The organism is Phyllobacterium phragmitis, assembly GCF_002980495.1.
Lineage (GTDB): Bacteria > Pseudomonadota > Alphaproteobacteria > Rhizobiales > Rhizobiaceae > Paramesorhizobium > Paramesorhizobium phragmitis.
Genome location: NZ_PVBR01000004.1, coordinates 285,185 through 384,731, shown reverse-complemented (window position 1 = coordinate 384,731; position 99,547 = coordinate 285,185). Strand labels below are relative to the sequence as shown.

100 protein-coding genes, 1 tRNA gene and 2 pseudogenes are annotated in these 99,547 nt (G+C 61.6%); 47 read left to right on the top strand and 56 right to left on the bottom strand.

Annotated features, from left to right (window positions below; genetic code table 11):
* Nucleotides 1-237, bottom strand: a 237-nt coding sequence (locus C5748_RS07855) for a hypothetical protein (protein ID WP_146119491.1), incomplete at its 3' end; no start/stop codon positions are given.
* Between the two features lie 244 nt (nucleotides 238-481).
* Between C5748_RS07855 and ftsE the strand changes: the two genes are divergently transcribed.
* The 4 genes from ftsE (at nucleotide 482) to C5748_RS07835 (ending at nucleotide 3,952) form a co-directional block, all read left to right on the top strand.
* Complete coding sequence (gene ftsE, locus C5748_RS07850) at nucleotides 482-1,141, top strand: cell division ATP-binding protein FtsE (RefSeq protein ID WP_105741407.1); 660 nt, start codon at nucleotides 482-484, stop codon at nucleotides 1,139-1,141.
* A complete protein-coding gene (locus C5748_RS07845) occupies nucleotides 1,134-2,126 on the top strand; it encodes a cell division protein FtsX (RefSeq protein WP_199194732.1) in 993 nt (330 codons plus the stop codon). The genes ftsE and C5748_RS07845 overlap by 8 nt, the downstream gene beginning before the upstream one ends.
* A gap of 116 nt (nucleotides 2,127-2,242) precedes the next feature.
* Nucleotides 2,243-3,013 carry a YdcF family protein gene (locus tag C5748_RS07840; RefSeq protein WP_245428858.1) on the top strand — a complete coding sequence of 257 codons (771 nt, stop codon included), beginning with the start codon at nucleotides 2,243-2,245 and terminating at the stop codon, nucleotides 3,011-3,013.
* Between the two features lie 138 nt (nucleotides 3,014-3,151).
* Complete coding sequence (locus C5748_RS07835) at nucleotides 3,152-3,952, top strand: lysophospholipid acyltransferase family protein (protein ID WP_425350223.1); 801 nt, start codon at nucleotides 3,152-3,154, stop codon at nucleotides 3,950-3,952.
* 137 nt (nucleotides 3,953-4,089) lie between these two features.
* Here the strand turns inward: C5748_RS07835 and C5748_RS07830 are convergent, their stop codons facing one another.
* Nucleotides 4,090-4,626 (bottom strand): gamma-glutamylcyclotransferase, encoded by a 537-nt coding sequence (locus C5748_RS07830; RefSeq protein WP_105741358.1) that lies wholly within the window; start codon nucleotides 4,624-4,626, stop codon nucleotides 4,090-4,092.
* 212 nt (nucleotides 4,627-4,838) lie between these two features.
* On the opposite strand from C5748_RS07830, the gene C5748_RS07825 reads away from it, so the two are divergent.
* On the top strand, nucleotides 4,839-5,855 hold the full coding sequence (locus C5748_RS07825; RefSeq protein ID WP_105741357.1) for a DUF2125 domain-containing protein: 1,017 nt from the start codon (nucleotides 4,839-4,841) through the stop codon (nucleotides 5,853-5,855).
* Here the strand turns inward: C5748_RS07825 and C5748_RS07820 are convergent.
* Together C5748_RS07820 and hisC are read right to left on the bottom strand one after the other, a co-directional pair.
* Nucleotides 5,832-6,818: a prephenate/arogenate dehydrogenase family protein gene (locus C5748_RS07820; protein ID WP_105741356.1), complete on the bottom strand. Its 987-nt coding sequence runs from the start codon at nucleotides 6,816-6,818 to the stop codon at nucleotides 5,832-5,834. The genes C5748_RS07825 and C5748_RS07820 overlap by 24 nt on opposite strands.
* A gap of 6 nt (nucleotides 6,819-6,824) precedes the next feature.
* Nucleotides 6,825-7,931 (bottom strand): histidinol-phosphate transaminase, encoded by a 1,107-nt coding sequence (hisC, locus tag C5748_RS07815; protein ID WP_105741355.1) that lies wholly within the window; start codon nucleotides 7,929-7,931, stop codon nucleotides 6,825-6,827.
* Nucleotides 7,932-8,172: 241 nt separating this feature from the next.
* Here hisC and metX point away from each other — a divergent pair, with 241 nt between their 5' ends.
* Nucleotides 8,173-9,360, top strand: coding sequence for a homoserine O-acetyltransferase MetX (gene metX / locus C5748_RS07810; RefSeq protein WP_105741354.1), 1,188 nt, complete (start codon nucleotides 8,173-8,175; stop codon nucleotides 9,358-9,360).
* Complete coding sequence (gene metW / locus C5748_RS07805) at nucleotides 9,357-10,001, top strand: methionine biosynthesis protein MetW (RefSeq protein ID WP_105741353.1); 645 nt, start codon at nucleotides 9,357-9,359, stop codon at nucleotides 9,999-10,001. Before metX ends, metW begins: the two co-directional genes overlap by 4 nt.
* A gap of 14 nt (nucleotides 10,002-10,015) precedes the next feature.
* On the opposite strand, the gene C5748_RS07800 is transcribed toward metW, so the two are convergent.
* Both C5748_RS07800 and C5748_RS07795 read right to left on the bottom strand, forming a co-directional pair.
* Entirely contained in the window at nucleotides 10,016-10,777 is a 762-nt protein-coding gene (locus tag C5748_RS07800) for a class I SAM-dependent methyltransferase (protein ID WP_105741352.1), read from the bottom strand.
* A gap of 19 nt (nucleotides 10,778-10,796) precedes the next feature.
* On the bottom strand, nucleotides 10,797-11,039 hold the full coding sequence (locus tag C5748_RS07795) for a hypothetical protein (protein ID WP_342588347.1): 243 nt from the start codon (nucleotides 11,037-11,039) through the stop codon (nucleotides 10,797-10,799).
* A gap of 473 nt (nucleotides 11,040-11,512) precedes the next feature.
* Here C5748_RS07795 and aqpZ point away from each other — a divergent pair, with 473 nt between their 5' ends.
* Complete coding sequence (gene aqpZ / locus C5748_RS07790; protein WP_105741404.1) at nucleotides 11,513-12,199, top strand: aquaporin Z; 687 nt, start codon at nucleotides 11,513-11,515, stop codon at nucleotides 12,197-12,199.
* Nucleotides 12,200-12,256: 57 nt separating this feature from the next.
* On the opposite strand, the gene C5748_RS07785 is transcribed toward aqpZ, so the two are convergent.
* From C5748_RS07785 to hemC, 6 genes are all read right to left on the bottom strand, one after another.
* Nucleotides 12,257-13,036: a glutamine amidotransferase gene (locus C5748_RS07785; RefSeq protein ID WP_105741350.1), complete on the bottom strand. Its 780-nt coding sequence runs from the start codon at nucleotides 13,034-13,036 to the stop codon at nucleotides 12,257-12,259.
* Between the two features lie 16 nt (nucleotides 13,037-13,052).
* The gene (locus C5748_RS07780) at nucleotides 13,053-13,535 is read right to left on the bottom strand and encodes a tellurite resistance TerB family protein (protein ID WP_105741349.1); all 483 of its coding nucleotides are present in this window, start codon (nucleotides 13,533-13,535) and stop codon (nucleotides 13,053-13,055) included.
* Between the two features lie 297 nt (nucleotides 13,536-13,832).
* Nucleotides 13,833-15,437: a heme biosynthesis protein HemY gene (locus tag C5748_RS07775; protein WP_105741348.1), complete on the bottom strand. Its 1,605-nt coding sequence runs from the start codon at nucleotides 15,435-15,437 to the stop codon at nucleotides 13,833-13,835.
* 12 nt (nucleotides 15,438-15,449) lie between these two features.
* A complete protein-coding gene (locus C5748_RS07770) occupies nucleotides 15,450-16,841 on the bottom strand; it encodes a COG4223 family protein (protein ID WP_105741347.1) in 1,392 nt (463 codons plus the stop codon).
* Nucleotides 16,842-16,928: 87 nt separating this feature from the next.
* A complete protein-coding gene (locus C5748_RS07765) occupies nucleotides 16,929-17,642 on the bottom strand; it encodes a uroporphyrinogen-III synthase (RefSeq protein ID WP_105741346.1) in 714 nt (237 codons plus the stop codon).
* Between the two features lie 3 nt (nucleotides 17,643-17,645).
* The gene (gene hemC, locus C5748_RS07760) at nucleotides 17,646-18,575 is read right to left on the bottom strand and encodes a hydroxymethylbilane synthase (protein WP_105741345.1); all 930 of its coding nucleotides are present in this window, start codon (nucleotides 18,573-18,575) and stop codon (nucleotides 17,646-17,648) included.
* 84 nt (nucleotides 18,576-18,659) lie between these two features.
* Here hemC and tsaD point away from each other — a divergent pair, with 84 nt between their 5' ends.
* The 5 genes from tsaD (at nucleotide 18,660) to C5748_RS07735 (ending at nucleotide 22,269) form a co-directional block, all read left to right on the top strand.
* On the top strand, nucleotides 18,660-19,739 hold the full coding sequence (gene tsaD, locus C5748_RS07755) for a tRNA (adenosine(37)-N6)-threonylcarbamoyltransferase complex transferase subunit TsaD (RefSeq protein ID WP_105741344.1): 1,080 nt from the start codon (nucleotides 18,660-18,662) through the stop codon (nucleotides 19,737-19,739).
* A complete protein-coding gene (locus C5748_RS07750) occupies nucleotides 19,736-20,725 on the top strand; it encodes an NAD(P)H-dependent glycerol-3-phosphate dehydrogenase (protein WP_105741343.1) in 990 nt (329 codons plus the stop codon). Before tsaD ends, C5748_RS07750 begins: the two co-directional genes overlap by 4 nt.
* 17 nt (nucleotides 20,726-20,742) lie before the next feature.
* Nucleotides 20,743-21,033, top strand: coding sequence for a YciI-like protein (locus C5748_RS07745; protein ID WP_105741342.1), 291 nt, complete (start codon nucleotides 20,743-20,745; stop codon nucleotides 21,031-21,033).
* Nucleotides 21,034-21,152: 119 nt separating this feature from the next.
* Nucleotides 21,153-21,581 (top strand): EVE domain-containing protein, encoded by a 429-nt coding sequence (locus C5748_RS07740; protein ID WP_105741403.1) that lies wholly within the window; start codon nucleotides 21,153-21,155, stop codon nucleotides 21,579-21,581.
* A 16-nt stretch (nucleotides 21,582-21,597) separates the two neighbouring features.
* The gene (locus tag C5748_RS07735; RefSeq protein WP_105741341.1) at nucleotides 21,598-22,269 is read left to right on the top strand and encodes a class I SAM-dependent methyltransferase; all 672 of its coding nucleotides are present in this window, start codon (nucleotides 21,598-21,600) and stop codon (nucleotides 22,267-22,269) included.
* A gap of 100 nt (nucleotides 22,270-22,369) precedes the next feature.
* Here the strand turns inward: C5748_RS07735 and C5748_RS07730 are convergent.
* Nucleotides 22,370-23,209 (bottom strand): annotated as a pseudogene (locus tag C5748_RS07730) (DMT family transporter); the annotation flags it as partial.
* Between the two features lie 222 nt (nucleotides 23,210-23,431).
* Between C5748_RS07730 and C5748_RS07725 the strand changes: the two are divergent.
* Nucleotides 23,432-24,787 carry an aminotransferase-like domain-containing protein gene (locus tag C5748_RS07725; protein WP_342588349.1) on the top strand — a complete coding sequence of 452 codons (1,356 nt, stop codon included), beginning with the start codon at nucleotides 23,432-23,434 and terminating at the stop codon, nucleotides 24,785-24,787.
* A 4-nt stretch (nucleotides 24,788-24,791) separates the two neighbouring features.
* On the opposite strand, the gene C5748_RS07720 is transcribed toward C5748_RS07725, so the two are convergent.
* Entirely contained in the window at nucleotides 24,792-25,337 is a 546-nt protein-coding gene (locus C5748_RS07720; RefSeq protein ID WP_105741338.1) for a L,D-transpeptidase family protein, read from the bottom strand.
* Between the two features lie 136 nt (nucleotides 25,338-25,473).
* Between C5748_RS07720 and optR the strand changes: the two genes are divergently transcribed.
* Nucleotides 25,474-26,157, top strand: a complete 684-nt coding sequence (optR, locus tag C5748_RS07715) for a response regulator OptR (protein ID WP_105741337.1) — start codon at nucleotides 25,474-25,476, stop codon at nucleotides 26,155-26,157.
* A gap of 36 nt (nucleotides 26,158-26,193) precedes the next feature.
* Nucleotides 26,194-26,649, top strand: a complete 456-nt coding sequence (locus C5748_RS07710; RefSeq protein WP_105741336.1) for a cyclic nucleotide-binding domain-containing protein — start codon at nucleotides 26,194-26,196, stop codon at nucleotides 26,647-26,649.
* Nucleotides 26,650-27,133: 484 nt separating this feature from the next.
* Here the strand turns inward: C5748_RS07710 and C5748_RS07705 are convergent, their stop codons facing one another.
* From C5748_RS07705 to tesB, 6 genes are all read right to left on the bottom strand, one after another.
* Nucleotides 27,134-27,940, bottom strand: a complete 807-nt coding sequence (locus tag C5748_RS07705; protein ID WP_105741335.1) for an exodeoxyribonuclease III — start codon at nucleotides 27,938-27,940, stop codon at nucleotides 27,134-27,136.
* 206 nt (nucleotides 27,941-28,146) lie between these two features.
* Nucleotides 28,147-28,812, bottom strand: a complete 666-nt coding sequence (locus tag C5748_RS07700) for an outer membrane lipoprotein carrier protein LolA (protein WP_105741402.1) — start codon at nucleotides 28,810-28,812, stop codon at nucleotides 28,147-28,149.
* 249 nt (nucleotides 28,813-29,061) lie between these two features.
* Complete coding sequence (locus C5748_RS07695; RefSeq protein WP_425350222.1) at nucleotides 29,062-31,578, bottom strand: FtsK/SpoIIIE family DNA translocase; 2,517 nt, start codon at nucleotides 31,576-31,578, stop codon at nucleotides 29,062-29,064.
* A 342-nt stretch (nucleotides 31,579-31,920) separates the two neighbouring features.
* Nucleotides 31,921-33,219, bottom strand: coding sequence for an ammonium transporter (locus C5748_RS07690; protein WP_105741333.1), 1,299 nt, complete (start codon nucleotides 33,217-33,219; stop codon nucleotides 31,921-31,923).
* 306 nt (nucleotides 33,220-33,525) lie between these two features.
* Nucleotides 33,526-33,864 carry a P-II family nitrogen regulator gene (locus C5748_RS07685; protein WP_105741332.1) on the bottom strand — a complete coding sequence of 113 codons (339 nt, stop codon included), beginning with the start codon at nucleotides 33,862-33,864 and terminating at the stop codon, nucleotides 33,526-33,528.
* 226 nt (nucleotides 33,865-34,090) lie between these two features.
* Nucleotides 34,091-34,960 (bottom strand): acyl-CoA thioesterase II, encoded by an 870-nt coding sequence (gene tesB, locus C5748_RS07680; protein WP_105741331.1) that lies wholly within the window; start codon nucleotides 34,958-34,960, stop codon nucleotides 34,091-34,093.
* A gap of 244 nt (nucleotides 34,961-35,204) precedes the next feature.
* On the opposite strand from tesB, the gene C5748_RS07675 reads away from it, so the two are divergent.
* Together C5748_RS07675 and C5748_RS07670 are read left to right on the top strand one after the other, a co-directional pair.
* Complete coding sequence (locus C5748_RS07675; protein ID WP_105741330.1) at nucleotides 35,205-36,470, top strand: ubiquinone biosynthesis hydroxylase; 1,266 nt, start codon at nucleotides 35,205-35,207, stop codon at nucleotides 36,468-36,470.
* A gap of 91 nt (nucleotides 36,471-36,561) precedes the next feature.
* The gene (locus C5748_RS07670) at nucleotides 36,562-36,999 is read left to right on the top strand and encodes an OsmC family protein (protein WP_105741329.1); all 438 of its coding nucleotides are present in this window, start codon (nucleotides 36,562-36,564) and stop codon (nucleotides 36,997-36,999) included.
* 35 nt (nucleotides 37,000-37,034) lie between these two features.
* Here C5748_RS07670 and C5748_RS07665 read toward each other — a convergent pair whose 3' ends face one another.
* The 6 genes from C5748_RS07665 to C5748_RS07640 form a co-directional block, all read right to left on the bottom strand.
* Nucleotides 37,035-37,406: a VOC family protein gene (locus tag C5748_RS07665; RefSeq protein WP_105741328.1), complete on the bottom strand. Its 372-nt coding sequence runs from the start codon at nucleotides 37,404-37,406 to the stop codon at nucleotides 37,035-37,037.
* 88 nt (nucleotides 37,407-37,494) lie between these two features.
* Nucleotides 37,495-38,274: a succinate dehydrogenase iron-sulfur subunit gene (locus tag C5748_RS07660; protein WP_105741327.1), complete on the bottom strand. Its 780-nt coding sequence runs from the start codon at nucleotides 38,272-38,274 to the stop codon at nucleotides 37,495-37,497.
* 15 nt (nucleotides 38,275-38,289) lie between these two features.
* A complete protein-coding gene (gene sdhA / locus C5748_RS07655; RefSeq protein ID WP_105741326.1) occupies nucleotides 38,290-40,149 on the bottom strand; it encodes a succinate dehydrogenase flavoprotein subunit in 1,860 nt (619 codons plus the stop codon).
* A gap of 8 nt (nucleotides 40,150-40,157) precedes the next feature.
* On the bottom strand, nucleotides 40,158-40,541 hold the full coding sequence (gene sdhD, locus C5748_RS07650) for a succinate dehydrogenase, hydrophobic membrane anchor protein (protein WP_105741325.1): 384 nt from the start codon (nucleotides 40,539-40,541) through the stop codon (nucleotides 40,158-40,160).
* A 14-nt stretch (nucleotides 40,542-40,555) separates the two neighbouring features.
* Nucleotides 40,556-40,954, bottom strand: coding sequence for a succinate dehydrogenase, cytochrome b556 subunit (sdhC, locus tag C5748_RS07645; protein WP_105741324.1), 399 nt, complete (start codon nucleotides 40,952-40,954; stop codon nucleotides 40,556-40,558).
* 395 nt (nucleotides 40,955-41,349) lie between these two features.
* Nucleotides 41,350-41,829, bottom strand: a complete 480-nt coding sequence (locus tag C5748_RS07640) for a GNAT family N-acetyltransferase (RefSeq protein ID WP_105741323.1) — start codon at nucleotides 41,827-41,829, stop codon at nucleotides 41,350-41,352.
* Between the two features lie 148 nt (nucleotides 41,830-41,977).
* Here C5748_RS07640 and C5748_RS07635 point away from each other — a divergent pair, with 148 nt between their 5' ends.
* Nucleotides 41,978-42,340, top strand: coding sequence for a hypothetical protein (locus C5748_RS07635; protein ID WP_146119490.1), 363 nt, complete (start codon nucleotides 41,978-41,980; stop codon nucleotides 42,338-42,340).
* A 19-nt stretch (nucleotides 42,341-42,359) separates the two neighbouring features.
* Here the strand turns inward: C5748_RS07635 and C5748_RS07630 are convergent, their stop codons facing one another.
* From C5748_RS07630 to rimM, 8 genes and pseudogenes are all read right to left on the bottom strand, one after another.
* The gene (locus tag C5748_RS07630) at nucleotides 42,360-43,574 is read right to left on the bottom strand and encodes a GGDEF domain-containing protein (protein ID WP_105741321.1); all 1,215 of its coding nucleotides are present in this window, start codon (nucleotides 43,572-43,574) and stop codon (nucleotides 42,360-42,362) included.
* 213 nt (nucleotides 43,575-43,787) lie between these two features.
* Nucleotides 43,788-45,197 carry a 3-isopropylmalate dehydratase large subunit gene (gene leuC, locus C5748_RS07625; RefSeq protein WP_105741320.1) on the bottom strand — a complete coding sequence of 470 codons (1,410 nt, stop codon included), beginning with the start codon at nucleotides 45,195-45,197 and terminating at the stop codon, nucleotides 43,788-43,790.
* A gap of 74 nt (nucleotides 45,198-45,271) precedes the next feature.
* Nucleotides 45,272-45,463: a hypothetical protein gene (locus C5748_RS27795; RefSeq protein ID WP_146119489.1), complete on the bottom strand. Its 192-nt coding sequence runs from the start codon at nucleotides 45,461-45,463 to the stop codon at nucleotides 45,272-45,274.
* Nucleotides 45,450-45,551, bottom strand: a pseudogene (locus C5748_RS28810) (amino acid ABC transporter permease); the annotation flags it as partial. The gene C5748_RS27795 and the pseudogene C5748_RS28810, both read right to left, overlap by 14 nt.
* Nucleotides 45,552-45,558: 7 nt before the next feature.
* Nucleotides 45,559-46,353 carry a transporter substrate-binding domain-containing protein gene (locus C5748_RS07615; protein ID WP_105741319.1) on the bottom strand — a complete coding sequence of 265 codons (795 nt, stop codon included), beginning with the start codon at nucleotides 46,351-46,353 and terminating at the stop codon, nucleotides 45,559-45,561.
* A 192-nt stretch (nucleotides 46,354-46,545) separates the two neighbouring features.
* Nucleotides 46,546-46,971, bottom strand: a complete 426-nt coding sequence (rplS, locus tag C5748_RS07610) for a 50S ribosomal protein L19 (RefSeq protein WP_105741318.1) — start codon at nucleotides 46,969-46,971, stop codon at nucleotides 46,546-46,548.
* 264 nt (nucleotides 46,972-47,235) lie between these two features.
* Nucleotides 47,236-47,934 (bottom strand): tRNA (guanosine(37)-N1)-methyltransferase TrmD, encoded by a 699-nt coding sequence (trmD, locus tag C5748_RS07605; RefSeq protein ID WP_105741317.1) that lies wholly within the window; start codon nucleotides 47,932-47,934, stop codon nucleotides 47,236-47,238.
* The gene (gene rimM, locus C5748_RS07600) at nucleotides 47,931-48,524 is read right to left on the bottom strand and encodes a ribosome maturation factor RimM (protein ID WP_105741316.1); all 594 of its coding nucleotides are present in this window, start codon (nucleotides 48,522-48,524) and stop codon (nucleotides 47,931-47,933) included. The genes trmD and rimM overlap by 4 nt, the downstream gene beginning before the upstream one ends.
* A 126-nt stretch (nucleotides 48,525-48,650) precedes the next feature.
* Here rimM and C5748_RS07595 point away from each other — a divergent pair, with 126 nt between their 5' ends.
* The 3 genes from C5748_RS07595 to C5748_RS07585 all read left to right on the top strand — a co-directional run bounded on the left by C5748_RS07595 (nucleotide 48,651) and on the right by C5748_RS07585 (nucleotide 51,121).
* Nucleotides 48,651-49,607, top strand: coding sequence for a tyrosine recombinase XerC (locus tag C5748_RS07595; protein WP_105741315.1), 957 nt, complete (start codon nucleotides 48,651-48,653; stop codon nucleotides 49,605-49,607).
* 86 nt (nucleotides 49,608-49,693) lie between these two features.
* A complete protein-coding gene (locus C5748_RS07590) occupies nucleotides 49,694-50,767 on the top strand; it encodes a TraB/GumN family protein (RefSeq protein ID WP_105741314.1) in 1,074 nt (357 codons plus the stop codon).
* A 120-nt stretch (nucleotides 50,768-50,887) separates the two neighbouring features.
* Nucleotides 50,888-51,121 carry a hypothetical protein gene (locus C5748_RS07585; protein ID WP_105741313.1) on the top strand — a complete coding sequence of 78 codons (234 nt, stop codon included), beginning with the start codon at nucleotides 50,888-50,890 and terminating at the stop codon, nucleotides 51,119-51,121.
* Nucleotides 51,122-51,185: 64 nt separating this feature from the next.
* Here the strand turns inward: C5748_RS07585 and lpdA are convergent, their stop codons facing one another.
* The 9 genes from lpdA to C5748_RS07535 all read right to left on the bottom strand — a co-directional run bounded on the left by lpdA (nucleotide 51,186) and on the right by C5748_RS07535 (nucleotide 63,346).
* Nucleotides 51,186-52,592, bottom strand: a complete 1,407-nt coding sequence (lpdA, locus tag C5748_RS07580; RefSeq protein ID WP_105741312.1) for a dihydrolipoyl dehydrogenase — start codon at nucleotides 52,590-52,592, stop codon at nucleotides 51,186-51,188.
* A gap of 169 nt (nucleotides 52,593-52,761) precedes the next feature.
* Entirely contained in the window at nucleotides 52,762-53,409 is a 648-nt protein-coding gene (locus C5748_RS07575) for a LysE family translocator (protein WP_105741401.1), read from the bottom strand.
* Between the two features lie 232 nt (nucleotides 53,410-53,641).
* Complete coding sequence (odhB, locus tag C5748_RS07565) at nucleotides 53,642-54,895, bottom strand: 2-oxoglutarate dehydrogenase complex dihydrolipoyllysine-residue succinyltransferase (protein WP_105741311.1); 1,254 nt, start codon at nucleotides 54,893-54,895, stop codon at nucleotides 53,642-53,644.
* A 46-nt stretch (nucleotides 54,896-54,941) separates the two neighbouring features.
* Entirely contained in the window at nucleotides 54,942-57,968 is a 3,027-nt protein-coding gene (locus C5748_RS07560) for a 2-oxoglutarate dehydrogenase E1 component (RefSeq protein WP_105741310.1), read from the bottom strand.
* A gap of 174 nt (nucleotides 57,969-58,142) precedes the next feature.
* Nucleotides 58,143-59,045 (bottom strand): succinate--CoA ligase subunit alpha, encoded by a 903-nt coding sequence (sucD, locus tag C5748_RS07555; RefSeq protein WP_105741309.1) that lies wholly within the window; start codon nucleotides 59,043-59,045, stop codon nucleotides 58,143-58,145.
* 3 nt (nucleotides 59,046-59,048) lie between these two features.
* The gene (gene sucC, locus C5748_RS07550; RefSeq protein WP_105741308.1) at nucleotides 59,049-60,245 is read right to left on the bottom strand and encodes an ADP-forming succinate--CoA ligase subunit beta; all 1,197 of its coding nucleotides are present in this window, start codon (nucleotides 60,243-60,245) and stop codon (nucleotides 59,049-59,051) included.
* 107 nt (nucleotides 60,246-60,352) lie between these two features.
* On the bottom strand, nucleotides 60,353-61,315 hold the full coding sequence (mdh, locus tag C5748_RS07545; protein WP_105741307.1) for a malate dehydrogenase: 963 nt from the start codon (nucleotides 61,313-61,315) through the stop codon (nucleotides 60,353-60,355).
* A 219-nt stretch (nucleotides 61,316-61,534) separates the two neighbouring features.
* A complete protein-coding gene (gene zapE, locus C5748_RS07540) occupies nucleotides 61,535-62,731 on the bottom strand; it encodes a cell division protein ZapE (protein WP_105741306.1) in 1,197 nt (398 codons plus the stop codon).
* 51 nt (nucleotides 62,732-62,782) lie between these two features.
* Nucleotides 62,783-63,346, bottom strand: coding sequence for a protease inhibitor Inh/omp19 family protein (locus tag C5748_RS07535; protein WP_105741399.1), 564 nt, complete (start codon nucleotides 63,344-63,346; stop codon nucleotides 62,783-62,785).
* A 295-nt stretch (nucleotides 63,347-63,641) separates the two neighbouring features.
* On the opposite strand from C5748_RS07535, the gene C5748_RS07530 reads away from it, so the two are divergent.
* The 7 genes from C5748_RS07530 to gloB all read left to right on the top strand — a co-directional run bounded on the left by C5748_RS07530 (nucleotide 63,642) and on the right by gloB (nucleotide 69,928).
* Nucleotides 63,642-63,806 carry a DUF1328 family protein gene (locus C5748_RS07530; protein WP_105741305.1) on the top strand — a complete coding sequence of 55 codons (165 nt, stop codon included), beginning with the start codon at nucleotides 63,642-63,644 and terminating at the stop codon, nucleotides 63,804-63,806.
* Between the two features lie 182 nt (nucleotides 63,807-63,988).
* Nucleotides 63,989-64,855: a diaminopimelate epimerase gene (gene dapF / locus C5748_RS07525; RefSeq protein ID WP_425350221.1), complete on the top strand. Its 867-nt coding sequence runs from the start codon at nucleotides 63,989-63,991 to the stop codon at nucleotides 64,853-64,855.
* The gene (gene mtaB, locus C5748_RS07520) at nucleotides 64,855-66,138 is read left to right on the top strand and encodes a tRNA (N(6)-L-threonylcarbamoyladenosine(37)-C(2))-methylthiotransferase MtaB (protein ID WP_105741303.1); all 1,284 of its coding nucleotides are present in this window, start codon (nucleotides 64,855-64,857) and stop codon (nucleotides 66,136-66,138) included. Before dapF ends, mtaB begins: the two co-directional genes overlap by 1 nt.
* Before the next feature lie 19 nt (nucleotides 66,139-66,157).
* Nucleotides 66,158-67,657, top strand: coding sequence for a signal recognition particle-docking protein FtsY (gene ftsY, locus C5748_RS07515; RefSeq protein WP_105741302.1), 1,500 nt, complete (start codon nucleotides 66,158-66,160; stop codon nucleotides 67,655-67,657).
* A complete protein-coding gene (locus C5748_RS07510; protein ID WP_105741301.1) occupies nucleotides 67,658-68,326 on the top strand; it encodes a septation protein A in 669 nt (222 codons plus the stop codon). It abuts the gene before it with no gap.
* Between the two features lie 149 nt (nucleotides 68,327-68,475).
* Nucleotides 68,476-68,910: a hypothetical protein gene (locus C5748_RS07505; protein WP_105741300.1), complete on the top strand. Its 435-nt coding sequence runs from the start codon at nucleotides 68,476-68,478 to the stop codon at nucleotides 68,908-68,910.
* Between the two features lie 247 nt (nucleotides 68,911-69,157).
* Entirely contained in the window at nucleotides 69,158-69,928 is a 771-nt protein-coding gene (gene gloB / locus C5748_RS07500) for a hydroxyacylglutathione hydrolase (RefSeq protein WP_105741299.1), read from the top strand.
* Between the two features lie 72 nt (nucleotides 69,929-70,000).
* On the opposite strand, the gene yddG is transcribed toward gloB, so the two are convergent.
* Both yddG and C5748_RS07490 read right to left on the bottom strand, forming a co-directional pair.
* Nucleotides 70,001-70,891, bottom strand: a complete 891-nt coding sequence (gene yddG / locus C5748_RS07495; RefSeq protein ID WP_425350220.1) for an aromatic amino acid exporter YddG — start codon at nucleotides 70,889-70,891, stop codon at nucleotides 70,001-70,003.
* 33 nt (nucleotides 70,892-70,924) lie between these two features.
* Nucleotides 70,925-71,716 (bottom strand): DUF3108 domain-containing protein, encoded by a 792-nt coding sequence (locus C5748_RS07490; protein ID WP_245428856.1) that lies wholly within the window; start codon nucleotides 71,714-71,716, stop codon nucleotides 70,925-70,927.
* Between the two features lie 367 nt (nucleotides 71,717-72,083).
* Between C5748_RS07490 and rpmB the strand changes: the two genes are divergently transcribed.
* The gene (gene rpmB, locus C5748_RS07485; RefSeq protein ID WP_105741296.1) at nucleotides 72,084-72,380 is read left to right on the top strand and encodes a 50S ribosomal protein L28; all 297 of its coding nucleotides are present in this window, start codon (nucleotides 72,084-72,086) and stop codon (nucleotides 72,378-72,380) included.
* A gap of 79 nt (nucleotides 72,381-72,459) precedes the next feature.
* On the top strand, nucleotides 72,460-73,095 hold the full coding sequence (locus C5748_RS07480) for a queuosine precursor transporter (protein WP_245428854.1): 636 nt from the start codon (nucleotides 72,460-72,462) through the stop codon (nucleotides 73,093-73,095).
* Here the strand turns inward: C5748_RS07480 and C5748_RS07475 are convergent.
* The 4 genes from C5748_RS07475 to C5748_RS07460 all read right to left on the bottom strand — a co-directional run bounded on the left by C5748_RS07475 (nucleotide 73,032) and on the right by C5748_RS07460 (nucleotide 77,741).
* Nucleotides 73,032-74,093 (bottom strand): esterase-like activity of phytase family protein, encoded by a 1,062-nt coding sequence (locus C5748_RS07475; RefSeq protein ID WP_105741295.1) that lies wholly within the window; start codon nucleotides 74,091-74,093, stop codon nucleotides 73,032-73,034. The two genes, C5748_RS07480 and C5748_RS07475, sit on opposite strands and share 64 nt — an antisense overlap.
* Nucleotides 74,090-76,015 carry a cobaltochelatase subunit CobT gene (gene cobT, locus C5748_RS07470; protein WP_105741294.1) on the bottom strand — a complete coding sequence of 642 codons (1,926 nt, stop codon included), beginning with the start codon at nucleotides 76,013-76,015 and terminating at the stop codon, nucleotides 74,090-74,092. The genes C5748_RS07475 and cobT overlap by 4 nt, the downstream gene beginning before the upstream one ends.
* A gap of 10 nt (nucleotides 76,016-76,025) precedes the next feature.
* A complete protein-coding gene (cobS, locus tag C5748_RS07465) occupies nucleotides 76,026-77,012 on the bottom strand; it encodes a cobaltochelatase subunit CobS (protein WP_105741293.1) in 987 nt (328 codons plus the stop codon).
* A 105-nt stretch (nucleotides 77,013-77,117) separates the two neighbouring features.
* Complete coding sequence (locus tag C5748_RS07460; protein WP_105741292.1) at nucleotides 77,118-77,741, bottom strand: J domain-containing protein; 624 nt, start codon at nucleotides 77,739-77,741, stop codon at nucleotides 77,118-77,120.
* A 167-nt stretch (nucleotides 77,742-77,908) separates the two neighbouring features.
* Between C5748_RS07460 and C5748_RS07455 the strand changes: the two genes are divergently transcribed.
* The gene (locus C5748_RS07455) at nucleotides 77,909-78,223 is read left to right on the top strand and encodes a BolA family protein (protein ID WP_105741291.1); all 315 of its coding nucleotides are present in this window, start codon (nucleotides 77,909-77,911) and stop codon (nucleotides 78,221-78,223) included.
* Between the two features lie 39 nt (nucleotides 78,224-78,262).
* Here the strand turns inward: C5748_RS07455 and C5748_RS07450 are convergent, their stop codons facing one another.
* Genes C5748_RS07450 through C5748_RS07440 form a run of 3 tightly spaced genes read right to left on the bottom strand, consistent with a single transcriptional unit; the run spans nucleotide 78,263 to nucleotide 81,314 of the window.
* Entirely contained in the window at nucleotides 78,263-79,561 is a 1,299-nt protein-coding gene (locus C5748_RS07450; RefSeq protein ID WP_105741290.1) for an HlyC/CorC family transporter, read from the bottom strand.
* Nucleotides 79,558-80,691, bottom strand: coding sequence for a 3-dehydroquinate synthase (gene aroB / locus C5748_RS07445; protein ID WP_105741289.1), 1,134 nt, complete (start codon nucleotides 80,689-80,691; stop codon nucleotides 79,558-79,560). Before aroB ends, C5748_RS07450 begins: the two co-directional genes overlap by 4 nt.
* Entirely contained in the window at nucleotides 80,688-81,314 is a 627-nt protein-coding gene (locus C5748_RS07440; protein WP_425350215.1) for a shikimate kinase, read from the bottom strand. The genes aroB and C5748_RS07440 overlap by 4 nt, the downstream gene beginning before the upstream one ends.
* Nucleotides 81,315-81,454: 140 nt before the next feature.
* On the opposite strand from C5748_RS07440, the gene C5748_RS07435 reads away from it, so the two are divergent.
* The 5 genes from C5748_RS07435 (at nucleotide 81,455) to C5748_RS07415 (ending at nucleotide 85,557) form a co-directional block, all read left to right on the top strand.
* Entirely contained in the window at nucleotides 81,455-81,667 is a 213-nt protein-coding gene (locus C5748_RS07435; RefSeq protein ID WP_105741396.1) for a histidine kinase, read from the top strand.
* Nucleotides 81,668-81,670: 3 nt separating this feature from the next.
* Entirely contained in the window at nucleotides 81,671-82,591 is a 921-nt protein-coding gene (gene xerD / locus C5748_RS07430; protein WP_105741288.1) for a site-specific tyrosine recombinase XerD, read from the top strand.
* Nucleotides 82,592-82,748: 157 nt separating this feature from the next.
* Entirely contained in the window at nucleotides 82,749-83,702 is a 954-nt protein-coding gene (locus tag C5748_RS07425; protein ID WP_105741287.1) for an acetyl-CoA carboxylase carboxyltransferase subunit alpha, read from the top strand.
* A gap of 339 nt (nucleotides 83,703-84,041) precedes the next feature.
* Nucleotides 84,042-85,292 carry a L,D-transpeptidase family protein gene (locus tag C5748_RS07420; protein WP_105741286.1) on the top strand — a complete coding sequence of 417 codons (1,251 nt, stop codon included), beginning with the start codon at nucleotides 84,042-84,044 and terminating at the stop codon, nucleotides 85,290-85,292.
* A gap of 25 nt (nucleotides 85,293-85,317) precedes the next feature.
* Nucleotides 85,318-85,557 (top strand): sulfurtransferase TusA family protein, encoded by a 240-nt coding sequence (locus C5748_RS07415; protein ID WP_105741285.1) that lies wholly within the window; start codon nucleotides 85,318-85,320, stop codon nucleotides 85,555-85,557.
* A gap of 354 nt (nucleotides 85,558-85,911) precedes the next feature.
* Here C5748_RS07415 and C5748_RS07410 read toward each other — a convergent pair whose 3' ends face one another.
* Both C5748_RS07410 and C5748_RS07405 read right to left on the bottom strand, forming a co-directional pair.
* The gene (locus C5748_RS07410) at nucleotides 85,912-87,081 is read right to left on the bottom strand and encodes a CobW family GTP-binding protein (protein WP_105741284.1); all 1,170 of its coding nucleotides are present in this window, start codon (nucleotides 87,079-87,081) and stop codon (nucleotides 85,912-85,914) included.
* Nucleotides 87,081-88,187 (bottom strand): D-alanyl-D-alanine carboxypeptidase family protein, encoded by a 1,107-nt coding sequence (locus C5748_RS07405; protein WP_105741283.1) that lies wholly within the window; start codon nucleotides 88,185-88,187, stop codon nucleotides 87,081-87,083. Before C5748_RS07405 ends, C5748_RS07410 begins: the two co-directional genes overlap by 1 nt.
* 282 nt (nucleotides 88,188-88,469) lie before the next feature.
* Here C5748_RS07405 and C5748_RS07400 point away from each other — a divergent pair, with 282 nt between their 5' ends.
* The 6 genes from C5748_RS07400 (at nucleotide 88,470) to C5748_RS07375 (ending at nucleotide 92,958) form a co-directional block, all read left to right on the top strand.
* Nucleotides 88,470-89,633, top strand: a complete 1,164-nt coding sequence (locus C5748_RS07400) for a M20 aminoacylase family protein (protein WP_105741282.1) — start codon at nucleotides 88,470-88,472, stop codon at nucleotides 89,631-89,633.
* A 75-nt stretch (nucleotides 89,634-89,708) separates the two neighbouring features.
* Nucleotides 89,709-89,785, top strand: a tRNA-Arg gene (locus C5748_RS07395).
* A 338-nt stretch (nucleotides 89,786-90,123) separates the two neighbouring features.
* Nucleotides 90,124-90,327 (top strand): hypothetical protein, encoded by a 204-nt coding sequence (locus C5748_RS07390; protein WP_105741281.1) that lies wholly within the window; start codon nucleotides 90,124-90,126, stop codon nucleotides 90,325-90,327.
* The gene (locus tag C5748_RS07385) at nucleotides 90,327-90,662 is read left to right on the top strand and encodes a DUF2958 domain-containing protein (RefSeq protein WP_105741280.1); all 336 of its coding nucleotides are present in this window, start codon (nucleotides 90,327-90,329) and stop codon (nucleotides 90,660-90,662) included. The genes C5748_RS07390 and C5748_RS07385 overlap by 1 nt, the downstream gene beginning before the upstream one ends.
* 76 nt (nucleotides 90,663-90,738) lie before the next feature.
* Nucleotides 90,739-91,896, top strand: coding sequence for a hypothetical protein (locus tag C5748_RS07380; RefSeq protein WP_105741279.1), 1,158 nt, complete (start codon nucleotides 90,739-90,741; stop codon nucleotides 91,894-91,896).
* A 444-nt stretch (nucleotides 91,897-92,340) separates the two neighbouring features.
* Entirely contained in the window at nucleotides 92,341-92,958 is a 618-nt protein-coding gene (locus C5748_RS07375; RefSeq protein WP_105741278.1) for a hypothetical protein, read from the top strand.
* 358 nt (nucleotides 92,959-93,316) lie between these two features.
* Here the strand turns inward: C5748_RS07375 and C5748_RS07370 are convergent, their stop codons facing one another.
* Together C5748_RS07370 and C5748_RS07365 are read right to left on the bottom strand one after the other, a co-directional pair.
* Nucleotides 93,317-94,090, bottom strand: coding sequence for a hypothetical protein (locus tag C5748_RS07370; protein ID WP_105741277.1), 774 nt, complete (start codon nucleotides 94,088-94,090; stop codon nucleotides 93,317-93,319).
* 158 nt (nucleotides 94,091-94,248) lie between these two features.
* Nucleotides 94,249-96,816 carry a replication endonuclease gene (locus C5748_RS07365; protein WP_105741276.1) on the bottom strand — a complete coding sequence of 856 codons (2,568 nt, stop codon included), beginning with the start codon at nucleotides 96,814-96,816 and terminating at the stop codon, nucleotides 94,249-94,251.
* Nucleotides 96,817-97,714: 898 nt separating this feature from the next.
* On the opposite strand from C5748_RS07365, the gene C5748_RS07360 reads away from it, so the two are divergent.
* The 4 genes from C5748_RS07360 (at nucleotide 97,715) to C5748_RS07340 (ending at nucleotide 99,482) form a co-directional block, all read left to right on the top strand.
* Nucleotides 97,715-98,119: a hypothetical protein gene (locus tag C5748_RS07360; RefSeq protein WP_105741275.1), complete on the top strand. Its 405-nt coding sequence runs from the start codon at nucleotides 97,715-97,717 to the stop codon at nucleotides 98,117-98,119.
* A gap of 96 nt (nucleotides 98,120-98,215) precedes the next feature.
* Nucleotides 98,216-98,551, top strand: coding sequence for a hypothetical protein (locus C5748_RS07355; RefSeq protein WP_105741274.1), 336 nt, complete (start codon nucleotides 98,216-98,218; stop codon nucleotides 98,549-98,551).
* 125 nt (nucleotides 98,552-98,676) lie between these two features.
* The gene (locus tag C5748_RS07350) at nucleotides 98,677-98,943 is read left to right on the top strand and encodes a hypothetical protein (protein ID WP_105741273.1); all 267 of its coding nucleotides are present in this window, start codon (nucleotides 98,677-98,679) and stop codon (nucleotides 98,941-98,943) included.
* 329 nt (nucleotides 98,944-99,272) lie between these two features.
* Nucleotides 99,273-99,482 (top strand): hypothetical protein, encoded by a 210-nt coding sequence (locus tag C5748_RS07340; RefSeq protein WP_105741271.1) that lies wholly within the window; start codon nucleotides 99,273-99,275, stop codon nucleotides 99,480-99,482.
* The last annotated feature ends 65 nt before the right edge of the window (nucleotides 99,483-99,547 follow it).

Genomic DNA, 99,547 nt, shown 5'->3' with positions numbered 1-99,547 from the left:
GGCGAGCAGCACCAGAACCCAATAGGATGCGCCCGGCAGCCCGGCTGCAGCCGGCGCGAAGCCGTTCCGGGTTCCCGTTTTGAGGATCGAAAGGTGATCGGGTTCGAGCAGCACCGGAAGCGGCGGCGCCCGAATGTCGCTACCTCCCGGCGCGATGCTCTCGAATTCCGCGTCCTCCACCGCATCATCGGCCCATGGAGGCGATTTCCTGAAATCGGACGCTCTTGGAACGGACACGAATCCTTTTCGATCGATCTGTGCCATCGTGCAGTCACGTTCCTCTGCGCAATTCCAAAAACCGGCTCGGTTTTTCGGCGTCATGCCCTAGGCAGCCGCAGAAATCTGAACGAGAATGGTTAAAGCTTCCCTCCCCCAGGACTTTTCGACGACGGAACAACGGATTTTAACGCGTGGTTAACCATAGCATTCAATGGTCATTCCGGCTTATGAACCATCCCATGAAGTCCGGGACAATTGCATCGTGATTCGCTTCGAGAATGTCGGACTGCGCTATGGTATGGGTCCTGAGGTCCTGCGCGACGTCAGCTTTCATATCCCCGCGCGTTCCTTCCAGTTTCTCACCGGCCCATCCGGCGCCGGCAAGACATCGCTGCTGCGCCTCCTGTTCATGGCGCTGAAGCCGACGCGCGGCCTGATCAATGTCTTCGACAAGGATATCGCCACGCTGGACCGCAGCGAACTGCCGCTCCTGCGCCGCCGCATCGGCGTGGTGTTCCAGGATTTCCGCCTCCTCGATCACATGACCACCTATGAGAATGTGGCGCTGCCGCTGCGCGTGCGCGGCAAGGAGGAGGCGACCTACCGCCATGAGGTCGAGGAACTCCTGCAGTGGGTGGGCCTCGGTGAGCGCATGCGCGTGCTGCCGCCGGTGCTCTCGGGCGGCGAGAAGCAGCGTGCCGCGATCGCCCGCGCCCTGATCGATCAGCCCGAAATCCTGCTCGCCGACGAACCCACCGGCAATGTCGATCCGCCGCTCGCCCGTCGCCTCCTGCGCCTTTTCGCCGAGTTGAACCATTCGGGAACCGCCGTCATCATCGCCACCCACGATCTGACGCTGATGGACCAGGTCAATGCCCGCCGCATGATCCTCGATCATGGGAGGCTCAACATCTATGAATGAGGTCCTGCAACGCTTCGATACCGTCCGCAACGCCGTTTTCAGGCTGGTCGATCAATGGCGCAATCGTCCGAGCCAGACGCCGATCGTGCCGCAGGGCAATGTCGCCGGCACCGCGCTCATCATCGTCATCGCCATCATGACCTTCCTTGCCTGCCTGACGCTTGGCGGGGTCAGCCTCGTGCGCGATTCGGCGGCGACATGGCAGAGCCAGATCTCCAAGGAGGCGACGATCCAGATAAGGCCCATCGACGGCGAGGATATGGAGGCGCTTCTGGCGCAGGCGCGCAAGATCGCCCAGGGCTTCGCCGGTGTGACCTCGGCCCGCATCGTCGACAAGGCCGCCACCGCCCGGCTGCTCGAACCATGGCTCGGCAGCGGGCTCGACATCGATGAACTGCCCGTGCCGCGCCTGGTGGTCGTCTCGATCGACGAGGATCAGCCGCCCGATTTCGCCACCTTGCGCGCCGAACTCGTCCGCAGCGTGCCGGGCGCGAGCTTCGACGATCACCGCACATGGGTCGACCGCCTCGTCTCCATGGCGCGCACGACGGTGCTGATCGGCATGAGCGTGCTTGTCCTGGTCATCGCCGCGACGGTGCTGACCGTCATCTTCGCCACCCGCGGCGCGATGGCCGGCAACGATCACATCATCGAGGTTCTGCATTTCATCGGCGCCGAAGCGGGATTTGTCGCGCGTGAATTCGAGCGCCACTTCTTCCGCACCGCGCTCAAGGGTGCGCTGTGCGGCGGCGGGACCGCGATCCTGGTGTTCCTGATGATTTCGTGGTGGTCGTCCCGCAATCTCGCCACGCCGGAGGCCGACCAGGCCGCCGCACTCTTCGGCAATTTCGCCATCGGCAGGGACGGCTATGCGGGCGTGGCGGTCATCATCCTGCTCGTCAGCCTGCTGACCATGATAACGACGCGCCTGACCGTCATCACGCAATTGAGGGAGATGGACAACCGTGGATCGGAAGCCATCTGAGGCGATGACTTTTAATTGTGGAAATCCCTTCACTTCGAGCGGTGAGAAGGCGAAATCTTGTCTTCCTGCCGCAATCATGGCTATCCTATGCCGCATTTGCTGAGTACGGTTTTGCGATGGAAACGCATTTCGCCACGGTCGCCACGGTGGAGGAAAGCCATCAGGAGCACTATGCCGAAGACCGCGCCATTGCTTCGCGGCCGACCGTTTCCCGGCGCCGCCGCCTGCTACCCAACATCATGACTCGCATATTCGCCCGCCTGCGCAAGTTTTTCCAACCGGTCACCCTGCTATTGCTCGTCCTCGTCCTGGCTTTTGCGGTGGGGTTCCTGGCTTTCAGCGAACATGTGACCAATATGCGTGAGCCGGCAACCGTGCCGGCCGCCGACGGCATCATCGTCCTGACCGGCGGGCAGGCGCGCATCGAAACGGCCATCGGCCTCCTTCAGCACCAGAATGGCATGCGACTTCTCATCAGCGGCGTGCATCCCTCGACGAAGCGCCAGGCGCTGCAGCGCATCACCCATGCCGACGCCGCCCTGTTCACATGCTGCATCGATATCGACCGTTCGGCGCAGGATACCGTGGGCAATGCCAGGGAAAGCGCCAAATGGATCAAGGCGCATGATTATCGCCGCGTCATCGTCGTCACCAACAATTACCATATGCCGCGCAGCATGGCCGAACTGTCCCGCGCCATGCCGGATGTCGCGTTCATCCCCTATCCCGTGGTCAAGACCGATCTGAGCCAGGAAAACTGGATCAAGCAAGGCGACACGTTGCGCGTGCTGCTGACCGAATATGTCAAATATCTGCGATCGATGGCCCGCTTGGTCATCTCCCCGCCGGCACCGGATACCGCCGCGAACGCATCCTCCGAAAAATAATCCTGCTCTCTGGAAGCCGGAAATTTCGAAAAAACCGTTCGCTGCGCTTTCTCGTCTGGAAACGCGCCGCGTCCTGCTATATCGGTGACGCCATTCAGCTATTGCATGATCCCCAAACCGAAATCGGTGGTTCGCTTGATGATCGTCGTCCGTTCATTGCTGTTCAACGCGGCATTCTATGTCAGCATCATCATCCAGATGATCGTGTTCACGCCCATCTATTTTCTCATGCCGCGCAAGAAGGCGTGGATGGTGCCGAAGAACTGGGCCTTGTCCAATCTCTGGCTGCAGAAGCTGATCGTCGGCACGGATTACTCCATCGAGGGATTGGAGAACATCCCCGAAGGCGCCTATATCTGCGCGCCGAAGCATCAGTCCTTCTGGGACGTGTTCGCCTTCCTGCCTCGGCTCGACGATCCCGTGATGATCCTCAAGAGGGAATTGATGTGGATCCCCCTGTTCGGCTGGTATGTCGCCAAGATGCGCATGATCCCGGTCGATCGCGGCACCCGCACCAAGGCGCTGCGCTCCATCACCCAGGGCGCCAAGGAAGCCATCGCCCAGGGCCGTCAGATCCTGATCTATCCCGAGGGCACGCGCCGTCCGCCCGGCGCACCGCCCCAGTATAAATACGGCATCGCCCATATCTATGCCGAGCTCGGCCTCCCGGTGGTTCCCATCGCCCATAATGCCGGACTCTATTGGCCACGCCGCAAGTTCCGCCGCTATCCCGGCACGATACGCTGCCGTGTCCTGCCGCCCATCGAGGCCGGCCTGGACAAGGAGACTTTCTTCAAGCGCCTGATCGAGGTGACGGAAGCCGCCTGCGACGAATTGCTGCTCGAAGCGGCCAGGGACGAAAATCCGCCCCCCATGCCGCCCACGGCGATCCAGAGGCTGAAGGAACTGGGTTTCGAGCCGCCGCGCCCTTCGAAATAGCGCTGTTGCACACGGGTGGAAGCAACGACGCATCCATATTCCAACCGTAGTAGCGGCGGCATTGTCGAGGCATCTCCACAGTTCCGGCGGTGCAGAATGGCGTAAGGCCAGGCGATTCCATCAAAACAGGAACTGATCTAGGCGCAGGTCTCATCGCTGCCACCAATCATCGCCGCCACACTTTCCAGCCAATGATCGCGAATGCCCATCTTGCGCAGATGATCGACCGTGCTGGTGACGTAATCGACATTGGGCCCGGACTGGCCCGAGGCCTGCGCAACGATTTCCGCCGCCCTTTCCGCCGGCAGGGCGCCGGCATATTGCCCATGAAGGCGGTCGGCGACATAGACCACCGCCTCGACCGAGCGTCCGTCCCCGAGACGCAGCGGCAGCCGCCTTTCCAGATAAACATGGGTGACGAGTTCCCGGGCGCGCAGATAGGCAAGCGCCTCGTCGGCAAGGTCGCCCGGTACGCGGAAAGCGAGGCCGAGGCATGAACCGCCGCGATCGAGCCCGAGCACGAGCCCCGGATGCTGCGGCGTGCCGCGATGGATATGGGAACGGATGCAAAGCGCCCTTCGATACCCGTAAAGCCGGGCGCGCGCCGTTTCCACATGGGCAAAACCTGGCTTCCACATCAGGGAACCATAGCCAAACACCCAAAAATCGCCCATATCCATTCCAGTAGTTGGCCATTACAGCGCCACACGTCATATACATGACGCGTAAAGGACGCTGTAACAGTTTAAATCTGCTGCATAATTCCTTAAATCGGTTCCGGTTTAAGAAATGATGCGGTCACTGGCGTCCGGTGTGAAAAACCGTGGCGCCGGGAAGCAAAGACCACGACGTAAATTGCACATAGATCGATAACGGGGCTCCCTCCATGCCGTCAAGCGTCTCATCCAGAAGGAACAAAAAGGGCTTCCTGTTTTTGGCGGCCGGCGTTCTCATCGCCGTCGGGGCATATACGGCGGGCTGGTACTATCTGGCGGAAAAGATCGAGGCCCGCGCCAAAAGCGATCTGGCGGCGCTCGACGCCAAAGGCATTTCGGCGAATTGCGAAAATCTCCATACGGCAGGCTATCCCCTGCGTATCGATCTCGTCTGCGACAGCATTTCATGGCGGCGTCCGAATGTCGGCATTTCATTTCTCGCCGGCCGCATCACCTCCGGCTCGCCCATCTACGCGCCGCGCAGCCTGACCAACGAAATCGTCGGACCGGCCTTCGTCGGCATTCCCGGCCTGGTGCCGCTTGAGCTGCGCTGGGATCGACTGACGTCGAGCACGGAACTCATCCGCCCGACGCCATCCCGCATCTCCACCGAGGCGAAGGGGCTGCGCATCGGCGTGCGCACCCAGACGACCAGCGCGACGCCGCTCGCCGAAATCGCCGACCTGCGGTTCGAGGCAAACGGCTTCAGCGGCCCCCTGCAAACGACGCTCAAGTTCGACGGGCTGACGCTTTCCCAAGCCGCAACCGGCAACACGCCGATTCCCGTGCTGTCCGGATCGGCTGATATCACGTTTTCAGACGCCGCCGCCCTGTTTCAGCCAAGGCCGGGTTCGATCGAGGAGCGCTTGCGTGGACAGTCGGGCGAAATCAGCAATGCGACGCTTTCCCTGCCGTCGGGCGGCTCACTGACGATTTCCGGTCCGTTCTCCGTTGACGAGCAAGGCGTGATCGACGGCACGTTCCGCCTCAGCCTCACCAACCCGCCGGCACTTGCCGAAATGGCGCGCACGGCCTTTCCCGATCAGGACCGCAACATCTCCACCGTGCTTTTCGCCCTCTCGGCCATGCCGAAGGACGAGACCGGCGCGCCGACCATCACCGTCAATGTCAAGCGCGGCAAGGCGACGGCGGGTTTCATCCCGCTAGGTAATCTGCCCACGCTTTGAAAGCGCTGCCTGGGAGAGCGTGGCCCCGGTGGGCGTGGCCCCGGTGAGCGTGGATTGACGGCCGAAATCGGGCGCGTCCACTTCCTGCCCCGCCTCGATAATGCCGCGGCGCACCGCGCGCGTGCGTGTGAACAGATCGAACAGCGCGTCGCCGTCACCCCAGCGGATGGAGCGCTGCAACGAGGCGAGATCCTCGGAGAAGCGGCCCAGCATCTCCAGGATCGCATCCCTGTTGTTCAGGCAGACATCGCGCCACATCGTCGGGTCGGACGAGGCGAGCCGGGTGAAATCGCGAAAGCCGGAGGCGGAATATTTGATCACTTCCGACTTCGTCACCTGCTCCAGGTCGTTCGCCGTGCCGACGATGTTGTAGGCGATGATGTGCGGCAGGTGCGAAACGATGGCGAGCACCAGATCGTGATGCTGCGGATCCATCTGGTCGAGCCATGAGCCGCAGGCTTCCCAGAACGCCTTCAGCCTGGCCAGAGCCATCGGATCGGTGTCCGGCAGCGGCGTCAGGATGCACCAGCGGTTGGTGAAGAGTTCCGCGAAGCCGGCATCCGGGCCGGAATATTCGGTGCCCGCCAGCGGATGGCCGGGGATGAAGTGCACGCTTTCCGGCAGTTCCGGCTGCATCTGCGCGATGACGGAGGCCTTGGTGGACCCGACATCGGTGACGATCGCGCCGCTCTTCAAGACGCCGGCGATCTGCTGCGCCACCAGGCCGGAAGACCCGACCGGCACCGAGACGATGACCAGATCCGCGTCCCGGACGGCTTGCGCATTGTCGGTCGTATAGCTGTCGCCCAGCCCCAGCTCTTCAGCCCGCTTCAGCGTCTCCGCGCTTCGCGTCGCGATGGCGATGCTGTCCGCCAGCCCTTCACGCTTGATCACCCGCGCCAGCGACGAACCGATGAGACCGATCCCGATCAGCGCTATTTTGTCGAAATGGATTTTGGACATTCTCTTTTACTTCAAAAAATCGGACAGGACGGCAATGACGCCGCGATTTGCTTCCTCCGGGCCGACGGTCAGGCGCAGCGCATTGGGGAACCCGTAAGCCCCGATGCGGCGCAGGATATAACCTTTCGAGGTCAGATAGGCATCCGCCTTTTCAGCCGATTTTTCGGGATCGTCGGGAAAATGCACCAACAGGAAATTGCCGACCGAAGGCGTGACCCGCAGGCCGAGCGCCGTCAGTTCCGCATCGAGCCACCGCAGCCATTTGTCGTTGAAGGCGACCGACATCTCGACATGCGCCCGGTCGCGGATCGCGGCCGCTCCCGCGGCGATCGCAGCCCCGTTGAGATTGAACGGGCCGCGTACCCGATCGACGGCATCGATCACATGGGCCGGTGCGTACATCCAGCCGATGCGCAAACCGGGAAGCCCGTGGATCTTCGAGAAAGTGCGCGTCATCACCACGTTTTCGCTTGAAGACACCAGTTCCACGCCGGCTTCATAATCGTTGCGTCGGACATATTCCGCATAGGCCGCATCGAGTATCAGCAGCACGGTCCTCGGCAGGCCGGCATGCAGCCGCCGCACCTCTTCGAACGGCAGATAGGTGCCGGTCGGATTGTTCGGATTGGCGATGAAGACGATCCTGGTGCGCGGCGTCACCGCTTCGAGAACGGCATCGACGTCGACGCGCTCGTCCTTCTCCTTGACGGTCACCGGCGTCGCGCCCGCGGCAATCGTCTGGATCTTGTAGAGGAGAAAGCCGTGTTCGGTGACAACAGCCTCGTCGCCGGGCGCTAGATAGGTCTGCGCCAGAAGGCTCAGGAGTTCGTCCGATCCGTTGCCGCACATGATGTTGGCCGGGTTCAACCCTTGCGTTTCGGCAATCGCCTCCTTCAGCGCCTTCGCCTGCCCGTCGGGGTAGATGCCCAGCCGATGCGCCGCCGCCTGATATGCCTCGATCGCATGCGGGCTCGGCCCGAGCGGCGTCTCGTTGGCGGAGAGCTTGTAGACCTTGGCCACTCCCGGCACGGATTCCTTGCCGGGGATATAGGCGGCGATATCGAGAACACCGCGTTTCGGGCTGGGGCGGTTTGCATTCGGCATGATGGTCATGATGTGATCCGATAGGGCAGAAATAGGGTGTATTGAGATTCAGGTCAGGGTGAGGCGAAAATGGCGTTTTCGAGAACCGGAGCGCAGAAAAGCGTCATTTGCAGCCCGCCATCACCTGAATATCAACATATCCTGGACTGATGCGGCATAAACTGCCTCAGCACATGTGTCGAGAGAAACCTTGACTTTGATGGCGCACCGACTCTAGCTACCGCAAGATTTCTGGAAGAAAATTCGCGAAATGACCAAGGCCGAGGTAAAAGCCCTGAAAGGCGATCAGCGCACGCAGGAAGCGATCCATCCGCACAGTCCGGTGGTGGCTTTCGGCGCGGACAAGCCCCTGCGCCTCGACAGCGGCACCTCGCTTTCCCCGTTCCAGATCGCCTATCAGTCCTATGGCGAACTCAATGCGGAGAAATCCAACGCGATCCTCATCTGCCATGCGCTGACCGGCGACCAGCACGTCGCCAACACCCACCCGATCACCGGCAAGCCCGGCTGGTGGTCCAATCTTGTCGGCCCCGGCAGGCCGATCGATACCGACCGGTTTTTCGTGCTCTGCGCCAATGTCATAGGCGGCTGCATGGGCTCCACCGGTCCCGCATCGATCAATCCGGAGACGGGCAAGCCCTATGCGCTCGATCTGCCGGTCATCACGATCGCCGATATGGTGCGCGCCCAGGCGATGCTCGTCGATCATTTCGGCATCGACCAGCTTTTCGCCGTGGTCGGCGGATCGATGGGCGGAATGCAGGTGCTGCAATGGGCCTCGAGCTATCCCGACCGGGTGTTCACTGCCGTGGCGCTCGCCACCGGCGCCCGCCATTCCTCGCAGAATATCGCCTTCCACGAGGTCGGGCGGCAGGCCGTCATGGCCGACCCCGACTGGCAGCACGGCCGCTATATCGAGGCGGGGACCATGCCGCGCAAGGGCCTTTCGGTCGCGCGCATGGCCGCCCATGTCACCTATCTCTCGCAAGCCGCCCTGCACCGCAAGTTCGGGCGCAATCTCCAGGATCGCCAGAACGTCACCTTCGGCTTCGACGCGGACTTCCAGATCGAGAGCTATCTGCGCCATCAGGGGATAACGTTCGTCGACCGCTTCGACGCGAATTCCTACCTCTATATGACCCGCGCGATGGATTATTTCGATCTTGCCTTCGACCATAATGAGCGGCTGGCCGATGCTTTCGCCGGCACCAAGACCCGCTTCTGCATCGCCTCCTTCTCCAGCGACTGGCTGTTCCCGACAGCGGAAAACCGGGCGGTCGTGCATGCGCTGAACGCGGCTGGAGCCTCCGTATCGTTCGTCGAGGTCCAGACGGACCGCGGGCACGATGCATTCCTGCTCGACGAGCCCGTCATGTTTTCCGCCATCGAGGGCTTCATCCATTCGGCGGCGCGGGCAAGAGGCATCGCCCTGCCATGAACGCGCTCACCACAACCGCCGGCGCCACGGCGAGCCACGTCGCCAATCGCGTCGATTTCGAGATCATCGCGTCTCTGGTGAAACCAGGCGCGCGCGTGCTCGATGTCGGCTGCGGCGACGGCGAATTGCTCGAACTGTTGCAGACGCAGAAGAATGTCGACGGACGCGGCGTGGAACTGTCGCAGGCCGGCGTCAACCAATGCCTGGCGCGCGGCCTTTCCGTCATCCAGGGCGATGCCGACAGCGATCTCGTCTATTATCCCGATTCCGGTTTCGACTATGTCATCCTGTCGCAGACGCTGCAGGCCACCCGCAATCCCAAGCAGGTGCTGAGCGAACTTCTGCGCATCGGCGAGCGGGCCATCGTCTCATTCCCCAATTTCGGTCATTGGCGGATGCGCCTGTCGCTGCTGTTCCGCGGACGCATGCCGGTGACCAAGGACCTGCCCTATAGCTGGTATGACACGCCGAACATCCACTTCTGCACGATCCACGATTTCGTCGAGATGACGGAGGAGATCGGCGCGAAGCTGGAAAATGCGGTTGCCGTCAATCGGCTCGGCGAACGCATGACCTTCAATATGCCCTGGGGTTTCTGGAACCTGTTCGGCCAGCAGGCGGTATTCGTGCTCAAGCGCTGATTTAGGCGCTGGCTTTATCGCCGGATTTTTTTGTTCGGCCTGTCACGATGCATCGCCGTTCCCTGTGGCGCCAGCACGGGAACGAAGACACGGCGCGACGAGCGCTGCGCCACCGGCAGCCCCTGATACAGCCGCTTTTGGGCCTCGACGACCAGCACGCCGCCGAAGATCGGCCATAGCCGCCGCCCGATCTTTTCCACCAGAGCCGACGGACGCAGCAGCCAACGATGCGTGGCGGGCGGAAAATGCAGTGCCTCCATCACCGTCCCGGCGGTGAAATTAGCCTCGCGCAACACCCGGATGATCTGGCCGCGGCTATAGGGCCGTCCGCTTCCGAAAGGCGTGTGCTCGAAGCGCGCCCAGACGCCGCGCCGGTTGGGAACGACGATCACCAGCCTGCCATTGGGCGCCAGCACGCGCCACATCTCCTTCAGCGTCTCGCTCGGATTTTCGGAATGTTCCAAGGCATGGACGAGCAGGATGCGATCAACGGATGAATCCGGCAGCGGCAGTTCCTCGTCGAAGACCAGCGCCGTGGTGCACGCCTCGGCCGCCGGCCAGCAGATCGCACCCTGCCCCGCCGGCATGAAAGCGAAAGTGCGCTCCGTATCGGGGCGGAAACGATCGAGATAGGGCAACGTATAGCCGATGCCGACCAGACGCTCCTCCGGCAATTTCGTCCATAAGGACGACAGCGCCATGACGATCGCGCGCTCGACCAGATGCCCAAGTGTGGAGGCGTAAAACGACCGGATTTCGATGATGTCGAGATGCATGGGCATCATCCAAGGGCCATCAATTCCAGCAGCCGAGGTTCTTGCCCCGCAGATTATGCGAATCGATGTCGACCAGCAGGCGCGGATCCACGCGCACCAGCGCCAATGACGTGCGTTGCTTGAGATCGATCTTCTGCCAGCCCGCGCATTCCTTTGGCAGCGTCACCGTTTCGACGGCGAACTTCTCCGACCATGCCGTGGCCGTGCAAGCCGATAGGCCGAGCACCAGAGGGAGGGATAGAACACCAATGAATTTCCGCATATTTATGTGACCTGCCGCCGCTCCAGCCATATTGTCCTCCGAGTTTCAGTGGATCAAGCACCCCCGCGAAAACCCGATCGTATGTCCCAACGATCTCCATACATACACTGTGATGGATTCCACGTCGATTGCCCTGATCGCGGAATGCAGGGCAATCGGATGAAGGAAAATATACCTGCACTGAGGCAATTTTCATCGTTGGACTGTCCGTCGCGACTGCGGCGGCGCGCCTCATGGCGCGAGCCAAGGGCGCGGATGCGCCCGCCCGGCGCTTGAGGGGCGGAAAAAAGGAATGGCGCGTAAGTTTTCGGTCAGAACAGCGCCAAAGTTAAACCCTTCCCCCGGTTTTGCAGCGGATTTTCGATAAATTTGCGGCCAATCTTTCAGTATTGCCGCCAGTAAAAAGCCGGAATATGTTTTCCCCTGACATTGATTCGCTTCTTATGCCAAGCGCTCATCTTCTGGGGGAATGCATGTTGAACAAACTGTCGGCCGAGTTTTTCGGCACTTTCTGGCTGGTCTTTGGCGGTTGCGGAAGCGCGATCCTCGCTGCGGCATTCCCCGAACTCGGCATCGGCTTCCTCGGCGTCGCCCTTGCTTTCGGCCTGACCGTACTGACGATGGCCTTTGCCGTCGGCGGCATTTCCGGCGGCCATTTCAATCCCGCCGTCTCGCTCGGCCTGGCCGTCGCCGGCCGTTTCGATTACAAGGACCTGATCCCTTACTGGATCGCGCAGGTCGTCGGCGCCATTGCCGCTGCAGCCATTCTTTACCTGATCGCCTCCGGCAAGGCCGGTTTCATGCCGGGCAGCTTCGCATCCAACGGTTATGGCGACCTTTCGCCGGGCGGCTACAGCCTGACCGCCGCCCTGATCGCCGAAATCGTCCTGACGGCCTTCTTTCTTATCGTCATTCTCGGCTCCACCGCAAAGACGGCTCCGGCTGGCTTCGCACCGATCGCCATAGGCCTTTGCCTGACGCTGATCCACCTGATATCGATCCCGGTGACCAATACGTCGGTCAATCCGGCACGCTCGACCGGTGCGGCACTGTTCGCCGAAACCGCGGCATTGAGCCAGCTCTGGCTGTTCTGGGTCGCACCGCTGATCGGCGCAGCCATCGGCGCCATCATCTGGAAGGCCCTGCTCGGCAAGGATTAACCGGACGCCGATAAGGACCTGCTCCAGATGGAAACGATGCGTTCAGGCGTTCCTTGATCAAACGCAGCGTTCCTCAGCATAACGTCCTGCACCGAAAATGCGCTTGAGGAACGCCTGCAGCCAGGCTTTCAGGGCGGCGTCATGGATCATCCGCCCTTCCAGATGCATGCGTCCCTGCTGCGCGCCACTGAGCTCGAAGCGATGCGCCCCGCGCACCACCCAGCGATGCATCATCGCCCGCGTCAGTTCCGCGTGGAACTGCAGGCCCCAGGCATGGGACCCGTAGCGGAACGCCTGGTTGGGATAGACATCGCCCGTGGCGAGCAAGGTTGCGCTGCGCGGCAGCTCGAAGCCCTCGCGGTGAAAATGATAGACCATTCCGGGCCAGTCCATCAGCGCGCGTCCCTCCTCGGTCGGGCGCAGCGGATACCAGCCGATCTCGACCTGGCCCTCCGGGTGCGGCGCCACGCTGGCGCCCAGATGATTGGCCAGCATCTGCGCACCGAGGCATATCCCCAGAAAAGGCTTGTCTTCGCGCAAGGGAACGCCCAGCCACTCGGTCTCGTAGCTGACGAACTCATCAGGATCGTTGGCGCTCATCGGGCCGCCGAAGACGACGGCGCCCGCATGATCCTCCAGTGTTTCCGGCAATCTCTGGCCAAGCGGCGGACGGCGGATATCGAGGAGGAAGCCCGCCGCTTCGAGCAGATGCCCGACCCGGCCAGGGCTCGAATTCTCCTGATGAAGGACGATCAGTATCTTGGGGCGTACCGAGGAAGGTTCATGGCCGGACGTTCCGGTTGCGGGGCTGTCGGATGGTCTCGGTTCACGGAACATCACAAGCCCTCTCGCCTCATTTTGCCTTGGTCTTGGCGGCGGCAGCTCTTGCCGCCACGGTGTGTTTCAATGTCAGCCGCTCGCGCGACGAAACGCCGATCAGCTCGGCCACACGCCACATCACATTGTCCTCGAGTTCGTCGACATCGCCATCGGCATAGACGATTTCCCACATCAGCTCGATGAAATGGATGCGCTCCTGTTCGTCGAGATGACGCTTGATGACGCTGGTGAAGCTGTAGAGATCGATGGCTTCCTGGTCCGCGGTTTCCCCAGCCGCCAACAGGGTGTTCAATTCATCGCCCTTGAGCTGGTAGGCTTCCGAGAGCGTTTCAGCAATGCGCTTTCGTTCTTCCTCCCGGCGATCGCCATCGGCATCGATGACATGAAACATCAGCGCCGCGACCGCCAGCCGGGGGTCGTCCTTGCCGAAGCCTTTTCCGCTCTTGTCCTCCCCTAAAGGCAGCCCCTTCAAAAAAATCAGAAGACGATCGAACATCAATACCCCGTGCTGTTTCCGCCTGGAGCGGTTCCTGTTTCGATGGAAACGGGGAACCGCTCCAATTCTTTGTTTTACGCAAATCCGGACGGAAAACCGCTTCGCACTTTTCCTGGATTTGCTCTGGCTGCATCAAAGCAGATGATGAGGGAAAATCCCAGGAGAGAGAATTAACCCGCAACCGCGCCGCCGCCAACCGGCAATCGGCCTCTTTGCGACTGCAAATTGTCACAGAAGGCCGACCGTTACCGGAATGCAACGCAGCGATGTCTTCCTTGTCTCGGCCTTGGAGCAAAATCAGAACAGGCGGAAGCGCGCCTGCTTGCTTTCCGTCTTCTCCTCGGGCGCCACGCCGGGATCGTCCACCACCAGCATATTCGCCTCTTCGCCATCGGCCTTGTCACCATCGGCCTTGTCGCCGGCCGGTTTGGCCGTTGATCGGTCCGGCTTTGGCTCGCCTTGCGAAACCGGCGTGACGATCACATTATCCTTGGCATCCTTGGCCGGCTGCGGCTCAGCCCGCTTCTCCGGCTCCTGCTCGATCACCGCGGGCAGTTTCGGCGCTTCAGGTTCCGGCCCGCGCACCTCATCCTCGACATCGATCACCGGCGCAAGCTGTTCGACCGGCACCTTCCATTCGAACGCGTTGAGCCTGCCTGTGACCGGTGAAACCGGCGCCCATTTTTCCGACACGAAGCCGTCGGCCGTCCAGGCCGGATCGCGTGGCGCCTTCACCGCGCGCGAAAGCCATTGCCGCACGCGGCCCTGGTCTCCGGTCTGTGCTTCTTCGATATCGGCCAGTAGCAGATAGGCGCTTTCACGCGGCGCCATCCGCAGCACCGCTTCGGCATTTTCACGCGCCTGCGCATATTCGCCGGCGTCGAGCGCGGCATGCGCCAGTGCGAGGCTCGCCTCGGGATTGTTGGAGCGGAGCGCAAAGAGGTGGCGCGCCCGCTTCAGCCGGTCAAACGCGGAATCACCTGGACGGGCATGGATATAGGCTTCCGCGATGTCAGGATGCGGGCTGTTCTTCCACGCCGTTTCGAGAATCTTCGAGCCCTTGCGCAGATCGTCCTGCCTGAACAGCGCGCGGGCGGCAATGACGGCGGCGGGGACCAGGTCCGGCGCCAGCTTGTTTGCCTCGAGCGCTGCCGTCTTGGCGGCGGCGGGATCGGAATCGAATGTCGCGATCGCCTTGGCGGTGAGGAGCGCGGCGCGTTCCTTCTTCGCTGCATTTTTGTCGACCTGCTGCCCCGCCTTGCGCGCATCGAGCAGCTTGAGCGCCTCGTCCCAATCGCCCTCGGCGCTCAGCCGTCCGAGAACGGCGCTCGATGCCCATTCCACATGCGGTGCAAGCTTCGATGCCTCGTCGGCATAATGCTGCGCGGCATCGCGTGCGCCTGCGTGCTGCGCTTCCAGATAAAGCCCGCGCAGGCCGAGGAGCCGGGTTTCCGGATCGTCCAGCATCGCCTCGAACATGGTCCGCGCATCACCAGTGCGGCCTTCGAGCATGGCGGTCTGCGCTTCGAGAAGCTTGATCAGCGGCTCCTGATCGACATTGAGCAGCTTGCCGGCCTGCTTGGTCATACGATGCGCGGCTTCGGCGTCTCCCGCACCGGCGGCGATGAGGCCGGTTGAAAGCGATTGATAGCCCCGATCGCGCTTGCGCGCGCGAAAATGCCTGCGCAAGGCATAAGGCGAACTGATGATGCTCTTGAGCAGCCACCAGACCAGCATCACCGCCGCGATAACAGCGACGATCGCCGTGGCCGCGACCATCAGCGTCACCTCATAGCGCATCCCGGCGAAGGTCACGGTCAGGTCGCCGGGCCGGTCGGCAAGCCAGGCGAAACCACCGCCGAGCACCAGGATCAGAAGAACGAAAAACAGAATACGCAGCATCAATCCGTTCCTCTAATTGGCCGAAGGCGTGGCGGGCGATGCCGGCGTCGCCGGCTTGAGCGCGGCAGCCAGCGTTCGCGCCACCAGCGCATCCGTGTCGCGGCGGGCCTTCATCTCATCGGCGAAATCAGCCGAAACCGCTTTCGCATCGTCGGGAAGCGTTTCCCATTCCGTGATGGCGCGATCGAGATCACCTGCGGCAAGCGCCGTCTCGATGCGCGCCGTGATCGCTCCCACGCCCTCGCCGCTGACCTCGCCCACCGGGCGGACTTTCACGAGGCTGCGGGCACTGGCCATAAGCTGATCGACAAAGCCGGCATTCGGATCGACATCGCTTTCGGTCGCGACGATCCTGTCGGCCACCTGACCGAACCGGCTGTTGAGATCAGCCACGGTGGGAACGCCTGTCCCGGCAAATTTCCGCAATGCCTCGATATCCGCCGATTGCGGCGCTACCGATGCATAGGCATCGAGCTCGGCGGCGAATGAACCGCCGCGGTCGATGGCCGATTTCAGCGCCGTTGCCGCGATCGCGGCCGCAATGGCAGGCTGGCGCGAACTCTCCGCGACGCGATTTTCAAGCGCCGCAAGCTTCGACTGGACCTCGGCGATGCTGCTGGAATCATCCGATGCGGCATTGGCGGCCTGTGCCGCCTGGGCCTGGGCGGAAGCGAGTTTTTCCTCCAGCGCGGCGATGCGCCCGGTCAGTTCCTGCGCCGGCGCCGTATTATCCCCGGCGGGTTGTGCCTCTACCGCCTGCTTGAGCGCGGCAATGTCCGATGCCGCACCCTGCGCATGTTGAAGCGCCTGGCGGGCCGTATCATGCGCCTCGGCCAGTTGCGCCCGGCTTTCCTCATCGAGCCCGGCTGCCGGCGGCGGTGCCGCGCGCAATTGCGCGATCTCCTGCTCGATGCGGGCAAGCCGGTCTGCCGATCCATCACCACCCGGCGAAGGTAACACATTGCCCCATTGCAGCGCCGCCGCTCCGGCAAGCGCGATGACGCCACCGGCCAAGCCTGCGGCAAGCGCCGAAAACCCTCCCCCGCTATTCGAGGCCGGCTTTGCTGGTTGAGCGGCGGCAGGCCCGCGGCCCGCGGCCGAGGCAGCCGAGGCGGTTGCGGAAGGCCGGGGCTTGGATTTGCCGGCGAAAAGCTCTTCGGTTTTCATCTGCGCATGACCCGGCTTCGCTCCATCGGGTTTCGCTCCATCGGGTTTCACGGGGGCCGCTTTCGGCTTTTTGCTGAAATCGCCGACCGGTTCCGCCGGAGGCGTCCGAGCGCCAGGGGCCGATTTCGGGTTAGCCTCAGCCGGTTCTGATACCCGCTTCACTTGCGATGGATCGAGATCGATCGTGACCGGTTTGCGGGCCGATTTCGAGTGACGCGGTGTTCCGGATTTCGCCATGATGCCTCTCGTCTTGGATGGGACGTTTCGTCAGAAACTTAACAGATAAAATCGGCAGATGAAGGATTGGTTGCGCTGCAAAAAAGGTCAAAGTGACGCGAGAAGCTTAAAAAGCGCTTGCTCGTCCGGTCTTTCGCTGACCAGGGCGCGCGCTTGCCATCTCTCGGGAAGGCTTTCGAGAATGCGGGGCGACAAACATAAAACCCAAGCTTTTTCCCAAATATCCGAAATTTCAGGCCGCTTCGCCAGCTCGATCAACGCCTTTGCCGCGAAAACCGAATAGATCAGCGCGACATCGATCTGCGCATCTCCCAACCGTCCGCGCAAATCCCTGTAGTCGATATCAGCCGTATCATAGGTCTCGCAGACCGTGATCTCCAGCCCTCCCGCCACCGCCTTGGCCTCGAAATCCGGCCGGCGCACCCTGCCCGCGAGATAGAGTACATGCGCGCCGTGCCGCAACGCGCCCGATAGCGCCAGGGCAAGCGCCTCTCCGTCGCCCCGGCCAGCGGTCACATCGGCAAACCCGGCGGATCTTGCCGCATTCGCCGTTTTCTCCCCCACTGCATAGGCAGGCAGGTGGATAAGACTTCCGATCAAACCCGGCTCGGCATGGCGAATGGCATTGACGCTGGTGATCGCCACGGCGTCATATCGCCCAGGCGCAATCTCCGCCACGACCGGCACAGTTTCGCTCAAGGGCAGCACGACGGGCGCAAATCCCATTTCTTCCAGCCGCCGCGCGGTGTGCGATGCTCCCGGTTCGGGCCGCGTCACCAATACGCGCCTGGCCTCGCCCATCGTTCAGGCCCAATCGTTGAAGAATTGCGGTCCTGCCAGCGCAAGCACCCGTTCGGCCGCATCCACGCCGATCGCCGCCGCATCGGCGATGGAGCCCTCGCCATGGATCTCATGCGCCTCGCGCCCGTCCGGCGTCAGGATCATGCCGGAAAAGCTGAGGCGGTCGCCTGAAACGATCGCCAGCCCGGCAATGGGCGTGCGGCACGACCCGTCGAGCCGGGCGAGAAAGGACCGTTCGCAAATGAGCGCGATATGGGTGTCGCGATGGTCGAGCGGGCCAAGCAGCGCGTCGATCCGCGCATCGCCGATCCGGCTTTCGATGGCGATCGCGCCTTGTCCCGGCGCCGGCGGAAAGATCGTCGGATCAAGCAGCTCGGTCACGACATGGCCAAGACCGAGGCGTTTCAGCCCGGCATGAGCGAGGAAGGTTCCATCCACCTGCCCCTCCTCCAGCTTGCGCAGCCGCGTCTCGACATTGCCGCGAAAATTCACCACCGTGATGTCGGGCCGCACGCGGCGTATCAACGCCTGGCGGCGCAACGACGAGGAACCGACCGTTGCTCCCTCAGGCAGATCGGTGAGGCGCTTGACGCTCCTGCCGATAAAGCCGTCGCGCGGATCTTCCCGCTCGAGAAAGGCAGAGAGATGCAACCCTTCCGGCAGAACCGTCGGCATGTCCTTGCTCGAATGCACCGCGAGATCGATCCGGCCATCATGAAGCGCTTCCTCGATCTCCAGCGTGAACAGCCCTTTGCCGCCCACTTCCGACAGAGGGCGATCCTGTATCCGGTCGCCCGCCGTCGACATCACCGCGATCTCGATGGCTTCTTCCGCGAATCCATGCGCATTCATCAGCCGGCGCCGCGTTTCATGCGCCTGCGCCAGGGCGAGGCGGCTGCCCCGTGTGCCGATCTTCAAGGATGGTGTTTGCATATGGCGTCGTCCATGATACCGGGTTTGCTAACTTACCTAACCGTCTTTGCCCGCGCGGGCAATGAATGCAGGGTCTAAAACCAAATGCGCGTGCTGGGAATAGAGACAAGTTGCGACGAAACAGCCGCCGCCGTCGTCGAGCGTGATGAGGCGGGCCATGGCCGCATCCTGTCCAATGTGGTGCTGAGCCAGATCGCCGAGCACGAGCCCTATGGCGGCGTGGTGCCGGAAATCGCCGCGCGCGCCCATGTCGAAGCGCTGGACCGGCTAGTCGCGCGCGCGCTCGAGGAAGCCGATACGCCGCTTGAGCGTATCGATGCCGTCGCCGCCACCGCCGGGCCGGGCCTCATCGGCGGGCTTATCGTCGGGCTGATGACGGCAAAGGCGCTGGCTCTCGCGGCGGGCAAGCCCTTTCATGCGATCAATCATCTCGAAGGTCACGCGCTGACGGCGCGGCTGACCGACAATCTGCCCTTTCCCTATCTTCTGCTGCTCGTCTCGGGCGGTCACACGCAGATGATCCTCGTGCGCGGCCTCGGGCAATATGAGCGCCTCGGCACGACCATAGACGATGCGCTGGGCGAAGCCTTCGACAAGACTGCAAAGCTGCTCGGCCTGCCCTATCCCGGCGGTCCCGCCGTCGAGAAGGCGGCACTCTCCGGCGATCCCACGCGTTTCGCGCTGCCGCGCCCGCTGAAAGGCGAGGCGAGGCTTGATTTCTCCTTCTCCGGCCTCAAGACCGCCGTGCGCCAGGCCGCAGCCGAACTGGTGCCGCTCGGCGATCAGGACGTCGCCGATATCTGCGCCTCGTTCCAGGCGGCGGTGGCCGACACGCTGACCGACCGGGTATCGCGTTCGCTTGCCCGCTTCCGCGAGAGTTTTCCTGATGTCGCCGAGCCCACGCTGGTCGTGGCGGGCGGCGTCGCCGCCAACAGGATGTTGCGTATCGGGCTGGAAACGCTTTGCGCCAAACACGGTTTCCGCTTTCTCGCCCCTCCCCATATTCTCTGCACAGACAATGCCGCGATGATCGCCTGGGCCGGTGCCGAACACGCCGCATTTAAGCAGGGCGATCCCCTCGATATCGCGCCGCGCTCGCGCTGGCCGCTCGACCAGGCCGCCTTGCCCTTGATCGGCGCCGGTCGCCGGGGCGCAAAGGCATGACGAGCGAAATCGTGAAGATCGCGGTTCTCGGCGCTGGTGCATGGGGAACGGCGCTCGCCGCCATGGCGGCAAGGGGCGGCCACCGCGTCGCGCTCTATGCCCGTGATGCCGCGACCGTCGATGACATCAACCGCAACAACCGCAATGACCGCTATCTCAAGGGCATTTCGCTCACTTCCGGGATCGAAGCAAGCACCGACGCCGCCGATGTGCTGAAGGATGCGGCCATTATCCTCGCCGCCTTCCCGGCGCAGGCGATGCGCGATGCGCTTGGCGCGCTGGCGCATCAGATGCCCGCCAGCGCATCGATCGTCCTTTGCGCCAAGGGCATCGAGCGTTCGACGGGCCGGCTGATCTCCGAGGTGGTTGCCGAAATTCTGCCGGGCCACGGTATTTCAGCCCTTTCCGGTCCGAGCTTCGCCACCGACGTGGCGCGCGGCCTGCCGACCGCCGTGACCATCGCTTCGACCGAACGCCAGACAGCGGACCATCTGGCGCTGCTTCTCTCCGGCCCGGCCTTCCGCTGCTATTCGACCGATGATCTGATCGGCGTGGAGATCAGCGGCGCATTGAAGAACGTGCTGGCGCTGGCGGCGGGCGCCGCGATCGGCCGCGGTCTTGGTGCGAGCGCCCAGGCGGCCCTCGTCACCCGCGGCTTTGTCGAGTTGCGCCGTATCGCGCAAGCGCTCGGCGCGCGGCCTGAAACGGTGATGGGCCTGTCCGGGCTCGGCGATCTGATGCTCACCTGCTCCTCGCCGCAATCGCGCAATTATTCCTATGGCATGGCGCTGGGCGCCGGCGAAACGCTGCAAGGCAGGCCGCTTGCCGAGGGCGTCGCCACCGCACCCATCGCAGCCGAAATCTGCGCGAAGCGCAATATCGATGCGCCGATCATTACGGCCGTTTCCGCACTTCTTGCGCGCCATCTCACCATCGACGAGGCGGTGGCAGCCCTGCTCAACCGCCCGCTCAAGACCGAAGATTGAAAACTTAGGAAACCCCGATGCTTTTCGCCATTCTGTGCAATGACAAGCCCGACCATCTGCAACTGCGCCTCGATACCCGCCCGGCGCATCTCGATTATCTCAAGAATCTCGGCGAAAGGCTGAAATTCGCTGGCCCCTTTCTTGACAACGACGGCAAGCCGAATGGCAGCCTGGTTGTGGTCGAAGTGGATCATATGGATGCGGCAAAGGCCATCGCGGCGAGGGATCCTTACGCCAAGGCCGGGCTTTTCGCCTCCGTCGATATCCGCCCATGGAACTGGGCCATCAACAATCCCGCCAACAGCTGATATTAGAGCGCCGCGCGTCCAATCGGACGCGCAAAGGACGCTCTAACATTTTGAATGCTGCAAATTTTATCCTTAAATCGATTCCGATTTAAGGAATTATGCAGAAGGGGAACGAGATCATGGCTTATTGGCTATTCAAATCCGAGCCGAACAAATGGTCGTGGCAGAAGCAGCAGGCTGCGGGTAAGCAAGGCACGCAATGGGACGGCGTGCGCAATTACCTCGCGCGCAACAATATGCGCGCCATGCAGATCGGCGACAAGGGCTTCTTCTACCACTCCAATGAGGGGCTGGAAATCGTCGGCGTGGTCGAGATCTGCAAGCTTGCCCATCACGACACGACGACGGACGATCCGCGCTGGGAATGCGTCGATATCCGTGCCTTCTGCGATGTGCCGAAACCCGTGACGCTGAAGGCGGTGAAAGCGAATCCGGCGCTTGCCAAGATGGCGCTCGTCACCTCCATGCGGCTTTCCGTCCAGCCGGTGACCGAAGACGAATGGAAGGAAGTCTGCCGCATGGGCGGCCTCGAACCGGCGCCGCGATAATGGCGCGGCAAACGGCATGAGCCCCGAAGAGCCTCTTGATCCCGCAAGCGGCCGGGCCCGCGCCTTCATCCTCGCCAATACCCGTCTGCAGGCGCCGCCGCACGTGCCTGAGATATTGCTGCATCTTGCCGATGAAGCGCATGATCTCTGGCACCGGACGGAAGAGGAACTCGCCACCATCGGCCTGCCGCCGCCCTTCTGGGCCTTTGCCTGGGCGGGCGGCCAGGGCGTGGCGCGTTATATCCTGGACAAACCCGATACCGTCCGCGGCAGGACCGTGCTCGATTTCGCCTCGGGTTCCGGGCTGGTCGCCATAGCGGCGGCAAAGGCGCGGGCGGCGAACGTCATCGCCGCCGACATCGATCCTTTCGCCGAGACCGCGATCGCGCTCAATGCGGCCGAAAACAATGTCGCCGTCACCGCGCGTATCGAAGACCTGATCGGCACCGACGAGGGCTGGGATGTGCTCCTGGCCGGCGACGTCTTCTACGAACGGCCATTGGCCGAACGGCTTGCCCCATGGTTCTCCGCGCTCAGCCGCCGCGGCGCAACCGTGATCATCGGCGATCCCGGCCGCGCCTATCTGCCGAAGCAAAGGCTTAAAGCCCTTGCCGTCTACACGGTTCCGGTGACGCGTATCCTCGAAGACGCCGAGGTCAAGCGCACCACCGTCTGGACGTTTGTTTAGAGCGGTTCATTTTCACCGAAGCCGCGATGCCTCGTCCTCTCCACCGCACCGGCGGTGCACAATGGCTCACAATCCGCTCATATCTAGGCAAAGCGCTTGGCCCCGCCACGCAGGCGACCACGGCGGCGGCCGTCGCTACCATGCCCCAGCCGACTGCCTCATGGGCGACGGCCGCGGCGAGCGCGAGGCCGAAGAACGGCTGCAGCAGCTGCAATTGCCCGACAGCCGCGGTGCCGCCTTGCACCAGGCCGCGATACCAGAAGACGAAGCCGATCAGCATGCTGAACAACGAGACGTAAGCGAGACCTGCCAGCGCGCGCCAGCCGATGCCGTCCCACGAGGCCGGCTGGGTGAAAAGCGCCAGCGGCAGCATCAACGGCAGCGACAGGACCAGCGCCCAGCAGATGACCTGCCAGCCGCCGAGCTTGCGCGACAGGCGCGCGCCTTCGGCATAGCCGAGCCCGCAGACAATGACTGCCGCAAGCATCAAACCGTCGCCGAAAGCCGAGGAACCGCTCCCCTGTCCCCAGGCATAGGAGGCGACAATCGCACTCCCGCTGATGGAAAAAAGCCAGAACAGTCCGCGTGGCCGCTCACCGCCGCGTATCACGGCGAAGATGGCGGTGGCGAGCGGCAACAATCCGATGAAGACGATAGCGTGCGCCGATGTCATGCCGCGCAGTGCGATCGCCGTCAGAAGCGGGAATCCGACCACCACGCCGAGCGCCACGACGACAAGCGGCAGGAGATCGCCGCGCGCCGGCAGACGCTGCCTGAACAGGGCGAGCAGCAGGACGGCGAGCACGCCGGCTATGGCCGCCCGCGCCACTGTCAGGAACATGGGGTCGATATCGATGACGGCAATCCGCGTCGCTGGCAGCGAGCCGCTGAAGATCAGTACACCCAGAAACCCGTTGATCCAGCCTGCCGTTTTGTCCATTGAGCCTATCCAACCCGTTGCAAAATCATGTACTTGCTTCGCGGGGACAATGATCGGCCTTGCACTGGAACGGCAGAGACAATAACAGTACAATTTCACCGGACTGTACCGGTACAAAAGGAAGTACAGATGCTTGATCAACCCGCCGCCGGCGAAAATGCAGCGCGCGACGCAGCCTTCGGCGGCACCGCCCAAAACGAGCCGACGCTCGTCGAAAAAGTGATGGGGATCATCCGCGGGCGCATCGCCGCGCTCAGCCTCTCGCCCGGCGCAAGGCTGCCGTCGATCCGCCGCCTCGCCGAAACCATGGGCGTTTCGAAATCGACCGTCGTCGAAGCCTATGACCGGCTCGTCGCCGAAGGCGTCATCCAGTCGCGCCGCGGCGCGGGCTTTTATGTCGCCGGCCGTGCGCAACCCTTCTCGCTTGCCGCCGCAAGCCCACGCCTCGATCGCGAGATCAATCCGCTGTGGATCATGCGCCAGTCGCTCGAAGCCGACAGCGCGGCGCTGAAACCCGGCTGCGGCTGGCTGCCCGAGGACTGGCTGCCGCAGGAAGGCATCCGCCGCGCGCTGCGGGCGCTCGCGCGCGATGATGAGGCCGCCTTCACCGAATATGGCGATCCGCTCGGCTATGCGCCGCTCCGGCTGCACCTCTCCCGCCGCCTCGCCGAACAGGGCGTCGAAGCACCGCCCGCCCAGGTGCTGCTCGTCGATTCGGGCACGCAGGCGCTCGATCTTCTCTGCCGTTTCTTCGTCCAGCCGGGCGATGCCGTGCTGGTCGATGATCCCTGCTATTTCAATTTCCAGGCGGTGCTGCGCACACACCGCGTCAAGCTTGTCGGCGTTCCCTACACGCCCACCGGCCCTGATCTCGATGCCTTCGCACGCACTGCCGAAGAGCACCAGCCGAAGCTCTATATCGGCAATGCCGGGCTGCACAATCCGACCGGTGGCATGATGAACCCGGCCACGGCGCACCGGCTTCTCAAGATCGCCGAACAGCATGACATGATCGTCATCGAGGACAATATCTTCGCCGATTTCCATGCCGCGCCCTCGCCGCTCCTCGCCGAACTCGACGGGCTGGAAAGGATCGTCCATATCGGCAGCTTCTCAAAGACGCTATCGGCTGCGGCACGCGTCGGCTATATCGCCGCCCGCAGCGACTGGATCGACGGGCTTACCGATCTCAAGCTCGCCACGACCTTCGGCTCGAGCCAGCTTTCCGCCCAGCTTGTCCACACGCTCCTGACCGACGGAACCTATCGCCGCCATATCGAGACATTGCGCGTCAAGCTCGCCTCCGCCATGACGCTGACCTCCGGGCGGCTGAAGGCGGCGGGGCTGGAGCTTTGGACCGAGCCGCAGGGTGGCATGTTTCTCTGGGCGAGACTCCCGGAGGGCATGGATTCAGCCCTGATCGCCCGCCATGCGCTGGAGCGTGGCGTGGTGTTTGCGCCGGGCAATGTGTTCAGCCTGTCGCAGGGTGCGGCGCATTATCTGCGTTTCAACGTGGCGCAGTCCGCCCAGCCTCGCATTTTCGAAGTGCTGCACGACGCCATGCGCGCCGCTCTGTAAAGTCTTATCGCCGGACGCGGATCATCGTCCGCGCGTTAAGATGCGGCAGCAGGCGCGCCATGTCGGCCCGCTTCAATGCGATACAGCCTTCCGTCGGCGGGTAGCCCGGCCGCGCCAGATGGAAAAAAATGGCGCTTCCCCTTCCCCGCAGGCGAGGACGGATGTTCCAGCCCATGACGATGCAGATGTCGTAAAGCCCATCTTTCCGCCAAAGATTCTCGTGGCTCGCCCGGTAAGGCGCACGAACCGGTCTGTTGTAATTGCCGTCATTAGACGCGTCGCACCAGCCATCATTGCGGCGAATGGCGCGAAACGGCAGGGGAGAGAAAGCCGCGACACCTCTGCGCCTTCTATGCCATCCATAGAGCAGGCGCATCGCTGCGAGCGGCGTTGCACCGTCGCCTTCCCGCTTGAAAGCACTGATGCCCCCCTTGCCGAGCGCGCAGCGCAACACCAGATTACCCGCAATGAGGAGCCCCTGCGCTGGGTTTCCCGGGCGGGCCCGCACCTCGATCAGCCGCAGGGTTCGGCCATCTGCCATTTTATCCATCCACCCCCGCCCTCGCGGACAACGCAGCTTCCAGATAGGTCCGATAGCTGGCTTTCTTGTTTGAACGCTTCAACTTATTCAGCTTAAATGCCATAAAACGTCAATGCCGACGCAACACGACACACGAGGACACCGTATGACTGGCCGTACAATTCTGATTGTGGACGATGATGAGGACCTTCGCACGATTCTCGTAGAACAGCTCGAGCTTTGCGAAGAATTCCATATCCTCCAGGAGGAAACCGCCACGAAGGGCATTCAGACGGCCCGCAACGGAATGGTCGACCTGCTGATCATGGATGTGGGTCTGCCCGACATGGACGGACGCGAAGCGGTCAAGCTGCTGCGCAAGGGCGGGTTCAAGGGGCCGGTCATCATGCTGACCGGGCATGACACCGAATCCGATACGATTCTCGGGCTTGAATCCGGCGCCAACGACTATGTCACCAAGCCTTTCCGTTTCGCGGTTCTGCTCGCGCGCATCCGCGCGCAGCTGCGCCAGCACGAACAGAGCGAAGACGCGACGTTCACAGTCGGTCCTTATACGTTCAAGCCGGGGCAAAAGCTGCTGATCGACGAGAAGGGCGGCAAGATCCGTCTCACCGAAAAGGAAGCGGCGATCATCAAATATCTCTATCGCGCCGGCGACAAGGTCATCGGCCGCGACGTGCTTCTGGAAGAGGTATGGGGTTATAATTCGGGCGTCACGACACACACGCTTGAAACGCATGTCTACCGTTTGCGGCAGAAAATCGAAAAAGATCCGTCGAATGCAGCGATTCTTGTGACAGAAAGCGGGGGATACAAGCTCGTTCCCTGATGGCTCCGTCCACGAGAGCGGTGTATTGACCATAGTATGGCGCTCGATGACGACATCCGAATCCTTGGCACCGTAGGCCTGTTTGAATCATTCACGGCCGAACAATTGCGGTTGCTTGCATTTGGAGCCGAGCGGCTGGTGCTGCGCGCCGGCCGCGAACTCTTCCGCGAGGGCCAGAGCGCCGATTGCGCCTATGTCGTCGTCTCAGGCAGCATCAGCCTGTTCCGGGATGGCCCGGACGGGCGGGTGACCATCAGATCCGTCGGCCCCGGCGCGATCCTCGGCGAAATAGCGCTGATCGCCCAGACCACCAGGCTGACCGGCGCCTTTGCCAATGGCGAGACGGAAGTCATCCGTCTCAGCCGCGCCATTTTCCACCGCATCCTCGAAGAGTATCCCGAGGTCGCGGTGGCGCTTCACACCCATGTCAGCCGCAACCTGACCGATCTCATCCGGCAGATCGAAAAGCTCTCCCCGCTGTTCAAGGATTGAAGCCTTTCGGACGGAAGCGAGGCTGCGGCACCGCTGAGGCGTGGATTCCTGTGACAAGCACAGGAATGACGATTGGGTAAGTGTTTCTGGCTAGAGTCTGTCAGGACTAGCTTGAAACAGCTTCCACCTGGCCGTCATTCTCGGGCTTGTCCCGAGAATCTACCGCAGTCTGAGCTGTTCGTACGGTAATTGCTTTTCTTTTTACTTATGGCAGATTCTCGGGACAAGCCCGAGAATGACGACGAGACAAGACCCCTTGTCGTATCAACGATTCAATTAATCCATGACAGACTCTAATCGTCAGCGTCCATGTATGCGCGGTGGTTTGGTTTAAACTGCAACCGCTCCCCCGTCATTCCTGTGCCTGTAACAGTTGCCATGCCTCTCCATCTCCATTGTCCCAATGGTGTAGAATAGCTCAATCAAACGATTCCATTAAAATGAGACCGTTTTAAAAGAGCCCGAGAGCCAGTTGGTTTGCTGATCAGTCCAGATTGAAATGCGCGATCACCGGCACATGGTCTGAAGGTCTTTCCCAGCCGCGCGCCTCGCGCAGGATCGTCACCGACGAGAGATCGCCCTCGAGATCGGACGATCCCCATATATGGTCGAGGCGGCGGCCGCGATCCGACACATCCCAGTCGCGCGCCCGGTAGCTCCACCAGGTGAAGATCTTTTCCTCCGGCGGAATATGATGGCGCATCAGGTCGCTCCAGCCGCCGATCTGGCGAACCACCTCCAGCCCTTCGGTCTCGACGGGCGTGTGGCTGACGACGCGCAGCAGCTGCTTGTGCGACCAGACATCGGTTTCGAGCGGCGCGATGTTGAGATCGCCGACGAGCAGCGACGAACATCCGTCGCCCATATCGGCAAGGATGGCCTTCATTTCCTCGAGGAAGCCGAGCTTGTGGGCGAATTTCGGATTGATCGCCGGGTCCGGCTCGTCGCCGCCTGCCGGCACATAGAAATTATGGATGCGCAGGCGCTTTTGGCCCGCCGCGACGACGGCGCTCAGATGGCGGCAATCGCCGATGCCGCAGAAGCCGACGCGGTCGATCGCGCTCAGCGGGCGGCGCGAAATGGTGGCAACGCCGTGATAGCCCTTCTGGCCGCTGACCGCGATATGGTCGTAGCCCAGCGCGTGGAACGCCGCATGCGGGAACAGATCGTCCGGGCACTTGGTTTCCTGCAGGCAGAGCACATCCGGCCTGGAATCGCGCAGAAACTGCTCGACCAACGGCAAGCGCAGGCGCACGGAATTGATATTCCAGGTGGCGATTGAAAAGGACATGGGGGCAAGCTCGCGCGCAAGGGGTAGGAATCGCGGGCGACATTAACACCATGCTCTGGAATAAAAACAGCGGCGGCAGGCCATCCACAGTCTAGTGGTTGGGCCGACGCTTCGCGGGAGCGAAGCGTCGGAGTCAATCCACTAGGTCGCCCGCGGCGATCACGATTGCGGCACGCCGTCCGGGCCGCCGGCGGAACCAAGCCTGATCAGTGCTTCCGTTTCATCGCGATGCGGGTGTAGTCGATCTTGAACATGTCCTTGGCGAAACGCACGCCCTGGCGGACATTGAAGATCATCACCGTCGTGTCGAGATTCTGCGCGTCGGTGATCGTCCATTGCTTGAGTTCGTAATTTTTCGGATCGAACATCATGGTGATCTTCGAATCGCCGAAAACCGATTTGTCGCCGAGCACGAGGGTCGTCATATCCGGGTCCTGCTTGACCTGCTTCAAGCGTCCGCCGCTGAGATCGATCCGGTTGCCCAAAAGCAGTTTCAGGGGCGTCTTAGACAGGGGATAGAGATCCCATGTATCGAGCTTGCGGTTGTTGACGACAACCGATTCGCCATCGGAGATCACCCGGATCGGCGAATTGTTGTAGTTGAAGCGGATCTTGCCCGGACGCTCGATATAGAAGGTGCCGCCGGTCTGCTCGCCACGCGGACCGAACTGCACGAATTCGCCCGTCATGGTGCGCACGGAAGAAAAATGGTCGGCGATGGTTTGCGCCGCAGCCGTCTGCTCTCGCGTGGCCTGGGCGAACGCCGGCGAGGTGACACCAAGCGGCGCCAGGATCGAAACGGCCATGACAGTCCCGGCAAGCACAACGCCGCGCAAAAAACCGCGTAAAACCGGAATCGCAAAAAGCCGCATCTTTTTCGTTTCCATCAAAAACTGTCTCCCGTGATTGCTTTACCGGCCTATATCGCCAGTTTGACGCGAGTGTGGCGTTCGCCCCTCTAGCCGTCATTCTCGGGCTTGTCCCGAGAATCTGCCATAAGGAAAAGAAACCCAATTACCGTACTGACCAATCATGCCGTCGTAGATTCTCGGGACAAGCCCGAGAATGACGGCGAGGGGAATGCCTTGCCCTGCCGATGGTTCAATTGACCATGCCAAGCTCTAATATTCCTCGCTCTCGCCCGGCACCAATATCTCGCGTTTTCCCGCATGATTGGCCGGGCCGACGAGTCCCTCCTGCTCCATACGCTCGATGATCGAGGCAGCGCGGTTATAGCCGATACCGAGACGCCGCTGGATATAGCTGGTCGAGGCCTTCTTGTCGCGCAGCACCACGGCCACAGCCTGATCGTAGGGATCGTCCGAATCGTCGAGATTGGAGGTTCCGGACGGACCGCCGCCATCGTCCTCATCCTCTTCCTCGGTGATGGCGTCGAGATATTCGGGCACACCCTGGAGCTTGAGGTGCTGGACGACCTTTTCCACCTCGTCGTCGCCGACGAACGGCCCGTGGACGCGCTGGATGCGGCCGCCGCCCGCCATGAACAGCATGTCGCCCATGCCCAGGAGCTGCTCCGCGCCCTGCTCGCCAAGGATCGTGCGGCTGTCGATCTTCGACGTCACCTGGAAGGAGATACGGGTCGGGAAGTTGGCCTTGATCGTGCCGGTGATGACGTCGACCGACGGACGCTGGGTCGCCATGATCACATGGATGCCCGCCGCGCGCGCCATCTGCGCAAGCCGCTGCACCGCGCCTTCGATATCCTTGCCGGCGACCATCATCAGATCGGCCATCTCGTCGATGATGACGACGATATAGGGCATCGGTTCGAGATCGAGTTCCTCGGTCTCGTAGACGGCCTCGCCCGTATCGCGGTCGAAACCGGTCTGCACCGTACGCGCGATGCGTTCGCCCTTTTTCTGCGCCAGCCCGACGCGCTGGTTGAAGCCGTCAATATTGCGGACGCCGACCTTGGACATCTTGCGATAGCGGTCCTCCATCTCGCGCACGGTCCATTTGAGCGCCACGACGGCCTTCTTCGGATCGGTCACGACGGGGGTGAGAAGATGCGGAATGCCGTCATAGACGGACAGTTCGAGCATCTTCGGATCGATCATGATCAGGCGGCATTCCTGCGGCGTCATGCGATAGAGCAGTGACAGGATCATCGTGTTGATGGCGACGGACTTGCCCGAACCGGTGGTTCCGGCGACAAGAACGTGCGGCATCTTGGCGATATCGGCGATGACCGGCTCGCCATTGATGGTCTTGCCGAGCGCCAGCGCCAGCTTGGTCTTGGTCTGCTCGAAATCGCGGCTTGCCAGGATTTCACGCAGATAGACCATCTCGCGCTTCTGGTTCGGCAGTTCGATGCCGATGGCATTGCGTCCCGGCACCACCGCGACACGCGCGGCGATCGCGCTCATCGAGCGGGCGATATCGTCGGCAAGGCCGATGACGCGGGACGATTTGATGCCCGGCGCAGGTTCCAGCTCATAAAGCGTCACCACCGGTCCGGGGCGCACATGGATGATCTCGCCCTTGACGCCGAAATCCTCCAGCACGCCTTCCAGAAGCCGCGCATTCTGTTCGAGCGCATCCTTGGAAAGACTGGCATCACGGACCACCGCCTTCGGCTCGCTGAGGAAATGCAGCGACGGCATCTCGAAGGTGTCGCTCCTGATGAGCGATTGCTGCGCCTCGCGCTGGACACGGGCGCCCGGTTTCGGCGATGGAGCCTGAGCCTGGACGCGGCCTGTGGCCATCTGCTGCGCCATGGCCGGTCTTTGCGGCGCCGGCCGGGGCGCCCAGTCGTCAGCTTCGCCTTCATCGAAGGGGGCCACGTCGAGCCGCTCGCGTCCGTCCTCGAATCCCGGCTCACGACGTTCATCATCGTGCGCGGCCGCCGCGCCGCCAAACGGATCCTCGCCTTCATCATGCCTTCCGCGCAGCGCTGCGCCGCGTGCGGCGAGACGATGCACCATCGCCCGCGCGCTCAGCAACCAATGTGTCACGGCGCCGAGCGCCAGGAAGCCTCCGCCGTCTTCCTCGCTGTCTTCATCCTCGTCATCGTCGAGTTCTTCCTGGACCGGCTTGCGCGCTTTCGGGCGCGCCGGGCTCGTCAGCGGTTGCGCGCGGCCCGTCAGCCCGCTGGCGAATGCGCAAAGCAGCAGCGACGGAACAAGCAGGATCATGGCGATCACCGATGCGACTGTGCCGCGCGGGAAGCCGCCGAGGAAGATACCGGGAATTTTCAAAACGATATCGCCAAGCACACCGCCGAGCCCGATCGGCATCGGCCAGCTCGGCGGAACCGTGAGGCAGCTTGCGATCGCCGCAAACAGCAATGCCGCGCCGAACCAGGCGAATATCCGTCGTGGCAGCCGGCCGATGCCGCCATGCGCCATCAAAAGGATGCCCCAGAAGACGGCGGGCAGCAGCGCGGCGACGCTCGACAGCCCGAGGAACTGCATGGCCAGATCGGAAAACACCGCGCCGGGATAGCCCAGCGCATTGGTGACCGGGTTGGACGTGGCATGGCTGAAGCTCGGATCGGCGACATTCCACGTGGCGAGCGCGCCCGCGGCAAGCGCAACGCCGGTGAGGATCAGGAGGCCGAGCAGGATATCGACCTGCCGGCGGAAAAGTCCCGCCAGTCCGAGACGATCTCCCCTTATCCTCTCATCCCGAAGCGCATATGAGGGCGAGTATCCTTGCCGCATGAAGCTTTTCCCGAAGTGCCTTGTGTCGCCAAATACCTTGCGTCTCCGCCGTTTTCCCCAAAAACACCCCCAAGCATCCCTATGAATATGCCTTGGGCAAAGCGCGGATTCGGGGCCGATCCTAGAGCGGGGAAGGTTAAGGCTGCATTAACCATGCCGGATATTGCCGGCTCTCGCGGCGGGATATGTGCGGACAAAAGAAAAGGCCCGGAAAACCGGGCCCTCTCACGCTTCGAAGCTGTCCGACGGAGCGGGCGAAACAGGAGACCCTGCCCGCCCCGCTCCGGCCTCCGGACCTTACTGGACGGTTTCGCCGTGCAGGTTGATGTCGAGACCCTCGATTTCTTCCTGCTTGGTCGGACGAAGACCGACGAGAGCCTTGACGATGTAGAGAATGATCGCCGTGGCGACAGCCGAATAGATGATGGTGAAGACCACGCCGTAGATCTGCGTGCCGACCGAAGCACCCGCGCCTGCTTCGTTGATCGCGGCATCCGCGAACACACCCGTCAGGATCGCGCCGACGATGCCGCCGACAGCATGCACGCCGAAGGCATCGAGTGAATCGTCATAGCCGAGCGCATGCTTCACCTTGACCGCGGCAATATAGCAAACCACGCCGGCGATGAGGCCGATGATCAGCGCACCGGTCGGGTTGACGAAGCCGGCGGCGGGCGTGACGGCGACGAGACCGGCGACAGCACCCGAGATGATACCGAGAATGCTGGGCTTCTTGGCAACGATCCATTCGGCGAACATCCAGGTAAGAGCGGCGCCGGCTGCTGCAACCTGCGTATTCAGCATGGCGACGGCGGCGAGAGCGTTGGAACCGACGGCCGAACCGGCGTTGAAGCCGAACCAGCCGACCCACAGGAGCGAAGCGCCGATGACCGAGAGCACCAGATTGTGCGGCGCCATATTGACCTGGCCATAGCCCTCGCGCTTGCCGATGATAAGCGCGGCAACGAGACCGGCCACACCGGCATTGATGTGAACGACGGTGCCGCCGGCAAAATCAAGCACGCCGTCGGAGGCGAGGAAGCCACCGCCCCAGACCCAATGCGCGACCGGCGCATAGACCACGATGAGCCAGATGGCCATGAACAGCAGCATCGCCGAGAACTTCATGCGTTCGGCGAATGCGCCGGCAATCAGCGCCGGCGTGATGATCGCGAAGGTCATCTGGAACATGATGAACAGATATTCCGGGATCGTGCCCGATGCCGAATTCATATCGACGCCGGAGAGGAAGGCTTTGCTCAAACCGCCAAGATAGGCATTGAGCGAGCCGCCGTCGGTGAAGGCGATCGAATAACCGGCCACCATCCACAGGACGCTCATGAGGCAGCAGATGGCGAAGCTCTGCATGACCGTGGACAGCACATTCTTCTTGCGGACCATACCGCCATAGAAGAGCGCCAGCCCCGGAATGGTCATCATCAGCACCAGGGCCGAGGATGTCAGCATCCATGCCGTATCGCCGGTGTCGAAGGCAGGAGCGGCAGGGGCATCCTGCGCTATTGCCGAGCCGGCGAAAGCGCCCAGGAGGGAAAGCGAGCCGAAAGCGGCGCGCATGTGTCTATTCAGTGTGAACATCAAAAATCTCCGTCGAACACCGGCTTCAAACGCTTGCTTGCGTCACAAGTCCCGGCCCAATGCCCCATAACCAAGTTCCGTGCCAATTTTCGAAATAGTCACTTAACCGGCTGTAAAGGCTGTTTTATTTGTTTCCATTCAGAGAAGTGCAGCGCTTCGCCCAGACGATTTGCCTAAAAAACGGCCACTGTCGCAAATTATGCCGTTTTCTTGAACAAGCCCTTGGAGAGCCTGATGCCGCCTGAAGAGCAAGCGGCGGCGCCCCAGAAGACGGAACCGAAGCGAGCCCTTGGGATGTCGCTCCTCTCAGAGCGCGTCCGTATCGGTTTCTCCGGTGCGGATCCGCACTGCCTGATCGATGGAATAGACAAATATCTTGCCATCGCCGATCTGGCCTGTCTTGGCCGCGCCGGTGATAGCCTCGACGGCCTTGTCCACGAGATCGGCCCCCACGGCGATCTCGATCTTGAGTTTCGGCAGGAAGCTGACGGCGTATTCCGCGCCGCGGTAGATCTCGGTGTGCCCCTTCTGACGCCCGTATCCCTTGACCTCGGTTACGGTCAGTCCCTGAATGCCGATAGCCGTGAGAGCTTCGCGCACCTCGTCCAGCTTGAATGGCTTGATGATCGCCATCACGATTTTCATCTGGTCGTACCCCTGCTTTATGCGGTTTCCCGCGTTCGGAAGCCATCTCCGGAACGCCTAGGGCATTCCGGTGACTGGAGAAAGCAATTCAAACTCCGTGCCAATCCGAAAATATCATACATCGCCTTGAATACGCTACGTTATTCCCAGGCAGCCTCAATAGGGCAGATGCAGAATGCCTAAAAACTGATCACAATATTTCTGCCGCCTGCAAGATGGCGTCAATTTAATCGGCCTTGCGAACCCTAATGAGACCTTCCTGTGCAACGGACGCAACCAGGAATCCGTCCCGCGTATAGATCGAGCCGCGATTGAAGCCGCGCGCGCCGGCGGCACTCGGGCTGTCCTGCGTATAAAGCAGCCAGTCGTCGAGTTTGCAGGGGCGGTGGAACCACATGGCGTGGTCGAGGCTGGCGACCTGCAGGTCGCGGTCGAAGATCGAGCGGCCATGCGCATAAAGCGACGTGTCGAGAAGCGTCATATCCGAGATATAGGCGAGGACGGCTGCCTGGATGGCGCGGTTGTCCGGCACGGGCCCGGTGGCGCGGATCCAGACATGCTGCTCCGGCGGAAGCTTCTCGCGCGAGAAATAATGTGTCAGCGAGACCGGCTTCATCTCGATCGGCCGATCGCGCTCCCAATATTTGCGCACGTTTTCCGGCGCCATGTGGAGATATTGCTCCTTCAATTGCCGATCGCCCATCAGCTTTTCCGGCGGCGGCAAATCTTTTGGCATCGGTTTTTGATGAAAAAGCCCGTCCTCCTCCACCTGGAACGAGCATGAGAGCGAAAAGATCGCGTGCCCATGCTGAACGGCGACGACGCGCCGGGTGGTGAAGCTCGAGCCGTCGCGGATGCGGTCCACCTCGTAGATGATCGGCACGGCGGGATCGCCGGGACGCATGAAATAGGCGTGCAGCGAATGCACATGCCGGTCCTTTTCGACCGTGCGCTGCGCCGCCACCAGCGCCTGCCCGATCACCTGCCCGCCAAACACCCGTTGCCATCCGACCTGCGGACTGCTGCCGCGAAACAGATTGTGTTCCAGCGTCTCGAGGTCGAGGATGGACAGAAGCTCTTTCATGGCTCCGGACATGGATCGCTGCCTTTCGCGCTGCTTTTTCCAGCATTCCGCTTCAACAGGAACGTCATGACATGTCAAGGCGAGGTGAGCCGGGCGGTTAATTGTCGGTAGGCTGCAACGGGAAGAAACGACGCGGAAATTGCTGATATTGACAGATGTTTGGGATAGGATCATGCACGCCTGAAAAATGACTTGCTTGAGAGTAAGACTTAAGTCCGATCCCAGGACCCCGATCTCTAAGGGAAGGAATGAAGCGATGACCGGCCAGACCTCCACCCGAACCTCCCCAAAACCCACTGTTGAAACCATCCCGATCGACGTACTGGTCGCGGGCGGCGGTTATGTCGGCCTGGCGACCGCGGTGGCGGTCAAGGCTGCGGCGCCGCATCTGCGCGTTCTCGTCATCGACGCCTCTCCTCCCGGAAGCTGGAGACAAGATCCGCGCGCTTCGGCCATCGCCGCTGCCGCCGCCCGTATGCTCAACCGGCTGGGATGCTGGCAGCCCATTCTTCCCGAGGCTCAGCCGATCAATGAGATGATCGTCACCGACTCCAGGACCTCCGATCCCGTCCGCCCGGTCTTTCTCACCTTCGACGGCGAAGTGGTGCCCGGTGAGCCCTTTGCCCATATGGTCGAAAACCGCACGCTCAACGCCGCGCTCAACGCGAAAGCCGAACAACTCGGCGTGGAAATCATCGAGGGCGTCGGCGTCGATGGTTTCGACGTGCGCGCCAACAGTGTCACCGTTCATTTGAGCGACGGGCTCACCTTCGAAGCACGGCTCCTTGTTGCGGCGGACGGCGTGCGCTCCAGGCTGCGCGACCGGGCCGGGATAAAGACGGTGCAGTGGGATTACGGCCAGTCGGGCATTGTCTGCACCGTCCATCATGAGCGCCCGCACAATGGCCACGCCGAAGAGCATTTTCTGCCCGCCGGGCCTTTTGCCACCCTGCCGCTCAAAGGCAACCGCTCCTCACTGGTCTGGACCGAACACACCAGGGATGCCGAACGGCTCGTCAGCCAGGATGATTTCCTGTTCGAGGCGGAGCTGGAGCAGCGCTTCGGCCACCGGCTCGGCGAGCTCAAGGTCGAGGGTCCGCGCCGCGCCTTCCCGCTCGGGCTGATGCTGGTGCGCGAATTCGTCAAGCCGCGCTTTGCACTGGTGGGCGATGCCGCCCACGGCATTCATCCGATTGCCGGGCAAGGCCTCAATTTGGGTTTCCGTGATGCGGCGGCACTCGCCGAGATCATCGTCGAGACCGACCGGCTCGGCCTCGACATCGGCTCATTCGCCGCGTTGGAACGCTATCAGGCATGGCGGCGCTTCGACACGGTGCAGATGGGCGTCACGACCGACCTGCTGAACCGGCTGTTTTCGAACGACATCATGCCGCTTCGCACCGTCCGCGACATCGGCCTCGGCCTTGTCGACAGGATGCCGAAGATGAAGCAATTCTTCATCCGTCAGGCGGCTGGCCTGACGAGAAACACACCACGGCTGTTGCAGGGCGAGGCAATTTAAGCTTAAAAACACACGCGCTGGTAGATACTTGCGAGCATATCTATATCCAACCTGCAATGGTGCAACTTTTCTCAAAGGAAGGAGACCAGAAATGGACAGGACGGCAACGGCAATCTGGAAGGGCGGGCTCAAGGACGGCTCGGGCACGCTCGATACGCAAAGCGGCGCCTTGCGGGAATTACCCTATAATTTCAAGGCGCGTTTCGAGGATGAAAACGGAAAATCGGGAACCAACCCGGAAGAACTGCTTGCTGCGGCACATGCCGGCTGCTTTGCCATGCAGCTTTCGCACTTTCTGGCCGAGAACGGCACGCCGGCGGAAAAGCTCGAGGCAACGGCCGCAATCAGCATCGACCCGGCCTCCGGCGGCGGCTTTGAGATCACCAGAAGCGCGATAACGCTCATCGGCGCCGTACCTGGCATCAGCGAAGAGGATTTCCGCAAATTCGCCGATCAGGCCAAGCAGGGCTGCCCGCTTTCCAAGGCGCTCGGCGCCATCGAGATCACCCTCGACGCAAAACTCGGCTGACCGCTCATTCCGTTTATCGCCGACCCTAAGCGCCTTTACTCCGGGAGGTGGCAGACGGCCTCGATATTGTGCCCGTCCGGATCGAGGACGAAAGCGCCGTAATAATCGGGATGATAATCTTCACGGATACCGGGCGCGCCATTGTCGCGCCCGCCTGCTGCAAGCGCCACCTGGTGGAACCTGACCACTTCGGTCCGCGTGCCGGCCGAAAAGGCAACGTGGAGCGTGCCCTGCAGCCGCGCGCCCCGTTGCGCACCGATCCAGAATTCCGGCTTGCCATTGCGGCCATAGCCGACCCAGTTGCCGAATTCCATGACAGGCGAAATACCGAGAGGCTGCAACGCCGCGTCATAGAACGCCCGCGACCTCTTCATGTCTGAAATATTGAAACCGATATGGTCTAGCATCCGCTTTTCTCCTCGCCTGATCATAGACCATGTTGCAGCCGAACCAAAATGACCGGCGTCCACAAACGCGGCGGAACGGATGGAGAAGCTAGACCCGCCGCTCCACCATCATCTTCTTGATCTCGGCGATCGCCTTGGCCGGGTTCAAGCCCTTCGGACAGGTCTGGGCGCAATTCATGATCGTGTGGCAGCGATAAAGCCGGAACGGATCTTCCAGATTGTCCAGCCGCTCGCCCGTCGCCTCGTCCCTGGAATCGATCAGCCAGCGATAGGCCTGAAGCAGCACGGCGGGGCCGAGATAGCGTTCGCCGTTCCACCAATAGCTCGGACATGACGTCTGACAGCAGAAGCACAGAATGCACTCGTAGAGCCCGTCGAGCTTGGCCCGGTCGTCATGGCTCTGCAGCCATTCCTTGGCCGGCTCCGGCGAGACCGTCTTCAGATACGGGTCGATCGAGGCGAGCTGCGCGTAAGGCACCGTCAAATCAGGCACCAGATCCTTGACGACGGGCATGTGCGGCAGCGGGTAGACCTTCACGGTACCGCCGATCTCCTCCATGCCCTTGGTGCAGGCAAGCGTATTGGCGCCGTCGATATTCATCGCGCATGAGCCGCAAATGCCTTCGCGGCACGAGCGGCGCAGCGTCAGCGTCGGATCGACATTGTTCTTGATCCACAACAACCCATCGAGCACCATCGGACCGCAATCGTCGAGATCGACGTAGTAGGTGTCCATGCGCGGGTTCTCGTCGTCATCCGGCGACCAGCGGTAGATCCTGAATTCCTTCAGATTGTTGGCGCCCTCGGGCCGGGCCCAGATATGACCGGGCTTGATCTGCGAATTCCTGGGAAGTGCCAGTTCGACCATTGCTCTACCCCTTGATCAGTAAACACGCGCTTTGGGCGCGATCTTGGCGAGGCTGATGCCGCCCTCTTCTTCCGGAACCAGCGGATCGACATGGACGGGCCGGTAACCGAGCGTGACCTTGCCGTTCGGGCTCAGCCAGGACAGCGTATGCTTGCGCCAGTTCGCGTCGTCGCGGTCCGGAAAATCCTCGCGTGCATGCGCGCCGCGGCTTTCCTCGCGCGCCTCGGCCGAAACCACGGTGGTAAGTGCGTTGGCCATCAGATTTTCCAGTTCCAGCGTCTCGACCAGATCGGAATTCCAGATCATCGAATGGTCCGTGACCTTGATGTCGGCGAGATCCTTCCAGAGCGCAGCCATGCGTTCGCAGCCCGATTTCAGCGATTCGGACGTGCGGAAGACGGCGGCGTCTTCCTGCATGGTGCGCTGCATCTTTTCGCGCAGTTTCGCCGTCGGCGTGCCGCCATCGGCAAAGCGCAGTCTGTCGAAGCGGTCCATGATCTTCTCCACCGCCGCCTCGTCGATATCGGGGATCTTGGCGGTGCGGTCGATCACCTCTCCGGCGCGAATGGCAGCCGCCCGCCCGAACACCACGAGATCGATCAGCGAATTGGAACCGAGCCGGTTGGCGCCGTGCACGGAAGCGCAGCCCGCCTCGCCGACCGCCATCAGGCCGGGCTGGACACGGTCGGGGTTCTCCGGGGTCGGGTTGAGCACCTCGCCCCAGTAATTCGTCGGAATGCCGCCCATATTGTAATGGACCGTCGGCAGGACCGGGATCGGCTCCTTCGTCAGATCGACGCCGGCGAAGATCTTCGCCGATTCCGAAATGCCGGGAAGGCGCTCGTGCAGCACCGCCGGATCGAGGTGATCGAGGTGCAGGTAGATGTGGTCCTTGTTCTTGCCGACGCCGCGCCCGGCGCGGATTTCCATCGTCATGCAGCGGGAAACCACGTCGCGCGAGGCGAGATCCTTCGCCGATGGCGCATAGCGCTCCATGAAGCGCTCGCCCTCGGAATTGACGAGATAACCGCCTTCGCCGCGGGCCCCCTCGGTGATGAGGCAGCCGGCCCCATAGATGCCGGTCGGATGGAACTGCACGAATTCCATGTCCTGCAGCGGCAGGCCGGCACGCGCCACCATCCCGCCGCCGTCGCCGGTGCAGGTATGGGCCGATGTCGCCGAGAAATAGGCACGGCCATAGCCGCCCGTCGCCAGCACCACCGTCTTCGCAGCGAAACGATGGATGGTTCCGTCATCGAGGTTCCAGGCGACGACGCCGGTGCACACGCCATCGCTCATGATGAGGTCGAGCGCGAAATATTCGACGAAGAACTGCGCATTGTTGCGCAGGCTCTGGCCGTAGAGCGTGTGCAGAATGGCGTGGCCGGTGCGATCGGCGGCAGCGCAGGTACGCTGCACCGGAGGCCCGTCGCCATAATTCATCATATGCCCGCCGAACGGACGCTGGTAGATCTTGCCCTCTTCGGTGCGCGAAAACGGCACGCCGTAATGCTCGAGCTCGTAGACGGCGGCCGGCGCTTCACGCGCCAGATATTCCATCGCATCCGTGTCGCCCAACCAGTCCGATCCCTTGACGGTATCGTACATGTGCCACTGCCAGGAATCGGGACCCATATTGCTGAGCGATGCCGCGATGCCGCCCTGTGCGGCGACCGTATGGGAGCGCGTCGGGAACACCTTGGTGATGCAGGCCGTTTTCAGCCCCTGCTCGGCCATGCCGAGCGTCGCGCGCAGACCCGCGCCGCCCGCGCCGACCACCACGACATCGAATTTATGATCGACAAAGCGATAGGATTTGCCGTCTTCGGCCTGAGCGGCACTTGCTGCCGCGTTTTTTTTCGTCTTGGTGGCCATGCGGGCTGTCAACCTCCGAAGCTGAGCTTGAGGATCGCGAAAATGCAGGCAACGCCGACCGCCGCCGCAAAGAATGTGTTCAGCATCACCAGAACGACCTTGATGCCTTCGCCATGCACATAATCCTCGATGATGACCTGCATGCCCAGGCGCATGTGGTAGAGCGCCGACAAAAGCACCAGGATGAGCACCAGCGCCGTCAGCGGATGCGAAAGGGCGGCCCTGACCTCCTGGAAGTCCGCACCATGCAGCGACACGATAAGGCCGATGAAAAACAGCATCAGCGGCACATTGGCCACCGCGGTCAGGCGCTGACGCCAGAAGTGCTCGGTGCCCTCCTTGGCCGAGCCAAGCCCGCGAACCTTGCCGAGAGGCGTACGCATATTGCTCATGATCTCATCCTTATCTAGCGCAGCACATAGCCGGCGATCCAGATCAGGAGCGTCAGCGTGACGGAAGCGATCACCGTCACCCAGGCGATCCTGGAAGCCGTGTGCTTTTCGAGGCCGGTCGAGGTATCCCAGATGAGATGGCGGATGCCGCCCATCATGTGATGAAGCAGCGCCCAGGTGTAGCCGAAGAGAACCAGCCGCCCGAACCAGGAACCGAAGAACGCATTGACCAGATTGAAAACATCTTCGCTCGTCGCCGCGGCGATCAGCCAGAGAGCGACCAGAAGCGTGCCGAAATAAAGCGCGCCGCCCGTGATGCGATGCAGGATCGACATCGTCATGGTGATCGGCCATTTGTAAACGGTGATATGCGGCGATAATGGGCGTTGGCGGGTGGCTGTTGGTCTGGTCATGGCTCCCCCAGAAATGGCTTCCCAGTTTATCCGGGCCCGGTTTGTCAGGACAACACTGAACGAATGCCAGCTCATGCCCGGATACGCTGGAACACGATCCCTGGAAGTCGACGGCGACTTTCCGGAGACCGCGTGTCGATTTGAATTCAGAGCATCCCTCGTGCGGCGCTCCAAATGCGGCAGGATCGTGATCGATGACCCGTTGCGCCGTTATCTACTGCTCTTTTTGCACCGCGTCAAAGCCACTTGACCATTCCGCAGCAAGCATTTGGTCGCACTTTGCCGCAAGCGTGCCAAGTGAGAGCCGGCTTCAATCGTTTGAACACGCCCAAAGCAGCTAAAACCGTGGAATCACGATCAAATCGGAACGCGAAAAGTTTACCGGGCCTGGCGCTCTATTGCCCGCCGAACCGAATCACGAAGCTGGTCCAGTCCGCGGCGGCAGCCATCTGCTCGTAGAGCTTGCGCCCGTCCTCGGGCTGGCGCGGCGCATTGAGGACGAGCTTGTTCCAGCTGCGCTCCTCCGCCTTGTCGGCCAGAACGTCGATCAGCGCCTTGGCGATACCTTTGCCGCGATGGTCGTGATGTACATAGATGTGGTCGACCTGACCGGCGCGCATGCCCGAAACCGGCTCCGGCAGATCGTAGAAGATGACGAAGCCGACGAGTTCGCCATCGAGCCGGGCGCCGGCGATCTCTGCGGCGCGATCCTGCAGCAGCTTTTCGGCATAATATTCATCCGGGCGGCGCGGCGCGCCACGTTTCAATGCCTGGGCATAGCTCGCAAGCAGAGGCGCGAACTCATGCGCATCGCGCAGATGCAGAAGCGAGATGTCGACGGCGTGGGTGGCCTGGGTAGCTTGGTCATTCGGCATCGGTCGTGGTCCTCCAATCGGTCCTGCATCGGCACTCGTCAATGATGTCATCGATCCCCGTGCCACCGTCAACCCCCTCGCTCTGGTGTTAAGAACGGGTTAACATGCGAGATATGGATGCGGTGAACCGGAAGGGAAGGAATTGCGCATGTCTGTTTTATCCCCCAGACGGTTTGCCTTGCGCACTGCGATTTGCGCCGTCATTTCCATTTCAGCCGCTGTGACGATGGTTCGACCGGTTCATGCCAATGAAACGAACGATGCGAAGATCGTTCTTGCCGGCACAAACCTGCGGGCCGACAAGATCACCGGGCACAACGGTCCGCAAGGCACGACAAAGGGTAGCGAAATCCTGATTATCCACCCGCCTCTCCATCCCTCGGTCATCGCGATCGTTCCTCCCGCCAATACGATTTGCGAAAGCGCGGTCGTGCTGAAGGGACGCGGTTTCATGTATGGTATCGCGAGGGGCGAAACGCCGGTGCTGGGTCATTCGCAATGTGCCCCGTGACGCCAGCAGGCCGCCAGATTCAACCCGTGCGCCCACTTGACGGAGCGCGCAGTTCGATGACTTTGTTTTCGTCTTCGATCGGCACCGCCAGCCGCACGCAATTGCGGCCGCTTTTCTTGGCGTCGTAGAGCGCGTTATCCGCGCGGCGCATCAGGTCGGAAAGCGCATCGCCGCTTTGCAGCTTGGCAACGCCGAAACTTGCGGTAAAGCGGCTTTCCGCCGGCAAACCCGCAACCCGTCGGCTGGAGAAATTCGTGCGCGCATTCTCCGCGAAAAGGCGCGCCGTCTGGATGCTCATGCCGGGAAGCACGATCGCGAACTCTTCGCCGCCGATACGTGCCACGATGTCCCGTTGCGAGGCAATTTCCTGCAAGCTTGCAGCGAAAGCGCGGATGACATGGTCGCCCAGCCCGTGCCCATAGGTATCGTTGATCGCCTTGAAGCTGTCGAGATCGCAGGCGACGAGCGAAAGCGGCAGGCCGGAGCGCCTTGCCTGGGCGACGGCCACCTCACCCCTGACTTCGAAACCGCGACGGTTCAAAAGATGTGACAACATGTCGGTTTCCGAACGCGCCGCCATGTCCCCCACCAGATCCCGTGTCAGAATGGTCAGCACGAAAAGACCGTTGGCAACTGAGAGCGCCGCCCCGATCGTCTGCGAGAAAAGCGCGTATTGCGTGTGAACATAGTCTTGCGGATTGACGCCCGTTCCCCCGGATGCGATCGCAAGAACGGGCTTGAGCAGGAAATGGCCGGCGCTGGCGAACAGGAGAGCGAACAGCAGCATATCCATGATTCCGCGGGCCCGCGATTTCAAAATGATATAATTGCAGAAACATATGGCGACGAAATAAGGCGCCTGATAGAGCAGCATGCCGGCAAGCGTTACCCGTGCAATACCATAGATCGAGTAGACGACGGCCAGCGAAACCGCGAACAGGATCGCCAGCCCGGTCCACGGCACCCGTACCGAATATTTATACGCCATGCCGATGGCCGAGCAGATCAGCGCGCACAGAAACGTGCTGAAGGCCAGCATGTAGCCGAGCTTCGGATTGCTGATGAATGGCACCAGCAGCTCCGTGCCGAAATTCAACATCGCAAAGACAAAACCCAGCGCGAAAAGGCGCGCCGAAATATAGGTTCTTTCATAGACGGCGATGCCGAGGAACGCCGTGGCGAAAAGCCCCGCAACGACCATGTTGATGGTGAGAATGAAGCTGGCGCCGCTCATATGCCCTTTGTTTCCCGCTTGTAGAAAGCTTGCCCGGACGAGAACAAAATAGCGTTAACCGCGGCCGGCCGGCACGGTGAAACCGTGCGGAACGCCCGATCACCTGCAACAATGGTAAAGAAAAACGAAAATGGGATACCCCGGGGCACCCCATCAAATGCGCAGTTCATTACGGCACCGTGCGTCCTCAAGAACGCACGGTGCCGTAAACGCTTATTTCCATTCGCGGATATCGACGAAATGTCCGGCGATCGCCGCCGCCGCCGCCATGGCCGGCGCGACCAGATGCGTGCGGCCCTTGAAGCCCTGACGACCCTCGAAATTGCGGTTCGAAGTCGAGGCGCAACGCTCGCCCGGCTTCAGCCGGTCGTCATTCATGGCAAGGCACATCGAGCAGCCGGGCTCGCGCCAGTCGAATCCGGCTTCCCTGAAGATCCTGTCGAGACCTTCGGCCTCGGCCTGTTCCTTGACGAGCCCGGAGCCCGGCACGATCATCGCATCGACGCTTGGCGCCACCTTGCGACCTTCGACGACCTTTGCCACCGCGCGCAGATCCTCGATGCGGCCATTGGTGCACGAACCGATGAAGACGCGGTCGAGCTTGATATCGGTGATCTTCGTTCCGGGCTTCAGGCCCATGTAATCGAGCGCGCGCTGCTTCGACACCCGCTTGGTCTCGTCGGCGATGTCCTCGGGATTGGGCACTTCGCCCGTCACGGCGACGACATCTTCCGGCGACGACCCCCAGGACACGATCGGCGGCAGATCGGCGGCGTTGAGCGTGACGATCTTGTCGAAATGCGCGCCTTCATCCGACTGCAGCGTCTTCCAATAGGCGATGGCCTGCTCGAGTTGCTCGCCCTTCGGCGCGCGCGGCTTGTCCTTGATATAGGCGAAAGTGGTTTCATCGGGCGCGATCAGGCCGGCCCGGGCGCCGCCTTCGATGCTCATATTGCAAATCGTCATCCGGCCTTCCATCGACAGCGCACGGATCGCCTCGCCGGCATATTCGATGACATAGCCGGTGCCGCCGGCGGTGCCGATCTCGCCGATGATGGCGAGAATGATGTCCTTCGCCGTCACGCCGGGCGGAAGCTGGCCGTCGACACGCACCAGCATGTTCTTCGCCTTGCGCTGGATCAGCGTCTGGGTGGCGAGCACGTGCTCGACCTCGGACGTGCCGATGCCGTGCGCCAGCGCGCCGAACGCGCCATGCGTCGAGGTATGGCTGTCGCCGCAGACGATGGTCATGCCTGGCAGCGTAAAGCCCTGCTCCGGCCCGATGATATGGACGATGCCCTGACGAATATCGTTCTCGGAATAGTATTCCACCCCGAAATCGGCGGCGTTCCTGGCCAATGCCTCGACCTGGATGCGGCTTTCCTCGTTCTTGATGCCGTTCTTGCGGTCGGGCGAGGTCGGCACATTGTGATCGACGACGGCGAGTGTGCGCTCGGGATGACGCACCTTGCGGCCGGTCAGGCGAAGGCCTTCGAAGGCCTGCGGCGATGTAACCTCGTGAACAAGATGGCGATCGATATAGAGGAGGCAGGTGCCATCGGCCTGGCTGTCCACCAGATGATCGTCCCAGATCTTGTCATAAAGGGTGCGAACTGCGCTCATTGTTCATATCCGTTCTTAAAAAGCAGAGGGTAAATTGGGTATGGCAAAAAAGGCCTGCCAAGCCTGGGCCGTGCTCAGCTAAGAAGGCTGTTAAGCGTCCCGGAAATTCGTGCGGAAAAGCGCTGCGGCAGACGCTTGCGGTCCTGCAGCACGAAAATTTTCCGCCCGATCCATCCATCAAAGGAGTTCATGCGGTCGCTCATATCAATTTTTCCGGTTTCAGGCAATAAAATAGAAGCTTGAAAGAGCACCCTACCGCCCGCCATCCTGTCGCAGCCTCTTTTCAAGGCGTCGCAACGCGATCGAGAAACCTGCCGTCAGCAGCAGGTAGATATAGGCGACGATGGAATAGGTCGGAAGATCAGCCGCCGAGCTTATAATCGAGGAACCATTTTTTGTTCAGCGCATCGAATGTCCCGTCTGCTTTCAGCAATTTGATTGCGGCATTGACCGATGCCACGAGATCGGACCCTTTCGGGAAAATGAACCCGAAATCTTCCGCACCGAGCGGACCGCCGACGAGCTTCAGCGCGCCTTCCGAAGCCTGCGCATAGCCCTTGCCCGCGGTTCCGTCGGTCAACACCACATCGACATCGCCGGTTTTCAGCGCCTGCACCGACGCGCCGAAGGTCTCGAACCGTTTGATGCGGGGATTGTGTTCGTTCCCGTCGAGCACATCATGAACCGCGACATAAAATGGCGGCGTGCCGGGCTGTGCGCCGACGAGCCCGTCTTTGAGGGCGGCAAAGCTCTTCGCATCGCTGAAGCGCTCCTCATCGCCGCGCACCAGCATGAACATTTCCGAACGCATATAGGGATCGGAGAAATCGACTTTTTCCTTGCGATCGTCCTTGATGGTGATGCCGTTCATGCCGATGTGATACTGGCCATCGGAGACGGCCTGGATCATCGCGCCCCAGCTGACATTCTGATGGGCCGCCTTGAAGTTCAGCCGCTTGGCGATCTCTTTCATCGCGTCATATTCCCAGCCGATCGCCTGGCCGGAATTCGGATCGATGAACTGCAGCGGCGGATAGGCATTTTCCGTCGCCACCATCAACGTTTTCCCGCCGAGATCCGGCAAATCCTCGGCATGAGCGGCAAGAGGTATCAAAACCAGCGCCAGCACACCGGAAAACAGTGATTTCAGGTCCATCCTGGATGATCTCCGTTCATGCCACGGGCCCGAGGGCCACATGGAATCCCGCCATGGATAACCTGTCCGAAACCTTGCACGGTTGCAAGAGCAATGAATCGCCCTTAGCTGGCGACCAGAGCGAAAGCTTTCTGCGCGTAAATAAAAAAGGCGGCCCGAAGACCGCCTTTCCCAAATTTCGTGTTTTCCGACTTACTCGGCAGCCGGCGCTTTTTCAGCTGCGGCTTTTCCCTTTTCCGCACCCTTGGCGGTCTTGCGGTAATCTTTCTTCTCGGCGATGCGGGCCGCCTTGCCGGTCAGGCCGCGCAGATAATAGAGCTTGGCGCGGCGGACCTTGCCGCGGCGGACGAGTTCGACGGCTTCCACCAGCGGGGAATAGACCGGGAATACGCGCTCGACGCCTTCGCCATAGGAAATCTTGCGAACGGTGAAGTTCTCGTGAATGCCGGCGCCGGCACGGGCGATGCAAACGCCTTCGTAAGCCTGGACGCGGGTACGGGTGCCTTCCGTGACGCGCACCTGCACGCGAACGGTGTCGCCCGGCTCGAAATCGGGGAATGTGCGCTTTTCATTGATCTTGGCGGCCTGTTCGGCCTCGATCTGACGGATGATGTCCATCGTCTTCAATCCTTCTCGTTCTTTTCGAACAGTCAGAGCGCTCGACACTTGCTGTACAGTCTCATTGCCGGACAGCTATGCCTTTTTGAGGCAGGAGCGTATTCACCATTCATTGGTTGGCGGATCTCGGGATTTTCCCCTGAGTTGGCGCGGCTTTACACCATCGGGCGTATTTAATCAACTGCCGAAACGCCACCCCTGCCTACCCATGCGGTCAAGACCCGCGCGCAGAGGTCACTTGCCTTCTCCGCCCAAGCAGGACGATCATTTGGCTTTTCCCGTCTCCGGATAGGCCTTCCACAGATCGGGCCGTCTTTCCCGCGTGATCCGTTCAGCCTCGGCACGCCGCCATTTGTCGATCGCGCCATGATTGCCGGAGGTCAGCACATCGGGAATCGAGCGCCCCTCCCACTGCTGCGGGCGCGTATAATGCGGATGTTCGAGCAGCCCCGTTTCGAAGCTTTCCGTCTCGCCCGACTGCTCGTTGCCCATGACGCCGGGCAGGAGCCGGACCACCGCATCCAGCAGCACGAAGGCCGCCGTCTCGCCGCCCGAAAGAATATAATCGCCGATCGAAACCTCTTCGAGATCGCGCGCCTCGATGACCCGTTCATCGACGCCTTCGAAGCGTCCGCAAAGGATGATCGCGCCCGGCCCTTCGGCGAGAGCCCGCACCCGTTTCTGGGTCAGGGGCTTGCCGCGCGGGCTCATCAACAGCCTTGGCCGCTCATCCGCCGCGTGGTCGATGGCGCGCGCCACCACATCGGGCTTCATCACCATGCCCGCCCCGCCGCCGGCCGGCGTATCGTCGACCATGCGATGCCGCCCCTCCGCAAAATCGCGGATCTGTACCGTCTCCAGCCGCCATTTTTCCTCGGCCAATGCCTTGCCGGCCAGCGAAATGCCGAGCGGGCCTGGAAACATTTCCGGGTAAAGCGTCAGCACCGTCGCGCGGAAACTCATTTGCGCTCCCGCCTGTCCCGTCCCCCGTCCTGGCCCTTATCCCGATCATCGCCCGGATCGTCGGAAGCATCGTCATCGGCGACGAGACCGGCCGCAACCGGATCGATCACCAGACGCCCGGCCTCGAGATCGATTTCGGGCACGGAGCTTTGCGTGAACGGGATCAGATAGGGCCTGCGCCCTGATGTGCTCAGTTCGATGAGGTCGCCGCCGCCGAAATCGAAGATGCCGGTGACCCGTCCGATCGCAGCGCCTTCCGGATCGACCGCTTCGAGGCCGACCAGATCCGTATGGTAGAATTCGTCCTCGTCAAGTTCCTCCGGCAATTGCTCGCGGTCGATGAACAAGGCCACGCCGTTCAGTTTCTCGGCCGCATTGCGGTCGTTCACGCCCTTGAACCGCACCACGACGACGGTTTTCGCCGCGCGGATTTCCATGATTTCGAAACTGCGGCCGGTTTCATCATAAAGAAGCCCGTAATCGCCAAGCGCCAGCGGATCGCCGGTAAACGTCTTGACACGGACTTCCCCACGCGTGCCGTGCGGTGCGCCGATCACGGCAAGCTGGACTGGATTTTCTGGTTTGGGCATGCGTTTCCTATCATTGCGCCAATTGTCTTCACGTGGCCTTACCCAATCCCGGGCAAAACGCCAAGTGGCAACCACTTTGTAACATCTCGGTGGCATGGTCGAGCTTGGATTGGTGGGAAAAGCCCGATGACAGCAAGACATGCAGCAACGGAATTCCTCGTGCCCGCCCGTGCAGACCTTATGGCGGCGCGCGAAGAATGGCTGAATTCATTGAAAAATGCGCGCCGCCTGTCGCACAATACGCTTGAGGCCTATGAGCGTGACACGAGACAGTTCCTGCATTTCCTGACCGGCCATCTGGGCGGCCCGCCTTCACTAAGGGATGTCAGCGCCCTGCGCGTCGCCGATCTGCGTTCGTTCCTGGCCAGCCGCCGCAATGGCGGCGCCGGCGCACGCACGCTGGGCCGCGGCCTGGCGGGCATCCGCTCCCTGCTGCGGCATCTGGAAAAGCGCGGCCTCGCCAACGCCGCCGGCGCAGGCGCCATGCGCGCACCGCGCCAGCCGAAATCGCTTCCCAAACCGCTTGGCCTCATTGATGCAAAACGCGTCGTCGATGCCGGCGAACAGCTTGCGGCCGAGCCGTGGATCGCCGCGCGAAATGCCGCTGTCCTGACGCTGCTCTATGGCTGCGGGCTGCGCATTTCCGAAGCACTCGGCCTCGACGGCGGCGATCTCACCGACAGCGACGCACGCTCGATCGCCGTCAAGGGTAAGGGCGGCAAGACCCGGCTCGTACCGCTTCTGCCCGTCATCCACCGGGCCGTCGAGGCATATCGCCGTCTCTGCCCGTATGATCTGGCGCCGGGCACGCCGCTGTTCCGAGGCGCCAAGGGCGGAGCGTTGCAGCCGGCCATCATCCAGCGCGAAATGCAAAACCTGCGCAGCGGCCTCGGCCTGCCCGACACGGCAACGCCGCATGCGCTGCGCCACTCCTTCGCCACCCATCTGCTGGCGCGCGGCGGCGATCTGCGCACCATCCAGGAACTCCTCGGCCATGCCAGCCTTTCCACGACGCAGATCTATACCGGTGTCGATACCGACAGGCTTCTGGAAATCTACGACAACGCGCATCCACGCGCGTGAAAACGGCCTCATATGAGCCGGAATAACAACAAAGCGAACGATCCGGTTAACGCTTTTTCGTCAAATAGCGCGGTAATCCTCCCCTGATGAAAAACACCCCGCCCCGTCCCCGCGCCGACCGCATTGCCGATCACGCGCTCAGATTCGTCTTCGCCTTGAACCTGCTGTTCTTTTTGTTATTTGCCGCAGCACTGGTCATGGCTGCGACGGCCAGGGCGGAAACCATTGCCTGCACCGGCAAGGATCTGATCCCCGGCCTTGCCCGCGATGACCCTGCAAAACTTGCCGCGATCCGGGCGGAAGCGGCCGCTATACCCAATGGCGACGGCCTTTTGTGGAAGATCGAGAAGGACGGAGCGGCACCCTCCTATCTGTTCGGCACCATGCACCTGACCGATCCGCGGGTCGCCAATCTCCCCGCGACTGCGCAAAAAGCCTATGACGCTTCGGCGGCCGTGGTCGTCGAGACCACCGAAATCCTTGATCCGCAGGCTTCCATAAAGGCCATGGCCGAGCGCCCGGATCTCATGATGTTCACCGACGGCAGAACGCTTGATCAGCTATTGCCTGCCGACAAGATCGATGGCGTCCGCGCGGCACTTGCCAAACGTGGCGTTCCGCTTGCCGCCGTTTCCAGGATGAAGCCCTGGATGCTGACCAGCCTGGTGGCGATGCCGGCATGCGAGATGGCGCGTAAAAAGAGCGGCGCAGCCTTTCTCGACCTCAAGCTTGCGGAAGTTGCAAAAGCCCAGGGCAAGGACCTCCTGGGCCTCGAGACCATGGTCGAGCAGTTGGATGCCATGAATGCGCTGTCGCTCGACTTCCACATTCAGGGACTGATCGAAACATTGGCGCTCGGCGATCGCCTGGACGATCTCTATGAGACCATGCTGGTCCTCTACATCGAGGGCCGGACCGGCATGATCATGCCGGTGCTGCGATCGCTCGCGCCTGATGACACATCCGATGACGGATATGCCGCTTTCGAACAGAAGATGATCGAGGCACGCAACACCGTCATGGCCAAACGCGCGATCCCGATCCTCGATAAGGGCAATGCCTTTATCGCCGTGGGCGCGTTGCATCTGCCCGGCGATAAAGGTCTGATCGAAGGCCTTCGCGCCAGGGGCTATCGCATAAGCGCGATGACCGGCCCCTGAATTAAGTGAAATCTTCTTCATTTCGAATTTTCGGGAACGAACCCGGCCGCTCCGCATTGTTCGTCTTATAACGGGGTCGCCACGACCCTGTTTCCGTTCGACCAATCGAAGGAGAGCGTGATGGTTGACCCTCTCGACCCCAATCTGCAGCCGGGCAGACAGAACAGGCCGGATGATCCTGTCCAGGAGCCGCCGCGGCCGGTAAGACGCAGCATGTCCAACGCCTATCTCATCGCAGCGGTCCTGCTCGTCATTCTCCTGATTGCCGGCTATTATCTCTATTCAGGCGGCGACACGGCGAATGCACCCGCGCCTCCCGAACCGGCAACCCCGACGACACCGGCTCCCGGTTAAAGCAAAAATCAAAAAGCCCGGACGCTGTTGACCGGGCTCTTTGATCAACCGATGGAACCAGATCTCAGATGTGGATCGGCTTGAAAAAGGTCGCCAGCGCCGCCTCGCGCACCGCCTCAGACATGGTCGGATGCGCATGACAGGTACGTGCCAGATCTTCCGACGAACCGCCGAACTCCATCAGCACGGCCAGTTCATGGATCATCTCTCCCGCGTTATAACCGAGGATGTGAGCGCCGAGCACCCGGTCCGTCGCCTTGTCGGCGAGGATTTTGACGAAGCCGTCCGTATGCAGCATGGCCCGGGCGCGCCCATTGGCGGTGAACGGGAATTTTCCCACCTTGTATTCGATATCGGCTGCTTTCAGCTCCTCCTCGGTCTTCCCCACCGAAGCCACTTCGGGCTGCGTATAGACGACGCTCGGAATGACGTCGAAATTCACATGCCCAGCCTGGCCCGCGATGATCTCGGCGACGGCGACGCCTTCGTCCTCCGCCTTGTGCGCCAGCATCGGCCCTTTCACCACGTCGCCGATGGCATAGATGCCCGGCACGCTGGTCAGCCAATGATCGTCGATCGTCACGCGCCCGCGCTCGTCGACGGCGACGCCCGCGGCTTCGAGGCCGAGCCCGTCCGTATAGGGCCTGCGGCCGGTCGCCACCAGGACGGCATCGGCTTCGATGGTTTCCGCTTCGCCGCCCTTGACCGGCTCGAAGATGACCTTGGCGCCCTTCGCGGTCTTCTCCACGCCCGTCACCTTGGCGCCGAGCTTGAACGCGATCCCCTGCTTTTCCAGCATGCGCTGGAATTGCCGGGATACCTCTCCATCCATCGGCCCGAGGATCTTGTCGAGGAATTCGACCACCGTCACCTTGGCGCCGAGACGGGCCCAGACGGAGCCGAGCTCCAGCCCGATCACGCCGGCGCCAACCACGACGAGATGGCCGGGAACCTTGCCGAAATCGAGCGCGCCGGTCGATGAAACGATGATTTTCTCATCGAACTGCACATCGACGCCGGGAATGCCGGCCACATCCGAGCCGGTGGCGATGATGATGTTCTTCGCCTCGACCTCGTGCATCGTGCCCTCGTCGGTCGTCACCGACAATTTGCCTTCGCCGAGCACCTTGCCGGTACCGATGAACGTATCGATCTTGTTCTTCTTGAACAGGAACTCCACGCCGTTGACATTGGCTTTCACCGTCGCATCCTTATGCGCCAGCATCTTTTTCAGGTTGAGCTTCGGCGTTCCGACCTCGACACCGAGCGTGTCGAAGGAATGTCCGGCTTCGGCGAATATTTCCGAGGCGTGCAGAAGCGCCTTGGAAGGGATGCAGCCTATATTCAGGCAGGTGCCGCCGAAGGTCTTGCGCTTCTCGACCACAGCCACCTTGAGGCCAAGCTGCGCCGCCTTGATGGCTGCGACATAACCTCCGGGACCAGTTCCGATGACGACGACATCGTAAGACATTGAGCTATCCTCTTTCTAAAGTATGATCCCGAAAAGTTGCAGACTTCCAGGTAAGATGCGGCATAGGCGGAAACCGGCGTGGCGAGGCCGGCGCCGAACATCGCTGCAAATGCCAGTCTGGAGATAGGCTGTTTCATGCGCATCGTTCCATCCCTTGGCCCTCACCCGTTCAATTGGCCTGCTGCGTCGCAAGCTTGATGCCGAGCCCGATGAAGACCATGCCGGTCACCCGGTTGAACCAGCGTCCCCAGGCAACGAACCGCTCACGCACCGATGCCAGCGTGAAGAAGGTCGAGACCGCCACGAACCAGGCGATCAGGCACCCCGCCATCAACAGCCCGTAGACGCCCTGGACGGCAATCGGCGTCTCATGGCTGACGAGCGTGGAAAACAGCGAAAGAAAGAACAGCACGGCTTTCGGATTGAGCGCGTTGGTGACGAAGCCCATCAGGAAGCAGCGCAAAACGGAAATCCCGTCCGCCTCAGATGAGCCCTCCCTGATATCGGCAGCGATCTCGGGCGTGCCGACATTCTTCTCCCTGAGCGCCTTCACGCCGAGATAGATGAGATAGGCAGCACCCGCCCATTTGAGCAGCGAGAACAGATAGAGCGATTTCGACACGATCAGCCCGATGCCGAGGATCGTATAGCCGATATGGAACAGGAGTGAACAGCCGATGCCGATGCTGGTGATGATGGCGGCGCGCCGGCCATGCACGATGCTCTGGCGCACCACCAGCGCGAAATCCGCGCCGGGCGAAACGATCAGGATCGAAAACACCGCCATCAGCCCGGCAAACTCGATCACATATGGCATCATGGTCGTTCTCCGGGTGGATGGAAAGGCTGGCGCTAGACACCCCCCTCTGCCTTGCCAGGCATCTCCCCCACAAGGGGGGAGATTGGCTGACAGTACTTTCCGCCTTCATTCTGCAACGTCTGCGATTGGTGCCGCACGTTGATGAAGGCCTAATCTCCCCCCTTGTGGGGGAGATGGCTGGCAAGCCAGAGGGGGGGTAGAAACGCGCATTTCCATCGAAAGGTTTCTCTCAGAGATCCAGAACCAGACGCTCCGGATCTTCCAGCGTGTCCTTGACGCGCACCAGGAAGGTGACGGCTTCCTTGCCGTCGACGATGCGGTGATCGTAGGACAGCGCCAGATACATCATCGGGCGGATGACGACCTGTCCAGCAATTGCCACCGGACGCTCCTGGATCTTGTGCATGCCGAGAATGCCCGACTGCGGTGCGTTCAGGATCGGCGTCGACATCAGCGAACCGTAGACGCCGCCATTCGAGATCGTAAAGGTGCCGCCCTGCATGTCCGATACGGAAAGCTGGCCGTCACGCGCCGCCTTGCCGAGCCGGCCGATTTCCTTCTCGATCTCGGCGATGGACATCCCGTCGGCATTGCGCACGACCGGAACCACCAGTCCCTTTTCGGTACCGACGGCCACGCCGATATGCGCATAGTTCTTGTAGATGAGGTCGGTTCCGTCGATCTCGGCGTTGACCGCCGGGATTTCCTTCAGCGCATGGGTGACCGCCTTGGTGAAGAAGCCCATGAAGCCGAGCTTCACGCCATGCTTCTTCTCGAACAGCTCCTTGTAGCGGTTGCGCAGCTCCATGACCGCCGACATGTCCACCTCGTTGAAGGTGGTCAGCATCGCCGCCGCGTTCTGCGCATCCTTCAGGCGCCTCGCGATCGTCTGGCGCAGGCGGGTCATCTTGACCCGTTCCTCGCGGCTTTCGTCATCGGCGCCGGATGGCGCGCGTGCCGCCTTCGGCGCTTCCGCCGGCTGGGCAGCGGGGATCCCCTTCGACAGGGCCTCGAGAACATCGCCCTTCAGCACCTGACCGCGCTTGCCGGAACCCTCGACCTGATCGGCCGAAACGCCTGCTTCCGACAGGAGCTTGGCGGCGGAAGGGGCGGGAGCCATGGCCGGACCGGATGTGGCCGCGTCCGAAGCAGCCGCAGCGGGAGCGGCAGCAGGAGCAGCAGCAGCCGGTTTCGGCGCTTCTGCCGCCTTCGGTTCTGCCTTCTTCGCCGGAGCAGCCGCGGCGCCACCGGCTTCGATCATGCCGAGCAATGCGCCGACTTCGACGGTATCGCCCTCCTTGGCGGTGATCTCGCTGAGCGACCCGGCTGCGGGGGCCGGCACCTCGACCGTTACCTTGTCGGTTTCGAGTTCGACCAGCGGTTCATCGACGGCGATTGCGTCGCCCGCCTTCTTGAACCACTTTCCGATGGTTGCCTCGCTAACGGATTCCCCGAGAGTGGGAACGCGGATTTCGGTCGCCATGATCTTGCTCTTCCGTTGGTGGTCAGTCTGTTCAGTTGTGTTGGTTTCAGGAGCCTAAGGCATCTTCGAGGAATGCTTCAAGCTGCGACATGTGCTTCGACATCAGACCGGTCGCCGGCGAAGCTGACGCCGGACGCCCGGTGTAGCGAACCCGCTGATGCTTGGCATCGATATGTGCGAGAACCCATTCGAGATAAGGATCGATGAACGACCAGGCGCCCATGTTCTTCGGCTCTTCCTGGCACCACACCATCTCGGCGGTGCGGAACCGCGAAAGCTCGGTGATCAGCGCCTTGGCCGGGAACGGATAGAGCTGTTCGACGCGCAGGAGATAGATGTCGTCGATGCCGCGCTTCTCGCGTTCCTCGTAAAGATCGTAATAGACCTTGCCCGAGCACAGAACGACGCGCCGGATCTTCGAATCCTTCTGCAGCTTGATCGGCTGGTCCTTGAGATATTGCGCATCGTCCCACAAAAGCCGGTGGAACGACGACTCGCCCGACATCTCGGCCAATGTCGAAACGGCACGCTTGTGGCGCAGAAGCGACTTCGGCGTCATCAGGATCAGCGGCTTGCGGAAATCGCGCTTCAACTGGCGTCGCAGGATATGGAAGTAGTTGGCCGGCGTCGAGACATTGGCCACCTGCATATTGTCTTCGGCGCACATCTGCAGCCAGCGCTCGAGGCGTGCCGACGAGTGCTCCGGCCCCTGGCCCTCATAACCATGCGGCAGCAGGCAGACGAGACCGGACATGCGCAGCCATTTGCGTTCGCCGGACGAGATGAACTGGTCGAACACCACCTGCGCGCCATTGGCGAAATCGCCGAACTGCGCTTCCCACAATGTCAGGGCGCGCGGCTCGGACAGTGAATAGCCATATTCGAAGCCGAGCACCGCCTCTTCCGAAAGCATCGAATTGATGACTTCGTAGAGCGCCTGCCCCTTTTGCAGATTGTTCAGCGGGATATAACGCTGTTCGTTCTCCTGATCGTAGAGAACCGTATGGCGTTGCGAAAACGTTCCACGCTCGACATCCTGGCCCGAGAGGCGGACCGGATGGCCCTCGATCGCAAGCGAGCCGAAGGCAAGCGCCTCCGACGTCGCCCAATCGATCCCTTCACCGGTCTCGATCATCTTGGCGCGGTTGTCGAGGAAGCGCTGAACGGTGCGGTGGACATGGAAGTCCGCCGGCACTTCGACCAGCTTCTTGCCGATCTCCTTCAGCGTCTTGATCGGCATCGCCGTCTTGCCGCGGCGCTGCTCGTCCTCATTGTCGGCCTTGCGCAGGCCCGACCAGGCGCCATCCAGCCAGTCGGCCTTGTTCGGCTTGTAGCTCTGGCCCGCCTCGAACTCCGTTTCGAGGTTGGCGCGCCAGTCGGCCTTCATCTTCTCAAACTCGGCTTCGGTGACCACGCCTTCCGCGATCATCTTTTCCGAATAGAGCTGCACGGTCGTCTTGTGCGCGCGGATGTTCTTGTACATCAGCGGCTGCGTGAACGCCGGCTCGTCGCCTTCATTATGGCCGAAACGACGATAGCAGAACATGTCGATGACGACGGGCTTGTGGAAGATCATACGGAACTCGGTCGCAACCTTCGCCACATAGACCACCGCTTCCGGATCGTCGCCATTGACGTGGAAGATCGGCGCCTCGACCATCTTCGCCACATCGGAAGGATAGGGCGAGGAGCGCGATAAACGCGGATTGGTCGTGAAGCCGATCTGGTTGTTGATGATGAAATGCACCGTGCCGGCGACGCGATGTCCCTTGAGGCCGGAAAGGCCGAGGCATTCCGCCACGACACCCTGGCCGGCAAAGGCCGCGTCACCGTGGAGAAGCAACGGCAGGACCTTGGCGCGCTCGGACAAGGGCACCATTTCGTCACGGCTGCGGCCGACGAGCAGATCCTGCTTGGCGCGGGCCTTGCCCATCACCACCGGATTGACGATTTCGAGATGCGAGGGGTTCGCCGTCAGCGACAAATGGACGCGATTGCCGTCGAATTCACGGTCGGAGGAAGCGCCGAGATGGTACTTCACGTCGCCCGAGCCCTCCACGTCGTCGGGCGTGTAGGACCCGCCCTTGAACTCGTGGAAGATGGCGCGGTGTGGCTTCGCCATGACCTGGGAAAGCACGTTGAGGCGGCCACGGTGGGCCATGCCGAAGACGATTTCCTTCAGCCCCATCGAGCCGCCGCGCTTGACGATCTGCTCCAGCGCCGGGATCAGCGCTTCGCCGCCGTCGAGGCCGAAACGCTTGGTGCCCTTGTACTTGACGTCGATGAACTGCTCGAAGCCTTCCGCCTCGATCAGCTTCGACAGGATCGCCTTCTTGCCCGCCGGGGTGAAGGCGACGCCCTTGCCGGGGCCTTCGATACGCTCCTGGATCCAGGCCTTCTCGGCCGGATCGGAAATATGCATGAACTCGACGCCGATGGTCGAGCAATAGGTGCGCTTGAGAATTTCGAGCATCTGCGGGATCGTCGCATATTCGAGACCCAGCACATTATCGATGAAGATCTTGCGGTCGTAATCGTCCGGCATGAAGCCATAGGCTTCGGGCGCCAGCTCGTTGTAATCATCCGACGGCTCGGCAAGGCCGAGCGGATCGAGATTGGCGTGCAGATGGCCGCGCATGCGATAGGCACGGATCATCATGATGGCGCGCACGGAATCCCGCGCCGCATTGGTGATCTCCGCTTCCGTGAAAGCCGGTGCAGCCGCGCCCCCACCTGCGCCGTTGCCGGGCTTTGCCTCGCCCTTGCCCGCCTTGGCCTTCAATTTGTCGGTGATGTGCTTCTCGAGTTCGCCCCAATTGCCGTCGAGAGCGGAGACGAGCTCGCCATTGCCCGCTATGGGCCAGTTCGGCTTTGCCCAGGACGCGCCCTGCGCGTTCTTTCTCACATCCTCGGCATTGTCGCGAAGATTGGCGAAGAAATCCCGCCACTGCGGATCGACCGATGCCGGATCATCCTCATACTTCGCATGGAGTTCCTCGATATAATCGGCATTGCCGCCATAGAGGAATGAAGTAAGGGCGAAAACGTCGTTGGCTTGTTCCTGCCTTGCCATATGTCTTGCCGGAGCGTCAGCTCCGTCTCCTTTAGCCGCTTCGAGGCCTTTGCCTCTGATGCCATCCGGCGCAAACCGTCCCGATGGTCTTCTCGCATTCCATGCCGGCGACAGGCCGAGGAGGCCTGCCACCCATTTTGATCATCGCGCCAGACATTCCATCTGGCTGCGATATCAGCCCTTCAACACCTCGACCAGGGTCTTGCCGAGCTGTGCCGGCGACGGGGAAACGCGGATGCCCGCTGATTCCATCGCCGCGATCTTGTCTTCCGCGCCGCCCTTGCCACCGGAGATCACCGCGCCGGCGTGACCCATGGTGCGGCCGGGAGGCGCCGTGCGGCCGGCAATGAAACCGACCATCGGCTTCGCCCGCCCGCGCTTGGCCTCATCCTTGAGGAACTGCGCCGCCTCTTCTTCCGCCGAACCGCCGATCTCGCCGATCATGACGATCGATTTGGTGGCATCGTCTGCAAGGAACATCTCGAGAATGTCGATGAATTCCGTACCCTTGACCGGATCGCCGCCGATGCCCACCGCCGTCGTCTGGCCAAGGCCTTCGTTCGACGTCTGAAACACTGCCTCATAGGTAAGCGTGCCCGAGCGCGAAACAACACCCACCGAGCCCTTCTTGAAGATATTGCCCGGCATGATGCCGATCTTGCATTCCTCAGGCGTCAGCACGCCGGGGCAGTTCGGACCGATGAGCCGCGACGAGGATTTGTCCAGGTGTGCTTTGACCTTGACCATGTCCATGACGGGAATGCCCTCGGTGATGCAGACGATCAGCGGGATCTCGGCATCGATCGCCTCGATGATCGCAGCGCCAGCGCCTGCCGGCGGAACATAGACAACGGACGCGTTGGCGCCCGTCGTTTCCTTGCCCTCGGCGACCGTGGCGAAAATCGGCAGGCTTTCGCCCTTCGCGCCTATCCAGGTCTCTCCACCCTTCTTCGGGTGGACGCCGCCGACCATCTTGGTGCCGTAATAGGCCAGCGCCTGTTCGGTGTGGAAGGTGCCGGTCTTGCCGGTAAGACCTTGCACGAGGACCTTGGTGTCCCTGTTGACGAGAATGGACATGCCTCAGTTCCCCTTCACTGCAGCGACGATCTTCTGCGCCGCATCGTCGAGATCGTCGGCCGAAATCACGTTCAGGCCGCTCTCGTTGATGATCTTCTTGCCGAGTTCGACATTGGTGCCTTCCAGGCGGACGACCAGCGGAACCTGAAGCCCCACTTCCTTGACCGCCGCGATCACGCCTTCAGCGATGACATCGCACTTCATGATGCCGCCAAAGATGTTGACCAGGATGCCTTCGACCGCCGGATCGGCGGTGATGATCTTGAATGCCGCCGTCACCTTCTCCTTGGAAGCGCCGCCGCCGACATCGAGGAAGTTCGCCGGCTCCGCGCCATAGAGCTTGATGATGTCCATCGTCGCCATGGCGAGGCCGGCGCCATTGACCATGCAGCCGATATTGCCGTCGAGCGCGACATAGGCGAGGTCGTGCTTCGAAGCCTCGATCTCCTTTTCGTCCTCTTCCGTCGTATCGCGCAATTCAACGACATCAGGATGACGGAACAGCGCGTTGTTGTCGAAAGACACCTTGGCATCGAGAACGCGCAGATGACCGTCGGTCATCACGATCAGCGGATTGACCTCGAGAAGGCTCATGTCCTTTTCGGTGAACGCCGTATAAAGGATCGGGAAAAGCGTCAGCGCATCGGCCTTGGCATCGCCTTCGAGCTTCAGCGCATCGGCGAGCTTGACGGCATCCGCTTGCGTCACGCCCGTTTCCGGGTCGATGGCGAGCGTCACGATCTTTTCAGGCGTCTCCTCGGCGACCGCCTCGATATCCATGCCGCCTTCGGTCGAAACGACGAAGGCCGGGCGGCCGACGGTGCGGTCGATCAGGATCGAGAGATAGAGTTCACGGTCGATGTCGGCGCCGTCCTCGATATAGAGCCGGTTCACCTGCTTGCCGCCGGGGCCGGTCTGCTTGGTGACGAGCGTGTTGCCCAGCATCTCCTTGACGTTGGCGACAACCTCGTCAACCGACTTCGACAGCCGCACGCCACCCTTGGCGTCGGGCGCCAATTCCTTGAACTTCCCCTTGCCGCGGCCGCCGGCATGGATCTGGCTCTTGACCACATAGAGCGGACCGGGAAGCGTCTTCGCCCACTCCTCCGCCTGCTCGACGGAATAGACCGCCACGCCATTGGCGATCGGCGCCCCGTAGGAGTGGAGCAGGCGCTTGCCCTGATATTCGTGAATATTCATGCGGATGTCCTTTTCGGATATTCCGATCCGCTAGCAGCGGAACGTTTCCAAATGATGGAGAAAGGCGACCGATCATGACGAACCCGTCACGATCGGCTGAAAATCCTTTATTTGAGGTTCGGTGCGATTGCCGTGCAGGCTTCGCAAAGTCCCGCCACGGCAGCCACCGATTTGTCGAAATCCTTCTGCTCGGCCTTGTCGAGATCGATCTCGATCACGCGCTCCACGCCATTGGCCCCGATCACCACGGGAACACCGACATACATATCTTTCACGCCGTACTGGCCCGAGAGATGGGCGGCGACCGGAAGCACGCGCTTCTTGTCCTTCAGATAGGCTTCCGCCATCTGGATGGCCGAGGCGGCCGGTGCATAGAAGGCCGATCCGGTCTTCAGGAGGCCGACGATCTCCGCGCCGCCGTCACGGGTGCGCTGGATGATGCGATCGAGCTTTTCCTGGGAGGTCCAGCCCATCTTGACGAGGTCGGGGAGCGGAATGCCGGCAACCGTCGAATAACGCGCCAGCGGCACCATCGCATCGCCATGACCGCCGAGCACGAAGGCGGTCACGTCCTCGACCGACACGTCGAATTCCTCGGCTAGAAACAAGCGGAAGCGGGCCGAGTCGAGCACGCCGGCCATGCCGACCACCTTGTTCTTCGGCAGGCCGGAGAATTTCTGCAGCGCCCAGACCATCGCGTCGAGCGGATTGGTGATGCAGATGACGAATGCGTCGGCGGCATATTTCTGGATGCCCGCGCCCACCTGCTCCATGACTTTCAGATTGATGCCGAGCAGATCGTCGCGGCTCATGCCGGGCTTGCGCGGCACGCCGGCGGTGACGATGACGACGTCTGCGCCTTCGATGGCGGCGTAATCATTCGCGCCGACGAACTTGGCGTCGAAGCCGTCGACGGGCGACGATTCGGCGATATCCAGGCCCTTGCCTTGCGGAGTACCTTCGGCGATATCGAACAGGACAACGTCCCCGAGCTCCTTGAGTCCGGCCAGATGGGCGAGCGTGCCGCCGATCATGCCAGCGCCGATGAGGGCAATCTTATTGCGTGCCATGCTGGTTTTCTTCCCTGAACTGTGGTGCCAAGAAACGCATAAAGCCATCCGGCAACACCCGGAAACGCCCCAGCGCTTCAAGGTCGATAGGCCCGTTTGAAAAAGAACTCAACCGATTCTTTTCTCGCCAATGTTTTCAATCGTTTAGATTTAGAAATTCTTACGTAAACGTCAATTGAATTTAGCAAGGCACTGACTTGCTCAGGAAGAAACGGTCCTTCAGGCGCTGGAAACGGCGCTTTCCGCGCTTGCGCGAGGATCGCCCGCCTCTGCCGCTTGCAGATAGTCCTCGCTCTGCATTTCAAAAAGCCGTGAAGCCGTGCGGTCGAACTCGAACGCTTCCGTGCCTGATGGCGCCACATAGAGCTTTTCCGGCGTCGTCTCCGCCGAAATGACCAGCCTGGCATGATGATCGTAAAGCGTATCGATCAGCAGGATGAAGCGCTTGGCCTCGTTGCGGCGCGGATAATCGAGCACCGGAACGCCGTCGATGAAGATTGTATGATAGCGCCGGACGATCGCCATGTAATCGGAAGCGCCGAGCGGCTTGGAGCACAGATCGCCGAACGAGAAGCGGGCGGCATTGCCGGCCGTGCGCGGCACCGCCACCTCGTGCCCCTTGACGACGAGAACATCGGCACGCTCCTCCGCCCCGCCCCTCACGACATCCCACGCGGCATCCATCTGCCGGCGCGCCTCGTCCCCGAGCGGCGTCACATAGACCGGCTGGCGGTTCAGCTTCTCCAGGCGGTAATCCGTGCGGGAATCGAGATTGACCACATCGACATGGCGCTTCAGAAGATCGATGAATGGCAGGAAGAGCTGCCGGTTGAGCCCGTCGCGATAAAGATTGTCCGGCTGGACGTTCGACGTCGCCACCAGCACCACGCCGCGCTCGAAAAGCGCCCCGAACAGCCGGGACAGGATCATTGCGTCGGTGATGTCGGTCACCGTGAACTCGTCGAAGCAGAGCACCCATGCGGCCTCCGCCAGCGCATCGGCGACCGGCGGGATGGGATCGTCCTGCTTCGTCTCGCCTCGCTTGAAGGCCTGGCGATGTGCATGGATACGTTCATGCACATCGGCCATGAAATCGTTGAAATGCGCCCGCCGCTTGCGATTGACCGGCACCAGCGCATAAAACATGTCCATCAGCATGGTCTTGCCGCGGCCGACCTCGCCATAGATATAAAGGCCCTTGACCGGCTCGCGGTTTGCCGCCTTGCGCGCGAACAGCCATCCCAATGCACTCGATTTCTTGGAAAGGCGCTTTTCGCCGAGCTCCTCGATCAATTGGTCGAGCCGATCGGCAAGCGCAAGCTGTGCCGAATCAGGATCGACGTCGCCGGCGGCGGCCATCGCATCATAATGTTCGCGCACGGAAGGAAATGCCTTCAGCTTTTTGTCAAAAGACATTTTCCGTCCAATTCCGCCGGTTTTGCCTGGTTCGCCCGTTTGCCCTGAAGTTTATGGGCGAGAAAGGCTCACGGCCTGTCCGGTCGTGGTCTGGCCGTCGAACCGGTTTTCGCCTGACGAATAGAGCTGCGCCACCGTGCCGCCGGACGCATCATAGAAGACCAGCTGCTTGCCGTTCACCGCCCAGGAAGCAAGGTTTCCAAGTTCACCCGGGCAGCGCAGCGGACCGGCGCGATAGCCCTGGCCGAATTTCGTCTGCGGCGTCGCCACCTTGCAGCTCTGGCCGGCAACCGAAGCCGTCCAGACGCCGGCAACGCTGCCAACCGTCAGATCCGGCGCAGTGGCCGGTGGGACGTTCGCCATCTGTGTTCCAGTGTCGATCTCGCCCGGAAGAGCATTATTCTGCGCGCCGGCGGGCGGCGCCGGAAACTGCGATGCGTTGGGCGCAGGCAGATTGCTCTGCTGCACATTGCCCGCAGGGGCGGCCCGCAGCGGTGGAAGCGGAGACGGCGACGGCGAAACCGTATCGAGATTGCCGAGCCGTGAGCTCTGGCACCCCGCCGCAAGGATAGCCGCCGACGCTAGGCTCATCAAACCGGTTTTCGAAATTCCCATGGCGATCTCCATTTGCACAGGCGGGCCTCGTATTCCCGACACTGCTTCTGGTCAATACGACAGTGATAAAATGGTGATGTTAAGGAAATTGCAACCACGCCACCGGTTTTTCGCGGCGATAGCAGGCCTCCAAGCCGCCATTCCGATTAAAAAATCCCGGTACTGGCACTGGGAAGTCACACCTTGTCGTCGCCAACCATTTCCCGGCGATGCGGAACCGGACTGCTGCGTCGCCCGTTAGGGGATCACGCCAGCCGTCAAAATCCAATCGAACCGCCACCCCGGGGATCGCATCATGATCAAATGGATTTTCATTCTCCTCATCATTGCAGCCATTGCCAGCCTTCTCGGCTTCCGCGGTGTGGCAGGCGTCGCCGCCACGGGCGCCAAACTTCTGATTTTCGTCGTGCTGGTCGTGCTGCTGCTCGCGCTCATCTTCGGCGGCATTGTCGTAGCCTGACATCGTCTCGCGATCGACGCCCCCCACGATCCGGTGAAAACCGGGCCCGAAACCAGGCCCAAAACCAAGCTCTGGCAATTCGCCGTCAATTCCGCCATATAAGCCCCATATCGTTGAATATCAGACCGTAGCGACGAAGGGCCCCCGAACGAACAGTGAGCGAGCAGAGAGCTTTTGCCAAGATGAACGGGCTCGGCAACGAGATCATCGTTGCCGACATGCGTGGACAGTGCGACCGCATCGCACCTGCGGCGGCGATTGCGCTCGCGCGCGATCCGGCGACGAAGTTCGACCAGATCATGGCGATCCATGATCCGAAGACATCAGGCACCGACTATTATATCGAGATCATCAATTGCGACGGCACGCAGGCCCAGGCCTGCGGCAACGGAATGCGTTGTGTCGTGCAGGCGCTCGCAGCGGAGACGGGGCGTGACAACTTCACCTTCGAAACGCTGGCAGGCATTCTGACGGCTGAGCAACATGCCGGCGGTCTGATCTCCGTCGATATGGGCAAGCCGCACCTCAAATGGCAGGAAATCCCGCTGGCGGAGGAATTCAACGACACACGCCGGATCGAGCTTCAGGTCGGCCCCATCGACGCGCCTGTGCTGCATTCGCCCTCCGTCGCCTCGATGGGCAATCCGCACGCGATCTTCTGGGTCGATCAGGACGTGTGGACCTACGAGCTCGAAAAATTTGGGTCCCTATTGGAAAATCACCCGATCTTTCCCGAGCGCGCCAATATTTCCATCGCTCAAATCACGGCAAGCGACGCGCTCACCCTGCGCACATGGGAGCGCGGCGCCGGACTGACCCGCGCCTGCGGTTCGGCTGCCTGCGCCGCCGCGGTCAGCGCCGCCCGCTTAGGAACCACGGGCCGCAATGTCACCGTCACCGTTCCCGGCGGACCGCTTGAGGTCGAATGGCGCAACGACGATCATGTCGTCATGACCGGCCCGGCCGAGTGGGAATTCGCAGGCAGCTTCGATCCCGCCACCGGCGCATGGACCCGTGATACCGCCGCCGCAAAGCGGGGGGTGGCGTAATGGCGGTCGAAATCGTCACCTTCGGCTGTCGCCTCAACACCTATGAATCCGAGGTGATGAAGCGCGAAGCCGACGCCGCCGGCCTCGGCCAGATCGAAAGCGGCGCGATCGTCTTCAACACCTGCGCCGTCACCAACGAAGCCGTCAGGCAGGCGCGACAGGCCATCCGCAAGGCGCGCCGCGAAAACCCGCAAGCGCGCATCATCGTCACCGGCTGCGCCGCGCAGACCGGCGCCGATGACTTCGGCGCCATGGACGAGGTCGATCTCGTGCTGGGCAATGAGGAGAAACTGCGCTCCAACTCCTACCGGATGCTGCCGGATTTCGGCGTCAACCAGTTCGAGAAGGTCCGCGTCAACGACATCATGGAGGTTCGCGAGACGGCGAGCCACATGGTGGACGCCATCGAGGGCCGCGCCCGCGCCTTCGTCCAGGTGCAAAATGGCTGCGACCACCGCTGCACCTTCTGCATCATCCCCTATGGCCGAGGCAATTCGCGCTCCGTGCCGATGGGCGCGGTGGTCGAGCAGGTCAAGCGCCTCGTCGGCAACGGCTATCTCGAAGCGGTGCTGACCGGCGTCGATATGACCAGCTACGGGCCGGATCTCCCGGGGGCCCCGCGCCTCGGCAAGCTGGTGAAGACCATCCTGTCGCAAGTGCCCGACCTTCAGCGCTTGCGCCTCTCCTCCATCGATTCGATCGAGGCCGACGACGACCTGATGGAGGCGCTGGCCCTTGAAAAGCGCCTGATGCCGCATTTGCATCTGTCGCTGCAATCGGGCGACGACATGATCCTGAAGCGCATGAAGCGCCGGCATTTGCGCGACGATTCCATTCGTTTTTGCGAAACAGTCCGCCAGATCAGGCCGGATATCGTCTTCGGCGCCGATATCATCGCCGGTTTCCCCACCGAAACGGAGGAAATGTTCGAGAATTCGCTGCGGATTGTCGAGGAATGCGGCCTGACGCATCTGCATGTCTTCCCCTTCTCGCCGCGCGAGGGCACGCCCGCCGCGCGCATGCCGCAGGTGGCGCGGCAGATCGTCAAGGAACGCGCCGCGCGGCTGCGGACGGAAGGCGATCGCGCCTATGCGGCGCATCTGATAAAGCTCCAAGGCACGATGCAGAAGATCCTCGTCGAGCGCGAGGGTATCGGTCGCACTGAAGGCTTTACGCTGGCGGCCCTTGATGGCGGCGAGCCGGGCTCGATCGTCGAACGGCGGATTGCCGGGCATGATGGCGACAAGCTGATCGCCATCCCGGCCGGCCGCCAGGCGGCTTAACCGAACAGAAACGGCATTCATGGCTCTCGAATTCATCAAGAAGATCTTTTCCTTCGGCAAGAAGGAGATCGAGGAAGTGCCTGCTGAGGGCGCGCCCGAGGCACCTGCCCCGGAAGTATCCCAAGCACCGCCCGCCGCAGAATCCCAGCCTTCCGAACCGGAAATGCAGCCCGAACACGGGGAAGCCAAAGCCGGGGAAACGGCCATCGATCCGAACGTTCAGGCCGAAAAACCTGCAGAAACGGATCAACCTCAGCAACCGCCGGAGCCTGTTGTTGAAGAGGCGCCGCCAAGTGAAGAAATCGTCGAACCTTCGCCCTCGCAACAGGAACCGCCCGAGCCGGAAAAGACACCGGTTGCGGAAGTCGAGATCGCTATCGATGCCCCACCCGCCGTCGAGCCGCCAGCGGTCGAGCCTCCGGTTGAAACGCCGCCTGAAGTCGAGCCTGAGTCCCGGCCTGAGACCACGATTGAAACACCCGATACCGTCGAGCCGGAGCCCGCTCCAGAACCGGTGCCGCCGAAGCCGAAGAAAGTCTCGGTAGCACGATCCGTCGAGGCGCGCCAAGAGGAAGCCGAGCGTCCGACCGAGCCCGAGAAGAAAACGACCTGGTTCGAGCGCCTGCGCCATGGCCTGTCGCGTTCCTCGCAGCAGCTCGGCGATTCCATCGGCGGTATCTTCACCAAGCGCAAGCTCGATGAAGACACGCTGCAGGACCTCGAAGACGTGCTGATCCAGGCCGATCTCGGGCTGGAGACGGCGATGCGCATCACCGATGCGCTGGCCTCCGGGCGTTATGGCAAGGACATCGCCACCGACGAGGTGCGCGCCATCATGGGCGCCGAGATCGAAAAGGTGCTGACGCCGGTGGCAAAGCCGCTGGAGCTCGACCTTTCGCATAAACCGCATGTGATTCTCGTCGTCGGCGTCAACGGCACCGGCAAGACCACGACCATCGGCAAGCTTGCGGCAAAGCTCACCGCCAGCGGGCTCAAGGTGATGCTTGCCGCTGGCGACACCTTCCGCGCCGCGGCGATCGAGCAGTTGCACATCTGGGGCGAGCGCACCGGCGCGCCCGTCGTCTCGTCGAAGCTTGGCGCCGATGCAGCGGGGCTCGCCTATGACGCCTGGGAGAAGGCCAAGGAAGCGGGAAGCGATGTGCTCATCATCGATACCGCCGGCCGTCTGCAGAACAAGACCGAATTGATGGACGAACTGGCCAAGATCGTCCGCGTCCTCGGCAAGAACGACCCGGAAGCACCGCATACCGTGCTCCAGACGCTCGATGCCACCACCGGACAGAACGCGCTCAATCAGGTCGAGATCTTCAGGAATATCGCCGGCGTCAACGGTCTCGTCATGACCAAGCTCGACGGCACGGCGCGCGGCGGCATCCTCGTCGCCATCTCGGCCAAGCACAAGCTGCCGGTCTATTTCATCGGCGTCGGCGAACAGGTCGACGATCTCGAACCCTTCGCCGCGAAGGACTTCGCCCGCGCAATCGCAGGAGTGGCATGAATGGAACACCAGATCTTCGAACGCGATCCCTCCGATCCGGCAACCCGGTCGGACCCGATCCGCAGGCAAGTGCCGCCCCTGCTCAAGCTGGCGCTGGAACTGGGGCCTCTTCTCGTCTTCTTCTTCGCCAATGCGCGCGGCGAATGGCTGCTGGAGCGCTTTCCCGCATTGGGTGTGATCGGCGGTCCGATCTTCGTCGCGACCGCGCTTTTCATGGCGGCGACAGCCCTGGCGCTCAGCGTTTCATGGATAATGACACGCACCTTGCCGATCATGCCGCTCGTCTCCGGCATCGTCGTCCTGGCCTTCGGCACGCTGACGCTCTGGCTGCACAACGAAACCTTCATCAAGATGAAGCCGACCATCGTCAATACGCTGTTCGGCGGGGTGCTTCTCGGCGGGCTGCTATTCGGCAAATCGCTTCTGGGTTACGTCTTCGATCAGGCGTTCAAACTCGATGCGGAGGGCTGGCGTAAGCTGACGCTGCGCTGGGGCCTGTTCTTCCTCCTGCTCGCCGTTCTCAATGAAGTGGTCTGGCGCAATTTTTCCACCGATACATGGGTCGCCTTCAAGGTATGGGGCATCATGCCGATCACCGTTGCCTTCACCCTCTCCCAGATGCGCCTCATCATGAAACACTCGCTCGAGCCCACTGACGAAAAGACGTAGATATCCCCCGGACACGCAACCTTGAATTGTGGCGATAATGGAAACATCGGGCAATATTCGCCCTTAATCTTTCCATTATCGAATCCAAGTGCTGCCGTTTTCACCTGCGATATCTGGATTATTGCGTGATTTTCGGGGATATGAGGGATATGAAAACGGCGCTTATCATCATGACGCTCATGGGTTGCGACTGCGACGCCAAGCAGTGCGAATATATCCGCACGGCGGATGCAGGCTGGACCAGCATGCAGGATTGCGAGAAGGATCTGGCGCGCCAGATCAAGAGCCGCAAGGAGATGGGCTATCCCCTCATCACCGCCGCATGCGGGCCGGCCGGCCAGTCGGGCCGGCATCTCCTGGCTTCGGTCAGCCCGAAGATCACCATCCCCACCCATATTGGCGACAGGCCGCCGAACGATGCGGCAACCGGCGTCCCGGTCGAACCCAGGGGCGTCCTGGCGAAACGCACCCGCTTCGGCTATCAGACCGTGACCGATACCGTCGACAAGGCCGTCATGGGCACCGTTTCGGTTGCCAGTCGTGCTGCGGGCTGGGTCAGGCAATACGCCCTGCTCGGTTATTAAACCGGAGCCCGATAATCCCCGTCGCAAAACTGTTTCTTGCAGAAGCGGCCTTCCCGCGCTCTTATGGAAGCGGCGCGGCGATAATCCTTTTGTTTGCGGACGCCGGGCTACTGCATAATTCCTTAAATCGGAACCGATTTAAGGAATTATGCAGCATTTAAAAGTCTTAGAGCGTCCTTTGCGCGTCCAATTGGACATGCGGCGCTCTAAATGACTGGAATTTGCAATGGTACGAACAATGCCCCCGATGCCCCGGCTCGAAATCGAGCAGTTCCCCTGCCGCAGTGATAATTACGGCGTTCTGATCCACGATCCCGAAAGCGGGCTCACCGCCTCCATCGATGCGCCCGAGGAAGCGCCGATCCTGACGGCGCTGAAACGGCGCGGCTGGACGCTCGATTTCATCTTCACCACGCATCACCATCCCGACCACGTCGAAGCCAATCTCCCGCTCAAGCAGAAATTCGGCGCAACCATCATCGGCCCGGAAGCCGAAAAGACGGCTATTCCCGGCATCGACCGCACCGTCTCCGACGGCGAGCGCTTTGCCTTCGGCCGGTTTGAGGTCGAAGTGATTGCCACACCCGGCCATACGGCGGGCGAGATTTCCTATTATCTTCCGCAGGCCAAGGTCGCGTTCACCGGCGATACGCTGTTCGCGCTCGGCTGCGGCAGGCTCTTCGAGGGTACGCCGGCGGCCATGTTCCGCTCCCTGTCGCGGCTCGTCGCGCTGCCGGGCGATACATCGGTCTATTGCGGCCATGAATATAGCGAAAGCAATGCCCGTTTCGCCCTGACGATCGATCCCGAAAATCCGGCGCTGAAAGAACGCGCGAAAGAAATCACCCGATTGCGCGAGGCGGACAGGCCGACGCTGCCGACGACGATCGCATTGGAGATGGCGACCAATCCCTTCCTGCGCTGGCACGATCCGCGCATCCGCGCCAGGCTCGGGCTTCAAAGCGCGCATGACGAAGACGTGTTTGCTGAAATCCGCAAGCGCAAGGACCATTTCTGATGAATATGACGCCTGAGGCAATCCGCAATGAGCTGGCCGAACCAGGTGCGCTTCCGAAATGAACGCTGCCTCCTATGCCGGCTCGACCGCCCGGCCGCGCCGTTTCGAAAAGATCATGTCCTTGGCCGCCAGCACCGCGCCTGATGTGATCAGGAGGCAGGCTGCGAAGATGCGGAGGCTCGGTTCCGCCGATCCCGCCAGGATCAGCACCAGCGTCGACAGGAGCGGAGCCGCATAGCTCGCCGCGCCCAGCACCTGGATATTGCCGCGCTTGACCCCGAAATCCCAAGCGTAGAAGGCAGCCCCCACCGGAAGAAGGCCCAACCCCAAAACGGCGAGCCATTGCGTCGCCGTCTCAGGCCAGACGGTTTCTTCAAGCACCAGATGGCAGAGGAGCGACAGAATGGCGGTAACCACGCAAAAGCCCGTCACCGCATCGGTCGGGACTGTGGCAAAGCGCCGCGACATCAGGGAATAGGTCGACCAGGTCAGCGCGCAAAGCCCGGCCATGGCATAGCCGAACAGATATTTCGCCTCGAAGCCGATACCGCCGCCCTTGGTGACGATCAGCGCCGTCCCGGCAAGGCCGAAGAGCGTTCCGACGACATGATACCATGCCAGCCGCTCGCCCGGCATCAGCGCCGAACCGACGACGATCAGAAGCGGCCAGAGATAGGCGATCAGGCTTGCTTCGACGGCGGGCGCATGGCGAAGCGCCGTGAAATACAGGAAATGATAGCCGAACAGGCCGAGCGTCCCCAGTAGCCAGACGGCAGGCGCCTGCTTCAGATGGCGCGCCGCACCCGGCCGCCACAGCCAGGAGACGAGGCCGAGACTTGCCCCGATGGTGAAGGTCATGGCGGTGAGCTGGAATGGCGGCACCTTGCCGGAAGCGGCAGTGAACAGCGCCAAAAGCGCCCACATGACGACGGCTGAAAACCCGGTCAGCGTCGCCAGTCTCACCATTTCCGCGCCTCCCGGCGGGAGGCCCGCCCTTTAATTGATTTTCTCGAACCGCGTTGCGAAAACCGACACGGTGCCGATCTGCGTGCCGATGCTGGCAGCGACCGGAGCATAGATACCGGAATTGCCCAGAGATGCAAACGAGATGCTGACCTTGCTCTTGTTCTTCAGATATTCGATCGCCTTCTTGCCTTTCTGATAGCCGGAGATCGGCAGGAATTTGACGGAACAGGTCACCGCATTACCCTTGAAGCCCTTGGTGGCGAAAGGCTTTATTCCGGCAAAGGACAACTGAAGATCGGCGCGGGTCTGGCCATCGAAGATATGCACCGTACGCCCGCAGACCGACTTGGGGTCGCCAGCCTGGATCATCAACCCGCTCAAGGGATCGGCCACCGATTTCAGATCGTTCGGCCCGGCCTCCACCCACGGTTTGCGTTTCTTGATCGGCGGCGTGTTCTGCACCGCCGATACCGACCCCCCGGAAAAATCGATAAGGGTGCGCTTGTTCTTCTTGCCGTTCTTGTATTTCACCTCATAGGAGGCCGGCCAAACGCCCGTGCTCGATGCGGAACCACTCACCCGTATCGTTCCGTCCGTCTGGTCGAAAATACGCGCCAGGCCGGAGCTGGACAGGGTCCCCGAAAGATCGTAGCTCCCGCCATTCACCTTGGTCTCGAACCCGGAGCGCGCAATATTGAGCCCGAATATCGAAACGCCATACTCGGTCTTGTAGGTTTCGAGCGCAAAGGCCGGCCCTCCGGCAAGAGCCAGAGCCAGACCGCAGAATATTGCTGTCGCGCCTGAACGACGAAGAAAATCCATCGACAACGCCATCGTTTTCCCTGCTGTGCAGCCAGGCCGCATACGGGCCATATCGCCACAATTATATGAGTTCTTGTCCAATAGAACAAACTGGGCGAAGTTATGGTGCCGAAAAGACAAGCCGGGCAAGCTTGCAAAGCCCCGGATCGGGTCAAAAATAGCCGCAAGCGCGAAAGCGGCCCGGAAGCGGCCCGAAAACAAGCTTGACGCGGACGGCTCATATCACTATAGAAACGCGACTTTCCCATAAGGCCGCCTGTCCGAAAAATGCGCGCCCGCAGCCCCGCATCGTTGTTATGCGTTTATGCGAGAGAATTTATCGGACGCCGGGCCGGGGCCTGATAAACAGAATTTGAAGGTGAGACCAATGTCCCGCGCTTGTGAATTGACCGGCAAATCGGTCCAGTACGGCAACAATGTCAGCCACGCGAACAACAAGTCGCGTCGCCGCTTCCTGCCGAATCTTTGCGATGTTACGCTGATGTCCGAAGCCCTCGGCCAGGGTTATCGCCTGCGCGTTTCCGCCAACGCCTTGCGTTCGGTCGAGCATCGCGGCGGCCTCGATGCCTTCCTCTCCAAGGCGGACGAAAAGGAATTGTCGCAGCGCGCCCGTCTGCTGAAGCGTCAGATCGCCAAGAAGATCGCTGAAGCCGTAGCCGCCTGATCGCTCAAGCCTGAACAGATCGAGCCGGGCCGGCTTCCGTCGGCCCTTTTTTGCTGGTTCCATTACCCAGGATAAAAAAATGTCGGCTTTGCGCCCTCTCCTCCCCGCTATCCTTGCCATGTGTGCGATTGTCGCCGCATCGAACGTTCTCGTGCAGTATCCCTTCGGCCATTTCGGCCTGAACGACATACTGACATGGGGTGCGTTCATCTATCCCGTTGCCTTCTTCGTCAACGATCTGACCAATCGCCGCTTCGGCCCCGCCGCCGCCCGGCGGGTCGTCTATGCCGGTTTCGTACTCGGCGTCATCATGTCGGTCTGGCTTGCGACGCCGCGTATCGCCATTGCCTCCGGCAGCGCCTTTCTCGTGGCGCAGCTCATGGACATCACGGTTTTCGACCGCCTGCGCCGGCAGGAATGGTGGAAGGCGCCCTTCGCCGGAACCATGTTCGGTTCGGTGCTCGATACGCTGCTGTTCTTCTCCATCGCCTTTGCCGCGAAATTCGCCTGGATCGACAGCCTGACCGGCATGCCGGATTCATCGCTCGCCTTTCCAGTTCCCTTTTTCGGCATGCAAATTCCGCTTTGGGCGTCGCTCGCTTTCGGCGATTTTCTGGTCAAGACGGGCATCGGCATCATCATGCTCGCCCCCTACGGAGTGGTCCTCGCGGTCTTCGCGCCGGCGATTTTTTCAGCCAGCCGGAATTCCAGGTAGAGATTGCGCTGCCAGAGCGAGTAATTGTCGTCCGAAATCAAGGAGAGGACCTGATGGCCTTCGCTGTCGGTCCATACATCGATCCCCTCCATATTGTCGATCTGATAGCTCATGTCGGCCTTGAGCATGACAACGCCATCGACCGTCGCGCCGGGACGGATGGTCTCGCTCTTAATCCGGCGGATGCGCAGCGCCACGCCGGATACCAGCGCATATTGCCGTTCCAGGATAAGCAGATCGCCATCGGGCAGGAACACGGCATCGCTGATATCGAAATTATCCGTCCGTTTGACATAGAAGATGCCACGGTGCGGGCCCGCCAGCACGGCGGCGAAAATATCGCCATTCTCGTTCAGGCTTTTTTCGGTCAGAACGACAGATGTGCTGCCAAGCGGCCCCGATCCAGGCGAGACGGCGACCGCCTCGAGACTGGCATTCCTGCGCAATTCCTCTCTCGGCAGCGGAAGCGGCAGGGTTTTGGGCACCGACGCGAAATCCTGCGTGTCGAGCCGATATTCCAGCAATCTGTGCTCACGTTCGAAGCCGACGGTGACGCTGTCGCCGGAAATCGCCAGGCTCTCGGCATCCGCATCCCGTTTGCGCTCGAAGGGCTTGCCTGCCTGATCGAGGAGCGGCGCCATCCGGAAATGGCTGAAGCCTGAGGGGTGGCCATCCGCATCACGGTCGATTTGCCCCGCATACCAGAAGCCGGTATCGGAAACGCCGAGGAAATTCCGCCCGGCATCCAGAAAACGGATCGCCGACAACCCGCCGAATTCACGGTTCGCCGCTGTCATCTCCAGCCCGCCCATGAATTCCAGCGCACCGAAATGCCGTTCGGACGAACCGATACGGAACTGCGTGATCGGCCGCGAGATCACATCGAAACGCTCGACGCGGTTTTCCGCCAGGCCGGTGGATGGCCAAAGGACGCCGGCAATGATAGCCGATGCCGCTGCAATCCGAAGGGACGGAGAAAAGCGGCGGAGGCCCGTCAACGACGCGCTGCGCTGTGCACGCCCCGAGCGCCCCGTACACCTTGCACGCCATTGGCTGCGGCCCGCCCATGCTCTTCGAACAGCGAGGCCAGCTGATCGGTCATGGCGCCGGCAAGCTCCTCGGCATCGACGATGGTGACCGCGCGGCGATAATAGCGCGTCACATCGTGGCCGATGCCGATGGCGATCAGCTCGACCGGCGAGCGCGTCTCGATTTCCTCGATCACCGCACGTAAGTGGCGCTCCAGATAATTGCCGGGATTGACCGAAAGCGTGGAATCATCGACTGGCGCGCCATCGGAAATCATCATCAGGATCTTGCGCTGTTCCGGTCGGCCCATGAGCCGCTGATGCGCCCAGATCAGCGCCTCGCCATCGATATTTTCCTTCAAAAGGCCTTCGCGCATCATCAGGCCGAGATTGCGCCGTGCCCGCCGCCAGGGCGCGTCGGCGCTCTTGTAGATGATGTGGCGCAGATCGTTGAGGCGGCCCGGATTGGCCGTCTTTCCGCGGTCGAGCCACGCTTCGCGCGCCTGCCCGCCCTTCCACGCACGCGTCGTGAAGCCGAGGATCTCGACCTTGACGCCGCAGCGTTCCAGCGTGCGGGCAAGAATATCGGCGCATGTCGCGGCCACCGTGATCGGCCGGCCGCGCATCGAGCCGGAATTGTCGAGGAGAAGCGTCACCACCGTATCGCGGAAATCCGTGTCGCGCTCCTGCTTGTAGGAAAGCGGCTGCGTCGGATCGATGACGATGCGCACCAGACGCGCCGGATCGAGATAGCCCTCCTCGAGATCGAAATCCCAGGAGCGGTTCTGCTGCGCCATCAGCCGGCGCTGCAGCCGGTTGGCGAGCCTGCCGACGACGCCCTGCAGATTGACAAGCTGCTTGTCGAGGAAGGAGCGCAGGCGCTCCAGTTCCGCTTCGTCGCAAAGCTCGGCGGCATCGACGGTCTCGTCGAATTCCTGCGTGAAGACCTTGTAGTCGATCTCATTGGCGAAATTGGCGAAAGGCTGGCTTTGACGGCGCGCTTCGCCCGGCGTCTCGGCATCGACATCGCCGCCATCGTCCATATCGTCGGCGGAAGCATCCGCCGCCTCCATGTCGCCCTGCTCGCCATCTTCGCTCGAACTGTCGGAATCCTCGCTGTCAGCCGCGTCGGAGCCTTCCTGCTCCTCGGAACCGCCATCCTCATTGTCCTCGGGCTTGGGCGTTTCCTCGCTGTTCTCGTCCTGATCGGCCGATTCCTCCTGCTGCGCCAGCTCCTCCGCCATCTCCATCGAAGCAAGCATCTCGCGCACGACCCGGGCAAAGGCCTGCTGGTCTTCCAGCGTATCGCCGAGATGCGCGATGTCAGCGGCGGCCTTGTTCTCGATCCAGTCGCGCCACAGCTCGACGACATTGCCGGCTTCGACAGGCGCCGCGCGGCCGGTGAGCTTTTCACGCACCATCAAAGCCACCGCCTCTTCGAGCGGAGCATCGGCCTTGTCGGTGATCGCGGGAAAATTGGCACGGCTGTATTTGTCGGAAAGCATCGAAGCGAGATTGTCGCCGACGCCATCCATCGCGCGCGCGCCTATGGCCTCGACGCGGGCCTGCTCGACCGCATCGAAGATCGCACGCGCCTGCTTTCCCTCAGGCGCAAGCGTCGCATGGATGCGGGCATTATGGCAGGCGCGGCGCAGCGCCATGGAATCGCCGATGCCCCGTGTCACCGCCACATCATGAACCGACGGGCGCTTCGGCAGGTCGGGCACGCGGGCGCGGTTGCCGGTCAGCGCCGGCCGGTCATTGCCGAAGCCGACCTCGAGCTCGTGCGAGCCGGCGATCGCCCTCATGCACGCCGTCACGGCCCGCTTGAACGGCTCCGCATCCACCGGCCCCTTGGGCCGTTCGCGCGTATTGTCGCCGGGACCTGCCATCCAAAATCGCCTATGCGAGAACCGTGTTGATCGCGGATTCGGGCAATTCCTTGCCGAATGCGCGCTGATAGAACTCCGCCACCGTCGCACGCTCCAGCTCATCGCATTTGTTGAGGAACGTCAGGCGGAAGGCGAAGCCGACATCCTTGAAGATATCGGCATTTTCCGCCCAGGTGATGACCGTGCGCGGGCTCATGACGGTGGAAAGATCGCCATTGATGAAGGCGGAGCGCGTCATATCGGCGATCCGGACCATTTTCGAGACGATCTCGCGGCCTTCAGCATTCTGGTAGTGCTTGGCCTTGGCCAGAACGATGGCGACCTCATTGTCATGCGGCAGGTAATTCAACGTTGTGACGATGGACCAGCGGTCCATCTGCGCCTGGTTGATCTGCTGCGTGCCGTGATAAAGCCCGGTCGTATCGCCGAGGCCGACCGTATTGGCCGTGGCGAAGAGACGGAAGGCCGGATGCGGGCGGATGACACGGCTCTGGTCGAGCAGCGTCAGGCGCCCGGCGGATTCCAGCACACGCTGGATGACGAACATCACGTCCGGACGGCCGGCATCATATTCGTCGAAGACCAGTGCGACATTGTGCTGATAGGCCCATGGCAGGATACCGTCCTTGAATTCGGTGACCTGCATGCCGTCCTTGACGACGATGGCATCCTTGCCGACGAGATCGATACGGCTGACATGGCTGTCGAGATTGACACGCACGCAGGGCCAGTTGAGCCGGGCGGCGATCTGCTCGATATGGGTGGATTTACCGGTGCCGTGGTAGCCCGAAACCATCACCCGCCGATTGAAGGCGAAGCCCGCGAGAATGGCCAGCGTCGTCTGCCGGTCGAAAAGATAATCCGGATCGATCTCCGGTACATAGGCATCGCCCGCCGCATAGGCCGGTGCGGTCATGTCGGAATCGATTCCGAAGACCTCCCGCACCGAGACCGTCTTGTCCGGCAGATTGGCGATATCCCGTTCAACCTTGTTCATCATGCCTCCAGAGCGGCGGGAGGGAAACCCGCCGCAGATTCCAACGCGATCGAAATACAATCCGGGACGCCCATGAAACGGGCTCCCAATCCTTCACGGTTGGCTTTAGCAAAAACCAGCCTGCTTGAGCAATTGATAAGCCTGGATCACATCGCGGAACCGATCCTCGGAACCCCGGTCTCCACCATTCGCATCCGGATGATGGAGCTTGACCAGTTCCTTATAGCGCGACTTGATCTGATCGCCAGTCGAATTTGCACTAAGGCCGAGCGTTTCGAGCGCCTTGGCTTCGAGCGCCTTCGGCTTGCGCACCCTTGGCGCAGCCCGGGCGCGCGCCTTCGCCTCGCCAAACAGATCGAACGGATCGCGCACCTTGTTTTGATAGGCGGCGCGGCCGGAACGCATCTGGGCGAATTCGGGCGTCGTCTTTGCCGATGCATTGATCCCGGCGGACCAGGTCGGACGATGTCCTGTCAAAGCTTCCTTCTGGAAACGCGCGATTTCGCCGTCCGAAAGGCCGGAGAAATAGTTGAAGCCCTTGTTGTAGAGACGCACGTGATCGATGCAGAAGTGAAAATATTCGCCTTCCTTCATGCGGCCGACAGGCGCACGGTGCGTGCCCGGCGCATCGCATCCGTCCCACTGGCACTGCGGCGCGCGCGGCGGCGCCTCCGCCTCTTTTTCTGGGCGGATACGAATGCGGTTGAAATATTTTGAGTTCAGTTTCATCGAATCAAGATTATGGGAAGATCGGCCAGCTAAACAAGAATTGACATTTCATCCGTAATGACCGTAACGCCTGAATCGCCAAAATAATCGCAATCATGCGCGAATTTGACCCAGGTCACGGCCTCACAGATGGGGTGGAATACGCTATATGGCAACAGGAGAAGCGAATGTCCATCGACGCGACAAAACAGACGATCATTGAGGCAAAACTGAGAAGCGCTTTTGCGCCGCAGTCGCTCGAAGTCATCAATGAAAGTCATCTGCACGCCGGCCACCACCATCACGGCAGCGATCATCACGGCGCATTCGACGGCGCGGGTGAAACGCATTTCCGCGTGCGCATCGTTTCGGATGCCTTCGCCGGCATGGATCGTGTCGCGCGCCATCGTGCCATCAATGCAATTTTGAAGGATGAACTCGAAAGCGGCGTGCATGCGCTCGCGCTCGAACCCTCCGCCCCCGGCGAAACCACGCGGAGATAGCGCCGGCAGCAGCCGGTTTCAATAGAAGCCGGCCCAAAACTAAGTCGTGGACTGGTTCACCGGCTTGCCGCCGGCGTCGAGCGGCACGATACGCAGCCGCAGGATACGGTTTTTCTGGCGCTTGAGAACCGTGAACCGTTTGCCGTAGAAGGTGAAAGCCTGCTTCTCCTCGGGGATCAGCTGCGTTTCGTGAATGACGAGCCCGGCGATCGTCGTCGCCTCCTCGTCGGGGAGGTTCCAGTCGAGCGCGCGGTTGAGATCGCGGATCGGCAGCGAACCATCGACGATCAGCGATCCGTCCGGCTGCTGGCGCAGTCCCTGCATCTCGATATCGTGCTCGTCGGAGATGTCGCCGACGATCTCCTCGAGGATATCTTCGAGCGTCACCAGCCCCTGGACATCGCCATATTCGTCGACGACGATGGCGATGTGCGCCTTGCGCCGCAGGAATGCGTTGAGCTGGTCCTGAAGCGTCGTCGTATCGGGCACGAACCACGGCTTGGTGGCGAGTTTCAGGATATCGATACGCGAGAAATCATTGTTGACGTCGTAAAGCGCCCGCAACAGATCCTTTGCATGGACGACACCGACGATATTGTCGGTATCGTCGCGCCACACCGGCAGGCGCGTATGCGGGCTCGACAGGATTTCGCGCACGACGGAATCCGCCGGATCGTCCGCATTGATCGAGCTCATCCCGGTGCGATGGATCATGACGTCGGAGACTTCCAGTTCGCGCAGATCGAGCAGCCCGCCCAGCTGATCGCGGTCGGCCTTGACCACCGAACCTTCGCGGTGCAGCACCTCCACCGCGCCGCGCAATTCCTCATGCGCGGTCAGCATGGACTGGCCGGAGGCCAGATTGATCCCGAAAAGGCTCAATATGCCGCGAACGATCCTGTTGACGCCGCTCGACAGCGGCCCGATCACCGCGACGATCGGGGCGACGAAAGGCGATACGGCGATGGCGAAGCGGTCGGGATTGGAAATCGCCCATGATTTGGGCAGGACCTCGGCGAAGATGACGAGAATGACCGTCATCGCCAGCGTGGCATAAGCGACGCCGGCATCGCCGAACAGGGCCAGAAACATACTCGTGGCGATGGAGGATGCCAGGATGTTGACGAGATTATTGCCGATCAGCAGCGCCCCGATCAACCTGTCGCGGCGCAGGATCATCCTCTGCACCAGCCCCGCACGCCTTTCACCATTGCTTTCCAGCGTCAGCATTCGCCCGCGCGACGCCGCGGTCAGAGCCGTCTCCGAGCCTGAGAAGAAGGCGGAGAGAATGACGCATAGCGCAATGATGCCGCACATGATCCAGAGTTCGAATGTCATCCCGGTCGCTTTCCCTGGAGAAAACCCAATACGGCGGAGTATGGCACATCCCTGGCAATGAAGGACTGGCCGATGCCGCGCGTCAGGATGAAGGTCAGCGCACCGCGCGAAACCTTCTTGTCCTGCACGATATATTCCATCAGTTTTTCGGCGGGCGGAAGCGCACCGGGGATCTCGGACATCGAAACCGGCAGGCCGACGGCTTTCAGATGCGCCTCGACGCGGCGCGCATCATCCGGGCTGGCGAGGTTCATATGCGCCGAGAACTGGTGCGCCAGCACCATGCCGATGGAAACACCCTCGCCATGCACCAGACGGCTGGAATCATAGCCCGTCGCGGTTTCCAGAGCATGGCCGAATGTGTGGCCGAGATTGAGAAGCGCCCGGTCACCGGTCTCGCGCTCGTCGCGCGCCACCACGGCCGCCTTGGAACGGCAGGAGCGGGCGATCGCCTCCGTGCGCTCCGGTCCGCCGGCAAAGACTTGTTTCCAGTTTTTCTCCAGCCAGGCGAAGAAATCCGGGCTGTCGATCAATCCGTATTTCGCCACTTCCGCATAGCCGGCGCGAAACTCTCTGGGGCTGAGCGTGTCGAGCGTATCCGTGTCGGCCAGCACGAGCAGCGGCTGATGGAAGACGCCGACGAGGTTTTTCCCGTGAGCGGTATTGATGCCGGTCTTGCCGCCGACGGAGGAATCGACCTGCGCCAGGAGCGATGTCGGCATCTGGATGAAGCCCATACCGCGCCGCACGATCCCGGCCACGAAACCGGCGAGATCACCGATGACGCCGCCGCCAAGCGCAATGACCGCGTCACCGCGTTCGAGCTTGGCCGCAAGCACGGCATTGGTGACCGTTTCGAGCGTGGCGAAGCCCTTCGACTTTTCGCCCGACGCAACGATGATCGGTGTTGCCGCAATGGAGGCGGCTTCCAGGCTCCGCATCAGCGCATCGAGATGAAAGCCCGCGACATTCTCGTCGGTGACGATGGCGACCCGCACACCCCCAAGCCGTTTGGCCGTCTCCTCGCCTGCCCGCGCGATCAGCCCGGAGCCGATCAATATGTCATAGGAACGGTCGCCCAGCGGCACCGGAACGGTGGTGAATTCGGGCAGTTGAGCGGCGATGGTCATGAAAGGACGTTTCCTGTTGCGGTCTGCTCTAAGATGCCCAGATGGCTCGAAAGCACCTCGATCACCTCCTGCGCGATGATTTCCTTTTTATCATCGCGTGACGTGACGGCCAGATCAGCCAGCGCATAGACGGGATAACGCTCGCTCATCAGCCTTTTCATGACACCGCGCGGATCGTCATTCTTCAGAAGCGGCCGATTCTGGCGTCGCGATACGCGCTCCATCAGGAGATCGATGTCGGCCTTGAGCCAGATCGAGACGGCGGCAGCGGCGATCGCCTCGCGCGTTTGCGCATTCATATAGGCGCCGCCACCCGTCGCCAGCACCATCGGTCCATCTTCGAGCATGCGCTGGATCACCCGCCGCTCCAGATCGCGGAACTCCGCCTCGCCATAGGTCTCGAACAGCTCCGGGACCGTCATGCGCGATACGGATTCGATCTCGTTGTCCGCATCGAAGAAGGGCAGGCCGAGAAGGCTCGCGACTTTCTTGCCGATGGTCGATTTACCCGCTCCCATCAGCCCGACGATCACAAGCGGACGCGAACCGAGCCGCTCGCGGATTGCGGCGGCCCTGTTTGCGGCTTGGGCGTGATGCTGCGCTTGATCGTCCATTGTGCTCATGGCCAGCGTTTCCACATGAAAACGGTCGGTTTGTAAAGAATGTCTATCACATATGGCGAGAATATCTTGCAGCATCGCGTCCGCGACGTTCGCCGCCCATGATCCTTGCATTCGCCATATTGGAGCATCATAAAGGCGCGATGCCAACGCTGACACGCCTTATCCTGTCTCTCGCCGCCATAGCCCTCCTTGTCTATGGCGGGATGGTGGCGCTCGTCACCTTCGTGCACCCCGTGCCGGGTGAAACGACCATTCGCATCCCGCCGGAAAAGCTTAATCCCAAGCCCCGCCAGGCCTCCTTATCGCAAGCTGCCCTGCCCATAGCGGGCGCATCGCCAACGGTTGCCGAGTAAATCATGCGGGCAGCCACGACAATCGAGAATTTCCTTGAGATGATGAGTGCGGAGCGCGGAGCAGCTGAAAACACGCTTGCCTCCTATCGCCGCGATCTGGAAGCGGCCGCCGAGTTTACGGTCGCGCGGGGAGCCAGCCTGCCCGATGCCGCATCGGACGACATCCGCGCCTATCTCGACGAAATGACCCGGCTCGGCTTTGCCGCGACATCCCAGGCACGGCGGCTTTCCGCGCTGCGCCAGTTCTTCCGCTTCCTCTATTCGGAAGGTTTGCGCCAGGATGACCCGACCGGCATCCTGGATGCGCCGAAGAAGGAGCGTTCCTTGCCCAAGATCATGAGCGAGGAGGCCGTCGGCCGCCTGCTCGACCGGGCGAAGCTGGAGACGGAGGATCCGGCTGTCATCGATAAGCTGCGGGCCCTGCGTCTCCATACCCTGCTCGAAACGCTCTATGCCACGGGCATGCGCGTCTCCGAGCTGGTCGGCCTTCCCGCCGGCGTCGCCCGCTCCGACCATCGTTTTCTCCTGGTGCGCGGCAAGGGTTCCAAGGAGCGCATGGTGCCGTTGTCGGCCAAGGCGCGCGAGGCGATGAGCCGCTATCTCACCTTGCGTGACGCCGAGCCGGGCAGTGACGGCAATCCATGGCTGTTCCCGGCATTTTCGGAAAGCGGCCATCTGGCGCGACAGGTTTTCGCCCGCGAACTGAAGGCGCTTGCCGCCCGTGCCGGCGTTTCCACGGCAACGATCTCGCCGCATGTGCTGCGCCACGCCTTTGCCAGCCACCTCCTGCAGAATGGAGCGGATCTGCGCGCCGTGCAGCAATTGCTCGGTCATTCGGATATTTCCACCACGCAAATCTATACGCATGTGCTGGAGGAAAGACTGCATCAGCTGGTCAGTGAACATCACCCGCTTGCCGATTGAGCCTCTGGCCGTTATGAGGAACGCGGCTTGCAAGGCACTAAGCGTTTCTTGACGTCCTTGGTGTATGGCAAGCCGGCATGTAAGGGATAGCTGTCGAGGAAAGATCCTCATAAGACCAGCACGTTTGGACTCCACAGCGCACAAACAGTCAGGCCATATGTATAATTACCTCGATTTCGAAAAACCCGTCGCCGACCTCGAAGGTCAGATCCTCGAACTGAAGAAGCTTTCGCAGGAAAGCGGCAGTGTCGAGATGAGTGACGAGATCAGCCGCCTGGAAAAACGCTCCGCCGACGCGTTGAAGGATCTCTATCGCAAGCTGACGCCATGGCAGAAGGCGCAGATCGCCCGCCATCCCGACCGTCCGCACTGCCTTGATTATGTCAACAGGCTCTTCACCGAATTCACGCCTCTCGCAGGCGACCGCAAATTTTCCGAGGATGAGGCGATCCAGGCGGGCTTCGCCCGGTTCAACGGTGAAGCAATTGCCATTATCGGCCAGGAAAAGGGCGCGGACACCAAATCCCGCCTCAAGCACAATTTCGGCTCGGCGCGGCCGGAAGGCTACCGCAAGGCCGTCCGCGTCATGGAACTGGCCGACCGCTTCGGCCTGCCTCTGATCACCTTGGTCGATACGGCAGGCGCCTATCCCGGCGTCAGCGCCGAGGAGCGCGGCCAGGCGGAGGCCATCGCCCGCTCGACGGCTGCCTCTCTCAACCTGCGCGTTCCCATGGTTTCCGTGATCATCGGCGAAGGCGGTTCCGGCGGAGCCATTGCGATCGCCACCGCCAACCGGGTCTACATGCTCGAACATTCGATCTATTCGGTGATCTCGCCGGAGGGAGCCGCTTCGATCCTGTGGCACGATTCCACCCGCGCCAAGGACGCCGCCACCTCGATGCGGATCACGGCGCAGGATCTTTTCGAACTGAAAATCATCGACGGGATCATTCCCGAACCAATGGGCGGCGCACATCGCGGTAAGGATGCTGCGATAGACGCGACCGGCAGCATCATCGCAGCCGCACTGAAATCGATGGATGGCGTGGACGGCGAAACGCTGAAAAACGAGCGGCGCGCCAAATACCTTGCCATCGGCCGCAATCTTTAGAGAAAAATCCAGAGGAAGTGGAAAGCGACGGCTCTCCGGCTTGACCACAATCGGGCCGGCCCGAGATTTACCCCGAGATTTACAGAGCCTTAACCCTGTTTCGCATAGGCCCTTCATGCGCTACATATATTGCGCGTCTGCCATAAAAGAGCCGCTTCAGCAGCACAGTTGACAAAAATCGGTACGGCTGGTGACATCACTGTGATCGAAGAAATGTCACTATTGCGGTAGTGATTTGTCAACGATACCGAAAGATTTTGCTGTTAGGCATGGATTCCGGCCATGCGTGTTTCCTTGGCTCCAAGACTGGCAGAAGACCGCTTACAGGTTCGATAACGAATGAAGCTCAAGAACGCACTCCTTGCTTCTCTCATGGCATCGGCCCTCCTGGCCGGATGCCAGGGTTCGTCCCTCGACGATCTGTCGCCCAAGGCGGAAAAGCCGCTGCCGCAGAAGATCGTCGCCAAGATGAAGGCAAAGGGGATGACCACCACTTCGCCGGTCATGGTGCGCATCTTCAAGGAGGAAGGCGCCCTGGAAGTGTGGAAGCGCAAGGATAATGGCCGCTACGACATCATCGCTTCCTATGATATCTGCAAATGGTCGGGCAAGCTCGGGCCTAAATTCATCGAGGGCGACCGTCAGGCGCCCGAAGGGTTCTATACCGTACGCCCGGGGCAGATGAACCCGAAATCGAGCTATTATCTCGCATTCAACATCGGCTTCCCCAACGCATATGACCGCGTCAATGGCCGCTCGGGTCAACATCTGATGGTGCATGGCGCCTGTTCCTCATCGGGCTGCTATTCCATGACGGACGATCAGGTGGCGCAGATCTATGCCTTCGCGCGCGATGCGTTCCGGGGCGGCCAGAGGGCGTTTCAGATCCAGGCTTTCCCCTTCCGCATGACGGCGGCCAATATGGCGCGCTATCGCAACGACCCGAATTATCCCTTCTGGACGATGCTGAAGGAAGGCTACGATTTGTTCGAGATCACCAAGGTTCCGCCCAAGGTGGATGTCTGCGAAAAGCGCTATGTCTTCAACAATACAGCCATCGGCGAAGAGGGCATCGCCCCCGATGCCGCCTGCCCGCCCATTGGACAGCCAGACGCGCTGCGCATGTCCTATATGAGCTATCAGAAGACCTTCGAGACCGCCTTTTCCGCCGCTCGGAAAAAATCGAGCAAGCCGACGCCGGCGCCATCCATCGCCGGCCTGGCGGAGGCCAAGCTGGTTTCCGCATGGAGCGCTGCCCGCGCCCGGGGCGAGAAGGTTTCGCGCGAGCCTCCGTCCCTGACGCCTGCTTCCACCGAAAAGCCGAATGCGCCGGATATCGACCCGATCATGACGGCCAAGACAAGGGCGCCTGCAGCCGGACAACCAGCCATGCCCGCGCAGGCGGCGCCGCAACCGATCGCTGCTCCCGTTCCGCAAGAAACACCGGTGGGACTGTCTGTTGCGCCTGCGGCCGTCCCTGTGCCACAGCCCAATCCTGAATTGCGGGCTGCAAACGGCGTTGCACCCGAAACGGTGCAGCCTGAAGCAGCATCTGCCAAGAAGCCATGGTGGAAGGCGTTCGGCCGCTGATGAACCATCAAAGCCGCTACAATCCATGCACGAAACAGACGAAACCATCGAGATCTATGATCTCAAGGGGCTGAACTGCCCCCTGCCGGTCCTGAAAACCAGGCGCAAGCTGCAGGATATGCCCGCCGGCACCTGCCTGTGGGTCGAAACCAGCGATCCCCTGGCTGCAATCGACATGCCGCATTTCTGTGCCGAGAATGGCCATCGGCTGATCGAAACCGTCACCGTTGAAAACGGCCACCGTTTCCTGATCCGCAAGGGTTGATGGCGAACTTCACCCGAAAAACGACGATCTCAGAGCAGTTCACTTCCAGGTGGAAACGATGCGTTCAGGCGATCCTCAATCTTGACGGTGGGGGTTGCCACCATATTCCAACCGTAGCAACAGCGGCCTCGCTGAGGCATGGATTCCTGTGACGAGCACAGGAATGACGGAAATGGAGATGGTTTCGCCCCCTATAGCAACCGTTCTGCGGCGGAAACGCCTGCGATTGACTGCCCGCACCTAAACTGCCGTCATTCCTGTGCCTGTCACAGGTTGCCATGCCTCGCCATCTCCGCATTTCCGGCGGTGCAGGATGGTGCAAGCCTAGACGATTCCATCAAAACGGGAACCGTTCTAAGCTCCGATGGGATGGCCGGGGATCGCCAGCGGATTGTCGGTCAGTGCCGCACGATCCGGCGTATCGATCTGGACATGACCCAGAAATGCATCGAACAATTGCCTGACATAGCTTTCCGGCAGATCCTTGGTGATCATCACCAGGCGCGTCTCGTGTTTTCCATCCGGCCAGGCGGACAGACGTGCCGGCGGATGGAATATCTGCTGGACACCATGAATGACCAGAGGCCGGTCCGGGTCTTCGGCGATCTCGATAATGCCCTTGACCCGCAATAGCTTTTCGCCATGCGTCGAGCGCAGAAGATCGATGAACATCTCGAAGGTCGAAAACGGCACCGGCTGGTCGTGTTTCAGCGAAAAGGACCGGATCGACGCATCGTGGCGATTGACGTCGTGATGATGGTCCCCATGATCGTGCTCATCGTGATCGTGTCCATGATGATCATGGTCAAAATGATGATGGTGACCTTCGGCTTCCCGGCTCTCATAGGCTTCCGCCTTGAGCCAGCGCTGGACATCCGCCGTCTTCGTTTCCGGATTATAAAGCCCGCACTCGAACAACGCCGCATAATTGCTGCGCGGATCGCTGGCTTCGATCACATCCGCCGCCGGATTGAGGCTTGAAAGCCGGAGTCGGAGGTCGCCGAGGCTTGCACGCACGTTCGGCAGATCGGTCTTCGTGATGATGATCCGGTCGGCGACAGCGGCTTGCTTCACCGCTTCCTCATGCGCATCGAGCGTCGCCGTGCCGTTGACGGCATCTATGGTGGTGATGACGCCGTCGACACGGAAGGCCTGCAGCAATGCCGGATGCCCCATGATCGCCTGCAGCACGGGAGCCGGATCGGCCAGCCCCGTCGTTTCGATAACGATGCGCTTCAGCCGTTTGATCTGCCCGGTCTGCAGCCTGTCGATCAGTCCGGCCAGCGTATCGACCAGTTCGCCGCGCACCGTGCAACACAGGCAGCCGTCCGAAAGCTCGATGATGCCTTCACTCGATTGCTCGACCAGAAGATGATCGATGCCGACATCGCCGAACTCGTTGATGATCACCGCCGTATCGCTCAACGCCGGATCTTTCAGGAGCCGGTTCAAAAGCGTGGTCTTGCCGGAACCGAGGAAGCCGGTCAGCACCGAGACGGGTATGGGGTGGGCGGAAAGGCTCATCAGTTCACGGCAGTCTGCGTCGACGCAGGAACGCGGTTTGGCCGCGGCAGCGGAACGGGAACCTGGGAAATATCGATCGAACCCGGCTTTGCGGCGGTAGCGGTGGCGATGAGGCCGACCGGAACGGCTCTGGGTTCATGTCGCATCGGATGGATATAGGGAGAATCGATCTTCAGCTTTCCTTCGACGTCCCGGCCGTCCCAGCGGTCAGCCATGGCCTGTTTGTTGCACAGCGCCGCGCGCATATCAGTCGCCTTCGCCAGATTGGTACCGTAGGGGCGCAGCGTCGCCAATGTCGGCGCGCCGGCGCCGTTCGTCCGGAAACCGTCGGTGATGAGTTGCGCCGCCTTTGCCGCCCGCGTTTCCTGCCGGGATTCGCCCAGCACGACCGCCAGGATCGTTCGGCCATTACGGGTGGCGGAGCCGGCCAGATTGAAGCCGGATGCGCAGACGAAGCCGGTCTTCATGCCGTCCGCGCCATCGAAACGGCCAAGCAGGATGTTGTAATTCGCCTGCACCTTCTTGCCTTTGCCGGGATCGATCGCCTCGGTCGCGAAATAATGCGCATATTGCGGGAACTCGCGGCGGATCTGCGTTGCCAGCACGGCCAGGTCGCGCGCCGTCGAATAATTGTCGGGATCGTGCAGCCCATTCGGATTGGCGAAATGCGAGCCGAACATGCCGAGGCGCTGCGCCTCGGCATTCATCCGCTGAACGAAACCGGCTTCCGTGCCGCCGATGGCTTCACCGACCGCGACGGCTACATCATTGGCCGACTTGACCAGCATGATGTTGAGCGCCGTATCAAGCGTCATCACCGAGCCGGGCTTGTAGCCCATCTTGCTCGGTGGCTCCTTGGAAGCGTTGAGCGTCATGCGCACCGGCGAATCGAGCGTCACCTGGCCGCTGGCAAGCGCCCGGAAGGTCACATAGGCCGTCATCAGCTTGGTCAGCGACGCCGGATACCAGCGCATGAAGGCATCTTCATGCGACAGGACCTTACCGGTTCCGACATCGACCGTAATGGAGGGGGTGGCTGTCGCGGAGGCAAGCCCCGCCCCTGCAAACATCACAGCCATCATCCAGATCGTCAGAAGTCTCGACATTTCTCTCGCACTTTCGAAATTTAGGCCCCTTTGGCCTGCCCCGCTTCACACCTGCAATGGAGGGAAAAGCCATATGGGTTCGCCTCAAACATGGCGGCACACGCCATACCCGGCGCGCACGCCGTCTTGCTTTATGGATGCGACATTGCCGAACAGGGCTTCACGCCGAACAGCAATGGCCTTATCTATCTCATGTGGCGGAGAAAAGGCAAAGAGCCATTGCCGCATTTCACCGAAACGTCATAACGTCATCTTTCATAACCATGCTGGAGCCGATAGCAAATGCCCTTGTTGAACCGCGCCGTCGAAATGCAGGAGGAAGTATCGGAGTGGCGCCGTCATCTCCACCAGAACCCCGAACTGCTTTACGATGTCGATGAAACCGCGCGTTTCGTCGCGGAGAAGCTGCGGGCATTCGGTTGCGACACGATCGAGACCGGTATCGGCCGCACCGGCGTCGTCGGCATCGTCCGCGGCAGACATGGTGATGGCACCACCGTCGGTCTGAGGGCGGACATGGATGCCCTGCCGATCACCGAGACCTCGGACAAGCCATGGATGTCCCGCACCAGGGGCCGCGCCCATGCATGCGGCCATGACGGCCATACCGCCATGCTGCTCGGTGCCGCGCAATATCTATGCGAGACGCGCAATTTCAGCGGCTCGGTCGCGGTGATCTTCCAGCCGGCCGAGGAAGGCGGCGCCGGCGGCCTCGCCATGGTGAAGGACGGGCTGATGGAACGCTTCGGCATTTCCGAGGTCTACGGCATGCACAATATGCCCGGTATTTCGGTGGGTGCATTCGCCATCCGCAAAGGCCCGATCATGGCCGCGACCGATGAATTCACCATCCATATCAAAGGCAAGGGCGGCCACGCCGCGCAGCCGCACCGCACGATCGATCCGATCGTCGCGGGTTCGCAACTGGTCACCTTCCTGCAGAGCATCGTTTCGCGCGGCGCCGATCCGCTCGACGCGCTGGTCGTCTCCGTTACCAAGTTCCATGCCGGCGAAGCCTATAATGTCATCCCCGAAACGGCGGAGCTGGCAGGCACGGTACGCACGCTCGATATCAAAATGCGCGATTTTGCCGAGAGCCGGCTCCGCAGCCAGGCAGCGGCGATCGCCGCCGGTACTGGTACCGAGATTGACGTTCACTACCACCGCAATTATCCCGTAACCTTCAACCATGACGGCGAGACCGATTTCGCCGCCGGCGTCGCGCGCAAGGTGGCGGGTGACGCCCAGGTGGATACCTCGATCGCGCCGATGATGGGCGGCGAGGATTTCTCCTATATGCTCGAAGCCCGCCCCGGCGCCTTCATCTTCATCGGCAATGGCGACACCGCCGGGCTTCATCACTCCGCCTATGATTTCAACGATGATGTCATCCCGCACGGCATCAGCTACTGGGTATCATTGGCCGAAACCGCGCTTGCGGCCTAAGCCATCCCGCCGGGAAAATCTCGTCCGCTTACAGGCTTGGCTAACGCAGCGAAAAACAGTATGTGTCGCTCGTGTGGTCCCGTAGCTCAGTAGGATAGAGCATCAGATTCCTAATCTGAGGGTCACAGGTTCGAATCCTGTCGGGATCGCCATCTAACCCCTTGAAAACACAGAAAAAACCACCCGGACCTGAATGCCGGGATTTTCGCCTAAATCCCGTTTCTACCGACTTCCTACCGACTTCCCGCCGCAGTCTCGCCCCGCCATCGATTCGTAATTCTCGCAGCGTGAGGCATTCTCCGTGCTGCCTTCCCTGCCATAGGCCTCCTTCCTGGCCGCTCCCGCGCCGTTCTGTTGCCTTTTTACGTCGGTCGGAGTGTCCGCTTATGGACAAGCGCAAGCGTGCCTCCGGCATCCAGCTAGCTCCTCCTGAATCCTTCCGTTCCCGGCTTCCAGAACGGCCGCATAGGGCGGCCGGATGGAGGCCAAAATGGCAAAGAAACAGGAAGCAGCACCCGCGAAGAACACCCCGTCTCACGGCGTTTTCTTGGTCGAGGGCGAAGGCGATCGAGCCTTCTGGACGAAAATCGGCTGCGCATGGCAGCACGGCGACGGCGAAGGCTTCAACGTCGCCCTCTCGGCCCTGCCAATCAGCGGACGCCTTGTCATCCGCTCGAAGAAGGAGGAGCGCTAATGCTCCTCACTCACGAACTTCGCACCGCCCTCCGCCGCAACGCGGACATGTCCGCCCGGCGCGAACAGGACCACAAGCCCGTCGTGAAATTCTTCACCCCCGACGCAAGCGCCGCCTGGCTTTTTACCGAACTGGCCGACGACGGCGACACCCTGTTCGGGCTGTGCGACCTCGGCCACGGCTCGCCGGAGCTCGGCTACGCGAGCCTCGCCGAAATCCAGGCCCTTCGCGGCCCCATGCGGCTCCTGGTCGAGCGCGACCGCCACTTCCGGGCAACGAAACCCCTGTCGGCATATGCCGAGGAGGCCCGCCGGCACGGCAGGATCGTCGCCTAGTGCGGCGATCCATTCCCGCTTTTGAGAATCGCGAAAGCGCGATATCGTTGCGCCTTCTGTTGGGGCTGGGAAATATTTGCCGAACTTCTTTTCCATAATTGTCGACAAATCAGCGTTGCAGGCGCTGACGGCTCATGAAGCAGAATGGCTATTTCACCACTTTCGGGTGAACGTGCCCCCGGTTTTCTTTGCTGAACTCTTGGGTGACCTCAAAAAGGAAAAGGGTTTCAGCACAGGGACGGCGGCAGGCGATGTCAAAATGCTGTCATCCAAAATCGAGTCCGCTTTCATCGACCTGAATGCTGATGCCCATGCGCTGGTAGTGATGGAACTCAAGGGGGCAACTTTTCCCTTGGACGGGCGGCCTGTTCTTGAGCGTGTCGAATACATCAGAGACCCGCGCGGCGGATTCGGCGCGTATATCGACCAGACTCCGATGCAGCGGGTGATGGACCGTTGGCAGGCCGGCGACTTCAAGGGAATGGAGGAGGCGTTCGCCAAGGTCTGGCGCGATCAACTGGCCGCTATCGATCTTCAAAAAATCATCGCTTCGACCAAGCACGTGAGGGACAAGTCGTGTGATACGCCGCAGGCGGTGATGAAGTTTGTGAACTGGATACTGTTCAAGCCTAACCAGAACTACGCGAATCTGGTGCGATGGATGGATACCATCGGATTCCCATCCAATTTGCAGAAGGAGGTGGTTGCCAGATGGAAGGCATCCGGCAGGCCTCCATCCGGCGAATTTGCGCCTTATACTGCCCATGCCGCCAGGCTTGAGGTCTTTTTCTATCTGGCGGTCGCCCACCATGTCATTTCAACGCGATCGTCGAACCGAATTGACATGGAGTATTTCATGTACCTGCCGTTCACGCGCGTCTTTGCCAGCTCGGACAAGCTGCACGCCGATCTGTTTCCTGTGTTCGCTCGCGAGGATCAGGTTTTTATCAGTGGTGCAGACCTTAAGGCGTCCCTCGCAGAGATGGCCGATTATTACGATCAAATGGCGGAGGAAAAGAAATCCGAAGGCAGCTTTACATACGCCGACTATCCTCCTGTTCACATGGATAACGCCGTCACGAAGGCCTATGACAAGGTTATGCCGAACTGGCGGGATGGAGCGAACCAGCCCAGGCCGCCGCGCGACCCTGAAGCCGACAAAAAGATACTGGAACACCTCAGGCCCATGATGGACGCGATCAAGGCCCACAACCGACGGATGGGGCGAGAATAGCTAAGGCGACCCGATTTTCCCGCACGCCATTTCAATTTGAGTTTGTCACCTAAAGGTGTCAGCCCGTTTCCCACATCCTCCGCCCTCGCTACAGCGCTGTTTGGATTGCGCGCTTCGGGCTTCGCCTGCTCCGCTTCGCTCCGGCCCCTACGGGACTGGAAAACGGGCAGGCGCTCCCGCGCCCCTATAATGTCCCCTCGACACGGCGTGAACGGTCCCGGTTCCCCGGAAGCGGGCGCTATGCTGAACCTCCTACGGTCCCGCTGTTAACGGTCTGCGGGGTCGCGAATTGGCCTCCGCCGCCGGTCCGGCTTTGTCCGAATCTTCGGACATCCTGGCGGCTCCGCTTTATGCGCTGCTTTCTTTCCTGGCGGGCGTGTTGACGCCGCGAGGCGCGTGCGCGACAGTTTTGTAACGCGTTACGAAATTGGGCAGCGAGGGCATATGGCGACGGAATCGAAACCGGAAAAGCGAGGACGCGGCCGGCCGCCGAAGGACGGCAAGTCGGCCATGTCGAGTGCCGAGCGGCAGCGGCAGTACCGAACCCGCTTGAAGGAGTCGGGGGCTTCGGATGCCTACGCGCGGAAGGCGCTGGAATTTCTCACATCTTGCACAAGGCGGTTGCGTGCAGCGCTGGAGGCCGGTGACCGCGAAGGCGTGCGGCTGGAATTCCTCGGTGTCGAAAACAATGTGGCGCTGTTGCACCAGTATATGGAGGGCAGGCGCGTTCCGGACATGGGCGGGAAGTTTGTCAAGCTCGGCGCGCCTCTGTCGGCGAAGCCGGCACCGCCGCCAGTCGATACGAAGGCCTTGCAAGCCATTCTCACCCACAGCCGGGGGCGACTCGACGTCGCGAACACACAGATCGAGTGGCTTCATGAGGCGATCACGCCAGAAACGTCCGCTGCGATCACCGGCCCGGCGTGGCAGCTGCGCTTCGCCGTGGCGGACTGGCAGGCGACGATTGATTCCGTGAGCGCCGTACTGGATGGGAAGGGTGCGGAAGTGCCGGAGCTCTGGACGCGCCAGCGTAAACCAGCCGCGAAGCGGGGGAAGTCCTGAATCCCCGCGACCTAACACCCACGGCGGCCCCGGCGAGGGCACTCAGCGGCCACGCAAACGCGACAGATTATTGCGCGAAGGCCGATTCGAGCCTGAATCCGAGGCGGGGGTTGATGGGCGGGCCGGCCGCATATGCTTCCCTCCCGCCATGCCCCAAGGGGCGTGGCGGTGACCGCAGGTCAGGGAAGCGGCCGGGCAGTCCGTCACTGAGGCGCGGGGCCCCGTGTCGATGCGGGAGGGGGGTGACGGCCGGCAAGGCCGTCAGGGCGAGACAAGTGGCTCGCCCGGCCCTCCGGAGCATCGACACGGGGAAGCCGAGGGGAACCCCTGCCGACCTTCGCTTGCGAAACCGAAGTCATCAGCCGAACGCGCTATTGAGGAATTCGAATACGAATCCAGCTTTGAGGATATGAAAGTATGTCCTTCCACCCCGAAGGATGATGCCCGCGAAGTAGGCGCGTGGTCCGCCTACTTCAAGCTGAATAACGAATGCCGGGCCACCGCTCATGCCGTCAGGATGTTCCTTAAGGGGCCGTACAGCTTGGACGGTTAGTAACGCTTGGTCACTCGGCTGCGAATGGGGAAGGCAGGCGACGTGGCGGCGGGCGAGACCTAAATGATTATTTTCGTGAACCTCGTATGTCTGGTCGTCTGAGGGGTAGCCGCTCAATAGTATCGCTAGAACCTGATCATTCGGGACGTCCGGCGGCCTCCTGGTCAGCTCAAAAAAGCGCTTTTTCAGTACGGGCCAATCCTTGCAAGGCTCGGTAAAATCGAAAGCAACGATATCATGTGCGTCTGAATCCGGGTGGGGATCATAACCACGGGAGCCTCCTGAGGTGATGATATGGCTTCCGGAATCTGTGAGCATCGCCACCTGCGACATATCAACCCCGCCAAGTTGGTGCTGCGTCGTAAGCAGGATGTCTCGACCACGAAAGCGAACCGCCGTCGCAGAGCCGATGAGCGATACCTTGAATATCTCGTCGTCGTTGTTGACAACCAGATTGAACGCGTGGCGCGCCAAGACACTTTCGATGGAGCGCCCCGGGATGGTCAAGCCGTTCACGTCGACGCTAAGGCGGGCGAATTGGCTGAGGACGGTCTTGTCCGCTTGATTTTCAAGATTCAAATAGATGTCACCCCGTCGGATATTGCGTGTGAGCCTACAAAAGAAGGCCGAACCCTGCCACTGTTTTCGCGGTGGATCGGCGCATCACGGCTTCGCCATCCACCGTTCTTGGTGGCAACAAGTTTGGCTGATTCTCACTGCTGGAAGGGGCGTTTCGCTCATCCGGGCGGCGGTTCCGGCTCTTCTATCTCCCTCATGGGAAGGCCCGCAGGGCCTACCCTTGGGTCGGTCGCACTAAATGAAAGTGCGGCCGTTCCTTCGGGTCCAACACGCATTTTTTCCGCCTCCGCCGCTTCGACGATCATCCATTCATCGTCCGAGCGCATCAGAATCTCCCCCGACAGGTCGTACCCCGCGACCGTCCCGTCAGGACGGCGCGACAGGCCGAGTCCCGCGTCTCGCGCGGCGAGAAAGAACAGGCGCCTGGCGTTGGTGAGATTCACCCTCCGCCACGTTTCCGCCCGCCGCTCCTCAAGCTTCGCCTGGAACCCCTCCAGGAATCCGCCCTCCGCCGCCGTCGCGACGAGCTCCGCCCTGTCGGCGAGACGGCTGGACAGGGTGAAACGGCGGGCGACTCCCACCGCCCCGCGGATCTCATTCCGCTGCACCCCATAGACGGATTCCCGCGCCTCGCGCAGCGGCACGGGCGGAAGCGGATCGCCGTCGCGCTGCCTGCCCTCCGGCAGTGCCCAGCGGCCTTGGTTCCACTCCTGCACCGCATCGTTCAGCCAGGTCAGTTCCGTCGGATCAAGGTCCGCGTCGGGCCAGAGTCCCATCGCGACGGCCGCGTGCCACCCGTGGAAGGCGGCTTCTTTAGATGCTTCGCGCGCCGTGGCCTCAGCCGCTTCGGCTTCCGCTACCGCCGCCGCCACTTCCTCCATGTCCATCGTATCGGATGCTGTCTGCATCGCGTCCGCGACCTCCCGCGCAGCCTTCGCGGTAGCGCGGTCGGTGGCGGCATCCTCCGCCTTCGCCCTCGCCGCGCGCATCTCCCTCATGGCTATGGACATGCGGGCATCCTCGACTTGGAACCATCGCCCGTCCTCTTTCAGGGAATTGAGCCACAGCACGTCCCAGAGCTCCATCGGAGCCCGCTGCGAATCCAGCCCGAGGAAACCCATGCCCCGCGCCCCGCGCAGCTTCTTCCATCCCCGGAACCGTTTCTGTTCATCGCCGCCCACCGGCGCGGCCTCCTCCTCGCCTCCGGCTTCGGCTGGCCGCGTCTCGTACCGCGTCGAATAGCGAGCCGCATACCGCGCCACGGATTCGGCCGTCTCCGCCTTTCCGTTCTTGCCCTTGCGAGGGGCGTATTTCGGGTTGTCATCCCCGATCACGCTTGCGTTGCAGCCTCGGTCCTGCCCTTCTTCGTCTAGCGCGCCCGTACTGAATCGTGCACGGAACTCGTCGCAGACCTTCCGTGCGTCCTCCAGCGTCTCGCAAGCGACGACATAGTGCCGGTGCGGCGTGCCGGATTGCTGCGGCTGGACGTTCCACCAGCCGGACAGCCTTACGCCCTTCTCGCGCAGCAGGTTCAGGGTACGGTGATGCTCCTCTTGAAGCTTTGCCGATGCCTCATCCGGCCCTAGCCGCCAGTCCCATTTCGTGACGCGCTTCTCCTCGTTCGTCGCGTGCGCGACATACTGGCCGGGGAGGGTTACGGTCAGCCAGCACACGTGCCAGCCGAGCGCAGCCCACCGTGCGAGGTGCACGTCGATCAGTAATCGCTTTTTCGCCGCGTCGGCTGCCTTCGCCTTCCAGTGCAGATCGAGCATGGGAATCTGGACGGACGGATCGCTCTTTTTGACGAGCCGCAGCCCGCCCAGGATTTCCTGCGTCCGCAGTTCTTCCGCCTCGCAGATCGCCAGCCCATAGTCGGACAGGTAGAGCGCTCGTTCCGGCGCGACAGGCCCGCCGACGGCGCCCACGGCCTGCTCGACATACAGGAGCGCCTTGCGCTGGAGCTTCCGCAGCCGACGAAGCTGCCATTTCTCGCACCGCCGCTTGCGGTGCTCAGGCTCCTGGTGCATCGGATTCCCTTCTGCGTCGGCTTTCGGGAATTTCGCGGCGTGCCGGCGCGCCTCCTGCTCCGCCCGTTCCGCGAGCATGGAAGGCGGCAGCGCCAGAACCTCCAGCCCCACCCATTCGACCTTATCGAGGATGGCCTGTTCCCGCTCCGACCGACGCTGCGGGTTCATGCGGTCCAGGAACTCCGCCAGTTCCGGCGGCAGGAACCGCACGACCGCCCGATGGGTTCGCGCCTCTGGCGACAGGTCCGCCACGCGCGGCGGCAGGAACGGCAATGTCCCGGCGACATTGCTGTTGCCTGCCTCCTCGCGATCGAGGTCCACCAGGTCAGCCGCAACGATGTCGGCGGGCGACATCCGCACCGGGGCGTTGGAGGGGGATGTGTCGGCCGCGAAAAGGGCCGTCAGCGCAGCATCGGCTGCCGCTGCTGCCCTTTTTGTGGCGAGGGCTTCCCTCCGATTGCGTGGGCCGGGAATCCGGTCAGCGAGGGCTGCGTTTTTCGCCGACAAGGCCGCCGACGACAGCGCGCCGGCGAACTTCTTTTCGAGCCTTTTCCGGTGGATGCCGTGGCCGACATAGCCGAGCCGCGAAACGTCAAGGCCCGAAAACCCCTGTCGTTTCGGGGCCGCGTCAACAAATTTGGTTCGAGGGGTAAAGGGGGGCTGCGTTCCGGCTGGGGCTATGCCCAGCCCGGCGGTCACCCGCTACGGTGGGGGGTCTTTACACGTGCGAGGAGATGATTCAACATCGTCTTGCTTCTCTGAAAGCGCCGCCGAGGGCTCCCAACCCGATGACAGCGGCGCTTTTTGTTTGCCTTGGAGTCCAAGGCTCACCCGGTCGGCCGACGGCGACAATACCCGCCGTCAGTCATTCCGCATCCGTAACGATTCCACGCCGAGAATCCGGCAGGGGTTCCCCTCGGCTTACCCCGCGTCGATGCTCCGGAGGGCCGGGCGAGCCGCTTGTCTCGCCCTGGCGCTGCGCGCCACCCTCCTCCCGCATAGACACGGGGCCCCGCGCCTCGGTGACGGGCTGCCCGGCCGCTCCTTTGCCCTGCGGGCACCGCCACGCCCTTTCAGGCCGAGGCGGATCGGAGCCTATGCGGCCGGGCAGCCCGTCAACCCCTGCCTCGCCTCCTCGCTGGGCCGCCCGAGGCCTCGCCTGGCACGCCGGATGACACAACTCCCATCCAGCCCGCTAATTTGTTTACCATTCCGAGAGATCGCGGACTGAATACTATAAAATACTTGAATCCCTCCACCCAAGGATTCGCGGTTAATCGAATCCTTCAGCCCAAGGATTCAACCCCTCGCGAATCCTTCGCCGGGGCAACGAAATCCTTTTAATTTCAACGGGTTTAGCCCGAAATACCCTGCTTGACGTCCATCTCTCCCCGCCGTAGAAGCCTGCCTCGCCCGCTTGGCGGCAGCGATCCGAGGGAGAAGTATTGTCAACAATTACGGAGCGATGTTTTGGAAACCTATTCCTTTTTTCCCAAAACAACGAAGATCCGTTTCAAATTTTCCTGCACTTTTCTCTTGTGTGCCGCCAAGTTTAAGCACAACATGAGTATAGAGAGCAGCGAAAGAGAGGTTCAACATGGGGCAGGTCAGTCGTGAGGAATACGAGGCCGAGGCCGCAGCCGAGATTTTCACCAAGGTAGCCGAGCAGGCCGTGTGCGGATGGGATCGCGGCAGAAGCTATGAAGTCCTGACGGATGCCGAGCGCGCGGCCGACCTGGCGGAACTCGCCGAGGACAATGGCGAAGCCTGGTTCGCCTTCTACCCCTTCGGCCGAAGGGCAGATGCTGAATATGGCTGGGGCACCCGCGCCGAGGCGCTGCGTTACCAAGCCCTCATCAATCGCGGCCTGAATCCTGACGAGGGGGAATGGTTCCTCATGGACCGCGTGGACGATGCCGGCGGCGAGGATTTCGACGGCTTCAACATCAGCGACTTTTTCGCCGGAAACCCCGATGCCGAAGACAAGGGCATCGCAGCCTGACACGGAAGCCGGAGCACTAGCCCCGGCCCTCGCCAGAGCCGTCACGAGACGGCTCTGGCGAGGGCCGGAAAGCCTGGAAACGAAGGGAGATCGATCATGGACAGATTTTGGGAACGGTCGCCTGAATGGCTTCGCGAACGCGAGCTTCAGGTGGCTTTTGAAGCGGCTAGGGACGCGAAGGAGCGCGCGGGCCGACAGGTTCTCTTGTGCGTCGAGCTCGGGGAGTTGACCGGTCCGGTATGGAAGCGCGACCGCACCGACTACATCGCGGCCGTTGAGGCGTATGAGGCCGCGTTCGATGACTGGGATGCGGCTGAGAAGGCCTTCCAGGCCTCCCCCGCCGGACAGGCATATCACCGCTGGCTCTACCGTCGCGCCGCCGACCCCATCGCCCGAGAAGCCGCAGCCACACCCGAGGAGATCGCAGCATGACCCAGCACCCTGCACCCCGTCACCACCGCCCCGGCCGTCCGCCTCGCGGCGGCAGCCCCGAGGCCGCAGCCGCCGACCGCCGGAGGCGTCGCGAGGAATATGCCCGCCTCCGGACGCGCCTAGGCATGTCGCGGGCCGAGCTTGCCGGGCTCCTCGGCCTGTCCGTCGGCACCGTGCGCAACCTGCCAGGCTGGTCGAGCGCCAGTCTGGCCCCGACTGACGCGACCCTTGCCACGATGCGCCGGGAGCTCGTCAAGCGCACCCGCGAGCGCCTGGAGGAAGCCCGGATTCAGCGCGAAATCGACCGCCAGATTCTCGAAGCCGAATGCCGCGAGCACCTGGCCTATTGCAACATCATTGACCCCGACGACGAGCGCGACGAGGCAGCGTGAACGCCGCGCCACGCGGCACGCCAGACGGACGCGTGCCGCAGCCTTCCCATCATCCATCTCCCATACCACAGGAGCCCTCAATGAATCTTTGCGTCGAGTCCAACGGCGACTGCCGTTCTTGCCCGAATCTGCACGTCTTAACGGACAGCTGCGCTTTCGCGATTAATCGCGGCGGGTATCCGGCCGTGGCCGCGCTCGAAAATGCCCTTGAGGCAGTCGCCGACCGCATATGCGGCGGCTGTAGCCGCGAGGAACCTGTAGCCGTTGTCAGGGGCGGCGACGCGGTCGTGAATCTTTTTCCTGGACGCAGGGCTGCTTAGGGGGTTGCTATGCTATTGTTTCCACTCACGGCCGCCGAATGGACGGTCCTACTCGCCGTCAGCATCGCCCTTGCGGCGCTCGGGACGGAATATCTCGCTCGCCCGATTTTTGCGGGCGAGCACTGGACGAACGACCTTGCGGCGGCCGTAATGTGGTCCGGCCGTGCGGGGGTGTGGCTGGCACTCTTCCTCGGCGTCGGCGGACAGGTCATCGCCTGAATTTCGTTACTCGTCACGGAGGGGGTGTCCCCTTGACCCCTGCGCTTCGCGGCGGCGTGAGGATA

Bases quoted from the DNA above. Each gene is read 5' to 3' on its own strand.
- C5748_RS07845 (WP_199194732.1), top strand. From the start codon at position 1,134: ATGAATGAGGTCCTGCAACGCTTCGATACCGTCCGCAACGCCGTTTTC.
- C5748_RS07840 (WP_245428858.1), top strand. From the start codon at position 2,243: ATGGAAACGCATTTCGCCACGGTCGCCACGGTGGAGGAAAGCCATCAG.
- C5748_RS07835 (WP_425350223.1), top strand. From the start codon at position 3,152: ATGATCGTCGTCCGTTCATTGCTGTTCAACGCGGCATTCTATGTCAGC.
- C5748_RS07830 (WP_105741358.1), bottom strand. From the start codon at position 4,626: ATGGGCGATTTTTGGGTGTTTGGCTATGGTTCCCTGATGTGGAAGCCA.
- C5748_RS07825 (WP_105741357.1), top strand. From the start codon at position 4,839: ATGCCGTCAAGCGTCTCATCCAGAAGGAACAAAAAGGGCTTCCTGTTT.
- C5748_RS07820 (WP_105741356.1), bottom strand. From the start codon at position 6,818: ATGTCCAAAATCCATTTCGACAAAATAGCGCTGATCGGGATCGGTCTC.
- hisC (WP_105741355.1), bottom strand. From the start codon at position 7,931: ATGACCATCATGCCGAATGCAAACCGCCCCAGCCCGAAACGCGGTGTT.
- metX (WP_105741354.1), top strand. From the start codon at position 8,173: ATGACCAAGGCCGAGGTAAAAGCCCTGAAAGGCGATCAGCGCACGCAG.
- metW (WP_105741353.1), top strand. From the start codon at position 9,357: ATGAACGCGCTCACCACAACCGCCGGCGCCACGGCGAGCCACGTCGCC.
- C5748_RS07800 (WP_105741352.1), bottom strand. From the start codon at position 10,777: ATGCATCTCGACATCATCGAAATCCGGTCGTTTTACGCCTCCACACTT.
- C5748_RS07795 (WP_342588347.1), bottom strand. From the start codon at position 11,039: ATGCGGAAATTCATTGGTGTTCTATCCCTCCCTCTGGTGCTCGGCCTA.
- aqpZ (WP_105741404.1), top strand. From the start codon at position 11,513: ATGTTGAACAAACTGTCGGCCGAGTTTTTCGGCACTTTCTGGCTGGTC.
- C5748_RS07785 (WP_105741350.1), bottom strand. From the start codon at position 13,036: ATGTTCCGTGAACCGAGACCATCCGACAGCCCCGCAACCGGAACGTCC.
- C5748_RS07780 (WP_105741349.1), bottom strand. From the start codon at position 13,535: ATGTTCGATCGTCTTCTGATTTTTTTGAAGGGGCTGCCTTTAGGGGAG.
- C5748_RS07775 (WP_105741348.1), bottom strand. From the start codon at position 15,437: ATGCTGCGTATTCTGTTTTTCGTTCTTCTGATCCTGGTGCTCGGCGGT.
- C5748_RS07770 (WP_105741347.1), bottom strand. From the start codon at position 16,841: ATGGCGAAATCCGGAACACCGCGTCACTCGAAATCGGCCCGCAAACCG.
- C5748_RS07765 (WP_105741346.1), bottom strand. From the start codon at position 17,642: ATGGGCGAGGCCAGGCGCGTATTGGTGACGCGGCCCGAACCGGGAGCA.
- hemC (WP_105741345.1), bottom strand. From the start codon at position 18,575: ATGCAAACACCATCCTTGAAGATCGGCACACGGGGCAGCCGCCTCGCC.
- tsaD (WP_105741344.1), top strand. From the start codon at position 18,660: ATGCGCGTGCTGGGAATAGAGACAAGTTGCGACGAAACAGCCGCCGCC.
- C5748_RS07750 (WP_105741343.1), top strand. From the start codon at position 19,736: ATGACGAGCGAAATCGTGAAGATCGCGGTTCTCGGCGCTGGTGCATGG.
- C5748_RS07745 (WP_105741342.1), top strand. From the start codon at position 20,743: ATGCTTTTCGCCATTCTGTGCAATGACAAGCCCGACCATCTGCAACTG.
- C5748_RS07740 (WP_105741403.1), top strand. From the start codon at position 21,153: ATGGCTTATTGGCTATTCAAATCCGAGCCGAACAAATGGTCGTGGCAG.
- C5748_RS07735 (WP_105741341.1), top strand. From the start codon at position 21,598: ATGAGCCCCGAAGAGCCTCTTGATCCCGCAAGCGGCCGGGCCCGCGCC.
- C5748_RS07725 (WP_342588349.1), top strand. From the start codon at position 23,432: ATGGGGATCATCCGCGGGCGCATCGCCGCGCTCAGCCTCTCGCCCGGC.
- C5748_RS07720 (WP_105741338.1), bottom strand. From the start codon at position 25,337: ATGGATAAAATGGCAGATGGCCGAACCCTGCGGCTGATCGAGGTGCGG.
- optR (WP_105741337.1), top strand. From the start codon at position 25,474: ATGACTGGCCGTACAATTCTGATTGTGGACGATGATGAGGACCTTCGC.
- C5748_RS07710 (WP_105741336.1), top strand. From the start codon at position 26,194: ATGGCGCTCGATGACGACATCCGAATCCTTGGCACCGTAGGCCTGTTT.
- C5748_RS07705 (WP_105741335.1), bottom strand. From the start codon at position 27,940: ATGTCCTTTTCAATCGCCACCTGGAATATCAATTCCGTGCGCCTGCGC.
- C5748_RS07700 (WP_105741402.1), bottom strand. From the start codon at position 28,812: ATGCGGCTTTTTGCGATTCCGGTTTTACGCGGTTTTTTGCGCGGCGTT.
- C5748_RS07690 (WP_105741333.1), bottom strand. From the start codon at position 33,219: ATGTTCACACTGAATAGACACATGCGCGCCGCTTTCGGCTCGCTTTCC.
- C5748_RS07685 (WP_105741332.1), bottom strand. From the start codon at position 33,864: ATGAAAATCGTGATGGCGATCATCAAGCCATTCAAGCTGGACGAGGTG.
- tesB (WP_105741331.1), bottom strand. From the start codon at position 34,960: ATGTCCGGAGCCATGAAAGAGCTTCTGTCCATCCTCGACCTCGAGACG.
- C5748_RS07675 (WP_105741330.1), top strand. From the start codon at position 35,205: ATGACCGGCCAGACCTCCACCCGAACCTCCCCAAAACCCACTGTTGAA.
- C5748_RS07670 (WP_105741329.1), top strand. From the start codon at position 36,562: ATGGACAGGACGGCAACGGCAATCTGGAAGGGCGGGCTCAAGGACGGC.
- C5748_RS07665 (WP_105741328.1), bottom strand. From the start codon at position 37,406: ATGCTAGACCATATCGGTTTCAATATTTCAGACATGAAGAGGTCGCGG.
- C5748_RS07660 (WP_105741327.1), bottom strand. From the start codon at position 38,274: ATGGTCGAACTGGCACTTCCCAGGAATTCGCAGATCAAGCCCGGTCAT.
- sdhA (WP_105741326.1), bottom strand. From the start codon at position 40,149: ATGGCCACCAAGACGAAAAAAAACGCGGCAGCAAGTGCCGCTCAGGCC.
- sdhD (WP_105741325.1), bottom strand. From the start codon at position 40,541: ATGAGCAATATGCGTACGCCTCTCGGCAAGGTTCGCGGGCTTGGCTCG.
- sdhC (WP_105741324.1), bottom strand. From the start codon at position 40,954: ATGACCAGACCAACAGCCACCCGCCAACGCCCATTATCGCCGCATATC.
- C5748_RS07640 (WP_105741323.1), bottom strand. From the start codon at position 41,829: ATGCCGAATGACCAAGCTACCCAGGCCACCCACGCCGTCGACATCTCG.
- C5748_RS07635 (WP_146119490.1), top strand. From the start codon at position 41,978: ATGTCTGTTTTATCCCCCAGACGGTTTGCCTTGCGCACTGCGATTTGC.
- C5748_RS07630 (WP_105741321.1), bottom strand. From the start codon at position 43,574: ATGAGCGGCGCCAGCTTCATTCTCACCATCAACATGGTCGTTGCGGGG.
- leuC (WP_105741320.1), bottom strand. From the start codon at position 45,197: ATGAGCGCAGTTCGCACCCTTTATGACAAGATCTGGGACGATCATCTG.
- C5748_RS27795 (WP_146119489.1), bottom strand. From the start codon at position 45,463: ATGGCGGGCGGTAGGGTGCTCTTTCAAGCTTCTATTTTATTGCCTGAA.
- C5748_RS07615 (WP_105741319.1), bottom strand. From the start codon at position 46,353: ATGGACCTGAAATCACTGTTTTCCGGTGTGCTGGCGCTGGTTTTGATA.
- rplS (WP_105741318.1), bottom strand. From the start codon at position 46,971: ATGGACATCATCCGTCAGATCGAGGCCGAACAGGCCGCCAAGATCAAT.
- trmD (WP_105741317.1), bottom strand. From the start codon at position 47,934: ATGAGTTTCCGCGCGACGGTGCTGACGCTTTACCCGGAAATGTTTCCA.
- rimM (WP_105741316.1), bottom strand. From the start codon at position 48,524: ATGCCCAAACCAGAAAATCCAGTCCAGCTTGCCGTGATCGGCGCACCG.
- C5748_RS07595 (WP_105741315.1), top strand. From the start codon at position 48,651: ATGACAGCAAGACATGCAGCAACGGAATTCCTCGTGCCCGCCCGTGCA.
- C5748_RS07590 (WP_105741314.1), top strand. From the start codon at position 49,694: ATGAAAAACACCCCGCCCCGTCCCCGCGCCGACCGCATTGCCGATCAC.
- C5748_RS07585 (WP_105741313.1), top strand. From the start codon at position 50,888: ATGGTTGACCCTCTCGACCCCAATCTGCAGCCGGGCAGACAGAACAGG.
- lpdA (WP_105741312.1), bottom strand. From the start codon at position 52,592: ATGTCTTACGATGTCGTCGTCATCGGAACTGGTCCCGGAGGTTATGTC.
- C5748_RS07575 (WP_105741401.1), bottom strand. From the start codon at position 53,409: ATGCCATATGTGATCGAGTTTGCCGGGCTGATGGCGGTGTTTTCGATC.
- odhB (WP_105741311.1), bottom strand. From the start codon at position 54,895: ATGGCGACCGAAATCCGCGTTCCCACTCTCGGGGAATCCGTTAGCGAG.
- C5748_RS07560 (WP_105741310.1), bottom strand. From the start codon at position 57,968: ATGGCAAGGCAGGAACAAGCCAACGACGTTTTCGCCCTTACTTCATTC.
- sucD (WP_105741309.1), bottom strand. From the start codon at position 59,045: ATGTCCATTCTCGTCAACAGGGACACCAAGGTCCTCGTGCAAGGTCTT.
- sucC (WP_105741308.1), bottom strand. From the start codon at position 60,245: ATGAATATTCACGAATATCAGGGCAAGCGCCTGCTCCACTCCTACGGG.
- mdh (WP_105741307.1), bottom strand. From the start codon at position 61,315: ATGGCACGCAATAAGATTGCCCTCATCGGCGCTGGCATGATCGGCGGC.
- zapE (WP_105741306.1), bottom strand. From the start codon at position 62,731: ATGTCTTTTGACAAAAAGCTGAAGGCATTTCCTTCCGTGCGCGAACAT.
- C5748_RS07535 (WP_105741399.1), bottom strand. From the start codon at position 63,346: ATGGGAATTTCGAAAACCGGTTTGATGAGCCTAGCGTCGGCGGCTATC.
- C5748_RS07530 (WP_105741305.1), top strand. From the start codon at position 63,642: ATGATCAAATGGATTTTCATTCTCCTCATCATTGCAGCCATTGCCAGC.
- dapF (WP_425350221.1), top strand. From the start codon at position 63,989: ATGAACGGGCTCGGCAACGAGATCATCGTTGCCGACATGCGTGGACAG.
- mtaB (WP_105741303.1), top strand. From the start codon at position 64,855: ATGGCGGTCGAAATCGTCACCTTCGGCTGTCGCCTCAACACCTATGAA.
- ftsY (WP_105741302.1), top strand. From the start codon at position 66,158: ATGGCTCTCGAATTCATCAAGAAGATCTTTTCCTTCGGCAAGAAGGAG.
- C5748_RS07510 (WP_105741301.1), top strand. From the start codon at position 67,658: ATGGAACACCAGATCTTCGAACGCGATCCCTCCGATCCGGCAACCCGG.
- C5748_RS07505 (WP_105741300.1), top strand. From the start codon at position 68,476: ATGAAAACGGCGCTTATCATCATGACGCTCATGGGTTGCGACTGCGAC.
- gloB (WP_105741299.1), top strand. From the start codon at position 69,158: ATGCCCCGGCTCGAAATCGAGCAGTTCCCCTGCCGCAGTGATAATTAC.
- C5748_RS07490 (WP_245428856.1), bottom strand. From the start codon at position 71,716: ATGGATTTTCTTCGTCGTTCAGGCGCGACAGCAATATTCTGCGGTCTG.
- rpmB (WP_105741296.1), top strand. From the start codon at position 72,084: ATGTCCCGCGCTTGTGAATTGACCGGCAAATCGGTCCAGTACGGCAAC.
- C5748_RS07480 (WP_245428854.1), top strand. From the start codon at position 72,460: ATGTCGGCTTTGCGCCCTCTCCTCCCCGCTATCCTTGCCATGTGTGCG.
- cobT (WP_105741294.1), bottom strand. From the start codon at position 76,015: ATGGCAGGTCCCGGCGACAATACGCGCGAACGGCCCAAGGGGCCGGTG.
- cobS (WP_105741293.1), bottom strand. From the start codon at position 77,012: ATGAACAAGGTTGAACGGGATATCGCCAATCTGCCGGACAAGACGGTC.
- C5748_RS07460 (WP_105741292.1), bottom strand. From the start codon at position 77,741: ATGAAACTGAACTCAAAATATTTCAACCGCATTCGTATCCGCCCAGAA.
- C5748_RS07455 (WP_105741291.1), top strand. From the start codon at position 77,909: ATGTCCATCGACGCGACAAAACAGACGATCATTGAGGCAAAACTGAGA.
- C5748_RS07450 (WP_105741290.1), bottom strand. From the start codon at position 79,561: ATGACATTCGAACTCTGGATCATGTGCGGCATCATTGCGCTATGCGTC.
- aroB (WP_105741289.1), bottom strand. From the start codon at position 80,691: ATGACCATCGCCGCTCAACTGCCCGAATTCACCACCGTTCCGGTGCCG.
- C5748_RS07440 (WP_425350215.1), bottom strand. From the start codon at position 81,314: ATGAGCACAATGGACGATCAAGCGCAGCATCACGCCCAAGCCGCAAAC.
- C5748_RS07435 (WP_105741396.1), top strand. From the start codon at position 81,455: ATGCCAACGCTGACACGCCTTATCCTGTCTCTCGCCGCCATAGCCCTC.
- xerD (WP_105741288.1), top strand. From the start codon at position 81,671: ATGCGGGCAGCCACGACAATCGAGAATTTCCTTGAGATGATGAGTGCG.
- C5748_RS07425 (WP_105741287.1), top strand. From the start codon at position 82,749: ATGTATAATTACCTCGATTTCGAAAAACCCGTCGCCGACCTCGAAGGT.
- C5748_RS07420 (WP_105741286.1), top strand. From the start codon at position 84,042: ATGAAGCTCAAGAACGCACTCCTTGCTTCTCTCATGGCATCGGCCCTC.
- C5748_RS07415 (WP_105741285.1), top strand. From the start codon at position 85,318: ATGCACGAAACAGACGAAACCATCGAGATCTATGATCTCAAGGGGCTG.
- C5748_RS07410 (WP_105741284.1), bottom strand. From the start codon at position 87,081: ATGAGCCTTTCCGCCCACCCCATACCCGTCTCGGTGCTGACCGGCTTC.
- C5748_RS07405 (WP_105741283.1), bottom strand. From the start codon at position 88,187: ATGTCGAGACTTCTGACGATCTGGATGATGGCTGTGATGTTTGCAGGG.
- C5748_RS07400 (WP_105741282.1), top strand. From the start codon at position 88,470: ATGCCCTTGTTGAACCGCGCCGTCGAAATGCAGGAGGAAGTATCGGAG.
- C5748_RS07390 (WP_105741281.1), top strand. From the start codon at position 90,124: ATGGCAAAGAAACAGGAAGCAGCACCCGCGAAGAACACCCCGTCTCAC.
- C5748_RS07385 (WP_105741280.1), top strand. From the start codon at position 90,327: ATGCTCCTCACTCACGAACTTCGCACCGCCCTCCGCCGCAACGCGGAC.
- C5748_RS07375 (WP_105741278.1), top strand. From the start codon at position 92,341: ATGGCGACGGAATCGAAACCGGAAAAGCGAGGACGCGGCCGGCCGCCG.
- C5748_RS07360 (WP_105741275.1), top strand. From the start codon at position 97,715: ATGGGGCAGGTCAGTCGTGAGGAATACGAGGCCGAGGCCGCAGCCGAG.
- C5748_RS07355 (WP_105741274.1), top strand. From the start codon at position 98,216: ATGGACAGATTTTGGGAACGGTCGCCTGAATGGCTTCGCGAACGCGAG.
- C5748_RS07350 (WP_105741273.1), top strand. From the start codon at position 98,677: ATGTCGCGGGCCGAGCTTGCCGGGCTCCTCGGCCTGTCCGTCGGCACC.
- C5748_RS07340 (WP_105741271.1), top strand. From the start codon at position 99,273: ATGCTATTGTTTCCACTCACGGCCGCCGAATGGACGGTCCTACTCGCC.